General features: G+C 68.2%; 103 protein-coding genes, 4 tRNA genes and 3 rRNA genes (2 of these 110 cut by a window edge). 50 read left to right on the top strand and 60 right to left on the bottom strand.

Features of this window, described 5'->3' with window-relative positions; genetic code table 11:
• Positions 1-64 carry the final stretch of a hypothetical protein gene (locus tag ACZ5KW_RS10965; RefSeq protein ID WP_343776333.1) on the top strand. The gene continues 560 nt to the left of window position 1, outside the view, so 64 of the gene's 624 nt are visible here — the last part of the coding sequence; its start codon lies off the left edge, out of view; its stop codon occupies positions 62-64.
• A gap of 163 nt (positions 65-227) precedes the next feature.
• Here the strand turns inward: ACZ5KW_RS10965 and ACZ5KW_RS10960 are convergent, their stop codons facing one another.
• Positions 228-815 (bottom strand): hypothetical protein, encoded by a 588-nt coding sequence (locus ACZ5KW_RS10960; protein WP_343776331.1) that lies wholly within the window; start codon positions 813-815, stop codon positions 228-230.
• A 357-nt stretch (positions 816-1,172) separates the two neighbouring features.
• On the opposite strand from ACZ5KW_RS10960, the gene ACZ5KW_RS10955 reads away from it, so the two are divergent.
• The 4 genes from ACZ5KW_RS10955 (at position 1,173) to ACZ5KW_RS10940 (ending at position 3,733) form a co-directional block, all read left to right on the top strand.
• Positions 1,173-1,532: a hypothetical protein gene (locus tag ACZ5KW_RS10955; RefSeq protein ID WP_343776329.1), complete on the top strand. Its 360-nt coding sequence runs from the start codon at positions 1,173-1,175 to the stop codon at positions 1,530-1,532.
• A gap of 76 nt (positions 1,533-1,608) precedes the next feature.
• Positions 1,609-2,607: a dihydroxyacetone kinase subunit DhaK gene (dhaK, locus tag ACZ5KW_RS10950; protein ID WP_343776327.1), complete on the top strand. Its 999-nt coding sequence runs from the start codon at positions 1,609-1,611 to the stop codon at positions 2,605-2,607.
• The gene (gene dhaL / locus ACZ5KW_RS10945; protein ID WP_343776325.1) at positions 2,604-3,320 is read left to right on the top strand and encodes a dihydroxyacetone kinase subunit DhaL; all 717 of its coding nucleotides are present in this window, start codon (positions 2,604-2,606) and stop codon (positions 3,318-3,320) included. Before dhaK ends, dhaL begins: the two co-directional genes overlap by 4 nt.
• Complete coding sequence (locus tag ACZ5KW_RS10940; RefSeq protein WP_343776323.1) at positions 3,320-3,733, top strand: PTS-dependent dihydroxyacetone kinase phosphotransferase subunit DhaM; 414 nt, start codon at positions 3,320-3,322, stop codon at positions 3,731-3,733. Before dhaL ends, ACZ5KW_RS10940 begins: the two co-directional genes overlap by 1 nt.
• Positions 3,734-3,759: 26 nt before the next feature.
• Here ACZ5KW_RS10940 and ptsP read toward each other — a convergent pair whose 3' ends face one another.
• The 4 genes from ptsP to ACZ5KW_RS10920 form a co-directional block, all read right to left on the bottom strand.
• Positions 3,760-5,565, bottom strand: a complete 1,806-nt coding sequence (ptsP, locus tag ACZ5KW_RS10935) for a phosphoenolpyruvate--protein phosphotransferase (protein WP_343776322.1) — start codon at positions 5,563-5,565, stop codon at positions 3,760-3,762.
• Positions 5,562-5,891 carry an HPr family phosphocarrier protein gene (locus ACZ5KW_RS10930; protein WP_343776321.1) on the bottom strand — a complete coding sequence of 110 codons (330 nt, stop codon included), beginning with the start codon at positions 5,889-5,891 and terminating at the stop codon, positions 5,562-5,564. Before ACZ5KW_RS10930 ends, ptsP begins: the two co-directional genes overlap by 4 nt.
• A 42-nt stretch (positions 5,892-5,933) precedes the next feature.
• A complete protein-coding gene (locus ACZ5KW_RS10925) occupies positions 5,934-7,136 on the bottom strand; it encodes a redox-regulated ATPase YchF (protein ID WP_343776319.1) in 1,203 nt (400 codons plus the stop codon).
• Positions 7,137-7,248: 112 nt separating this feature from the next.
• Positions 7,249-7,506: a DUF5789 family protein gene (locus tag ACZ5KW_RS10920; protein WP_343776318.1), complete on the bottom strand. Its 258-nt coding sequence runs from the start codon at positions 7,504-7,506 to the stop codon at positions 7,249-7,251.
• 551 nt (positions 7,507-8,057) lie between these two features.
• Here ACZ5KW_RS10920 and ACZ5KW_RS10915 point away from each other — a divergent pair.
• From ACZ5KW_RS10915 to ACZ5KW_RS10905, 3 genes are all read left to right on the top strand, one after another.
• Positions 8,058-8,474, top strand: coding sequence for a DUF7522 family protein (locus tag ACZ5KW_RS10915; protein WP_343776317.1), 417 nt, complete (start codon positions 8,058-8,060; stop codon positions 8,472-8,474).
• Positions 8,475-8,654: 180 nt separating this feature from the next.
• Positions 8,655-9,173, top strand: a complete 519-nt coding sequence (locus tag ACZ5KW_RS10910; protein ID WP_343776315.1) for a DUF21 domain-containing protein — start codon at positions 8,655-8,657, stop codon at positions 9,171-9,173.
• A gap of 151 nt (positions 9,174-9,324) precedes the next feature.
• Positions 9,325-9,843: a universal stress protein gene (locus ACZ5KW_RS10905; protein WP_343776313.1), complete on the top strand. Its 519-nt coding sequence runs from the start codon at positions 9,325-9,327 to the stop codon at positions 9,841-9,843.
• Positions 9,844-9,892: 49 nt separating this feature from the next.
• On the opposite strand, the gene ACZ5KW_RS10900 is transcribed toward ACZ5KW_RS10905, so the two are convergent.
• On the bottom strand, positions 9,893-10,861 hold the full coding sequence (locus tag ACZ5KW_RS10900; protein ID WP_343776311.1) for a biotin--[acetyl-CoA-carboxylase] ligase: 969 nt from the start codon (positions 10,859-10,861) through the stop codon (positions 9,893-9,895).
• Between the two features lie 97 nt (positions 10,862-10,958).
• Here ACZ5KW_RS10900 and ACZ5KW_RS10895 point away from each other — a divergent pair, with 97 nt between their 5' ends.
• Positions 10,959-11,369 carry a 2Fe-2S iron-sulfur cluster-binding protein gene (locus ACZ5KW_RS10895; protein ID WP_343776310.1) on the top strand — a complete coding sequence of 137 codons (411 nt, stop codon included), beginning with the start codon at positions 10,959-10,961 and terminating at the stop codon, positions 11,367-11,369.
• A 122-nt stretch (positions 11,370-11,491) separates the two neighbouring features.
• A complete protein-coding gene (locus ACZ5KW_RS10890; protein WP_343776308.1) occupies positions 11,492-12,061 on the top strand; it encodes a hypothetical protein in 570 nt (189 codons plus the stop codon).
• Positions 12,062-12,073: 12 nt separating this feature from the next.
• Here the strand turns inward: ACZ5KW_RS10890 and ACZ5KW_RS10885 are convergent, their stop codons facing one another.
• On the bottom strand, positions 12,074-13,009 hold the full coding sequence (locus tag ACZ5KW_RS10885) for a DMT family transporter (protein WP_343776306.1): 936 nt from the start codon (positions 13,007-13,009) through the stop codon (positions 12,074-12,076).
• 182 nt (positions 13,010-13,191) lie between these two features.
• On the opposite strand from ACZ5KW_RS10885, the gene ACZ5KW_RS10880 reads away from it, so the two are divergent.
• On the top strand, positions 13,192-13,674 hold the full coding sequence (locus ACZ5KW_RS10880) for an Lrp/AsnC family transcriptional regulator (protein ID WP_008580773.1): 483 nt from the start codon (positions 13,192-13,194) through the stop codon (positions 13,672-13,674).
• Positions 13,675-13,683: 9 nt separating this feature from the next.
• Here the strand turns inward: ACZ5KW_RS10880 and ACZ5KW_RS10875 are convergent, their stop codons facing one another.
• The 3 genes from ACZ5KW_RS10875 to ACZ5KW_RS10865 form a co-directional block, all read right to left on the bottom strand.
• A complete protein-coding gene (locus ACZ5KW_RS10875) occupies positions 13,684-14,214 on the bottom strand; it encodes a phosphate-starvation-inducible PsiE family protein (RefSeq protein WP_343776303.1) in 531 nt (176 codons plus the stop codon).
• Between the two features lie 100 nt (positions 14,215-14,314).
• Positions 14,315-16,198, bottom strand: coding sequence for a Glu-tRNA(Gln) amidotransferase subunit GatE (gene gatE, locus ACZ5KW_RS10870; protein WP_343776301.1), 1,884 nt, complete (start codon positions 16,196-16,198; stop codon positions 14,315-14,317).
• A 919-nt stretch (positions 16,199-17,117) separates the two neighbouring features.
• The gene (locus ACZ5KW_RS10865) at positions 17,118-17,216 is read right to left on the bottom strand and encodes a DUF1059 domain-containing protein (protein WP_233565394.1); all 99 of its coding nucleotides are present in this window, start codon (positions 17,214-17,216) and stop codon (positions 17,118-17,120) included.
• 678 nt (positions 17,217-17,894) lie between these two features.
• Here ACZ5KW_RS10865 and ACZ5KW_RS10860 point away from each other — a divergent pair.
• Positions 17,895-19,022 (top strand): hypothetical protein, encoded by a 1,128-nt coding sequence (locus ACZ5KW_RS10860; protein WP_343776297.1) that lies wholly within the window; start codon positions 17,895-17,897, stop codon positions 19,020-19,022.
• A gap of 865 nt (positions 19,023-19,887) precedes the next feature.
• On the opposite strand, the gene ACZ5KW_RS10855 is transcribed toward ACZ5KW_RS10860, so the two are convergent.
• Positions 19,888-19,972 (bottom strand) — tRNA-Leu (locus tag ACZ5KW_RS10855).
• Positions 19,973-20,112: 140 nt separating this feature from the next.
• Between ACZ5KW_RS10855 and ACZ5KW_RS10850 the strand changes: the two genes are divergently transcribed.
• Positions 20,113-20,673 carry a DUF420 domain-containing protein gene (locus ACZ5KW_RS10850; RefSeq protein WP_343776295.1) on the top strand — a complete coding sequence of 187 codons (561 nt, stop codon included), beginning with the start codon at positions 20,113-20,115 and terminating at the stop codon, positions 20,671-20,673.
• A gap of 71 nt (positions 20,674-20,744) precedes the next feature.
• Here the strand turns inward: ACZ5KW_RS10850 and ACZ5KW_RS10845 are convergent, their stop codons facing one another.
• From ACZ5KW_RS10845 to ACZ5KW_RS10820, 6 genes are all read right to left on the bottom strand, one after another.
• Positions 20,745-21,821 (bottom strand): halocyanin domain-containing protein, encoded by a 1,077-nt coding sequence (locus tag ACZ5KW_RS10845; protein ID WP_343776293.1) that lies wholly within the window; start codon positions 21,819-21,821, stop codon positions 20,745-20,747.
• Between the two features lie 121 nt (positions 21,822-21,942).
• Complete coding sequence (purF, locus tag ACZ5KW_RS10840) at positions 21,943-23,442, bottom strand: amidophosphoribosyltransferase (protein ID WP_343776291.1); 1,500 nt, start codon at positions 23,440-23,442, stop codon at positions 21,943-21,945.
• Between the two features lie 107 nt (positions 23,443-23,549).
• Positions 23,550-23,942: a DUF5820 family protein gene (locus ACZ5KW_RS10835; RefSeq protein WP_343776289.1), complete on the bottom strand. Its 393-nt coding sequence runs from the start codon at positions 23,940-23,942 to the stop codon at positions 23,550-23,552.
• 75 nt (positions 23,943-24,017) lie between these two features.
• Positions 24,018-26,204 carry a ribosome rescue protein RqcH gene (gene rqcH, locus ACZ5KW_RS10830; protein WP_343776287.1) on the bottom strand — a complete coding sequence of 729 codons (2,187 nt, stop codon included), beginning with the start codon at positions 26,202-26,204 and terminating at the stop codon, positions 24,018-24,020.
• 90 nt (positions 26,205-26,294) lie between these two features.
• On the bottom strand, positions 26,295-27,623 hold the full coding sequence (locus ACZ5KW_RS10825; RefSeq protein WP_343776285.1) for a S8 family peptidase: 1,329 nt from the start codon (positions 27,621-27,623) through the stop codon (positions 26,295-26,297).
• A gap of 194 nt (positions 27,624-27,817) precedes the next feature.
• Positions 27,818-29,551: a tRNA uridine(34) 5-carboxymethylaminomethyl modification radical SAM/GNAT enzyme Elp3 gene (locus tag ACZ5KW_RS10820; RefSeq protein WP_343776283.1), complete on the bottom strand. Its 1,734-nt coding sequence runs from the start codon at positions 29,549-29,551 to the stop codon at positions 27,818-27,820.
• A 459-nt stretch (positions 29,552-30,010) separates the two neighbouring features.
• Between ACZ5KW_RS10820 and ACZ5KW_RS10815 the strand changes: the two genes are divergently transcribed.
• Positions 30,011-31,528 carry a DUF790 family protein gene (locus ACZ5KW_RS10815; protein WP_343776282.1) on the top strand — a complete coding sequence of 506 codons (1,518 nt, stop codon included), beginning with the start codon at positions 30,011-30,013 and terminating at the stop codon, positions 31,526-31,528.
• 152 nt (positions 31,529-31,680) lie between these two features.
• Here the strand turns inward: ACZ5KW_RS10815 and ACZ5KW_RS10810 are convergent, their stop codons facing one another.
• The 3 genes from ACZ5KW_RS10810 to ACZ5KW_RS10800 all read right to left on the bottom strand — a co-directional run bounded on the left by ACZ5KW_RS10810 (position 31,681) and on the right by ACZ5KW_RS10800 (position 34,272).
• The gene (locus ACZ5KW_RS10810; RefSeq protein ID WP_343776281.1) at positions 31,681-32,712 is read right to left on the bottom strand and encodes a DHH family phosphoesterase; all 1,032 of its coding nucleotides are present in this window, start codon (positions 32,710-32,712) and stop codon (positions 31,681-31,683) included.
• A gap of 64 nt (positions 32,713-32,776) precedes the next feature.
• Positions 32,777-33,328: a DUF7122 family protein gene (locus tag ACZ5KW_RS10805; RefSeq protein ID WP_343776279.1), complete on the bottom strand. Its 552-nt coding sequence runs from the start codon at positions 33,326-33,328 to the stop codon at positions 32,777-32,779.
• On the bottom strand, positions 33,325-34,272 hold the full coding sequence (locus ACZ5KW_RS10800) for an RsmB/NOP family class I SAM-dependent RNA methyltransferase (protein WP_343776277.1): 948 nt from the start codon (positions 34,270-34,272) through the stop codon (positions 33,325-33,327). The genes ACZ5KW_RS10805 and ACZ5KW_RS10800 overlap by 4 nt, the downstream gene beginning before the upstream one ends.
• Before the next feature lie 102 nt (positions 34,273-34,374).
• Here ACZ5KW_RS10800 and ACZ5KW_RS10795 point away from each other — a divergent pair, with 102 nt between their 5' ends.
• Entirely contained in the window at positions 34,375-35,115 is a 741-nt protein-coding gene (locus ACZ5KW_RS10795) for a proteasome assembly chaperone family protein (RefSeq protein WP_343776275.1), read from the top strand.
• Positions 35,116-35,143: 28 nt separating this feature from the next.
• On the opposite strand, the gene ACZ5KW_RS10790 is transcribed toward ACZ5KW_RS10795, so the two are convergent.
• Positions 35,144-36,526, bottom strand: coding sequence for an isochorismate synthase (locus ACZ5KW_RS10790; RefSeq protein WP_343776274.1), 1,383 nt, complete (start codon positions 36,524-36,526; stop codon positions 35,144-35,146).
• An 85-nt stretch (positions 36,527-36,611) separates the two neighbouring features.
• Positions 36,612-37,226, bottom strand: coding sequence for a sulfite oxidase-like oxidoreductase (locus tag ACZ5KW_RS10785; RefSeq protein WP_343776273.1), 615 nt, complete (start codon positions 37,224-37,226; stop codon positions 36,612-36,614).
• 212 nt (positions 37,227-37,438) lie between these two features.
• Between ACZ5KW_RS10785 and ACZ5KW_RS10780 the strand changes: the two genes are divergently transcribed.
• From ACZ5KW_RS10780 to ACZ5KW_RS10770, 3 genes are all read left to right on the top strand, one after another.
• The gene (locus ACZ5KW_RS10780; protein ID WP_343776271.1) at positions 37,439-37,654 is read left to right on the top strand and encodes a DUF7120 family protein; all 216 of its coding nucleotides are present in this window, start codon (positions 37,439-37,441) and stop codon (positions 37,652-37,654) included.
• A 93-nt stretch (positions 37,655-37,747) separates the two neighbouring features.
• Complete coding sequence (locus tag ACZ5KW_RS10775; RefSeq protein WP_008442749.1) at positions 37,748-38,026, top strand: UPF0058 family protein; 279 nt, start codon at positions 37,748-37,750, stop codon at positions 38,024-38,026.
• A gap of 74 nt (positions 38,027-38,100) precedes the next feature.
• Positions 38,101-39,999: a rhomboid family protein gene (locus ACZ5KW_RS10770; protein ID WP_343776267.1), complete on the top strand. Its 1,899-nt coding sequence runs from the start codon at positions 38,101-38,103 to the stop codon at positions 39,997-39,999.
• Between the two features lie 69 nt (positions 40,000-40,068).
• Here the strand turns inward: ACZ5KW_RS10770 and ACZ5KW_RS10765 are convergent, their stop codons facing one another.
• Positions 40,069-40,692, bottom strand: coding sequence for an METTL5 family protein (locus ACZ5KW_RS10765; protein WP_343776265.1), 624 nt, complete (start codon positions 40,690-40,692; stop codon positions 40,069-40,071).
• A gap of 2 nt (positions 40,693-40,694) precedes the next feature.
• Positions 40,695-41,087, bottom strand: coding sequence for a DUF7961 family protein (locus tag ACZ5KW_RS10760; protein WP_343776263.1), 393 nt, complete (start codon positions 41,085-41,087; stop codon positions 40,695-40,697).
• Between the two features lie 356 nt (positions 41,088-41,443).
• On the opposite strand from ACZ5KW_RS10760, the gene ACZ5KW_RS10755 reads away from it, so the two are divergent.
• From ACZ5KW_RS10755 to ACZ5KW_RS10740, 4 genes are all read left to right on the top strand, one after another.
• Positions 41,444-42,397 carry a transcription initiation factor IIB gene (locus ACZ5KW_RS10755; protein WP_343776261.1) on the top strand — a complete coding sequence of 318 codons (954 nt, stop codon included), beginning with the start codon at positions 41,444-41,446 and terminating at the stop codon, positions 42,395-42,397.
• Between the two features lie 254 nt (positions 42,398-42,651).
• Positions 42,652-43,086 (top strand): universal stress protein, encoded by a 435-nt coding sequence (locus ACZ5KW_RS10750; RefSeq protein ID WP_343776259.1) that lies wholly within the window; start codon positions 42,652-42,654, stop codon positions 43,084-43,086.
• Between the two features lie 33 nt (positions 43,087-43,119).
• Positions 43,120-45,411 carry a class I adenylate-forming enzyme family protein gene (locus ACZ5KW_RS10745; protein WP_343776258.1) on the top strand — a complete coding sequence of 764 codons (2,292 nt, stop codon included), beginning with the start codon at positions 43,120-43,122 and terminating at the stop codon, positions 45,409-45,411.
• A gap of 61 nt (positions 45,412-45,472) precedes the next feature.
• A complete protein-coding gene (locus ACZ5KW_RS10740) occupies positions 45,473-46,621 on the top strand; it encodes an acyl-CoA dehydrogenase family protein (protein WP_343776257.1) in 1,149 nt (382 codons plus the stop codon).
• A 62-nt stretch (positions 46,622-46,683) separates the two neighbouring features.
• Here ACZ5KW_RS10740 and ACZ5KW_RS10735 read toward each other — a convergent pair whose 3' ends face one another.
• The gene (locus ACZ5KW_RS10735) at positions 46,684-47,358 is read right to left on the bottom strand and encodes an MBL fold metallo-hydrolase (protein ID WP_343776256.1); all 675 of its coding nucleotides are present in this window, start codon (positions 47,356-47,358) and stop codon (positions 46,684-46,686) included.
• A gap of 133 nt (positions 47,359-47,491) precedes the next feature.
• On the opposite strand from ACZ5KW_RS10735, the gene ACZ5KW_RS10730 reads away from it, so the two are divergent.
• Positions 47,492-49,333 (top strand): MutS-related protein, encoded by a 1,842-nt coding sequence (locus tag ACZ5KW_RS10730; RefSeq protein ID WP_343776255.1) that lies wholly within the window; start codon positions 47,492-47,494, stop codon positions 49,331-49,333.
• Entirely contained in the window at positions 49,326-49,793 is a 468-nt protein-coding gene (locus ACZ5KW_RS10725; RefSeq protein WP_343776254.1) for a DUF8009 family protein, read from the top strand. Before ACZ5KW_RS10730 ends, ACZ5KW_RS10725 begins: the two co-directional genes overlap by 8 nt.
• Before the next feature lie 37 nt (positions 49,794-49,830).
• Here ACZ5KW_RS10725 and ACZ5KW_RS10720 read toward each other — a convergent pair whose 3' ends face one another.
• Positions 49,831-54,534 carry a DUF7997 domain-containing protein gene (locus ACZ5KW_RS10720; RefSeq protein WP_343776253.1) on the bottom strand — a complete coding sequence of 1,568 codons (4,704 nt, stop codon included), beginning with the start codon at positions 54,532-54,534 and terminating at the stop codon, positions 49,831-49,833.
• Positions 54,535-54,672: 138 nt separating this feature from the next.
• Here ACZ5KW_RS10720 and malA point away from each other — a divergent pair, with 138 nt between their 5' ends.
• The 3 genes from malA (at position 54,673) to ACZ5KW_RS10705 (ending at position 59,455) form a co-directional block, all read left to right on the top strand.
• Positions 54,673-56,775 carry an alpha-amylase MalA gene (malA, locus tag ACZ5KW_RS10715; protein ID WP_343776252.1) on the top strand — a complete coding sequence of 701 codons (2,103 nt, stop codon included), beginning with the start codon at positions 54,673-54,675 and terminating at the stop codon, positions 56,773-56,775.
• A 156-nt stretch (positions 56,776-56,931) separates the two neighbouring features.
• Positions 56,932-58,422, top strand: coding sequence for a 4-alpha-glucanotransferase (malQ, locus tag ACZ5KW_RS10710; RefSeq protein ID WP_343776251.1), 1,491 nt, complete (start codon positions 56,932-56,934; stop codon positions 58,420-58,422).
• A 4-nt stretch (positions 58,423-58,426) separates the two neighbouring features.
• Positions 58,427-59,455 carry a sodium:calcium antiporter gene (locus ACZ5KW_RS10705; RefSeq protein WP_343776250.1) on the top strand — a complete coding sequence of 343 codons (1,029 nt, stop codon included), beginning with the start codon at positions 58,427-58,429 and terminating at the stop codon, positions 59,453-59,455.
• Positions 59,456-59,505: 50 nt separating this feature from the next.
• Here the strand turns inward: ACZ5KW_RS10705 and ACZ5KW_RS10700 are convergent, their stop codons facing one another.
• On the bottom strand, positions 59,506-59,718 hold the full coding sequence (locus ACZ5KW_RS10700) for a PLDc N-terminal domain-containing protein (RefSeq protein WP_343776249.1): 213 nt from the start codon (positions 59,716-59,718) through the stop codon (positions 59,506-59,508).
• A 95-nt stretch (positions 59,719-59,813) separates the two neighbouring features.
• Between ACZ5KW_RS10700 and ACZ5KW_RS10695 the strand changes: the two genes are divergently transcribed.
• From ACZ5KW_RS10695 to ACZ5KW_RS10670, 6 genes are all read left to right on the top strand, one after another.
• Complete coding sequence (locus ACZ5KW_RS10695; RefSeq protein WP_343776248.1) at positions 59,814-60,146, top strand: hypothetical protein; 333 nt, start codon at positions 59,814-59,816, stop codon at positions 60,144-60,146.
• A 92-nt stretch (positions 60,147-60,238) separates the two neighbouring features.
• Entirely contained in the window at positions 60,239-61,552 is a 1,314-nt protein-coding gene (locus tag ACZ5KW_RS10690; protein ID WP_343776247.1) for a Zn-dependent hydrolase, read from the top strand.
• Positions 61,553-61,649: 97 nt separating this feature from the next.
• Complete coding sequence (locus tag ACZ5KW_RS10685; protein WP_343776246.1) at positions 61,650-62,606, top strand: mechanosensitive ion channel family protein; 957 nt, start codon at positions 61,650-61,652, stop codon at positions 62,604-62,606.
• A gap of 288 nt (positions 62,607-62,894) precedes the next feature.
• On the top strand, positions 62,895-63,941 hold the full coding sequence (locus ACZ5KW_RS10680; protein ID WP_343776245.1) for a transcription initiation factor IIB: 1,047 nt from the start codon (positions 62,895-62,897) through the stop codon (positions 63,939-63,941).
• Positions 63,942-64,044: 103 nt separating this feature from the next.
• A complete protein-coding gene (locus tag ACZ5KW_RS10675; protein ID WP_343776244.1) occupies positions 64,045-64,224 on the top strand; it encodes a DUF7836 family putative zinc-binding protein in 180 nt (59 codons plus the stop codon).
• Between the two features lie 258 nt (positions 64,225-64,482).
• Complete coding sequence (locus ACZ5KW_RS10670) at positions 64,483-64,716, top strand: UPF0058 family protein (RefSeq protein WP_004598519.1); 234 nt, start codon at positions 64,483-64,485, stop codon at positions 64,714-64,716.
• Positions 64,717-64,851: 135 nt separating this feature from the next.
• Here the strand turns inward: ACZ5KW_RS10670 and ACZ5KW_RS10665 are convergent, their stop codons facing one another.
• Positions 64,852-65,265, bottom strand: coding sequence for a DUF555 domain-containing protein (locus tag ACZ5KW_RS10665; protein ID WP_343776979.1), 414 nt, complete (start codon positions 65,263-65,265; stop codon positions 64,852-64,854).
• Between the two features lie 69 nt (positions 65,266-65,334).
• Positions 65,335-66,261, bottom strand: coding sequence for a DNA-3-methyladenine glycosylase family protein (locus tag ACZ5KW_RS10660; RefSeq protein WP_343776243.1), 927 nt, complete (start codon positions 66,259-66,261; stop codon positions 65,335-65,337).
• Between the two features lie 141 nt (positions 66,262-66,402).
• On the opposite strand from ACZ5KW_RS10660, the gene ACZ5KW_RS10655 reads away from it, so the two are divergent.
• On the top strand, positions 66,403-66,903 hold the full coding sequence (locus ACZ5KW_RS10655) for an SRPBCC family protein (protein ID WP_343776242.1): 501 nt from the start codon (positions 66,403-66,405) through the stop codon (positions 66,901-66,903).
• Between the two features lie 33 nt (positions 66,904-66,936).
• Here ACZ5KW_RS10655 and ACZ5KW_RS10650 read toward each other — a convergent pair whose 3' ends face one another.
• The gene (locus ACZ5KW_RS10650) at positions 66,937-68,514 is read right to left on the bottom strand and encodes a sensor histidine kinase (RefSeq protein WP_343776241.1); all 1,578 of its coding nucleotides are present in this window, start codon (positions 68,512-68,514) and stop codon (positions 66,937-66,939) included.
• A gap of 60 nt (positions 68,515-68,574) precedes the next feature.
• A complete protein-coding gene (locus ACZ5KW_RS10645; RefSeq protein ID WP_343776240.1) occupies positions 68,575-69,462 on the bottom strand; it encodes a DMT family transporter in 888 nt (295 codons plus the stop codon).
• A gap of 138 nt (positions 69,463-69,600) precedes the next feature.
• Here ACZ5KW_RS10645 and ACZ5KW_RS10640 point away from each other — a divergent pair, with 138 nt between their 5' ends.
• Positions 69,601-69,903 carry a hypothetical protein gene (locus ACZ5KW_RS10640; RefSeq protein WP_343776239.1) on the top strand — a complete coding sequence of 101 codons (303 nt, stop codon included), beginning with the start codon at positions 69,601-69,603 and terminating at the stop codon, positions 69,901-69,903.
• Between the two features lie 26 nt (positions 69,904-69,929).
• On the opposite strand, the gene ACZ5KW_RS10635 is transcribed toward ACZ5KW_RS10640, so the two are convergent.
• The 5 genes from ACZ5KW_RS10635 to ACZ5KW_RS10615 all read right to left on the bottom strand — a co-directional run bounded on the left by ACZ5KW_RS10635 (position 69,930) and on the right by ACZ5KW_RS10615 (position 76,212).
• Positions 69,930-70,784 carry a hypothetical protein gene (locus ACZ5KW_RS10635; protein ID WP_343776238.1) on the bottom strand — a complete coding sequence of 285 codons (855 nt, stop codon included), beginning with the start codon at positions 70,782-70,784 and terminating at the stop codon, positions 69,930-69,932.
• Between the two features lie 268 nt (positions 70,785-71,052).
• Positions 71,053-71,174, bottom strand: a 5S ribosomal RNA gene (gene rrf / locus ACZ5KW_RS10630).
• 139 nt (positions 71,175-71,313) lie between these two features.
• A 23S ribosomal RNA gene (locus ACZ5KW_RS10625) occupies positions 71,314-74,226 on the bottom strand.
• Positions 74,227-74,497: 271 nt separating this feature from the next.
• Positions 74,498-74,569 (bottom strand) — tRNA-Ala (locus ACZ5KW_RS10620).
• Positions 74,570-74,742: 173 nt separating this feature from the next.
• A 16S ribosomal RNA gene (locus ACZ5KW_RS10615) occupies positions 74,743-76,212 on the bottom strand.
• Together the 16S, 23S and 5S rRNA genes with 1 tRNA gene alongside form the textbook arrangement of a ribosomal RNA operon.
• A gap of 683 nt (positions 76,213-76,895) precedes the next feature.
• Here ACZ5KW_RS10615 and ACZ5KW_RS10610 point away from each other — a divergent pair.
• Positions 76,896-77,456: a TATA-box-binding protein gene (locus ACZ5KW_RS10610; protein ID WP_343777898.1), complete on the top strand. Its 561-nt coding sequence runs from the start codon at positions 76,896-76,898 to the stop codon at positions 77,454-77,456.
• Between the two features lie 87 nt (positions 77,457-77,543).
• Here ACZ5KW_RS10610 and ACZ5KW_RS10605 read toward each other — a convergent pair whose 3' ends face one another.
• The 5 genes from ACZ5KW_RS10605 to ACZ5KW_RS10585 form a co-directional block, all read right to left on the bottom strand.
• A complete protein-coding gene (locus tag ACZ5KW_RS10605; RefSeq protein ID WP_343777897.1) occupies positions 77,544-78,749 on the bottom strand; it encodes a Cdc6/Cdc18 family protein in 1,206 nt (401 codons plus the stop codon).
• 691 nt (positions 78,750-79,440) lie between these two features.
• On the bottom strand, positions 79,441-80,253 hold the full coding sequence (locus ACZ5KW_RS10600; protein WP_343777896.1) for a DUF7839 domain-containing protein: 813 nt from the start codon (positions 80,251-80,253) through the stop codon (positions 79,441-79,443).
• 211 nt (positions 80,254-80,464) lie between these two features.
• Positions 80,465-82,717, bottom strand: a complete 2,253-nt coding sequence (locus tag ACZ5KW_RS10595; protein ID WP_343777895.1) for an NADP-dependent malic enzyme — start codon at positions 82,715-82,717, stop codon at positions 80,465-80,467.
• A gap of 276 nt (positions 82,718-82,993) precedes the next feature.
• Positions 82,994-84,166 (bottom strand): DUF7544 domain-containing protein, encoded by a 1,173-nt coding sequence (locus ACZ5KW_RS10590; protein ID WP_343777894.1) that lies wholly within the window; start codon positions 84,164-84,166, stop codon positions 82,994-82,996.
• Complete coding sequence (locus tag ACZ5KW_RS10585; protein ID WP_343777892.1) at positions 84,163-84,456, bottom strand: hypothetical protein; 294 nt, start codon at positions 84,454-84,456, stop codon at positions 84,163-84,165. The genes ACZ5KW_RS10590 and ACZ5KW_RS10585 overlap by 4 nt, the downstream gene beginning before the upstream one ends.
• On the opposite strand from ACZ5KW_RS10585, the gene ACZ5KW_RS10580 reads away from it, so the two are divergent.
• Complete coding sequence (locus ACZ5KW_RS10580) at positions 84,455-85,333, top strand: DUF7117 family protein (RefSeq protein ID WP_343777890.1); 879 nt, start codon at positions 84,455-84,457, stop codon at positions 85,331-85,333. The genes ACZ5KW_RS10585 and ACZ5KW_RS10580 overlap by 2 nt on opposite strands.
• Positions 85,334-85,372: 39 nt before the next feature.
• Here the strand turns inward: ACZ5KW_RS10580 and ACZ5KW_RS10575 are convergent, their stop codons facing one another.
• From ACZ5KW_RS10575 to ACZ5KW_RS10540, 8 genes are all read right to left on the bottom strand, one after another.
• Positions 85,373-86,098, bottom strand: coding sequence for a fumarylacetoacetate hydrolase family protein (locus ACZ5KW_RS10575; protein ID WP_343777889.1), 726 nt, complete (start codon positions 86,096-86,098; stop codon positions 85,373-85,375).
• An 86-nt stretch (positions 86,099-86,184) separates the two neighbouring features.
• Positions 86,185-86,628 (bottom strand): DUF8048 family protein, encoded by a 444-nt coding sequence (locus tag ACZ5KW_RS10570; protein WP_343777888.1) that lies wholly within the window; start codon positions 86,626-86,628, stop codon positions 86,185-86,187.
• On the bottom strand, positions 86,628-86,951 hold the full coding sequence (locus ACZ5KW_RS10565) for a MoaD-like domain-containing protein (protein ID WP_343777886.1): 324 nt from the start codon (positions 86,949-86,951) through the stop codon (positions 86,628-86,630). Before ACZ5KW_RS10565 ends, ACZ5KW_RS10570 begins: the two co-directional genes overlap by 1 nt.
• On the bottom strand, positions 86,948-87,229 hold the full coding sequence (locus ACZ5KW_RS10560) for a ubiquitin-like small modifier protein 1 (protein WP_343777884.1): 282 nt from the start codon (positions 87,227-87,229) through the stop codon (positions 86,948-86,950). Before ACZ5KW_RS10560 ends, ACZ5KW_RS10565 begins: the two co-directional genes overlap by 4 nt.
• A gap of 124 nt (positions 87,230-87,353) precedes the next feature.
• Positions 87,354-87,737 carry a hypothetical protein gene (locus ACZ5KW_RS10555; protein ID WP_343777883.1) on the bottom strand — a complete coding sequence of 128 codons (384 nt, stop codon included), beginning with the start codon at positions 87,735-87,737 and terminating at the stop codon, positions 87,354-87,356.
• A 36-nt stretch (positions 87,738-87,773) separates the two neighbouring features.
• Positions 87,774-88,646: an alpha/beta hydrolase gene (locus ACZ5KW_RS10550; RefSeq protein WP_343777881.1), complete on the bottom strand. Its 873-nt coding sequence runs from the start codon at positions 88,644-88,646 to the stop codon at positions 87,774-87,776.
• The gene (locus ACZ5KW_RS10545; RefSeq protein ID WP_343777879.1) at positions 88,643-89,641 is read right to left on the bottom strand and encodes a phosphate uptake regulator PhoU; all 999 of its coding nucleotides are present in this window, start codon (positions 89,639-89,641) and stop codon (positions 88,643-88,645) included. The genes ACZ5KW_RS10550 and ACZ5KW_RS10545 overlap by 4 nt, the downstream gene beginning before the upstream one ends.
• 187 nt (positions 89,642-89,828) lie before the next feature.
• Positions 89,829-90,776, bottom strand: a complete 948-nt coding sequence (locus ACZ5KW_RS10540; protein ID WP_343777878.1) for a D-2-hydroxyacid dehydrogenase — start codon at positions 90,774-90,776, stop codon at positions 89,829-89,831.
• Between the two features lie 195 nt (positions 90,777-90,971).
• On the opposite strand from ACZ5KW_RS10540, the gene ACZ5KW_RS10535 reads away from it, so the two are divergent.
• From ACZ5KW_RS10535 to ACZ5KW_RS10520, 4 genes are read left to right on the top strand one after another with little or no spacing between them, the layout of a single operon-like run.
• Positions 90,972-91,574 carry a DUF2589 domain-containing protein gene (locus ACZ5KW_RS10535; RefSeq protein ID WP_343777877.1) on the top strand — a complete coding sequence of 201 codons (603 nt, stop codon included), beginning with the start codon at positions 90,972-90,974 and terminating at the stop codon, positions 91,572-91,574.
• Between the two features lie 4 nt (positions 91,575-91,578).
• A complete protein-coding gene (locus ACZ5KW_RS10530; RefSeq protein ID WP_343777876.1) occupies positions 91,579-92,217 on the top strand; it encodes a DUF2589 domain-containing protein in 639 nt (212 codons plus the stop codon).
• Entirely contained in the window at positions 92,214-92,999 is a 786-nt protein-coding gene (locus ACZ5KW_RS10525) for a hypothetical protein (RefSeq protein WP_343777875.1), read from the top strand. The genes ACZ5KW_RS10530 and ACZ5KW_RS10525 overlap by 4 nt, the downstream gene beginning before the upstream one ends.
• Positions 92,996-93,331, top strand: coding sequence for a hypothetical protein (locus ACZ5KW_RS10520; protein WP_343777873.1), 336 nt, complete (start codon positions 92,996-92,998; stop codon positions 93,329-93,331). Before ACZ5KW_RS10525 ends, ACZ5KW_RS10520 begins: the two co-directional genes overlap by 4 nt.
• Before the next feature lie 18 nt (positions 93,332-93,349).
• Here the strand turns inward: ACZ5KW_RS10520 and ACZ5KW_RS10515 are convergent, their stop codons facing one another.
• The 5 genes from ACZ5KW_RS10515 to dgoD form a co-directional block, all read right to left on the bottom strand.
• Positions 93,350-94,573, bottom strand: a complete 1,224-nt coding sequence (locus tag ACZ5KW_RS10515; RefSeq protein WP_343777871.1) for a cystathionine gamma-synthase — start codon at positions 94,571-94,573, stop codon at positions 93,350-93,352.
• Between the two features lie 108 nt (positions 94,574-94,681).
• Positions 94,682-94,790: transfer RNA gene (locus ACZ5KW_RS10510), tRNA-Glu, on the bottom strand.
• A 92-nt stretch (positions 94,791-94,882) separates the two neighbouring features.
• A complete protein-coding gene (locus ACZ5KW_RS10505) occupies positions 94,883-95,449 on the bottom strand; it encodes a peptidylprolyl isomerase (protein ID WP_343777869.1) in 567 nt (188 codons plus the stop codon).
• Positions 95,450-95,535: 86 nt separating this feature from the next.
• The gene (locus ACZ5KW_RS10500) at positions 95,536-96,348 is read right to left on the bottom strand and encodes an SDR family NAD(P)-dependent oxidoreductase (protein WP_343777867.1); all 813 of its coding nucleotides are present in this window, start codon (positions 96,346-96,348) and stop codon (positions 95,536-95,538) included.
• A 74-nt stretch (positions 96,349-96,422) separates the two neighbouring features.
• Complete coding sequence (dgoD, locus tag ACZ5KW_RS10495; RefSeq protein ID WP_343777865.1) at positions 96,423-97,577, bottom strand: galactonate dehydratase; 1,155 nt, start codon at positions 97,575-97,577, stop codon at positions 96,423-96,425.
• Between the two features lie 133 nt (positions 97,578-97,710).
• Between dgoD and kdgK1 the strand changes: the two genes are divergently transcribed.
• The 4 genes from kdgK1 to truA all read left to right on the top strand — a co-directional run bounded on the left by kdgK1 (position 97,711) and on the right by truA (position 100,890).
• Entirely contained in the window at positions 97,711-98,652 is a 942-nt protein-coding gene (kdgK1, locus tag ACZ5KW_RS10490; protein ID WP_343777864.1) for a bifunctional 2-dehydro-3-deoxygluconokinase/2-dehydro-3-deoxygalactonokinase, read from the top strand.
• An 84-nt stretch (positions 98,653-98,736) separates the two neighbouring features.
• Complete coding sequence (locus ACZ5KW_RS10485) at positions 98,737-99,387, top strand: bifunctional 4-hydroxy-2-oxoglutarate aldolase/2-dehydro-3-deoxy-phosphogluconate aldolase (RefSeq protein ID WP_343777862.1); 651 nt, start codon at positions 98,737-98,739, stop codon at positions 99,385-99,387.
• A gap of 115 nt (positions 99,388-99,502) precedes the next feature.
• Positions 99,503-99,967: a universal stress protein gene (locus ACZ5KW_RS10480; RefSeq protein WP_343777860.1), complete on the top strand. Its 465-nt coding sequence runs from the start codon at positions 99,503-99,505 to the stop codon at positions 99,965-99,967.
• A complete protein-coding gene (gene truA, locus ACZ5KW_RS10475; protein WP_343777858.1) occupies positions 99,967-100,890 on the top strand; it encodes a tRNA pseudouridine(38-40) synthase TruA in 924 nt (307 codons plus the stop codon). The genes ACZ5KW_RS10480 and truA overlap by 1 nt, the downstream gene beginning before the upstream one ends.
• A 1-nt stretch (position 100,891) precedes the next feature.
• Here truA and ACZ5KW_RS10470 read toward each other — a convergent pair whose 3' ends face one another.
• Positions 100,892-101,425 (bottom strand): Rrf2 family transcriptional regulator, encoded by a 534-nt coding sequence (locus ACZ5KW_RS10470; protein ID WP_343777856.1) that lies wholly within the window; start codon positions 101,423-101,425, stop codon positions 100,892-100,894.
• A gap of 546 nt (positions 101,426-101,971) precedes the next feature.
• On the opposite strand from ACZ5KW_RS10470, the gene nadE reads away from it, so the two are divergent.
• Positions 101,972-102,907, top strand: a complete 936-nt coding sequence (nadE, locus tag ACZ5KW_RS10465; RefSeq protein ID WP_343777854.1) for an NAD(+) synthase — start codon at positions 101,972-101,974, stop codon at positions 102,905-102,907.
• A gap of 27 nt (positions 102,908-102,934) precedes the next feature.
• Here nadE and ACZ5KW_RS10460 read toward each other — a convergent pair whose 3' ends face one another.
• Complete coding sequence (locus tag ACZ5KW_RS10460; RefSeq protein ID WP_343777853.1) at positions 102,935-104,389, bottom strand: M28 family metallopeptidase; 1,455 nt, start codon at positions 104,387-104,389, stop codon at positions 102,935-102,937.
• A gap of 148 nt (positions 104,390-104,537) precedes the next feature.
• Here ACZ5KW_RS10460 and ACZ5KW_RS10455 point away from each other — a divergent pair.
• Together ACZ5KW_RS10455 and ACZ5KW_RS10450 are read left to right on the top strand one after the other, a co-directional pair.
• Positions 104,538-104,608 (top strand) — tRNA-Gly (locus tag ACZ5KW_RS10455).
• A 156-nt stretch (positions 104,609-104,764) separates the two neighbouring features.
• The gene (locus tag ACZ5KW_RS10450; protein WP_343777851.1) at positions 104,765-105,151 is read left to right on the top strand and encodes a hypothetical protein; all 387 of its coding nucleotides are present in this window, start codon (positions 104,765-104,767) and stop codon (positions 105,149-105,151) included.
• 28 nt (positions 105,152-105,179) lie between these two features.
• Here ACZ5KW_RS10450 and ACZ5KW_RS10445 read toward each other — a convergent pair whose 3' ends face one another.
• Complete coding sequence (locus ACZ5KW_RS10445) at positions 105,180-106,727, bottom strand: KaiC domain-containing protein (protein WP_343777849.1); 1,548 nt, start codon at positions 106,725-106,727, stop codon at positions 105,180-105,182.
• Positions 106,728-107,015: 288 nt separating this feature from the next.
• On the opposite strand from ACZ5KW_RS10445, the gene ACZ5KW_RS10440 reads away from it, so the two are divergent.
• Positions 107,016-107,843 carry an NAD(+)/NADH kinase gene (locus tag ACZ5KW_RS10440; RefSeq protein ID WP_343777848.1) on the top strand — a complete coding sequence of 276 codons (828 nt, stop codon included), beginning with the start codon at positions 107,016-107,018 and terminating at the stop codon, positions 107,841-107,843.
• 61 nt (positions 107,844-107,904) lie between these two features.
• Positions 107,905-108,600 carry a VTT domain-containing protein gene (locus ACZ5KW_RS10435; RefSeq protein WP_343777846.1) on the top strand — a complete coding sequence of 232 codons (696 nt, stop codon included), beginning with the start codon at positions 107,905-107,907 and terminating at the stop codon, positions 108,598-108,600.
• Positions 108,601-108,885: 285 nt separating this feature from the next.
• On the opposite strand, the gene ACZ5KW_RS10430 is transcribed toward ACZ5KW_RS10435, so the two are convergent.
• The 3 genes from ACZ5KW_RS10430 to aspS all read right to left on the bottom strand — a co-directional run.
• Positions 108,886-109,578 (bottom strand): DUF4382 domain-containing protein, encoded by a 693-nt coding sequence (locus tag ACZ5KW_RS10430; protein WP_343777844.1) that lies wholly within the window; start codon positions 109,576-109,578, stop codon positions 108,886-108,888.
• Positions 109,575-109,877 (bottom strand): hypothetical protein, encoded by a 303-nt coding sequence (locus tag ACZ5KW_RS10425; RefSeq protein ID WP_343777842.1) that lies wholly within the window; start codon positions 109,875-109,877, stop codon positions 109,575-109,577. Before ACZ5KW_RS10425 ends, ACZ5KW_RS10430 begins: the two co-directional genes overlap by 4 nt.
• Before the next feature lie 275 nt (positions 109,878-110,152).
• On the bottom strand, positions 110,153-110,242 hold the 3' portion of the coding sequence (aspS, locus tag ACZ5KW_RS10420) for an aspartate--tRNA(Asn) ligase (RefSeq protein ID WP_343777840.1). The gene runs 1,215 nt beyond the window's last position; the window shows 90 of its 1,305 coding nt (coding positions 1,216-1,305); its start codon lies off the right edge, out of view; it ends in the stop codon at positions 110,153-110,155.

Genomic DNA, 110,242 nt, shown 5'->3' with positions numbered 1-110,242 from the left:
GCACGGGGTGAGCGTTCACGAGGGGGCGAGCACGGCGCTCGCGGCCGTGTTCGACTCGAACTGAGTGACCGAGCGGCGGTCGCGGCGAGCGCTCCGCGCCCGGAGGAGACGCGCCGCCGGTCGGCTCATCGGCCCGGTCGTGTGGCTTGCCGACATAGCCGGACGACTCGCCGACACAGCCGGACGACCCCTCGGCCACACCGACCGAACCGGCGACCGGGCCGCAGCTACCGTTCGGCGAGCGCCGGGTACGCCAACTGAAGCTCCCCGTCGAGCGTGTAGTCGCTCCCGAGAACGCCAGACCCCGTGAGTTCGACGGTCGCGCGGATCCGCAACTCCGTGTCCTCGCTTGCGGCGGGGATGACGACGAGACCGAGCGTGCTGATCGTCTCGTCCGCGAGGTCGTCCAAGTCCGTGATCTCGACGACCGTGCCGGGCCGGCGATCGGGCGTGTACAATGAGATCGACGGCGGCGGAGAACTGTCCCCCTCGACCGGAGAGACGACCGCGACTCTCGCGGGCGATCCCGTCGCCGGATCGGGGGTCCAGACGTTCAGCCTGATCGACGAGACGCGCGTCCCCTCTCGGTGCCAGATCTCGGTCGAGAGGTCGATCCGGCCGGAGTCGACGGTCCCGTCCACGCCGACGTGGCCCACCTCCCCGTCGTCCGCCTCGAAGACGAGCGTCTTCCGCCCCGGCGAGTCCGCGTCCACGGTCGGCTCGGAGATCGTCTGCGTGTCCGAAACGGCGCTACAGCCTGCCGCCGCGGCGACGCTGGCGGTGGACACCGCCGCGAGATACGTCCGCCTGTTCATGTCGAGGACGAGGGGTACCGGTTCGAAAAGGACGGTGGTGGGTCAAACGCGCCTTTGTGCGTCGCCGACGCCGGAACGACGCACTCCGCATTCGGACGGGGAAATAGTTCTCTGGGTTATGTCGGACATTAGATGTATATTCGCGGAGAGCCGCAGGTACGACGTGACGTCTGAGGGCGTGACACTGGCCGTCGGCACGGAGTCGTATCCCGGGCGGTTCGAGGGTCGGACGAGCCGACCTCTCGACGGTCGCTGTGAGACGCCGCGATCGGCCGCGACGGGCACGGGTCGCTCGTTTCGAGATCCCGGAACGACGACGACCACAGCAGTTTAGACGCCGTTCTCCGTGGGCCGGACATGGACCTCTTCGAGAACGGCGGGACCTGTTCGAACGGGCACCGCTTCGCGTCGCCGAAGCGCGCGGGCGACGGCACCTACTACTGCCCGACCTGTAACGCGAAGAACGTCACGCCGGGCACGGACGGCGTCGAGGAGGGCGGCCGCTGTCTGAAGGGCCACCACTTCGCCGCGCCGACTGAAGTCGGGAACGGGACCTACGTCTGTCCGGCCTGCGAGTCGAGGGACCTCGACCCGACGACCGCCATCGAGTCCGGCGGCGTCTGTCAGAACGACCACCAGTTCGCGTCGCCCGACCGGACCGACGCCGGGGTCTACCGCTGTCCGGAGTGCGAGACCGTCACCGTCGAACCGAACTGACCGGCGAGCGACGGAGAGCGACGACCAGAAGCCCCCACTACGTTTAACCGGTCCGGGCGAGTCAGTTTGATCGATCATGAAGAAGCTGATCAACGATCCGGACGACGTCGTCGACGAGATGCTCGACGGGATGACCGCGGCGTATCCCGACCGCCTGCGACGCCTCGACGGAACGCAAGTGCTCGTCCGCGACGACGGGCCGGTAGACGGGAAGGTGGGGATCGTCACCGGCGGCGGCAGCGGCCACGAGCCGACCCACGCCGGGTACATCGGTGACGGGATGTTAGACGGCGCGGCGGCGGGCGACGTGTTCTCCTCGCCGACGGCCGACGAGTTCGAAGCCTTGATCGGCGCCTGCGACGCCGGCGACGGCGTCCTCGCTGTCATCAAGAACTACGAGGGCGACGTGATGAACTTCGAGACCGCCATCGAACTCGCGGAGATGGAGGGCGTCGAAGTTGAGAGCGTCGTGGTCGACGACGACGTGGCGGTCGAGGACTCGCTGTACACCTCCGGCCGGCGGGGCGTCTGCGGGACCATCCTCGTCCACAAGGCCGCGGGCGCGAAGGCCGCGCAGGGCGCAGACCTGTCCGAGGTGAAACGCGTCGCCGAGAAGGTGGTCGACAACGTCGGGACGATGGGCACCGCGCTCACCTCCTGTACCACCCCCGAGAAGGGCGAGCCCACCTTCGATCTGGGCGACGACGAGATCGAACTCGGGATCGGGATTCACGGGGAGCCGGGCACGGAACGCACCGGGACCATGAGCGCCGACGAGGTCACGGACGAACTGACCGAGGCGGTCCTCGACGACCTCGACCTCGACGAGGGACAGGAGGTGCTCACGATCGTTAACGGGATGGGCGCCACGCCGCAGATGGAGCTGTTCGTGGTCAACCGCCGGCTTCAGGAGCTGCTCGGCGAACGCGGCCTCGAAACGCACGACGCCTGGGTCGGCGACTACATGACTTCCCTCGACATGGCGGGCGCGTCGATCACGGTGTGTGCGGTCGACGAGGAGCTGAAGGAGCTGTTCGCGGCGCCGGCCGACACCCCGGCCATGTCCGTCCAATGACCGAGGACGGCGCGACGGTCGTCGCGGCGGTCGAGGCCGTCGCAGAACGCATCGAGGCGGAGCGCGACCACCTGACGGAGCTGGACTCCGCCATCGGCGACGCCGACCACGGCGGGAACATGGCGCGCGGCTGGGCCGAGGCGGCGGCGGCCGCGAGCGACCTCGACGACCCGGACGCCGAGACGGTCGCGAAGACGGTCGGCAAGACGCTGATGGCCGAGGTCGGCGGGGCCTCCGGCCCGCTGTTCGGCGGCTCGCTCGTGTTCGCGGCCGGCGACCTCGAAGACGGGATCACGGCCGAAACCGCGGTCGCGTTCGCCGAGACGTACCTAGAGAAAGTCGAGGACAGAGGCGACGCGCGCGTCGGCGACCAGACGATGGTGGACGCGCTGACGCCCGCGGTCCACACGTTCAAGAAGTCGATCGAGGTCGACGACCTCCCCCCGATCGAGGCGCTCGCGAAGGCGGTCGACGCCGCGGAGCGCGGCGTCGCGTTCACCGTCCCGCTCCGCGCCCGGAAGGGCCGCGCCTCGTATCTCGGCTGGCGCTCGGTCGGCCACCAGGACCCCGGCGCGACGAGCACGCTGTTCATCGCGGAGGAGCTCCTCGCCGTCGCCGCCGACCGACTCGGCGTCGACGTGCCGGAGACGGACGCCTCCTCGCCGACGATCCCGGACGAGGACCCCGACGAGGCGGAGCCGGAGGGAGCCTGATGGTCGGGATCGTCGTCGTCTCACACAGCGAGCGGGCGGCCGAGGGGATCGCGGAGATCGCCGCCGAGATGGCGGGCGACACCCGCATCGAGCCGGTCGGCGGCGACGGGAAAGGCGGGATCGGCACCGTCCCCGACGCGATCGAGACGGCGATCGACGCCGCGGCCGGCGGCGACGGGGGCGGCGGCGGCGGGGAGACGACGACCGACCCCGTGGTCGTCCTCGTCGACCTCGGCAGCGCGGTGATGAACGCCGACGTCGCCGTCGAACTGAGCGACGCCGAGGCGGTGATCGCCGACGCGCCCGTCCTCGAGGGCGCGGTCAACGCGGCGGTGGCGGCCACCGACCCGTCCGCGACGGTCGATTCCGTCCGGGAGCAGGCCGAGGCGGCCCGGGACATCGAGAAGCTGTAGGGCGGGGCGACGCTCTCTGTCTCGGATTATTCCGCTCGGTCGTCGAGATCGAGCACGTCCGTTACCGCTCGTCGCGTCTCGCAGGCGAGCGCGTCGTCCGCCAGCGCCGCCGCGGCGCCGCTGTCGACCGCGCGGACCCGGGCCTTCACCTCGGGCACCGTCACCGCGCTCATGCTGAGTTCGTCGAAGCCGAGCCCGACGAGCAGCTCGGTCAGCGCCGGGTCGCCGGCCATCTCGCCGCACATTCCAACCCACGCGTCGGCGTCCGCGGCGGCCGCGGTGGTGCGGTCGAGCGCGCGCAACACCGCAGGGTGGAGCGGGTCGTGGTAGTCGGCGACGGCGTCGTTGCCGCGGTCGGCGGCCATCACGTACTGAGCGAGGTCGTTCGTCCCGACGCTCAGGAAGTCGAGCCGCTCCGCGAGCGCGTCGGCGACGAACACCGCGGCCGGCGTCTCGATCATCGCCCCCAGCTCCGGGACCGCGTGGTCCACGCCCTCGGCCGCGAGGTCGGCCGCGACCGACTCGACGGTCTCGACCGCTCGCTCGACCTCCTCGACTCGGCTGACGAGGGGGAACATCACGGCGAGCCGGTCGCCGTGTTCGGTGGCGGCCGCGCGGAGCAGGGCCCGGAGCTGCGTTTCGAAGAGGGCCGCGTGCTCGCCGAGCGACAGCCGGACGCCGCGCCGACCGAGGAACGGGTTCTCCTCCTCGGGGAGATCCAGGTACGGGACCGGCTTGTCGCCGCCGATGTCGACCGTTCGGACGACGACGCGGTCGTCCGGAAACGCCGACAGCGCGGCCGTGACCGCCTCGTACTGTTCAGCCTCGGTCGGCGGTGACTCGCGGTCGATGAAGAGGAACTCGGTGCGGAACAGCCCGACCCCGTCCGCGCCGCGCTCGGCGGCCGGCCCCAGTTCGGTCTCGCCGCCGACGTTCGCCGCGACCTCGATCGGTCGCCCGTCGGCGGTCTCGACACGCGCTGTAATCGCGTCCGGACCGTCTTCCTCCGCCGCAGCACGGTGCTCCTCGTCGGGGTCGACGATCACTCGTCCGGCGTCGCCGTCGACGAGGACCGTCTCCCCGTCGGCGACCGATTCGAGCGCCTCGCCGACGCCGACCACCGCGGGGATGGCGAGCGACCGCGCGATGATCGCGGCGTGAGACGTGCGGCCCCCTTCGACCGTCGCGATCCCGGCGATGGCGTCGGGGTCGAGCGCGGCGGTGTCACTCGGCGTGAGCCGCTCCGCCAGCAGGACCGTGCCGGTCGGGAGGGCGCCGAGGTCGGCGGGGGATCGGGCGGGGCCGGAGTGGACCGGTCCGTCACCGGGGTCACCCGGTCCGTCGTCCGGTTCGGGGCGATCGGTCGCGGTCGCTCCAGACGGCTCGTCGGCTTCCGCGTCGAGGAGCGCGCGGAGCAGTCGGTCTCGCACGTCGCGGAGGTCGTCGGCCCGCTCGGCCATCCGGCCGTCCATCTCCTCGAACTGCGCGACCGCCTCGCCGAATCGGTCGTCGACGGCGTGGACCGCGGGCGTCCCGTCGCCGATCGCGCCCTCGACGTCCTCGACGATCGTCGGGTCGTCCAGAAAGCTCTCGTGCGCCTCGAACACCGCGGCCTCGTCCTCGCCGACGCGCTCGGCCGTCCGGTCGCGAGCGTCGCGGAGGGCCGCCCGAGCCGCGTCCCGAGCCGCCCCGTACCGCGCGAGTTCGGCCTCGGTGTCGACGGACTCGGGGGCGGGGCGGTCCGGGAGCGTCAGGTCGGCGTCGGGTCGGTACCAGCGCGCCGTGCCGACGCCGGAGCGGGGCGTGCTGCCGACGCCGTCGAGCCCCCTCACGACGCGTCACCCGCTTCCGGGTCGGCGTTCCCGGAGTCACCCTCCCCCTCGTCTCCGCCGTCGAGAGGCGACGCGAGAAGCTCGCAGACCGCGTCCAGCGCCGCCCCGGCGTCGGGCCCCTCGGCGACCACGCGGACCGACTCGCCGTGTCCGACGTTCAGGCCGCTCACGGCGAGTATGCTGTCGGCGCGAACGAGGCCGTCGGCGCCGTCGGCCGCGCGTCCGACCGACACCTCGGCGTCGAATCGGTTCGCCGTCTGTACCAGCTTCGAGGCGGGTCGCGCGTGGAGTCCGGCCTCGGGTTCGACCGTCACGGTGCGTTCCATGCGTTGGGAGTTGGACGCCGACGGTAATAGCTGATCGGCGTCTCAGGGCGCCGCCTGCTTCGTCGAGACCAGTTCGATCACGTCGCGGTGAGAGAGCTCGTTGTCGGTGCCGACCTGCCGGCCGCTCCGGCAGTCGGTGCCGTGGAGCAGCCCCTCGCCGATGTCGGAGTGGATGTGGTACGCGAAGTCCTCCGTGGTCGACCCTTCGGGGAGGATGAAGCAGTCGCGGAAGACGCCCTTCTCGTCTTTGCTGCCGTTCGCGGAGCCCGGGAAGACGGCGATACAGCCCAGCACGTCGAAGACGGCCGACTCGAGCGCGGCCTGAACGCCGGTGCCGTCGTAGTCCGCGACGAACTCGCCGATCTGATCGAGGCCCGCCGCCTGCTCGCCGGAGACGTCGCCGACGACGTCGAACGCGTCGTCGCCGGGCGTGTAGTCGACGACGCCGGCGTCGTCCGCGTTCTTCAGCGCCTTCTCGGCGTGGGCACTCGCGGGGACGAAGGAGAGGTGGTCGTAGTCGGGGTCGGTCGTGATCGCCTCCCAGTTGGCCTGCGCCTCGGGGGTGTCCATCTTGTTGGCGGCGATCACCATCGGCTTCGTGCGCTTGCGGATCTCGCGGGCCAGCTCGACCCGGTCCGCCTCGTCCCACGTCTCGGGGTCGAGTTCGAGCCCCTGCGCGAGGATGGTCCGTTTCATCCGGTCTTTGTCGGTCCCGAACGCGGACATCTGGTCGGCCAGTTCCGCCTCGATGGCCGCGTCTGCGCCGTGATACCGCGTCTCGAACTTCTCTAAGCCCTTCTCCAACACGTCGAGGTACCACGCGTCGAGCTCCTCTTCGAGGAAGTCGATGTCCTCGCGCGGGTCGTGGCCCTCGGTCGCCTCGCCCTCGATGTCGGTCTTCCCCGAGAAGTCGACGACGTGGATCAACACGTCGGTCTCGTTGAGGTCGGTGAGGAACTGGTTGCCGAGCCCGCGGCCCTCGTGGGCGCCCGGGACGAGCCCGGCCACGTCGACCAGCTTCACGGGGACGAACCGCGTCCCCTCGCGGCAGACGCCGACGCTCGGCGTACAGGTCTCGTCGAACTCGGGCGCGGCGCAGTCGACGCGGACGTACGCCTCGCCGACGGTCGGGTCGATTGTCGTGAACGGGTACGCGCCCTCGGGCACGTCGTTCATCGTCGCGGCGTTGAAAAAGGTCGACTTCCCCACGGAGGGCTTGCCGACGAGACCGATCCGGTAGCTCATTACCACCGGTGGGCGACGCGGCGTAAAAAGCGATGCGAGACGCGCCGTGGCGTGGGGATCGGTCACGAGGGCGCTCGACGGACGCGCAGCGAACGGCGCCCAGCTCTCGACCTCAGGCGTCGCCGTCCGACTGGCCCGGCTCGCCGACCGCCTCGACCGGTAGCACGTTCTGAAGCGCCGCGAACGCGTCGGTGGCGCTCTCGAAGCGCTCTTGATCGACGTCGTCGATCAGGCCGCCGAGGTCGGCGTCGCCGTCGGCGAAGAGCACCGTCGTGCCCGCGAACGAGTCGGCGAGCGCCTCGCGTTCGACGGGGTACGACCGTTCTTCGAGAGTCGGTTCGAGCCGGGACAGGTGGATTTCGTCGGTCATACTCTCATATCGGCGGGACGAGGCATAAACGCGCCCCTCGTCACGGTCGGGTCACCCCCGTTGAGATCCGCCGAATCGGGGACGGGTGTCACTCCGCGTCGCGCAGTCGTCGTCGTTTCGATCCCCGCGTTCGCAGCGGCGGCCGTCTCGATTCCGATGGCGGGCCTCGGTTCCTCTGCCGGTCGCGAGGGGGCAACAAAAGCGGGGTTCGACAGAACCGCACTGCGAAGGCAGAGCGCTACTCTGCCGGGTTTCTCACCGGAACGTCCGTGTGCCAGTCGATACTGGAACACCGTGGGTAGTTCCGGAACGCATCGACATTGACCGACCTAGTCATGGGGGCGAATGATACGCGGAATCGTCGCCCCGAGGACCAGCGCACCGAACACGGCGAGAACCACCGTCGGTGACGTGCCGGTCAACGCGCTCGGGAATGCCGCAAACATGGCACTACATTATTAACACGTTATTTAAGAGAAACTGTATCGCTGAGCGTGGTTGGCCCCCGCAGCATCCGGAATAGTTATTATTCTGTCACAGATATTCGGAATATGTCCCCCTCGGACGGCGCTTTCCCCTCCGGTGAGCAGACGCTCGTGCGACGCCTCCGTCACGAACTCGGCGAGTACCTGTACTTGACGCTCGTGTATCGCGACGAGACGAGCGAGCTCCTGTACGTCTCGGCCGCTGCGAAACGCGTCCTCCGGCGCTCCGATGAAAGGATAACCGAGTCGCACCCCGCAGTGGCGAAGATTCGACGATGTTGTACCGAGGGGACCGCGAGACGGACGCTCCCGTTCGGCGACCATCGATGCTCGCTGCTGCTGTACGACGAGTGGCTCCTCCTCCATTACCGAGAGCCGTCGTCCGGGGTGATCATCGGCGTCGACGCCGCGAGCGCGTCGAACCTGCGGGACTTTCTCGCCGACGTCTCGCCCGTGGTCACAGAGGTCTTGTCGGCGCGCTGATCGCCCCGCAGCGGAGTCGGTCGGAACGGCGAGAAGGGAGGAGAGGGGAAGAGGGGCGTGTCTCCGCCACGGGTCGTTCCCCGGAAACACTGGCTCCGCGGAAAGCCTCGGGTGATGGCGGACCGGTGGACGTGCGAATCTATCACAAGGGTTCAAACAGTCACAGAGTAAACGGTAGCTATGGTCTCGTACGCGATTCTGGCACCCTCGCTCGTCGCCGTCGCGATCCTGTTGTTACTGAGCGCGTTCTTTTCGAGTAGTGAGTCAGCCATCTTCTCGCTGCCGGATGAACCGACACGGACCGGTACCGAGGACGGTACGAGAGAAAGCCGCACGCTCGACGAGCTCCGCGCGAATCCGCATCGGCTCCTCGTTACCCTGCTGGTCGGTAACAACATCGTCAACATCGCCATCACCAGCATCGTCACGCTCCTCGTTGCGCGGTTCGTTCCTGCCGAACTCACCGTCGTGATAGCTACGCTCTCGGTGAGCGTTCTCATCCTCGTCTTCGCGGAGATCGTGCCGAAGTCCTACGGGCTTGGTCACGCCGAGTCGTGGAGCCTTCGCGTCGCTCGCCCGATCTCGTACGTCGAACGCGCACTGGGACCGCTCGTCGCGGTGTTCGAAGTGGTCACTCGGTGGCTGACGACGCTCATCGGGGGCGACCAACAGATCGAGAGACCGTACCTCGACGACTGAGTTTCGACGGCGCCGCCGCGTCGCTACTGACCCGTCGCGACCGAGTCACGGCGGTCGTCCGAGATCGCCGCCGACCGACTGGGAACTCCGTCGTGAAACCGGCAAGAACCGCAAAGGGTTATCAGTGGCCGAGTCCATGGTACACGTGAACATGCCACTATACGACCGGATCTCGGTCCCGACCGACGGCTCCTCGGAGGGGGAGTTGGCGGTCTGTCACGCGCTCGACCTCGCCGCGGTCCACGGGGCGTCGGTGCGAGCGATCTACGTGGTCGACACCGCCCGGTACGCCGGCATGCCGATGGAGACGACGTGGGAAGGGGTCGGCGACCTGCTCTACGACGACGCGGAGGCCGCGCTGTCGACGGTGCGAGAATTGGCCGCGGACCGCGGCGTCGACGTCGAGACCGCGGTCGTCGAGGGGACGCCGAGCCGCGAGATCATCACGGACGCCGAGGACGCCGGCTGCGACCTCGTGGTGATGGGGACCCACGGTCGCGGCGGGATCGACCGACTCCTGCTCGGCAGCGTCGCCGAGAAGGTCGTCCGCGGCTCGTCGGTCCCGGTGTTGACGGTCCGGATCGGCGACGGGGACGCCCCGAGTGCCGCCGAGTCGGCGGCCGCGAGCGGGACGGACGGACCGGCCTCCGACGCGACCGAAACGGGGTGAGGATCCGGGGCGGTCGCGCCGCGGTCGACGCCTCCTGCCGGCTCGCTTCTCACTCCGCGTCGCGGAGGTGTTCGCAGTCGCCGGCGTGGACTCGCTGCCGACCCTCCCGGGTCTCGACGACCAGCGCGCCCGGTCCCGCGATGTCGACGGCAGTCCCCTCCACCGAGCCGTTCGCGGTGTCGACGCGAACGCGCCGACCGATCGTGCTCGAACGCTCGCGCCACGCCGGCAGGATCCGGTCGAGGCCCTCGGGCGAGCCCGTCAGTTCCGCGAAACGTTCGAGCAGCGTGGCGGCGAATCGCCGTCGGTCGACGGGGGTGCCGCACTCCGCCGACAGCGACGTCGCGCCCTCGGGCAGCGTGTCGGGGTCGATGTTGGCGTTGACACCTGGCCCGACGACGAGCCAGTCGACCCGGTCGGCCTCGCCCTCCATCTCGGTGAGAATTCCCGCGAGCTTCCGCCCGCCGCGGCCGGCCGACTCGCCGTCTCCGCCGCCGACGAGCACGTCGTTCGGCCACTTGATGTGCGCGCCCACGCCGGCCTCGCGGGCGGCGTCCGTCGTCGCCACCGCGGCCGCGAGGGTGAAGAGCGGCGCCCGCGCGGTCGGCACGTCGGGACGGGTCAGTACCGACAGCCAGACGCCGCCGCTTGGCGCGACCCACTCGCGGTCGAGGCGACCGCGACTCCCGGTCTGCTCGTCGGCGATCACGGCGATGTCGGTCGCACCCTGTCCCGCGAGGTCGCGGGCGCGCTCGTTCGTCGACGCGATCCGGTCGTGGTACTCCACGGAGTAGGGGGCGTCGAGCCCGAACGCGATCCCCGGGCCCGAGTAGCCGGGGTCCGCGGGCGGGACGTACCCGCCGGCCGTCGACTCGACCGCGAAGCCATCCTCGCGGAGCCCCTCGACGGCCTTCCAGACCGCCGCCCGCGAGACCCCGAGCGATTCCGCGAGGGAGGGGCCGGAGACGGGTCCGTCGTCGGCCGCGAGGGCGTCCAGCAGCGCGCGCCGCGTGTCCATGTCCCTCGATCCGGCGGCCGCGCCGAAAGCCGTTCCGGGTCCCGAACGCTCGGTGGGGTCCCGAACGCTTTGTGCCCGGGGCGCGTACGTGTCGGCCATGGTCGAGTCCGACGACGACCGCGGGGACCGAGAGACGCGGACGGTCGGCGCCGAGGAGGCGGTCGCGCTCGTGGTCGTCGACGGCGACGAGCGATTCGAACTCGAGGTCGATCGGGGGCGAAATCTCCGGCGGGTCCTGCTCGACGCCGGCCTGTCCCCGTACGCGCGGGCGACTCGGCGCCTCAACTGCGGCGGGCGGGGAATCTGCGCCACCTGCGGCGTCCGCGTCCGCGACGGACCGCCGCCCGACCACTGGCACGACCGCCTCGCCGACCGGTTCGGCTATCCGCGGCTCTCCTGTCAGATCACGGTCGAGGGCCCGATGACAGTCTCGCTCGTGGACAAGCGCGTGTGGGGCGGCCGACGGTCCGATCCGGAGCGAGAAGCGGGATCACCGGACGGCGAGTGAGCGCCGAGCGCGTCCGGGTCGGACACCTCGTTTCCGGTGAAACGGCGGACGGTACCGTGTCACATGACATCCGGCGTCGAGCGGGGCACAAAAGCCAAGTCCGCGGGGCCGAACCGTCGGGTATGCAACCCTCCAAGGAACGCGAGTCGTCCGAGGACGACCCGATGGACGACCTCGACGACCTCCTCGACGACGACCTCGCGGGCGGCGAGGGTCAGTTCGACGCCGAGGCGGGCGGCGCCGAGACGGGCGGCGCCGCGGCCGCCGAACCGACAGCGTCGACCGCCGGGGGGACCGGGCGGGTCGGCGTCTCGGGGCGGTGGTTCTCGGCGAAGGCCTTCGCGCTCGCGCTCGTGACCGTCGCTGTCGGGGCGTTCGCCGGGAGCCTGATCCCGCTCATCGGTGGGACGATCGGGACCGCGGGCGGCGTGTTCCTCGCCGCGTTCCTCCTCGGACTCGTCGTCTCGACGCGCCGGTACGTCGAGACCGGGGTCGCCGGGGCGGCGGCGGGCGCGACGAGCGCGGTGACGAGCGTCCTCGGCGTCGGCTTCCTGCCGATCGGGATCGACTACCTCTCGCAGTGGGGGCTCCCGCTCGTCGCGGTCGGCGGAGGCGTCGGGCTGGTGCTCGCGCTGCTCGGCCACTACTTCGGCCGAGACCTCCGGGCGGGGCTAAGCCGGGACGTCGAGTGACGGCGTCGGCCGCTACCCGCTCGGCCGGTCGAAACCGACGTAGTCGGCGATCTCCCGTCGTTCCAACACGAGGAACCCGGCGAGGATCGCGACGAACCCGATCAGCGCCTCGCCGTCGATGAGCTGTCCGAGCAGGGCCCAGCTCCCGACCGCGGCGACGACGGGCTCCGCGTAGCCGACGAGGTGGAGCTGCGCCGGGCCGACGGCGTCGAGGAGCGCGAAGTACAGCAGGAAGGCGAACGCGCCAGACAGCAGCGTCAGGTACGCGAGCGACGCGATCGACGACCCGTTCCAGACGATCGCCGCGGGCGACTCGCCGATCGCGGCGGCGGCGCCGAGGAGTTGCCCCGCACCGATGAGCATCGCCCATCCCTGGAGCGCCGCGACCGGGAGGTCGGTGCGGAGCGGGCGCAACAGGACGGCGCCGAGCGAGAAGGCGACCGCCCCGGCGAACGCGAGCGCGACCCCGACGACGGCCGCGCTCCCGAGACCGGCGGCGGTCGGGTCGGCGACCACCACCACGCCGACGATTCCGAGCGCGAACCCGCCGATCTGGACCGGGCCAAGTCGCTCGTTCGGGAGCAGTGCGGCCGCGAAGACGGCCGTCAACACCGGCGAGAGGCTCACGACGACCGCGGCGACGGCGCCCGAGATCCGGAGCTCGCCGACGTAGAGGAACCCGTGGTACGCCGCGATGACGAAGGTGCCCGCGACGGCGACGCCGAGCCACTCGTCGCGACCGCTCGGGAGCCAGCGGTCCGCGGCGACCGCGGCGTAGCCGAGGACGATCGCCCCGGCGACGGCGTATCGAACGCCGGCGAACAACAGCGGCGGAAAGTAGTGGAGGCCGACTTCGATGGCGACGAACGAGGTTCCCCAAAGCGTCGCGAGGAGGATGAAGGCGGCGACGATCGATTCCGGAGTAGAGAGGAAGTTCCTGAACCTCATTGAGTATGTGTTCGAAATTCGCGGTGATAGTTAAACTACACTCTTAGATATCCGGATATTCGATATGAACAATCAGACATACGAATCTGATCCGATTCGCTCCCGAAATACGTCGATATCTTGGATTCAAATTCAAGCCTGTCGGCCGACATATACAACCGAACGGAGGTCGATCCGGTGGTATGGACGAGCGCGACGTGCGGCTGCTGAAGGCGATCGCCGACCTCGGCACGGGGAGTCCGGAGCGGCTCCACGAGGAGACGGGGATTCCGGTGTCGACGATCCACTACCGGTTGAACAACCTCCGCGAGGACGGCGTCATCGAGAACGACCTGTACGACTTCGACCACGAGGCGCTCGGACTCGGCGTCACCGTCATCGTCGAGGTGCTCGCGAGCTACGAGGGGCCCTACGAGGAGTTCGCCGACGAGCTGTTGGCTGTCGAGGGCGTCACGGAGGCGTTCTTCACCATGGGCGAGACGGACTTCGTCGTCCTCGCGCGGCTCTCGTCGTCGGACACCGTCGAGCGGCTGATCAGCGACTTCGAGGCGATCCCCGAAGTCGAGCGCACGAACTCGACGTTCACCATCGCCACCCTGCGCGACGAGTCGCGCGCGCCGGCGACGTACGACCTCGACACGCTGATCGAGGAGCTAACGGACTGATCCCGGGACTCAATCCGTATCCGGGACCAGCGAGGCACCGACCGAGCGCTCGACGTACAGGAGCGCGACGAGTCCCAAGATTACGACCCCGTAGGCGACGGCGGCGAACAGCGCGTCCTGCGTCGTCGAGTACTCCGTGGTGCGGAAGATAATCACTTTCCGAACCATGGCGATGACGCCGGTGTAGATCACCAGCCTGACGATCCGCCGCGTGTCGCTCTGCTCGATGTACGCGACGACCGTCTGGTACACCTCGACGATGATCAACAGCAGCAGGCCCGTCTCGATGAAGCTGATGACTACGTCCGGGTCCGTGATCTCTCCCGTCGGGACGGACTCCGCGATCTGGAGGGCGAGGTCGACGACGCCGATGCCGAACAGGAGCGCGAACAGCGCCGCGGCGGCGAGTTCGACGCCGTGGACGAACCGGCTCGTCGCGTCTGAAACCTTGTCGCTGCGCGTGCGCGGGGCCGACGTGTCGTCGGCCTCGTCGATGGTGAGCGAGTCGGTCGAGCGATCGGTCGCGGACGAGTCGTCCATCTAAGATGTCCCTCAGGCAGACGGACGGTCTCGCGACACCTAAAGAACGGGGGCAACTACGTCCGGATCGCGGAGCGGAACGCGGAGCCGCCCGGGACCGCTACGACCGTTTGCCGATCTCCTCGCGCAACACGTCCGAGACGACCTCGCCGTCGGCCTTCCCGCGGAGCGCGCCCATCGCCTCGCCCATCAACCCGGAGAACGCGCCCATCCCCTCGGCTTCGATCTGTTCCGCGTTCCGCTCGACGACCTCGACGACCGCCTCGCGCACTTCCGCCTCGCTCACGCCCGACAGTCCCGCTTCCTCGACGGCCTCGGCCGCCGACAGGTCGGGGTCCTCGGCGAGCGTCGTCAGCACTTCGGGGACGCCCTCCTTCGCGAGGTCGCCGGCCTCGACGAGGTCGAACAGCGCGAGGAAGTGGTCGTCTGTGAGGGCCTCCACGGGCGCGCCGTCGCGCCGGATCTCCGTCGTCGTGGATTCGAGCGTCGAGGCCGCGAAGGTGGGGTCGACGCCGCAATCGACCGCGGTCTCGAACAGCGGGAACCGCTGGCCGAACGCGACCTGCTCGGCGAGGCCGGCGTCGAGGCCGAACTCCGCGGCGTACCGCTCGGCCTTCTCGTCGAGCAGTTCGGGGGCCTCCACGTCGGAGGGGTCCGGCTCGACCGGCGGCACGTCGGTCTCGGGATACATGCGCGCGGCGCCGGGCAGCGGGCGGAGGTACCGGGTCGTCCCGTCGTCGTTGGCGCCGCGGGTCTCCTCCGGGATGCCCTCGACGGCCGTCTCCGCGCGCTCGGCGGCCGCGTCGATCGCGAGGTCAGCGGTCTCGGGGTCGGCCGCGACGATGGCGACCGCGTCCTCGTCGCCGGCTCCCACGGCGTCGCGGAGGGCGGCGACCTCGGCCTCGGTCACGCCGTACGCCGGCAGTTCGTCGGTGTGGAAGACGCCGCCGGCGCCGTGGCGCTTCGCGTGGTCGGAGAGTTCGGTGCCGAGCCGGCGGTCGGACTGGATCTCGCGGCCGACGAGGCCGTCGAAGCCGTGGAGCGGGACCGCGGTGACCTTCCCCCCGGAGTCGAGCGCGCCGCGGATGACCCCGGACTCGGTGTCGGCGAAGACGTCGGTCACGTCGTGACGGTCGCCGACGCTCGCCTCCCGCTCGACCAGTTCGTCGCGGATTTCGAGCAGTTCCGCCTGCCGACCGACCTCCCCCCGGACGATGTCCTCGATCCCCTGGAGGTCCTGGACGCCTTTCACCTCGACGCGGGCGCCGTCGGCGATGGAGACGTTCACGTCCTGGCGGATCGTACCGAGTCCGCGCTTGACCGCGCCCGTCGAGCGTAGCAGCATCCCGATCCGCTCTGCGGCCAGCCGGGCGCCCTCCGGGCTCCGGATGTCCGGGCCGGTCCCGATCTCGACGAGCGGGACGCCGAGCCGGTCCAGCGAGTAGACGACGCCGTCGTCGGTCTCCTCGACGCGCTTCGCGGACTCCTCTTCGAGCATGAGGTCGACTACCGACACCTGCCCCGCGTCCGTCTCGATGGCGCCGTCCTGCCCGAGCAGGATCGAGCGCTGGAAGCCGGAGGTGTTCGAACCGTCGATGACGAGCTTCCGCATGACGTGTGCCTGATCGACCACGGAGAGGTCGAGCAGGTCGGCGATCTGAAGCGCCACGGAGAGCGCCTCGCCGTCGACGCGCCGGGGCGGCTCGTCGTCCTCCTCGACGAGGCAGGTGGTGTCGTACGCGAGGTAGGTGAACTCGCGGTCGACGCGGCTCTCCTCCATCGCGGCGTCGTCGAGCTCGCCCAGTTCGCTCTTCGTCGGGTGGAGCTTTCGGGTGATCGACCGGTCGGCCTCGTCCGGGTCCCGCTCGACGGTCGGAGAGTCGCAGAACAGCTTCGTCTCCGTGTCGAGCTGCTGGTGGATCTCCAGCCCGGCGACGAGCCCCAGCTCCTCGTAGTCGTACTCGGGGGTCGCGTCCGTACTCATTACGCCTCACTCCGACGGCGCGCGACTAAAAGGGTGGCAGTTCGCGCGAGCGATGCGCGGCCGGAACCGGTGACGTTGTTTATAAATCCAGACGCGGTCGGCGTCGCCGGCGGCGAAGCCGCCGGTGGCCGCGAGTCACACGCGCGAGCGGCGAGGGCGGGGAGGCGTGAGGCTGCGGTGGGGTCGCGGGCGGGCGAGTCCTAAATCGGTAGCCGGTGGGCCGGCGGAGGTGACGTAAGGATCGCGAGGACCGACGCGGCTGAGGCTTCGGAGATGAAACGATCGATCCGAACGCAGCGGCCCTGTTGAAATCCCCACCCGGTGATATGTTCTCGGAGCCGTGCCGAATACAAAGCGCGTATCAACCGAGTAGAGTCGGCCGTCGACGGACCGATCGCGTGCCGCGAAAGTAGTCCCCGAACGGATTTACGTGGACGCCGCATTCGATTCGATCGTGAATCTGGGAGCACTGTTCATCGGATTCTTCGCGGCGGCAACTGGACTCGCTACGGCCCTCAGACCGCAGGGGGTGATCGACGCCACCTGTCGGGTCAGCCCGCTCTGTAGGTCCCCGAGAGAGTTGAGTCCTGCCGGACGAACGTACAATCGGTTCGTCGGTGGAGGACTCGCGTTCGTTGGCGTCCTGCTAATCGCAGGGGGTGCCGGCGGTACGTTCGGCTGAGCGTGTCGAACTCGTACGGAGAAGAGTCGTGAGCGCTTGCCGATGCCTGTCAGCCCATTCAGTTCCGGGTTGCTTGTGATGAGACACGCGTAGTCGTTCTCACGGTGGCAGATCGGGAGTACCGCCGAACCGTGCTGAATGTAGAGCGCGAATGTCGTACGAGGTGTGGCCGATCTGCGAAAACAGGTGATCGCTCAATACTGGTGACCGATACGTCGACCAGTACAGACCTTGGCTTTAGACCTGTATAATACTCGATCTGATGTTTTCGACGGTCTCATCGTCCAGTTCGAGGTCGGGGTGTGAACTGTTCGCGTGTTCTTCGGCTTGAGCCATAACCTCTTGTTCAGTCTCGGCTTCGATAGTCGCGCTACATCCGTCTATGGGGCACTCGAGTCTATTCATGGTCCAATCGTGAGATATGTGTTACCCCATAATTGGTATTAGGTCTCTAACGGAATATACGCACAGTCTACCGGGCCGACTCGGCAACCCTCAACGACAATTGGCAGGGTTACTGGCGACAGGGTGCGTACTGAACACACCCTCTGTATCGCTCAGGTCGCTACTGACAGCTGTTGAGTAGCTCGTTGATGCCGCGATACAGACAGGGCGCGAGTCAGTCTCCAAATCTCCTGTTAACAAGTAACAAATATAAGAAAACTTATGATATCGTGTACCCTCTACTGTTTGATTATGTATTCAGAGAGACGCAACAACCTCCGAAATACTGTGCCACGTACGACCGTCAGCCGTCGGTCACTACTCGCAGCGAGCGGGGTTATTGTAGTTGGGGGACTCGCTGGCTGTCTGAATCAAGTTGCGTCGTCAGTGACGGACACGGGCTCGTCGCCTGCGGCAGTGTTCGCAGGGACAGACTGGAATGATGATGACACGGAAGTCACGTTTATGATGGCTCCGGGGAGCCCGCACGTGAGTCGGTTGACTCCGACGGTCTCTGGCGGGCAGCTTGGGGATGTCGAGTTGGAGGGGTGGGTTACGTCTTCTGCGGTGATGGCTCAGGACTACAATTCGTCGCGGAGCAACAAGCGGAAGACGCGAGCGGGTGATACGGATTCAGATTCGGATGGGGATGGTGTCGGTGACGGTTCTGAGGAGGACGCTGACCTCGTCGCGTATCTGGGTGGTGAACCGATTGTCGCTGAGCGGTTCTCGGTGTGTTTGCCTGACGCGGAGGTTCCGGGTGGGAATGGGAGTCTCCGTGAGGAGGTGACGCCGGAGCGGCTCATCGCGTATCTGACGGGCGAGTCAGATGGTGAGGGTAAGGTGTACTCGTGGGGGAAGTCGGAGTATGCTGCTGGTTCGGATGATGGTGGTGATTGTGATGATACTGACTCGTCCGCTCATCCGGGGGCGGTGTGCGGGACGACGCCTCACTTCGTTTCGGAGATGACGGGGCCTGTGGCGACGGGTGGGCGTCTTGAGGTCGTTCGAGGTGGTGACGGGACGGTGACGGTCGTCAATTCGCCACCGACGGCGGAAGACAAGTCTGCGAAGGTGTGTGCTGCGGCGGATGATGACCCGTGTGGTCCGGGTGTCTGGGCTCGTACAACGGAGTCTGGGTCTGGGTTGGGTGTGTTGGTGTATCAGGTGCTGGTGCAGCCGCCGCAGTGTCCGCGTCCGTTCCCGGCGTTGTTGTACGTCCAGCGGTGTGAGAGCAACGACCAACTCGTGTACACGGGTGGATGGGTCATCGACGACGCTGCGCTGTACGAGGATTCGGTGACAGTGTTGTCGATGGCCGGTCCGACGGAGGTGGTTGGTATCGAGTGCTGTTTCGATTACTCGGCTGACGCTGATGGTGACGGGTTCGGTGACTTGGTGAAACGGTCGGTGTCTGGTGAGCGTGCTCGGCGGGGGGCGCGGTTGGATTCCGGGACGGTAGCGGAGTTGGTCGAGACGGGTGTGCTTTCGGAGTCGGGGGGTGTCGACTACACTCTTCGGAAGCGACCGGGACGAGAGGCCGGGGATGAGGTCACCTTAGAGGTGACGGGCGACGAATACGGGTTCGTGACGCACGTGGCGGTGGATGCGCCAGTGTTACACTTGGTGAACGCGGCGAGTGTGTCAGAGGAAGTGAAATTCAAGTCGGGGGCTGAACTGTCGAAGAGCGTGAACTGATTATCCGTGTGGCACCACGGTACTCCCGGTGACGACCTGAGTTCTCGAACGGTATCTCTGTGCTCAATCCATCCTCTGTATCGGTCAGGTCGCTACTGACAGCTGTCGGGGAGTTTGTGGATACCGCGCCGAACGCGGAGCGCGGGTCGGTCGCGAGTGAGCGGTGTCGGTCGACTCGGTCGATCGTCGAAGGTTTGTAATCGAATGACCGAAAGCGTTCGTCGATCGGAAGATGAGCATCTGTTTCGGTGTGTCCCGACGGGACGTTGGGGCGGGCCTCGCCACCGCCGGGTCGGCGTACGTCGCCGCCGCGCTATTTGCCCTCTTCACTCTCCTTTCGCGATCCGGGTCCCGGGGAGGCCCCATTCCGACCCCCGGGATGATCGTCACGCCGGTCGCTGCGCTGACCGTCGCGACTGTCGTCTGGCGTGTGACGATGCCGGACGAGCCGAACCCGCGCTACGGTGCCGTAGCCGGCGCCTGCTCGGGGGGCGCCTCCGTACTCGTATTCACGACTCTGATAGGCGTCACAGCCACGCTAATCGAGTCTTCCGCTGGCGCACCGCCAGACCGACGGTGTTCGAATCCATCTCGTTCGTCGCCGTGATCGTCGTCTGGGGGTCGCTGTTCACGCTTCCGCTCATCGCCCCGATAGCGGCTGCCGTGGGCTACGGATACGGACGGTACCTGCCGGCGGACAGAGCTGATCTTCCGTCAACGGTTCCCGTTCGTTCCGGCTGCCTCGTCGCGTCACCAAACAGCACCGAACGCAGTCGTCACTCGTCGCGTAGCGGTCGGAAGGAATTGTGCGTGGGTGCTGTCGTAGAGACAACACCGTGCATCGTTCGGGGGTGTACCCCTGCGATGCGTGGGACCGGATTTGAACCGGCGGACCTCTACAGGACAGCGCCCTCAACGCTGCGCCGTTGGCCTGGCTTGGCTACCCACGCTCGTGGTGTTCTGTCGCGTCTCCACCTACCTTTCCCCTGATTAAAAGCCCTTCCATTCGAGGGTGCCGTGCCGGAGTTTCCCAGACCGACGGTCGACCGCAACCGGCACGGGTTTGGGGGTCGCCTCCGAACGATCGGTCATGTCCGATTGGGCCCGCGAGAACGTCTCGGTGTTGACCGCCGTCGCCTCCGCCGTCGCGCTCGCGCTCGTCTTCGCCGCGGTCGGCGGTGTCGTCCCGAGTTCGGCGCTCCCGCGCGCGAGCGACGCCGTCCTCGCCGCGATTCCGCACTTCAACGCCGTCGTCTCGGCGACGGCCATCGCGACTATCCTGCTCGGCTGGCGAGCCATCGCGCGCAACAACGTGACGCGCCATCGTAACTTCATGGTCGCCTCGTTCGCGCTGTTCGTCGCGTTTCTCGGCGCGTACCTCTACCGGCTGATCCACGTGGGGACCACGGAGTTCCCTGGACCGGAACTCGCCTACTCGTACGTCTACCTCCCGTTTCTCGCGGTGCACATCCTGCTCGCCATCGTCTGCGTCCCGTTCGTCTTCCACGCCCTCTTCCTCGCGGCGACCCGTCCGTACGAGGACCTGTACCAGACTCGCCACTCACAGGTCGGCTTCGTCGGCGCCGTCCTCTGGCTGATCTCGTTCACCATGGGGATCGGCGTGTACCTCATGCTGTATCTCATCTACTGAGCGGCGGCCGGTCGAGACGTGGTGAAAAAGACCGATCGGAAACGGTTCTCGAACCCCTCGGCAGACCTGCGCTACGCGTTCCGGTCCGCCTTGCGGTGTGCCGCGTAGAACAGCGGGACGAGCAGCGCGCCGGCGAGACCGAAGCCGAGCGCGAGCGTTCCGATGTCGCTCGCGGAGAGGCTGCTGCCGCCGCCGGAACTCCCCTCGCCGCCGGAGCCGCCCTCGCCGCCGATGAGTTGGTCGTCGACGGCGCCGACCGCGACCGCGCCCTTCATACCGACCGCCTGGTGTGGCTCGCAGGCGTACCGGAACACGTCCCCCTCGCTCGCGTCGGCGAACGTGTGCTCGAACGTCGTTCCTTCCTCCTCGGCCGGCGACCCGCTCGAGAAGGCCTCGTTCTCCTCGACGACGTTGTGGCCACCGCCCGCGCCCGTCCACTCCCAGATCACGGTCGTTCCTTGGTCGACCAAGATCGCGGGGGGATCGAACAGCAGACCGTTCTCGCCGGCGCCAACCGAAACGGTGACCTCGCTCTGTCCGCGGAGGTCGCGGGTCCCCTCGTAGTTACCGACGTTCTCGAACCAGTCGCCGTAGCCGGCCGGACCCCCCGAACCGCCCGACCCGCTACCTCCCTCCGCCTGCGGGTCGACGAGGTCGTCGTCGACGGAGCCGACCGCGACGACTCCTTTCATCCCGACCGCCTGGTGCGGGCCGCAGTAGTAGTTGAACGTGTCCCCGTCCGCGGCGTCCGCGAACGTGTACTCGAAGGTGGTGCCCTCCTCGCCGACCGCGGACCCGCTGTCGAAGGTCCCGTCGTCCGCGACGATGTTGTGGTTGCCGCCCGCGCCCGTCCACTCCCAGACGACCGTCGCGCCCGGATCGATCAGGATCGCGGCGGGGCCGAACCGAAGCCCGTTCTCTCCGGCGCCGACCTCGACGGCGACCTCGTCCTGCCCGCGGTAGTCGTGGGTGCCGTCGTAGTTGCTGACGCCCTCCAGCCAGCCGTCGTACTGTGCGGCCGCCGTCCCGCTTCCGGCGGCGACTCCCGTCGCGACCGCCGCCCCGGCGGCCCCGGCGCGGAAGAACCCGCGGCGGCTCATCGACGCGGCGTCGTCACCCTCGGCAGCGGCGTCGGCGTTCGGTGTCATGTTCGCACGTCTCTGCGTGAGCGTATTTAAGCCCCCGATACGTCCCGCGGGGCCGGACCGCAAACGAACGTGTGCGGGTCGCGTCCATCGTCGGGAGGACGCGGAGGTCCGCGACGAGTCGTCAGTCGTCCGCCGGCGTCGGGTCCGAGACCGGTGCGTCGACCTCTCGGTCCGTCGCTTCACCCTCGACGTCGAAGGGGTACTCGCCGGTGACGCAGCCGAGACACAGGTCCGCGCGGCTCTCGCCGACCGCCTCCGCCACCGAGTCGATGGAGAGGTACGACAGCGAATCGGCGCCGACAGTCTGTCGGATCTCCTCGGTCGAGGCGTCGGCCGCGATCAGCTCCTCGCGCGTCGCCATGTCGATGCCGAAGTAGCACGGGGCGACGATGGGCGGCGCGCCGATCCGGAGGTGGACCTCCTCGGCGCCCGCCTCGCGGACCAGTTCGACGAGCTGCGTCGAGGTCGTCCCGCGGACGATGGAGTCGTCGATGATGGTGACCGACTTGCCCTCGACGGTCGATTTGATCGGGTTGAGTTTCAGCCGGACCGCGCGCTCGCGTTCGTCCTGCGTGGGCATGATGAAGGTCCGACCGACGTACCGGTTCTTCATCAGTCCCTCCGCGAACTCGACGCCCGGGTCGTCGGCCGCTCGGGACTCGCCGTCGGGCGTGGTCTCGCCGGCGGCGTCGGCGTAGCCCGAGGCGAACGCCCGCCCCGAGTCGGGGACGGGCATCACCACGTCGGACTCGATACCCGACTCCTCCCAGAGCTTCCGGCCGAGCGACCGTCGAACCTCGTAGACGAGGCTCTCGTCGATGACGGAGTCCGGGCGGGCGAAGTAGACGTGTTCGAAGAAACAGTGGGCGGTCGCCTCGCGCTCGACGAGCTGATACGTGTCGTAACCGGTCCCGTCGGGGTCGAGGACGACGAGTTCGCCGGGACGAACGTCGCGGATCAGCTCCCCGTCGAGCGTGTCGATGGCGGCGGACTCGCTGGCGAGCACGTAGCCGCCGTCGATCTTCCCGAGACACAGCGGGCGGTTCCCGAGCGGGTCGCGGACGCCCAACACGGTGTCGTCGTGGGTGATCGCGAGCGAGTAGGAGCCGTGGATGCGGTTCATCGTGTGTTTGACCGCCCGCACGAGGTCCTCTTCGAGGAGGTTGCGCGCGAGGTCGTGGGCGATCACCTCGGTGTCGCCGTCGGAGGTGAACGCGTGGCCCGCGGCGGCCAGTTCCTCGCGCACTTCGTCGGCGTTGACGAGGTTCCCGTTGTGCGAGAGCCCGAGCGAGCCGGACTTGAACGAGACCGAGAACGGCTGTGCGCAGCTCTTGTCGAGGCTCCCGGCGGTCGGGTAGCGGACGTGGCCGATCCCGGTGCCGCCGGACAGCGACGCGAGGTCCCCCTCCTCGAACGCGTCGCCGACGAGGCCGCGCTCGACGTGGCTGTGCTGTTGGAACCCGTCGTGCGTGACGATCCCCGCGGACTCCTGCCCGCGGTGTTGGAGCGCGTACAGCGCGTAGTACAGCGGTCGCGCGGCCTCCCGGTCCGCGAGCGAGACGCCGACGACGCCGCATTTCTCTCGTGGTTCGTCGCCGCCGTTGTCCCCACCGGCGTTCATGTAGGCGTCGGGAGGGCCGCAGCCGATAAAAATCCTCGTGTTCGTGGCGTATCGTCCGCAATCACCCAGCGAATTATACAAGAATATGGATACTCACGGCGCAACCGTCACTGGGCATCGTCGCCCCCGACGAACTCGTCGAGGCGCGCGAAGTAGTCCTCACGGGGCACCTGATACGCCCCGCGGTAATCCACGTCGCCGGCGACGAACCGTTCCGCGACGTCGACCGCGCCGGCCGCGCCCGCCTCCCGGCTCTCGTAGGTCTCCGTGACCGCCTCGATCTCTGGCTCCAAGAAGCAGACGACGTGCCACTCCTCGGTCGCGTACTGGCCCGAACCGGGCCGGGCGTTCCGGGCGCCGTTCGTCAGATAGATCGTCGGGAGACACTCGTCGGGGAGGTCGCCGCTCCCGAAGACGTCGGGGCGATAGACGAGGATCGCCCGTCCGCTGGGCTCCTCGTTCCACAGCCGCCACCCCTCCGGCAGCGATTCGAAGGCCATGCGCCTCCTCGGTCGCGGAGGCTTGAAAACGTCGCGCTCGGCGGAAGGGAGTCGGTCGGCGGTCGACGACGCGCCTCAGTCGACGATGTCCGACCCGCCCGGCGGCAGGAACTCCTGAAGCTGGTCCGCGCTCGCGACCTTGCGGACGAACGACTGGTCGGTGAACCGCTCTTTCAGGTTCCGGTAGGCCATCATCGCGGCGTCGTTTTGCGCGTACATTCCCGGCTCGAAGGTGACGTGCGCGGCCGCGCGGTCGACGATCGCCGACGGCGGGCCGCCGATGGCGCGGGTGACCGGCTCACACTGGACGCCGACGGCGATCCGGCAGGGTACGTCCTCGAAGTACGTGCGGTCGCCGCGGATCACGAAGCTCCCCTTCTCGATGTACTCGCCGCTCTCGGGAGTTTTCGACACCTGGTCCGGTTCGACCATGTACGCGTCGCCCGCGCCGCGGCCGTCCTTCCAGTCCGAGGAGTACGAGACCGCGAACTGGGCGGCCTCCCGCAGGGTCTGCTCGGAGAAGTCGACCGGCTCCGACGACTCGGAGGGCCCGGAGGCCTTCAGCAGCGTCACCGGTCCGCCGTGCGCCTGCGTGTGGAAGAACCGGTCGTGTTTGCTCATGTACTTCTTCACCAGTTCCTCGTTCTGGTCGGCGTTGCGCCCGCCGATGACGAGGTAGCCGGCGTCGGTGTGAAACCACCGGAACCGCTCGAACCAGTCGTCCGGGCTCCGGATCGGAATCGACGAGCGGGCGAGCCAGTCGGTCTCGTACGCCTCGTCTTCCTCGGCGTCGCCGTCGTCGCCACCGCTCCCGTCGTCGGCCGCCTGCTGTTCCTCCCACTCCTCCTTTCGTTCCTTGACGGCCTCCAGCTCCTCTCGGGTCGACTCGATCGCCGCCTGTGCGCCCGCCTTCTTCTCTTCGACCCGCTTCGCCTCCTGATAGAGGCGGTCGGCGTTGACCTCGACGCCCTCGCTCGCGTCGAGTTCGATCCGGGTCTCGGTTCCGCCGTCCTCGTCGCTCTCGTCGGCGAGTTCGACCGTCACCGTCCCCTCGCCGCCGTCGACATCGACGACGGCCTCCGCCGCCGGGATCCCGCGGTCCGCGCCGTCGGCGAGGGTCTCGCCGATCTCGTCCCACGACACCTCGTTCTCGCGGGCCTCTCGCACGGTCGATATCACCTCGTCGACGAGGTCGTAGTTCGCATACAGCAGTTCGGCGCGTTCGCGTTCCGCCTGCGCCTGCTCTTCGAACCCCTCGATCGCGCCCTCCTGCTGTTCGATGATCCGCTCCTGTTTGGCGATCTCTGCTTCGAAGTCGGGACGGGACGCGCTCGCGTCCGCGGGCGCCTCGCCCTCGTCGGTGTCCTCGCTACCGAGGCGGTGGAAGTACTCGTCGACGGCGGCGTTGAAGGAGTCGAACCCGACACTCGGCAGGCCCTCGTGTTCGGCGAGCGGGAAGGGCGTCACGTCGACGACGCGTGGGTCGGCGTCTCCGTCCCCGTCGCCGTCGACGGACTCCTCGTACACGCGCGGGTCGATGTCGCCCGACCGGAGTCGCTCGCCGATCCGGGAGAGGGCGTCGTGGAGCGCGCCGAGTTGGTCGTCGGTCGCCTCGCCGATCGGCGTCTCCTTCGGCACGCCGGCGCGGGTACACACCTCCTCGGCGTAGAGCCCGCCGAGGTTCAACTGGGTGGCGAGGGTCCGTACCACGTCGCTGTCGGACTCGCGCATGTGCCGCTCGAACCCGCCGCGGCTCACGGTGAGGGGGTTGAGCCGGGAGGCGGGGTACTCGTACTGCGAGCCGGGCGCGACGGTCCGAGACTTGAGCCGAACGGTCGAGAGCGCCCCCACCACCTCGCCCGTCTCGTCGAGCGCCGCAACGTTGCCCTGTCCGAACAGTTCGGCGACGAGCGTCGTGTTCTGGTCCTCGCGCTCGAACTCGAAGGTGAGGATGCGGTCGAACTCGTACTGCGAGACGCCGGCGAAGTCCGCGCCCGACATCCGGTTTCGCAGCATCTTCGCGAAGTTGGGCGGGCGTCCGGGCGCGTCGGCGACGTGGTCGGGGTCGGCGGCGTGCGCGCGCTTGATGTCGCCCACCTCGATCATGAGTTCGACGCGGCCGCGGTCGAAGTCGCGGAGCTTCAGCCGGAGCAGGTCGTCGTCGTAGAGGTACGCCTTGTCGACCTTCGCGCCCTCGTACCGATTGAGCTCGGTGACGAGGGCCGCGAGGTCGATGCTCGACAGCTCCCGCTTCTGGTCCATACTCCACGGAGACGGTCGGCCCGGAAAAAGGCGTGTCGTTGTGGGATTCGACGCGGGGGCCGGTTCCCCCGCCCTTCGATTCCCGCGCTTCTACTTCCCGTTCGAGAGTCGCTCGACGGTGTTCAGGGCGTTGATGATCCCGGCGCCGAACTCCGAGTCGCTCTTGCCGTTCGCGTCCTCGGCGCCCTTCTGGATCGCCTGCTCGACCCGGCTCGCGTTAGCGTCCGGTTCGAGTTCGCGGACGAGCGCGGCGAGGCCGGCGACCTGCGGCGCGGCCATGGAGGTACCGGCGATGAAGTCGTAGCCGGGGAGGTCCACGCTCGACTCGAGATCCGTGGGCCACGTTGAGAGGACGGCGTTGAGCGGGAAGGGAATGTCGTCCGGCTCTCCCGTCTCCCCGAGCGTCCGCGGGATCGTTTCGTAGTAGCCGCCGGGCGCGGCGATGTCGATGTCGCTCGTGCCGAAGTTCGAGTAGAAGGAGAGCGTGTCGGCGGGCGAGGTCGCGCTGACGGTGAACGCAGCCGGAACGCTGTTCGGAAGGGTAAAACCGCTTCCCTGGAGGCTCCCCGAGGCGTTCCCCGCGCTTCCCGTGATCACGGTCCCGCGCCGAACCGCGCTCTGGAACACGGTCTGGACCTCCGCTTTGAGCTTGTTCAGCTCCGATCCCGGCTGCTGGACGCCCGGGATCCCGAGACTGAAGTTCGCCGCGTCCGCGCCGATTTCGGCCGCGTAGTCGATGCCGGCGAGGATGTCACCGAACGCCGCGCCACCGTCCGCCGGGAACACGCGGACCGGAATTAGTTCCGTGTCCGGCGCGGTGCCGACGACGCCGGATTCGCCCGTGGCGCCGACCGTCCCCGCGACGTGTGTCCCGTGGTAGCCCGAATCGTCCGGACCGATCTCCGGGACGTCGTCGTCGACGACGAACGCCCGACCGAGATCCTCGTTGACGTTTCCGAGGTCTGGGTGGTTCAGGTCGATCCCCGTGTCGATGATGGCGACGCGCGTGTCCTCTCCGGTCGCGTACTCGTGGGCCTCGAAGACGTCGGTGACCTCCTTGTCCCACTGGAGGTCGGACAGCGCGGCGCCGTCGCTCGGCGGGGTCTCGTCGTCCGCTTCGGCGTCGACTTCCGGCTCGTCGAGCTCGAGCGTCACGTCCGGGTTCGCGTCGTTTACCCCGCCGATCGACTCGATGTCGGCGGCGGCGTCGCTCGACCCGACCACGACCAGTACGTCGCCGTCGGCGAGTTCGTGACGGACCTCGAACCCCGCGTCCGCGACGGCGTCAGCGACGCTGTTTCCGTTCGCGCCGACGAGATACTGCGTCCTCCCGTCCGCGGCCGATGCAGTTCCTGTGACCGCCGCCGTCGCGGCGAGTCCAGCGACTCCCTTCACGAACGTCCGTCGTTCGAAATTCATGTGAGTAGTCCTCGTGTGACGAGGTACCAGCTATGGGGACTTGTTGAACATAAAACTTCATGAATTAATTGTTCTGTACTTATCACGGACAGGGAGTACAAAACGATCAACGACGGCAGGCAAACGTGGGGAGGCGACGAGACGCGGACGGAAACGGAAGCGTGGAGAAAGAAGAGTTTCGACCGAAAACGGACCTACAACCGCTTCGACACGTACGGCCCGTCCTGCCGGTAGCCGAGCTTGTTCCGGTAGTACTCGCGGGCGCCGATGCCGGAGATGACCGCGACCTTATCGTAGCCCGCCTCGCGGGAGAGTTCCTCGGCGCGCTCGAGGAGCTTCGTCCCGTACCCCTTGTGCTGCCAGTCGCCGTCGCCGCCGATACCGACTTCGGTGCCGTACACGTGGAGTTCGCGCACAAGCGCTGCGTCTTCGAGCTCCGGGCGGATGGGGTCGCTCTCGGTGCCGGGCGCGCCGGGCTGGTCCGGTGCGAAGGAGGGGAACCGCAGCCGACAGAACCCGACCAGGAGGTCGCGGACCGGGTCCTCGAAGGCGATGAAGTGTTCCGTCCCGCCGCCGCCCTCGTAGGTGGTGACCGAGAGTTCGACGTCGTCCGGGTCGGGGTCGGCGTCGTTGTGACCGACCTCGCGGGCGCGGATGTCCTGCTGGACGATCCCCTTCTCCTCGGCGCGCTGGGCCGCGAGCTGGCGGAGGTTCGACTTCTGGACGCCGGCGTCGATGAAGTCCGCGGGGATGTCGCGCTGGACGCGCTGGAGCCGCGTGTACTTCGGGATGAGGTCCATCACGTCGGCGACCAGGTCCGCCGCCTCCTCGCTGGTGAGCGGGTCGAAGTCGTCGCGGCGCCAGCGGTCATAGACGCGGGTCCCCTCGACGACGAGCGTGGGATATATCTTCAGGTAGTCGGGGCGCCAGTCGGGGTTCTCGAACAGTTGCCGGAAGTCCTCCAGGCACATCTCCGGCGTCATCCCGGGCTGGCCCGGCATCATGTGGAAGCCGACCTTGAACGCGGCGTCCCGGAGGCGACGGTTGGCGTTCCGGGAAGCCTCGTTGCCGTGACCGCGGTGCATCTCGCGGTTGATCCGCTCGTAGGTGGTCTGGACGCCGACCTCGACTTTCGTGCCGCCCAGATCGAGCATGCGGTCGATCTGCTCGGGGTCACACCAGTCGGGCTTCGTCTCGAAGGTGGTCCCGATGTTGCGGATCGGGTTCGTCTCGTTTTCGGCGATCACGTCCTCGAGGTACTCGAACTCGGAGTCTTCGGGCGCCGGCGCGAAGGACTCGCCCTCGGCTGGCTCGGGCTCTTTATCGAGGTCGTAGTCGTTCATCGCCTGGAGGGCGCGCTTGACGAACCACTCCTGGTAGTCGTGCGAGCGCGCGGTCATCGTCCCGCCCATCAATATCAACTCCACCTTGTCGACCGGGTGGCCGATCTTCCGGAGCTGTTCGAGGCGGAGCGTGACCTGTCCGTAGGGGTCGTAGTCGTTCTGCTCGCCGCGGGCCGCGGCGGGCTCGTGGCCCGTGTACGACTGCGCCGAGGAGAACTCCGAGGCCGGTCCCCCGGGACAGTAGAGGCACTTCCCGTGCGGACAGAGCTTCGGCGAGGTCATGATCGCGACCGGCGAGACGCCGGAGGCGGTCCGGACCGGCTTGCGCTGGACCACCTCGATCACGTCGTCGCGGTGTTCGGCGGGCGCGTGGTCGAGTATCTCGGTGTTTTTCGGGACCTTCGGCGAGGAGAACTCCGAGCAGGCGTCGAGCTTGGCGCGTTCGAGGTCGTCGCGCTCGATCTCGCCCGCGAGGATGCGCTCGACGAGGTGCTCGCAGGTGCGGACGAACGCCTCCGAGTCGGTCTCGTCGGCGCTGCCGGCGGCGTCGTCGGACTCGGCGTCGCTCGCCGCGTCGGTACTCATTACCCTCCGATCCGCGAGTTTCGGTGTTAAGCGTGTCGCACCGATACGTCTGAGGGGTGCGTGTTTCTAAACGATCAGTCAACACGAACGCCACTGAAGCCCCAGCCGTGAGGCGGACGCACGCTCGTTGCGGTCCTCGCTCGTTCGCTTCGCTCACTCGCTGTGGTCCTTACGTCGCCTGCGTCCGCCTCACGACTGCCCCTTCGAGCCCCACCCCACCGCGGCCTCACAGCACCTCACGCCTCCCCAGCCTCGTCACCGGACTACGTCCGGTTTCAAGCGAGAGCGAAGCTCTCGCCCTGTCGCTGGCACCCTCCGCTTCGCTCCGGGGCCAGCGACTCCCTCGCACGCGCTCCTCGGCCGCGATGCGGCCTCGCAGGCGCGCGCCGATAGATAGGTGTCAGTATTCGTCGCCGCTCGGATCCCACGCTTTTAGCTTCGGCGCCTCGAATCGCACCCGTGTTACGGAAGGACCTCCTGCGCGTCTCCCGGGCCGGCGGCGGCTACCGCCCGCAGTTCACGACCCGGGAACACCGCCCGCTCGCCGCCCAGGTGCTCGGGGCGTTCCGGTCTCACGTCGGCGAGCGCAGGGGCGACCTCGACGACGCGCTGGCGGCGCTGGAGGCCGACGCCGCGGCCAGGAACGGGGACTTCAAGCTCGTTCGCGGGCTCGCGGCGCTCGTCGAGCGCGAGTGCGAGTTCGAGACGCGCGCGCCGGTGCCGCCCCGCCGCGTCCGGCGAGCCGCCTTCGAGGCCGGCGCGGCCGTGGGAGTCGCGAGCGAGGCGGACCGCGAGACCGCGATCGAGCGCGCGGCCGACGCGCTCGGGGTCGAGCCGTCGGTCGTCGACGACTCGCTGTACGCCGACCGCGACGTTGAGCAGGTGCTCGTCGACGCCGACGTGCGGTGGGACCCGGACGCGTTGCTGGCGCAGTACGACCTCTCGCTGGCACAGACAGCGCTGTTCGACGCCACCGAGGTCCGAGTGCGCTCGAACGACCCGAAGCGGCTCGTCTCGGCGGTGAAGCGCCTGCGGCTGATGTACGAGGTGGAGAAGACGGCCGACGGGCGCGAACTCGTCGTCACCGGCCCCGACACGCTGTTCTCGCGCACACGACGCTACGGGACCGCCTTCGCGCGACTGCTCCGGACGGTCGCCGAATCGGCGGAGTGGTCGCTGGAGGCGACGATCGACGACCGCGGCCGCGAGCGCACGATGCGCCTCTCGGACGGCGACGTGACCGTGCCGGACGTGGAGCCGGTCGCCGAGCCCGACTTCGACAGCGGGGTCGAGGCCGACTTCGCCGGGCGGTTCCGCGGGCTCGACCTCGACTGGACGCTCGTCCGCGAACCGGAGCCGCTCGAGACGGGGACGAGCGTCATGATCCCCGACTTCGCGTTCGACTACGAGCACGCCGACTTCCGGCTGTTCTTCGAGGTGATGGGATTCTGGACCCCCGAGTACGTCGAGAAGAAGCTCGGGCAGCTCGCGGACGTGGAGGACGTTGACCTGCTCGTCGCGGTCGACGAGAGCCTCGGCGTCGGCGAAGCGATCGCCGCGCGCGACCACCGCGTCGTCACCTACTCCGGGACGGTGCGCGTGAAGGACGTGGTCGACGTCCTCGACGAGTACGAGGCCGAGTTCGTCGCGGACGCCGCCGCCGACCTCCCCGAGTCGCTGTCGCCCGACGCCGACGCGATCGGGCTCGACGACCTCGCCGACGAACACATGGTGAGCGTCGAGGCGCTCGAGGGGAAGGCGTTTCCCGACCACGAGCTGGTCGGGCGCACCCTCGTGCGGCCCGCGGTGTTGGAGGCCGTCGCTGCCGAGATAGAGTCAGGGATGTCGCTGTCGGCCGCCGAGGCGGTTCTCGACGACCGCGGCGTCGACGACGCGAGCGCCGCGCTCTCGCGGCTCGGCTACCGCGTCGAGTGGGAGGGGCTCGGCGGCGGGACGGTCCGAGAAAAGGACGCGTAGCCGTGCGCGAGCAGAGGCGATGTGGGGCGAGATCGTAGCCGGCGTTGGAGCGTGTTCAGGGGAAATTGCGGCGGCCATCGCGAGAGGCCGCGCCTCGACGGGTGGCGGACGTGGCGACGAATTTGGTTCTTCCGGGCGGAATCACGCCCGTCTCACGTGAGTTCGGACCCGTCCGCCTCGGCGGAGAGGTTGAGCTCCGCGACGAGGCGGGTGGTGATGACCTGTTCGATGATGTCGAGTAGCTGTCCGTCGTCGGTGACGTAGTCGGCGAAGAGACCGAGCGGGATTTCACCGCCCGCCACGTCGTGATGTCCCCCGCCGCTGCCGACGTCGCCGAACGCGTTGTTCAGGACCTCGCCGACGTGGACGCGGGGGTCCGGCGATCGGGCGCTGATCTGAATGGATTCCTTGACGAGGCCGAAGACGATGGCCGTCTTGACGCCCTCTAACCGAACGAGGTAATCGACTGCCTGTGGGAGCGAGTCTCGCTCGGTGGTCCGGCCGACGTGGGAGATGAGCACTGCGCCGTTCGTCCGTCGGTTGTCTATCGCGGTCGATATCGCGTCGATCGTTCCGCCGCTGACCGACGGGCTCGAGAGCTTTCGGAGCAGTTCCGGGTCCCCGTGGTCGTGGAGGTACCCCGCCGCCTCGTATTCGACGGTGGTCGCCCCTCGGAGGAAGTCGAGGGTGTCCGAACGGATGGCGAACAGGAGTGCCGTCGCGAGGTCGCTGTCGAGGTCGACCTCGAGGGCGCGGACGTACTCGGTCAGGATCGTCGCCGCCGCGCCGAGTTCCTCGCGGTGATCGACGAACCGGGCGTCGATGTCCTCGGCGGGGTGGTGGTCGATCACGATGTCCACTGGCGTGTCGGGAGGGACCGTGTTGTTCCTGCCGGGGATCGAGTGATCGACGAAGGCGAGCAGCGAGCCGGGCGGCCGGTCTTCGACTTCGGCGGTGTCGAACGGTTTGAGATCCACGTTGAGGAGGTTGACGAAGGCCCGGTTCTGTTGGTGAGAGATGTCACCGCTGTAAAAGATGTGGCGCTCGTCGATGCCGGCGGTGGCCGCGATCCGCCCCAGGGCGAGCGCGCTCGCGAGACAGTCCGGATCGGGGTTGTTGTGACAGACGATGTTGATCTCGCTGCTCTCGCGGAGCATCGATCGGAGTTCCTGTGAGCGGCTCATACCTCCCACGTACGACCGCGACACGGTTAGTACTGTATTCCGGATCGAACGCGCGAACCGCGTCTCACTCCACGACCGGCAGGTCCGCGCGGCTCCCCTTCGGAACCACCGACCGCAGTTCGTCGTACAGGTACAGGCCGACGCCGATCGGGACCCGCTCGCCGGCGACCTCGTGGGTCGCGATCAGGTACCCCCAGTCGCCGTCCCACTCCGGGAGGTCCTGGTCCTCGCCCCTGGCGAACCGGGACGCCCGCTCGGGGTCCAACTCGATCACGTTCTTCGTCGCGCGGTGCCCGAACCGGGAGACTGCTCGCCCGGTCGGCTTCCAGTGGTCCTGTCGCGTGCGCAAGAAAGTCATCCCGATCGCCTCCACCTCGCTGGGGTCGGTCGCCTCGCCGTTGAAGATCCAGACCTTCCCCGCGCCCTTCTCCCAGAAGGAGTACGACTCGAAGGCGCTCGGCGCGATGTCGAATCGCTCCTCCCACCAGTCGAGGACCTCGGCGCGGCTCGCGCGCCCCTCGACCTCGCGGTCGGCCGGCGTCGCCGGCAGGCGGTCGAACCGCTGGCCGTCGTTGGTGGGAGCGTCGGCCTCCGCGGTCCCGGCGTCGTCGCTCACGCGCCCACCTCCGCGCCGTCGCCGGCGTCGTCGGCCGCACCGCCGACGCGGAGCTTCGCGCAGAAGAACCCGCCCGTGTCGTTGCGGTGGGGATAGACTCGTTTCGCGCGCGTCACCGTCGGGTCGTACGTCTCGCCCTCCCACTCGGTCACGCCCGTATCGGTTTCGAGCGGGAGGTCGAACTCGACGAGCTCGCAGTCCTCGTTCGCGAGGGCGTGGTCGAGGACGGCCTCGTTCTCCTCGGGCGCGAACGTACACGTCGAGTAGACGACGGTTCCGCCGGGGCGAGTCGCCTGAACGGCCCGGGAGAGGACGCCCTTCTGGATGCCGGCGACCGCGTGGACGTGGTCGAGCGTCCACTGATCGACGACGTCGGGGTTCTTGCGGCAGGTCCCCTCACAGGAGCAGGGGGCGTCGACCAGCGCGCGGTCGAACTCGTCGAACGCCAGCGGCTTCGTCGAGAAGTTCCGCGCGTCCTGGTTGGTGACGACCGTGTTCGTGATTCCGAGTCGCTCGGCGTTGTGTCGGAGCGCCGAGAGGCGCCCGAGGTTGTTGTCGTTGGCGACGACGGTGCCCTCGTCGTCCATCGCGTCCGCGATCTGAGTGGTCTTGCTGCCGGGCGCCGCGCAGGCGTCCCAGACGCGGTCGCCGGGCTGCGGATCGAGCGCGAGCCCCGGCAGCACGGACACCTCCTCCTGCCCGTGCGTCCAGCCGTGGACGTGCGGCCAGTTACCGCCGGGCTTCCCGTCCGGCAGCCGGAAGAGGCCGTCGTACCAGTCGACCGGTTCGTAGGCGACGCCCGCCTCCTCGAACGCCTCGCGGACTCGGGCCGGCGTGGCGGCGATCTCGTTCGTGCGCACGACCGAGGGGAGGGGACGGTCGCACGCCGCCCGGAACGACTCCGCGTCGTCGACGAGCGGCTCGTATCGGTCGAGCGGATTCATGGCTCTCCTTTCGCGTCGCGCCGTTAGACGGTTTCGGGACGCGGGCGGGCCGAGGTGGGTCCGCGCCGCACCTTTAGGTCGGACCCCGTCGTAGCGTCGCGCATGGCGCGCATCTCCGTCCTCGACGACGACGTCTCGCTCTCGGAGCCGACCCTGGTCGAGGGGTTCCCCGGCGTCGGCCTCGTCGGGAAGATCGCGACCGACCACCTGATCGACGCCCACGAGATGACCCACTACGCGAACGTCCACTGCGACGGGCTCCCGCCCGTGGCCGTCTACCGGGAGTCCGACGCGGCCGCGACGACGCCGGTGCGGCTGTACGCCGACCCCGAGAACGACCTCGTCGCGCTCCGCAGCGACGTGCCGGTGAAACCGGGCGCGGCGACGGAGGTGGCCGCGTGTCTCGGCTCGTGGTTCGACGAGGTCGACCTGTTCCCCGTGTTCCTGTCCGGGCTCGCGCGCGAGAAGGACGAGTCGCCCCCCGATCTGTACGGGATCGCCACCGGCGACGGCGGCGAGGCGCTGGCGCGCGCCGAGGTGACCGATCCGCCCGAGTCAGGCCTCGTCTCCGGGCCGACGGGCGCGATGCTGGCGGCCGCGCTGGAGGCCGGGAGAGACGCGGTGGGCCTCGTCGTCGAGTCGGACCCGCAGTTCCCCGATCCCGAGGCGGCCCGGCGTCTGATACTCGACGGGATCGACCCGATCGCCGGCGTCGACACCTCGACCGACGGGCTCGTCGATCAGGCGACCGAGATACGGGAGGCGAAACAGCAGCTCGCCGAGCAGATGCGACAGGCGAACGAGGACAGCTCGCGGGCCGAGCCGCTGAAGATGTTTCAGTAGCGGGCTCGTGCCGATCGGTCGACCTCGCTTAGTCCGCCGAGCCGGTCGCGGCCTCGTCCTCCAGCTCGTCGAGGATCGGGCGGTACTTCAGCTGGACCTCGTCCCACTCGCGGTCGGGGTCCGAGTCCGAGACGATACCGACGCCCGCGAACAGCGTGGCGCGCCGCCGGCTGGCGACCGCGGAGCGGATCGCGACCGCGAACGCGCCGTTGCCGGCGGCGTCGATCCAGCCCACCGGGGCGGCGTACCAGCCGCGGTCGAACGGCTCCGTCTCGCGGATCGTCGCCAGCGCCCGGTCAGGCGGGAGCCCGCCGACCGCGGGGGTCGGATGGAGGGCCTCGACGAGGTCGAGCACGTGGCGGTCCCTGTCGAGTTCGGCGGTGATCGGGGTGTGGAGGTGCTGGACGGTCGCGAGCCGGCGGACGCGGCGCTCGCCCGCGGAGATGGACGCCGCGAACGGCTCGAGTTGCTCGCGGACCGTCTCCGCGACCAGTTCGTGTTCGTGGACGTTCTTCTCGTCGTCGAGGAGTTCGCGCGCGAGCCACTCGTCCTCGGTCGGGGTCTCTCCCCGGCCGGTCGTCCCGGCGAGCGCGTCCGTCTCGACGGTCCGGCCCCGCAGCGAGACCAACCGCTCGGGAGTGGCGCCGAAGAAGGCGCTGTCGCCGCCGGGAGGCTCGAACCAGTAGCGGTGACAGTCCGGGTACTTCTCGGCGAGCCGTTCGAGCGTGGCCGCCTGCGGGAACTCGGCGGCGAGATCGGCTTCCAGCGCCTGCGCTAACACCACCTTCTGGAGGTCCCCGTCGCGGATCGTGTCGACCGCTGCGTCGACGCTCTCGCGCCACGCCTCGCGGCTCGTCGTCCGGCGGCTCTCGCGGATGCCGGGGCGGGGTGGACGCGACGACCCGGATTCGGGTGCCGACGGATCATCCGATGCGTCGAGCGCCGCGAACCGGTCGACCTCGCGCGCCAGTCGGTCCTCGACCGCGCCGGCGTCGACGTCGTCGCCGACCGCGTTGATCGTCAGCCACGCCCCGTTGTCTGCGAGCGTCAGCTGGACGCGGGGTAACACGAACCGAGCCTCCGGAAACGGCTTCCACGGCTCGCCGTCACAGGCGCCCTCGTGGAAGGCGAACCCGCCGAATACGCGGGGGCGGGCCGCCTCGGTTCCGGCGTGAACGTCGCCGGCGGCGAACAGCTCCGTCGCGGCCTCGCGGATCGACGCGAACCGGTCGCCTCCGGAAGCGGTCAGCGTCGCCGCCTCGCCGCCGCCGAGCACCAGCGCGTCGTCGGGCGCGCTCCAGGTCGTCCGCGGGGACGGAAGCGCGTCGAACGCCGCCGCGAACGCCGGCTCGTCGACCGCCGTGGTCCGGCTGACGAGGGGGGGCGACGACCGCGAGCGCGCCTGTTCCATGAGCGTGAACTCGGGGCCGCGGACCCTTTATCCTGACTATCGGGGCGGGGACGACGGGGAAAACGAGTCCGTTCGGACGGCCGTCTCAGCTGTAGCGCTCCTCGTTCCACGGGTTCGCGGTGTCGCTGTACCCGCGCTTCTCCCAGTAGCCGAGCTCCTTCTCGGTGAGGAACTCGACGCCGGAGACCCACTTCGCGCCCTTGTAGGCGTACTTGTGCGGCGTGACGACGCGGATCGGCCCGCCGTGGTCGGCCGGCAGGTCGTCGCCGTCGTAGCCGTAGGTGAGCTGGACGCCCGGTTTCAGACAGTCGTCGAGGGGGAGGTCCGTCGTGTACCCGTCGAGGGCGTGAAACATGACGTGTTCGGCGTCGTCGCGGACGCCCGCACGCTCGGCGAGTTCCGCGAAGGCGACGCCGGTGAACTCGCAGTCGAACTTGCTCCACCCCGTCACGCAGTGGAAGTCCTGTCTCTGGGAGACGGCCGGGAGGTCACGGAACTCCTCGAGCGAGAAAGAGAGCGATTCGTCTACGGCGCCCCAGACTTCGAGTTCGAACGTCTCCGGGTCCCACGCGGGGGTCCCGGTCTTCGAGAGGACGGGGAAGCCGTCGGTCTCGCGCTGTCCGGGCGGGAGCCGGTCGTCGCCGTACTCGCGGTAGAGGTCGGTGAGGTCCTCGACTGCGTCGACGCCGGATGCGGTCATGGCCTCTGTTACGGACCGGACCGACGTATGAATGTCGCTCTCGCGCGGCGCCTCGACACCGACCGATCGGCGGGAGACGGCGGTGTTCGAAATAACCCAACGCGTGTTTTACTGAATGAAAATTACCTTTTGAGCTTTCGTTTTAACTTTTCAAATACGCGGAGATGCGACGCCACTTTTATATGCTCCATCGCATAAGACCCGGACAGCAAATGCCACGAGTGGAGATAACCGTGCCGGAACATCTGGAGATGCAGATCGCCCAGATGGTCGAGGAAGGTGAGTTCCTCAACCGCGAGGAGGCGGTCGAGGAACTGCTGTCGACTGGCATCAAAGCGTACAAGACCAGCGGCCCGCGGGATGACGACGACTCAAGCGGGTTCGAGGACGAAGGGATGATGGGCCACGAAGACGAGTACGTCTTCTGACCGAAGTCGGGGTCGCGCCGCCGATACCTGCGCAGGAACCGTGCGTACCGGCCTCAACAACGCTTAAAGGGCCTACGACCCGTATCTCGCGGTATGCACAAAGACGAGCTGCTCGAACTCCACGAACAGATGGTGACGATCATGGAGCACTTCCGCGCTCAGGAGACGGTCGACGGCTCGCTGTTCGACCCGTACGACGAACTCGAAGTCGACCCCTCTCACGTCCACAAGTCCAAAAGCGAGCACAAACACGCCGTTTTCGTCCTCGGAAACGCGCTCGCGAACGCGATGAGCGAAGACGAGTTCTCGCCCGCGGGCCGCGTCGGCAAGCGGATGGAGGAGCTCGCGGACGACGCCGAGAACAAGATCTGAGTGCGGCCGCTAGCCCGTGACCGCGTTATCCGTGACCACCTTATTGATGTGCGCGCGGCCGCATCTGACGTGACATGGTCGCGGACGCGCTGACGTCGGACGTCGTTCACCTCGTCGCCGGGGGCGCAGGACTCGCCGTCGCGCTCGCCGCGGTGTACCTCGTCGACCGCCCGAGCGGCGACTGGACGCGCGCGCTCCGGTCCCGGCTCCTCCTCGGTGTTCCGTGGGGCACGCTCGTCGTGATCGCCGGGGTGACGGCGGTGTACCTCTTCGTCCAGTCGGGTATCGAGAACCCGAACCGGCCGGTCGTGATCCCGTTCCGGTCGTGGTCGTACTTCTACCCGGAGGGACTCTTCTGGTCCAGCTTCGCGCATTCGAGCCGCGGGCATATCACCGGCAACCTCCTGTCCGCGCTCGTCGCCGGCGGGCTCGCAGAGTACGCGTACGGTCACTTCCCGGCGGGGCGGTCGGTGGGCGACGGAGGCCGCCTCACCGACCGACTCCGGCGTCGACTCGGTCGGGCGCCGGCGACCGTCGGCCCCGGCCCGAAATCCCGAGGACTCGGGGAGCGTCCACAGGGGATCGCGAGTCGGCTCCGGCGCCTGCCGACCCGGATGGCCGGCGTCGACTCGCCGACCGCGAACCCCTACGTCAGGGCGTTCGTGATCGTGCCCGGCGCCGCGGTCGCGTTCGGCCTCGCCGCGTCGCTTTTCGCCTTGGGACCGGTTATCGGCTTCTCCGTCGTGGTGTTCGCGTACTGGGGGTTCGCGCTCGTCACGCGTCCCGTCACTGCCGTCGTCGCCATGGCGGGGACGACGCTCGTCGGCGTCGTCTACGACGCCCTCCGAACGCCGGTGGCGTTCGCGGAGGCGTCCCCCTCCTTCGGGGCCCCGAGCTGGGCGAACATCGCGATCCAAGGGCACGCGATCGGACTCATCGGCGGTGCGCTCGTCGCGGTCGTGCTCCTCCGCCGGCGGCGGCTCCGAGCGAGTACCGTCGGACTCGACGGCGACCTGACCCGGAGCGGAGACGCCCGCGTCGCGGGCTCGACGGGGCGATCCGGGCTCGTCGTGTTCGGCTGTCTGCTGCTGTTCGGCGCGTCGCGTCGGCTGTGGGCGGTGTACTGGTACCTGGGAAATCAGCGGTACGAGCTGTACCGCGCGGTCGGCGTCGGGCTGCTCGCCCTGCTGGCCGCCATCGTCGCCGCCGCGGCCGTGTCGCGCGACGAGCCGGTGTGGCCGGACCGGGCGGTTCCGGCGCCGGAAACGCTCCGAGAGAACGTCCGGTCGGCGACGCCGGCGGCCGTCGGACTCCTGTTGCTCGTCGCGGCGCTGGCGGCGGTCGCCGGCCCGGGGGTCGTCCCGAACCTCGTCACCGTCGACGACGGCGACCTCCCCGGGGATCCGATAGAGGTGGAGGGGTATCAGGTGACCTACGCCGAGAACGTCGAGAACGAACTCGTGAGCGTCATCGAGGTGGAGGCGCTCGGGCGCTCAACGTCGGTCAACACCTCGGGGGTGATCGTGAGCGACCCCGACCGGGAGATATGGACGACCGCCGTCTCGACCGGGAACCTCGCGTTCTGGGGGTACCGCGCCGTCGACGTGGGGGGGACCGGCTGGCGAGAGACCGTCTGGGTCCAGCGCCTCGGCTGGGTCGCCGCGAACGGCGGGCCGACCTACCGGGTGGACGCGGTCCGAAACGAGACCAGGCGGACGCTGTTCACGAGCGAGCCCGCGCGGGCCGAGCCGCGGATCGACGGCCGGAACGTGACCGTCGCAGCCACGGCCGGCGGATTCGACCTGCGGGTCGCCGGTCCCGACGGCAACGCCAGCGCCCCGATCCCGCCGGCGAACGGGTCGGTGACCCTGCGCGGCGTCGCGTTCGTCCGAGAGGGCGAAGTCGTCTTCGCGGAGCGCGGCGAGACGCGCGTGCGGATCGCACAACGGGAGCGGTACGAGGGACGGCAGTAGCGGCTCGGAATCTCAGGGTCGGAAGTTAGAGCTCGAGTCTCACCGGGCCGGAACCCCGACGCGTCGGGCTCAGGTCCACTCGATCCGGTACACTTCCGTGTCGATGTCGCGGGCGTCGTCGGTGTGGTGATCGAACTGCGCGTCGATCCGGAACTCGGCCGCGAAGGCGTGCGTCACCTCGCCGCCCTCGTCGGCGGCGAACGCCTCGACGAACTCGCGGCTCCCCGCGTTGTGGACCGAGTAGGAGACGTCGGCGAGGTCGCTCGCGGTCGCGAGGAACGCGCGGTCGGCGTTGCGGTTCCCGTCTTGCGCGCCGAAGGGCGGGTTCATCACGACAGTGGCCGGTTCGGCGACGGCGAGCGGCGGACGGGTGGCGTCGCCGCGGACCCAGTGGACCGGCGCGCTCGCGGCGATGCGACGCTCGTTGGCTCGGGCGGTCGCGAGCGCGTCGCCGTCGAGTTCGAGGCCGACGACGCGGGCGGGGCCGCGGAGGGCGGCGGCCAGCGCGAGCATTCCTGTTCCGGCGCCCAGATCGATCACGGTCCGCCCGTCGACGTCGCCGTGGAGGTCGGCGAGGTGGACGACGTGGGCGGCCAGCTCGGGCGGCGTCGGGTACTGTTCGAGGGCGGCGTCGGGACGCTCGAAGCCGGCGACGACGCCGAGCTTCGTCGCGAGCGACCGCTTCGACGCCATGGTCAGGCCGCGTCGTGAGCGTCGACGCGGACGAGTTCGACGCCCTCGCGGTCGGCTCGCTCGGAGAGCGCCGCGAGCGCGGTGCCGGCCTCGTCAGCGTCGTCGTCGACCGCGACCTCGAGGCGACCGGCGCCGAGGAACGCCGCGGCACGGACGAGCCCCCGGAGGCGGTCGGCCTCGCGCTGGCGCTCCATCGTGCTCTCCGCGTCGAACTCCGCCGACGCCGCGACCGCGGCGGGCTGGTAGCCGCGGGCTGCGAGCCCGCGCTTGAGGTCGCGGAGCTGTTCGGGGGCCGTGCTGTCGAGGTCGGCCGCGTCGATGACGACGGGGTCGACGTCTGCGGGGCGACAACCGCGAAGGGTGCGCTCGATGCCGGCTGACTGGGTCGTGCTCATACAACCGTATTGGCATAGGTAATACAAAAGTCTTTATCAATGTTTCATAGTAATATATGTCGGCGGTGACGAGACGGATCGCGACGGGATGTACGCAGCTGTCAGCACGGAGAGGGGGAGCGAACGGCCCGCCGTTCGGGTCGGATTTCGACCTCAGTCGCGGTCACGTTTCGTGGGTCACGTTCGCGGCGCGGGAGCCGCGTCGCACCCCTCGGTGATCCGGCGAGAGGTTTCCGTTTCGTGCCGCATCCGGGTCCTAACTGGTGATAACGGCCCTTCAGCAGCCGGGCAAAACGATCAGGATCGTTTATTTTGGTGGACAAGGCTTAAATGTGCGACTGACCACAAACCTTTTAATGGAACGTCCGAGTCGCCAGCGACAACAGGAGCGGGACACGGAGCAGGAAACGGACGAATCGACGGTCTCCTGTCCGGAGTGTGACTCGAAGGACATCGTCACGGACGCGGACCAGGAGCTCGTCTGCGAGGACTGCGGGCTGGTTTTGGACGAGCGGAACATCGACCGCGGGCCGGAGTGGCGCGCGTTCAACCACAACGAGCGGCAGTCGAAGTCGCGCGTCGGCGCCCCCATCACGGAGACGATGCACGACAAGGGGCTGACGACGACGATCGACTGGAAGGACAAGGACGCGTACGGCCGCTCGCTCTCCTCCGAGAAGCGGTCGCAGATGCACCGCCTGCGCAAGTGGCAAGAGCGGATCCGGACGAAAGACGCGGGCGAGCGCAACCTCCAGTTCGCGCTCTCGGAGATCGACCGGATGGCCAGCGCGCTCGGCGTTCCCCGCTCGGTCCGCGAGGTAGCGTCGGTCATCTATCGACGCGCGCTCAACGAGGACCTCATCCGCGGACGCTCGATCGAGGGCGTCTCGACCGCCGCCCTCTACGCCGCCTGCCGGCAGGAGGGGATTCCCCGCAGCCTCGACGAAGTCGCCGACGTGTCCCGGGTGCCACAGAAGGAGATCGGTCGGACGTACCGATACATCTCCCAGGAGCTCGGACTTGAGCTGAAACCGGTCGACCCGAAGCAGTTCGTCCCGCGGTTCGCGTCCTCGCTTGAGCTCTCGGAGGAAGTCCAGTCGAAGGCGACCGAGATAATCGACGTCTCCGCCGAACAGGGGCTGCTCTCCGGCAAGTCGCCGACGGGCTTCGCGGCGGCCGCCATCTACGCGGCGTCGCTGTTGTGTAACGAGAAAAAGACCCAGCGCGAGGTCGCCGACGTGGCGCAGGTGACCGAGGTCACCATCCGCAACCGGTACCAAGAGCAGATCGAAGCGATGGGATTTCGCTAAGCCGGACGGGCGCCCGGAACGGCTCGAACTGGCGGTTCCAGTCGGGAACGGCGGCGGGGTGAGTCGAGAACGGCCTCGTGCCGGGACGAGTCCCGTCGCGCTGTGTCCGGTCACGACGCCTCATTCGCGCTGTATCCGGTCACGACGACCTGTGTTCCGCTCTCGACTCGGTGGCGTCCTCGCTTTCCTTCGGTCTCCCGGTCTCGGATAGTTGGATCGGGTTTTTAATCGCACCCGCTGTAGCTCACACCGACATGTACTCGGAGATTCTCGTTCCGACCGACGGCAGTCCGGCGTCGGACGCCGCGATCGAACACGCGGTCGACCTCGCCGAGAAGTACGACGCGCGCCTCCACGCGCTGTACGTCGTCGACGGCGCCGCGTACTCCAGCCTGGAGGCCGGCGCCGAGGTCGTCGTCGAAGCGCTCGAATCCGAGGGGAAAGAGGCGACACAGCGCGTCGTGGAAGCCGCCGCTGACGGCGGCGTCGACTGCGTCACGCACGTCACGTCGGGGACCGCGTACCAGTCGATCCACGACTACGTCGACGAGCACGATATCGACGTTGTCGTGATGGGTACCCACGGTCGCCAGGGGCTCGACCGGTACCTGCTGGGGAGCGTCACGGAGCGCGTCGTCCGCACCTCTGACGTCCCCGTACTGACCGTCCGACAGTCCACAGATGCGTAACCACACCGCGCTCGGCGACCGCGGGTGACACCGATGCGGGACTGGCTGTCACACCGGGTGGTCTCGTCGCCGGACGACACCGCCCTCGTCCGCGCCGAAGACGGCGAGGCGTGGAGCTACACCGACCTCGACCGCCTCGTCTCCGAGACGGCCGGCCGACTCGTCGCGCACGGGCTCGGCGAGGGCGATCGGATCGGCGTGCTCACGCCGGCCTACGTGGGGACCGTCGGACTCGTCCACGCGACGATGCGGATCGGAGCGACGTTCGTCCCGCTCGGGCGCGAGCTGACCGTTCGCGAGATCGCCGCCCGGATCGACCGGACCGACCTCGACGCGGTCGTCTGCGCGGAACCGACCGAGACGACCGCGACCGACGCCGCCTCGCAGATCGAGGGGGTCCCCGTCTACTCGGTCGACGATCCGACGAGCGCGGGCGTGACCGGCGTCCACGAGGTCGACCCCGCGGCGCTCGACCCGCCGGCGTGGTCGTTCCCGGACCCGCTCTGTATCCTGTTCACCTCCGGAACGACCGGCGATCCCAAGCCCGTTCCCCTGACCGCGGGCAACGTGTACAGCTCCGCGGTCGCCTCCGCGTTCCGCCTCGGCGTCGAGCCGGACGACCGGTGGCTGGTGTCGCTGTCGCTCCACCACATGGGCGGGCTCGCGCCGGTGTACCGATCGGTGCTGTACGGGACCACGCTCGTCCTGCGCGAGGGGTTCGACGCGGGCGGCACCGCCGACGACATCGACGCGTACGACGTGACCGGGGTCTCGCTCGTTCCGACGATGCTCCGGCGCATGCTCGACCGGCGCGGGACCCTGTCGGACTCGCTGCGCGCGGTCCTGCTCGGCGGCGCTCCGGCCCCGGCCGAGCTCTTAGAGCGCTGTCGGGACTACTCGATCCCGGTGTACCCGACGTACGGAATGACCGAGGCCGCCTCACAGATCACGACCGCGACCCCGCGGGACACCCGCGACCGGATCGGAACGGTCGGCCGGCCGCTCTTCGGCACCGACGTGACGGTCGTCGGCGACGGCGGCGAACCGGTCGACCGCGGGGAGACCGGCGAGATAGTCGTCGACGGCCCGACGATCACGCCGGGGTACCTCGCGGGAGCGGACGACGCGTCGACCGACGACGCATCGACCGACGACGACGGGGGTGACGAGGCTGACGCCGCCGACGCTCCAGCCCCCGACGAGGTCGACCTGAACGGGATCGACCCCGCGGACCTCGACCGGTCCGATTTCGGTCCGTACGGGCTCCACACCGGCGACGTCGGCGAGTTCGACGAGTCCGGATACCTCCACGTCCTCAACCGCGTCGACGACCGGATCATCAGCGGCGGGGAGAACGTCGAACCCGGCGAGGTCGCCGACGTCCTCCGGGAGTACGACGGGGTCGAGGACGTGGCGGTGGTCGGGCTCGACGACGACGCGTGGGGCGAGCGCGTGGCGGCGCTCGTCGCCGTCGGCGACCGGCTCTCGTCCGGGTCGGCGGATGCCGCCTCCATCGACGGCGAGTCGGCCGAGGAGGGCGAGCCAGCTTCCCCCTCGGAGGGCGGGGTCGAATCCGGTGCCGCAGGGATCGAAGCGGTCGGCGCCGAGAGCGAACGCATCGGTCCCGTACCCGTCGACGAGGCGGCGTTCCTCGACTTCGCCCGCGAGCGGCTGGCCGGGTTCAAGATCCCGAAGACTGTCGCGTACGTCGAAGAGCTACCGCGGACCGTCTCGGGAACGGTCGACCGGGAGGCGACGCGAGCGGTGCTCCGAGAACGCGGCGCGGACCCCCGCGGCGACGACGACGCGGACCTCGAAACCGCGGGGTTCGAGCCGGCGACCCCGGCGGAGCCGCCGGACGAGTTGGAGTCGGGAGCGGAGTCAGAGGCACAACCCGACGCGGCGGCCGTCTCCGACGACTCGGCTCCCGAGGCAGCTCCGACCGAATCGCCCGACGAGGTCGAGACCGTTGACGGGGACACCGACGACACCGATGAGGACGGCGACACCGACGACACCGATGAGGACGGCGACACCGACGACACCGATGAGGACGGCGACACCGACGACACCGATGAGGACGGCGACACCGACGACACCGACGAAGTCACCGACATCATCGGGATGGCCGAGAGCGACGGCGACACCGATGTCGGCGATGTCGATGATTCGGACGACGGCGAGGCCGGGGACGAGTCCCCCGCGAGCGGCGACGCGGACGACGTAGTCGGGGACGGGGATGTCGTGATCGGTGAGGCGGAGGGCGCGACCGGCGGCGGGAACGGCGGGAGCGGCGGGAGCGGCGACGCGGACGAGACGGAGTAAACCCACCCGTCGTTGTTCGTTGTTCCACGAACGTTTTGACCACGGGGCACTCACGTGGTGTATGGAGTTGCTCGACGACAGCATCGTGCCGGAGCGCGCACGAGACGTCAAGCAGGAGGCCCGCGAGTTCGCCGACGAGTACATCGCCCCGAACGCCGAGGCGTACTACGATTCCGGCGACTACCCGTGGGAGGTTCTGGAAGCCGGGATGGACGCCGGACTCATCGCCCAAGACATCGGCGAGGAGTACGGCGGCAAGGGGTTCGACCTCGCTCAGGTGCTCGCCATCGCCGAGGAGTTCTACCGCGCTGACGCCGGTATCGCGCTCACGCTCCAGCTCGCCAGCTTCGGCGCGGAGATGGTCGAGGACTACGGGACGGAGGAACAGAAGGAGAAGTACCTCCGGCCGGTCGCCGAGAACGAGCAGATATCGGGACTCGCGGTCTCCGAGCCGCAGACCGGCTCCGACCTCGCGGGCATGACCACGAAGGCGGAGAAAGTCGAGGGCGGCTACGAGCTGACCGGCGAGAAGTACTGGGTCGGCAACGCGGTCGAGGCCGACTGGCTCACCGTCTACGCGAAGACCGGCGAGAGCGACGACCGGTACTCGAACTACACGCTGTTCATCGTCGAGACCGACTCGGACGGCTACGAGGCCGAGCACATCCCGGAGAAGATGGGGATGCGCGCGTCCAAACAGGGTCACATCGTCTTCGAGGACTGCTTCGTCCCCGAGGAGAACGTCGTCGGCAGCGAGGGCGGCGGCTTCTACGCGCTCGCGGACTTCTTCAACCACGGCCGGGTCATCGTCGGCGGGCACGGCCTCGGGCTCGCGGCCGCGGCCATCGAGGAGGCCGAGGCGTTCATCAGCGACCGCGAGGCGTTCGGCCGCACCATCGACGACTTCCAGGCCGTCCAGCACACCATCTCGGACATGCGGATCGGGTTCGAGTCGGCGCGCGCGCTCAACTGGCGCGCGTGCGAAAAGGTCGCAAACGGCGAGGACGCCGGCTACTGGGCCGCACTCGCGAAGACGAAGTCGACCGAGGTCGCGACGGATTGCGCCGAGATGGGCATGAAACTCCACGGCGGCCGGTCGAACTTCACCGACCGCCGCATCGCCCGCGTCTACCGCGACGTGCGCATTCCGGTGATATACGAGGGCGCCAACGACATCCAGCGCAACCTCATCTACCGGCAGTCGCGCTGAGAGCGGAACCGGACACCGTACTTTTTCGACCGGCTGCGGCCTCGTTCCGCGCAGATCAGTCCCTACAGTCGCTCCGCCAGCCGCCGCAACGCCGCTCCGCCGCCGGTCGCAATCGGGTCGCCGTGCCCCACGCAGGCGACCTCGAACGGCGGGGCGCGTGCCGCCAGTCCGCGTACGCTCGTCGCCACGGCGTCCGTGTCGTAGCTGATCACCCACCCTGACGGCGACAGTTCGCCGTCGGACTCGGAGGCGAGGTCACCGAGGAATCCGACCCCCAGTTTCTCGCTGACGTACGCGACGTGTCCGGGGGTGTGGCCCGGCGTGTGGTACGCCGTGAAGGAGCCGACGGTCTCGCCGTCCGCGATCGAAGCGACGTCGAGGTCGGCCGGATCGGTGACGAGTCCCCCGAGCCGCTGGATGAGACCTTTGTGATTGCGGAGCGGCGGCCGCCGGGCTCCCCGGAGCAACTGCGCGTCGAAGCCGTACGCGTGGACCGGCGCGTCGAGGTCGGGAGCGAGCGCCGCCAGCTTCCCGACGTGGTCGAGGTCGTAGTGGGTGAGCAGCACGCGACCGATCTCCGAGACGGCGACGCCGGCCTCCTCGAGGCCGTCGCGGATCGCCGCCTCGTCCCACGGCGTGCCCGCGTCGACGAGGGTCGGCACGTCGTCGAAGACCAGGTACGCGTTGACCCCGCGACACTCGAACCGCCAGACGTCGTCCGCGATCTCCGTCGCCATGTCGATCGGATAGGAACCGGAGCGGAATGAACGCTGTCGTGGCGGTGGCGGGCGGGGTGGACCGCGGGGGCGGGAGGGCAGCGACGAGCCCCGCCGACGAAAGCGCCAAGACGCCGGGGCGACACGACGACGTATGCGACTCCAGGACTACTGGGGGATCGGGCCCAAGACGAGCGAGCGGCTCGCCGAGGCCCTCGGGACCGAGCGTGCGACGGAGGCGATCGAGGCGGCCGACGTCCGCGCGCTCGTCGGCGCCGGTCTCCACCGCGGCCGCGCGACCCGCATCCTCCGCCGAGCGAACGGCGAGGCGGGGATGGACGTGCTCGCGACGAGCGACGCGCGCGCGGTGTACGACGACCTCCTCGCGCTCGCGGCCGACGAGGCGCTGACCGGACACGCCGCCGACCGGATCCGGGTGTTGACGCCGCTGCTCGACCGGGACGCGGTCGAGTCGCGGCTAGACCGGGTCGTGGCCGCCCGCGACGCGTGGAGCGGCCTCAACGAGTCGGACCGCGAAGCCGTCCGCGAGGCGTTCGCCGTGTACGACGAGGCGGACGGCTCGGACCTGGCCGCGGTCGAGACCGCCGTCGCGCTCCGCGAGGCCGGGGTGACTGACGGCCCCTTCGAGGACGTCGGCGCGCTGGACGGCGACCGCCTGCGAGACGCGGCCGACGCGCTCGCCGACGTGCGGGGGTCGATCGACCCCGCCGGCGGACTCGACGGGGACGACATCGCCATCGCGTCCGGCGCCGACGCGGAGTTGGACCGACTCCGCGAGCAGCTGTCGGCCGCGCGCGACCTCGCGGACTCCGCGTTCGACGTGCTCGAATCGGTCCGCGACGGGAGCCTCCGCGACTTCGAGGCCCTCGAAGCGGGGACGATCGACCACGTCGCGCGCGAGACCGGCGTCGAGCCGGCGACGGTCCGGGCAGCGGCGCCGGACGAGGCGCTCGACGCGGCCGACTTCGTCTCCGGGACGCTGCGAGCGCTCGTCGTGGAACTGGAGGCAGCCGTCGACGAGCGCGAAGCCGCAGTCGCGGCCGACATCCGCGAGCGGCTCGGCGACGACCCGGCCGCGGCGGGCGAGGGCGACGACGACGCGGCGGCCGGCGACACGACCGTCGCCCGGGCCGCGACGGCGGTCTCGGACGCCGCCTTCCTGCTCTCTCTGGGGCGGTTCGCGGCCGAACACGGCCACGTGCGGCCGACCCTCGTCGACGACGGGATCGCCGTGCGCGGGGCGCGGAACCCCTTCCTCGGCGGCGACGTTCAACCGGTGTCGTACGGCGTGGGATCCCACTCGCTGGCGGACGCAGAGGGGGTCGCGAGCGCCGACGCGCCGCCGACGGGCGACCGCGTGAGCGTCCTCACGGGAGCGAACTCCGGCGGGAAGACGACGCTCCTCGAGACGCTGTGTGCGGTGGCGCTGCTCGCGTCGATGGGGCTCCCCGTCCCCGCCGACGCGGCCGAAGTGGGGACCTTCGACCGCATCGTCTTCCACCGGCGGCACGCCTCGTTCAACGCCGGCGTGCTGGAGTCGACGCTGAAGTCGGTCGTGCCGCCCTTGGTCGCCGACGGCCGGACGCTGATGCTCGTCGACGAGTTCGAAGCGATCACCGAGCCGGGCCGCGCCGCCGACCTGTTGAACGGGCTGGTGACGCTGACGGTCGACCGCGGCGCGCTCGGCGTCTACGTCACCCACCTCGCGGAGGACCTGAGCCCGCTGCCCGACGCCGCGCGCATCGACGGCATCTTCGCGGAGGGCCTGACGAACGACCTCGACCTCCGCGTCGACTACCAGCCGCGGTTCGAGACCGTCGGAAAGTCCACGCCGGAGTTCATCGTCTCCCGACTGGTCGCGAACGCGGGCGACCGCGGCGTCCGCGCCGGCTTCGAACACCTCGCGGGCGCGGTCGGAGAGGAGGCGGTCCAGCGAACGCTCTCGGACGCCGAGTGGACCGCAAACGATGACTGAGGGGACGGGCGGCGACGGGGACGACGACCCCGCCAAGTCCGCCGACACCGGTCCCGAGCGGATCCGATCGATCGCCGTTCACCGGGACGACGTGGCGAACGCCCTCGAAGCCACGCTCCGGAGCGACCGCGAGGTCGTCCTCCGCGCGACGCCGCCGTTCTCGGGACGGATGCGCGCGCGACTCCACGCGCTCGACGCGGGCGGTAGCGGGGGCAACGGGACCGACGATCCCGAGCCGATCCACATCGATCCGCGCGATCTCGTCAGCGACGCACCGCCGTACCCCGAACCCGACGAGACGGCCGCCGAGTTCCCCGACGCCGACCTCGACGACCGACGTGACCGGCACGCCGCGGCCGTCGAAGCGTGGCGTGAACGCGTTCGCGAGCGCGTCGGCTCGTCGGTCGAGATAGCGGTCGACGGCAAGTCTCGCGCGGTCGACGTTGTCGCACTCGGATAGCGGCGGACGCCGGGAGAACCGCTCGCGGCCGAGCCGACTACAGCCGCAGTCGCTCGACCGCGGTGCCGGCGCGTTCGAACTCCGCGTCGGTCGCGGCCGCGACCACGACGGTGCCCGCCTTGGTCGCCGCGTCGAGGTCGACCTCGAAGGCGCCGTCCTCGGGCGTGACGAGACGGGACGTCTCGCGGGTGTGGACCGCCACGCGCTCGGCGTCCGTCTCGCCGGCGATCACGACCGCGTCCTCGACGAAATCGGCGGTGGCCGTCAGGTCGGGACCGTCCGGCCGGTCGCGCTCGACGTAGCGGTCGCGGACCGCGGTCGGCGTCTCGACCGGCTCGCCCGCGTCGACGCCGTGTGCCAGCCGGATGTAGCCGGCCATCGACCACGCGAGAGGGGTCGCCCCCCCGGTGCCCTCGCCGAACTCCCAGCCGTACTTCGTCGGGTGTTCGCGGTCCCACACCTGCTCGGGGAGCATCAGCCCGGAGTTACCGAAGCCGGCCATCGTCTCCAACAGCGTCTCCGGTTCGAGCGCCTCCTCGTCGGTGCCGCCGAATGCGTCCGGGCCGTCGGCGCGGGCGCGGAGCTCGTACTCGCCGCGCTCGCCGGTGAAGATCGGCCACAGACGCCCGCGGCCGTCACCGGTTCCGGCCCACGGCGCGCCGGGGTCGCCGACCGCTATCTCGCCGTACGCGTCGCCCACGTATCGGTACCAAGCGGCACCGTGAGGCGTGTCGACCCGGATCGAGTCGTCGACGACGGAGACGGAGTTACGGATCGCCTCGTCGTCGGCCGGCTTGATTCCCAGCCGGACGAGTTCGAGGAAGCCGCCGTCGACGATCTCCCGCTCGTCGTACGTCGGGCCGTCGTTGGCGATCGTGCGCGGCCGCCCGGACTCGGGGTCGCCGTCGGCCGTGATCCGGAGGTAGTACGGCGTCTCGCCGTGGCGGTCGGTGCCGGTCGCGGTCGCGGTCCACTCCTCGACGTGCGCCGCCCAGTCGTCCGCGAGGGACAGCCACGCGAGCGCGTCGGCGCGGAGCGATTCCGAGTCCTCGTCACCGGCCGCCTCAGCCCCCTCGCCAGCGAGCCGATCGGCCTCAGCGAGGGCCAGCGCGGCACCGCAGACGAGGCCCGCGATCTCGGCCGCAATGCTCGACGGCGAGTAGCCCGCCTCCTCCTCCCAGCGCTCTTGGGCGGTCTGTGGACCGTTGGCGGCGATGTAATCGAGCGAGCGGCTGACTTGGTCGTAGGTGTAGCCGGCGTCGTCCAGCGTCACGCCGTGCTCGTACAGCTGCCACGCCATCACCGAGGGGAACGCGATGTTGTCCATCTGCTCGCCGCCCCACCGGGTCCGCCCGTCGATGTAGGTGTTCTGCGGGAGGAACCCGTCGTCGTCCTGTTGGGTGTTATAGAGGTACGCGAGCGCCTCGGCGCCGCGGTCGAGCTCGCCGATCTCGACGAGCGCCGTGAACACCTGATAGAGGTCGCGCGACCAGACGAAGTTGTAGCCGTAGCCGCGGTCCTCGGCGGCGTACTCCGTCTCGCCCCACGGGACCGAGGGGCTCGCGATCCCCGCACCGTCGTGTCGTTTGTCCTCGACGGCCGCCAGCGTCATGAGCGCGAACCGGTACTGGGCCGCGAGGTCGGCGTCGCCGGCCACCGAGTCCGGAAGCTCTCGGTCCGCGAGCCACGAGCGCCACGTCTCGGCGTACGCGTTCGCGGCCTCGTCGAAGCCGCGGGAGAGCGCTCCCTCGGCCTCGCCCAGCGCCGCCGCGGTGTCCGACGACTCCGCGAACCCGAGCGCGACGGTGTCCCTGACCGCCTCGCCGCTGCCGACGAGACCGGCGAGGACGACGTTGCCGACCGCCTCCGACGACTCCGCGCCGCGCTCGCCGTCGCCGAACAGCGTGTCGACCGCCTCGCTGCCGGCCGTGAGCGCGCTCGCCCAGTCGAAGCCGTCACCGCTGGCTAACGCGAGCGCGACGTCGAACGGCTCGCCCTCGTCGTCGACGAGCTTGCCCGCGTCGCGGTCGGGATCGTCCTTTCGCGCGAGCAGGTGCGAACCCCCGTCACCGTCGACGCGCTCGGCGCGGTCGTCGGTGCCGACGTTGGCGACGGTGGCGTCCACGAGCGCGTACACGTCGTACTCGCGGCTCCCCTCGAACCGAACGTCTGCGAGGATCGCGGTCCCGTCGGTGTCGACCGCGTACTCGACCGAGAGGGTCCACGTGTGGCCGTGGCCGTCGCCCGTCTCGCGGATCGTCTGGACGTACGCGAGCGCGTCGTCGGCCGCCGGCTCGGTCGTCCGCTCGACGGTCTCCGTCGTCGTGACGTGGTCCGTCTCTTTGAAGGTGCGGACGGCGTACTCGGAGTCAGGGTCCGCGACGAGGAAATCGAAGGTCCGGACGTTCATCACGTCGATCCGGGGGAACCGCGCCTCAGTGAGCGCCCCCTCGGTGAGCGTGAACCACACCGGAACCGGGTCCTCGGCCTCGTAGTCGGCTGGCGTGCCGACGCCGAACTTCCTGCCGGTCGTCCAGTGGGGCGCCGCCTCCGGACCGGTCTCGCGGTCGTGCGGGACCGGGAGCTCCCCGTGGCTCGCGAGCGTCACCGTCGCGTCGATCCGCAGGGCGTGCGACCACGCGATGGGGGTCGCGCTGTCGAGGTCGCCGTCGTCGAACGCCTGCTCCGCGAAGAGCCCGGCCTCGTTGACGAAGTGGCCGTCGGGTTCACAGAGCGCGTACAGCTCGCGGGCGTCGGCGAACAGCGGACCGGCTGCGCCCCCCCGCTCTTCGACGACGCCGGCGAGCGTCGCCGCCGCGGTCGCGCCCCACAGCGTCGCGATAGACCACACCTTGGGGGCGCCCTGTTCGGCCGTGCGCCACTCGTCGCCGGTGAACCTGACGAGCCCCTCCACGGCGGAGGTCTCGCGCCGGAGGGCCTCGATCGACCGCCTGACGTGGGTGTTGACGCGGTCGAGGAAGCGGTCGAACTCGCTCGTCGCGACCGACTCGACCGGTCCGCGGCCCGACCCGTCGGTGGCCGCTGAGCCGCCGGGGACGTCGTCATCGAGCAGCGCGTCGTACTCGGCCGCGGCGGTCGCGAGCGCGAAGGTGCTGGCGTCGGCGCGACCGTCCTGCCCCTCGTCGCTGGCGCGCTGGAGGAACCGCTCGGTATCGGGGTTCCAGCGGCCGTCGAGGCCGGTCAGCGCCGCGTCCGCGGCGGCCGCCGCGTCGGCGCGGAGTTCCTCGTCGACCGGCGCGCGCGCGACCGCGGCGAACGCCCGAAGGTACTCTGCGCCGGTGTGGGTGAACCGTCCCAGCGCGTTCTCCCAGCAGTTCTGACAGCGACGGGGGAGCCCGTCGTCCTCCGTCGTCTCCAAGAGGAAGCCGACGGCGTCGGCGATGGTCTCGTCGATCCGGTCGCGCCACTCCGCGGGAAGGTCCGCCTCGCGGCGTAAGGTGGCGAGGTACGCGACGACCGAGGCGGGCTGATCGAGCTGGTCGTTCGGGCCGGGCGTCCCGTTCGCGCCCTCGATCCGGGCGTTCGCCCAGCCGGGAGCGACCTTGCCGGAGTCGGCCCACACGCGGTGGGGCCACGAGCCGTCCGCGTCCTGCGTCCGGCAGAAGAAGCTCGCGGTCGCGAGCAGTTCCTCGCTCGCGTCGAGGCCCAGCTCCTCGCTCGCCCCCAGCAGCGCCGTCGACACCATCGCCTCGTCGCGGAACCACGTGTAGCCGTAGCCGCCGGAGGTGGAGTAGAACGGGTCGAACTCCGGGGCGGCGATCCGAGCGCCGGACTCCGCGGTGAGCAGGTCCAGCGCGCGTAGGTCGCTCGCGACGACTGACCGGCGCGGGGTGTCCGCCGGCACGTCCGGGCCGCGGCCGTCGGCCGCCTCGCGAAGCTCGTCGGCGTCGGGGTAGGCCGTCGCGATGTTGGAGACCGCCTCGATGCGCCGCTGTCGGTCGGTTCCGTCGGTGAGCGCGTCCTTGGCGTCGTCACCGGTGTCGCGGGCCTCGCGGCGGTCGACGACGGCGCGCCCGGCGAGCGTGACGCGCTCGATGCGCCCGTCGCGCTCGAAGGGAGCGCGCACGACGACGTCCGGAGTGAGCCGCGAGTCTTCGCGGCGGTCTATCTCGCCGCGGTGCGGGAAGCCCTCGCCCCCCTCGCCGAGCAGTTCCGGGATCGTCCGCAGCCGCTGGCCGTGGGCGTTAGAGAGCCCGGTGGAGGCCGTGAGGAAGTCGTGTTCCGTGCGGTGGTACACTTCGACGACGCCGCCGCCGTCGGGACCGGCCTCCTCGTGGACCATGTTGCCGACGCGCCCTTCGACCATGTCGGGCGAGAACGCGTAGGCGGCGACGATCTCGGCGTCGGCCGGGGGCGACCCGCGGAGCTCGACGTGCGTGAGGTGCGTGTCGCTCACCACGAGGTCGAACTGGTGGATCGTGTAGCGGCCCGCGTCGTACTCGGTCTCGACGAGGGGCGTGTCGCCATCGTAGTGCTGGCGGGTCGTCTCGAGGTCGTCGAACCAGCGGACGCCCCGCCCGGCGGTGATACCCATCCGGAGTCGGTCGGCGCCGCCGACGCCGGAGAGGGAGTACGAACAGTCGTGGACGGTTCCGTCCGGCCCGACGTGGACCAGCCGGCCGTCGTCGCCGGTAAACGCACCGGCGGTCATCGAGTGTTCCGCCGGGTAGCGCTCCCCGCGCCGACGTTCGTGTTCCGTGAGGGCGGTACGCAGTCGCATACCCGCTCTGCGACTGCCGGAGTAAAAGCCTTGACGACCGCGGCGGAGACTGACCGGGAAGCGATCGGGGTGCGGATCCGTCCCGATCGGGTCGAAACAAGAGCAACACCGAAGGGGCAGGGGGGAGATAACCGTCACATGCACCACCCCGGACCCCCCCGCTTCCTCGCGACCGGTGAGACCACGGAGCTGGCACCGAGAGACCCGGACCCCGACGGCGAGTACGCGTGGCGCGTCGCGGACGCGCCGCCCGAGAGCGAGTCGACGGTCGGGGACTCGCCCGTCACGCAGTTCACCCCTGACGTCCCGGGTCGGTACCTGATCGGCCTCGACGCGCCGGACGGCGACCACCTGCTCACGGTCCGCGCGTTCGCCGCGAGCTACGCCGGCGTCGACGTCGCCGGCGGGAGCGGGACCGCGATTCGCGACCGCGACGTGACCGACGAGCCGGTCGACTACGCCGCTCGGGAGTCCCACGACGGCGTCGGTCGGCCGCGCGTTCGCGTGGACGCGGACATCGAGTTCGAAGACGGCGCCGGCGAGGAGCGCGATCACGCCGGATCGGCCGTGTTCACCGCGGACCCGACGCCGAATCCGGACTCTGAGCTCGACGCCGGCGACCTCGAGGTGACGTTCGTCGTGGACGACCGCGACGTCGAGAGCGCGGTCGCCGACGGCCGGACGAACCCCCGAGACTCGCTCCGGGTGAGCAGGGACGGCCGCGAGCTCCGCGTGGCGCTCGACGCGGTGCCGGACCGGCTTCGGGTCCACGCCGTCGCGGTCGCGCGGGACCCGGACGGCGACCCGCGGGTCAGCGTCGCGGACGCGGTCGCGGTCGAGCGGGGCGACACCGGTGAGCCGACGGTCGACGACGCCGGCGGCGAGTCGGTGTTGACGCCGGACGCTCCCGACTTCGAGACGGTGCGACTCAACGACCCGCCGGCGTGGACGGCCGACGCAGCCGTCTACGAGGTGTTCGTCCGCACCTTCGCGGACGCCGACGAGGGCGCGGCGTTCGACGCCATCGCCGAGCGGATCCCCGACATCGCGGACCTCGGCGTCGACACGCTGTGGCTCACGCCGGTCCTCGGACACGACGGGAAACCCCACGGCTACAACATCGTCGACTTCTTCGACGTGGCTCCGGACCTCGGCGACCGCGACGACTTCGAGGCGCTCGTCGAGACAGCTCACGACCACGGGATGCGGGTGCTGTTCGACTTCGTCGCCAACCACACCGCCCGCGACCACGAGTGGTTCGAGGACGCGTACCGGAACCCCGAGTCGCCGTACCGCGACCGGTACGAGTGGCAGGAGTCGGGCGAGCCGGGCACCTACTTCGACTGGGAGCTGATCGCGAACCTGAACCACGCGAACCTCGAGGTCCGCCGGTTCCTGCTCGACGTGATCGACGAGTGGGCGCCGCTCGTCGACGGGTTCCGCTGTGACATGGCGTGGGCCGTCCCCGACTCGTTCTGGCGCGAGCTGCGTGACCGCGTGAAAGACATCGACCGGCAGTTCCTCCTGATGGACGAAACGATCCCGTACATTCCCGGCTTCCACGAGGGGATGTTCGACGTCCACTTCGACGCGACGCTGTACTTCCAGCTGCGACAGGTGGGGCGGGGCGCGGAGCCCGCGGAGTCCGTCCTCGACGCGGTCGACCAGCGCTCGGATATCGGGTTCCCGGATCACGCCGAGTTCCTCCAGTACATCGAGAACCACGACGAGACGCGCTACCGCGTCGAGTGCGGCGACGCGGCGGCGGCCGCCGCGGGCGCGGCGATCATGACCCTCCCGGGCGTCCCGATGGTGTACGCCGGCCAGGAGATCGGCCAGCGCGGTCGCCGGGACGCGATCGCGTGGGACCACGCCCGCGAGGAGGTACGCGACCGCTACGAGCGCCTGCTCGCGACGCGGCGGGACCACTCCGCGCTCGGGGCGGACGGCACCGTGTCCCGCGTCGGGTACCACGTCGCGAGCGGCGATCTCTCGGAGCAACCGATCGCCGCCAGCGGCGACGTTCACCCGAACGACGTCGTGGCGTTCCGCCGGAGCGACGACGGGGAGGCGCTCGTCGTCGTCCTCAACTTCGCGCCCGCCGACGCGAGCGTCGCGGTCGACGCCGCCCACGGCGAGCGCGACCTCGTCACCGGTGAGGAGTGCGTCGTCGAGGACGGCGACGGGACCGAGCGGATCCGGGTCGACGACGTGGCGATCGTCCGCGAGACGGAGCGATGAGCTACGGGGGCGACGGCGGCCCCGTCACGCTCGAAACCGCAGACGCGATCGCGTGGCGGGCGGACCGCGACGGCGACTGAACCGAGTCCGGCTCGCACCGCGTCGCGACCCGGGCCGGACACAACGCTTGAGTCGGTGGGGGTCGCAGGTGACCGTATGCGATTCGACCGCTCCGACGGCGTCTTCTGTCACGTCACGTCGCTGCCGGGGGCGTACGGCATCGGCGACCTCGGCGAGGGCGCCCGCGAGTTCCTCTCGTTCCTCGGCGACGCCGACGTCGACCACTGGCAGATCTGTCCGATCGGTCCGACGCTCTCCGTCGCCGGGGAGTCACCGTACCAGTCGCCGTCGGCGTTCGCCGGCAACCCGCTGTTCGTCGACCCCGACGGGCTCGTCGACGACGGGTGGCTGGACCCGGCGGACCTGGAACCGGTCCCCGATTTCCCGACCGACCGCGTCGACTACGACGCGGTCCGCGAGTACAAGCAGCCGCTGTTGCGGACCGCCTTCGAGCGGTTCGAGGAGCGGGCGACGGAGGCCGACCGGGCGGCCGTCGACGAGTTCCGCGAGCACGAGCCGTGGCTCCCCGACTACGCGCTGTTCCGGGCGCTGTCGGACGCGCGCCCGGAAGACCTCTGGACCGGGTGGCCCGAGCCGCTGCGGACGCGCGATCCCGAGGCGCTCGCGGCGGCGCGCGAGGAACACGCCGAGGAGGTCCGGTTCCGCGAGTTCGTCCAGTGGACGTTCGACCGTCAGTGGCGCGACCTGCGCGCGGTCGCCGCCGAGGAGGGGGTGTCCATCGTCGGCGACGTGCCCATCTACGTCGCGCTCGACTCCGCCGACGTGTGGGCGAGCCCGGAGGCGTTCCAACTCGACGCGGAGAACCGCCCGACCGCGGTCGCGGGCGTCCCGCCGAACGCGGGCGACACCGGCCAGCGCTGGGGGAACCCGCTGTACGACTGGGAGCGACTCGCCGAGGCGGAGTACGACTGGTGGCTCGACCGGTTCCGCCGGCTGTTCGAGCTCGCGGACGTGGCGCGGCTCGACCACTTCCTCGGGTTCGCGAAGTACTGGGCGATTCCGGCCGACAGCGACGACCCCGCGGACGGCGAGTGGCGCGACGGGCCGGGGCGCGACCTGTTCGAGACGGTCGAGCGCGAGCTCGGCGAGGCGCCGTTCATCGCCGAGGACCTCGGGTTCGAGGAGCCGGAGATGGACGAGCTGATGGCGGAGTTCGGCTTCCCGGGCATGTCCGTCCCGCAGTACGCCGACTGGTGTACGGAGGGCAACGAGTACCAGCCGATGCACTACACCGAGGGCGTCGTCGGCTACACGTCGACGCACGACACGGACACGTGGGTCGGCTACTTCGACGACCTCCCGGAGCGACAGCGGGACTGCTTCCGGTACAACGTCGGCGCCGAGCCGGACGACCCGGTCGAGTGGGCGATCATCGACGACGTGTGGGCCTCGGACGCGATCATGGCGATGACGACGCTCCAGGATCTTCTCGGACTCGGCAGCGGGGCGCGGTTCAACGAGCCGGGCACGCTCGCGGGGAACTGGGAGTGGCGCGTCACGCGGGACGCGCTCGACGACGCGATCGCCGACCGGCTGTGGGAGCTGGCGGGCGATCACATCCGGTAGGCCCGTGGTCGGACCCCTCCCGGACGTGCCGGCGGTCCACGTTCTGGTCATCGCAGCGGCGACCGGGTTCATCTGGCTCGGGAGCGGCTGGTTAGAGGAGGCCGCCGATACCCTCTCGGGGTACTACGGGCTCCCGGCCGTGGTCCAGGGGTCGATCGTCGTCGCGGTCGGGTCGAGCTTCCCGGAACTGGTGAGCGTGCTCGTCACCGCGCTCACCGGCGTCTTCGACATGGGCGTGGGCGCGCTCGTCGGGTCGGCCATCTTCAACGTCCTCGTGATCCCCGCGGCGTCCGGGATCGGCGGCGACGGCGAACTGGAAGCCAATCGGACGATCGTGTACAAGGAGGCGCAGTTCTACATGCTCGCCGTCTCTGCGCTGGTCGTGACGTTCGCGCTCGCGGTGATCTACTTCCCCGTCTCGACGGACCCGATCGTCGGGAGGATGCCGCGCTCGCTCGCGGTCATCCCGCTCGGGCTGTACGGGCTGTACCTCTTCATCCAGTATCAGGACGTCGACGACGCGGGGGAAGACCGGATCCGCGACGGGGTCGACATCGGTCGCGAGTGGGCGAAGCTGGCGGCCGGACTCGGGCTCATCGTCGTCACCGTCGAACGGCTCGTCGCGTCCGTCGAGTCGCTGGGCGTCACCTTCGGAATCCCCGAGTTCCTCGCCGGCGTCACGGTCGTCGCGGCCGCGACGAGCCTGCCGGACACGCTCGTGAGCGTCCGGACGGCGCGCGAGAACCGCGGCGCGACGAGCCTCGGTAACGTCCTCGGGTCGAACACCTTCGACCTGCTCGTTGCGATCCCGCTCGGCGTGTTGATCGTCGGCGAGGTCGCCGTCAACTTCTCGACGGCGGTGCCGATGCTGGGCGTGCTAACCGCTGCGACCGTCCTCCTCTTCGTGACGCTCCGGACGAGCCTCACGCTCTCAGACCGCGAGTCGTACGCGCTGCTCGCGGCCTACGGCGTGTTCGTCGCGTGGGTCGTCGCCGAGACCGCCGGGGTAACGAGCGTTCTCAAAGGAGTGTGAACCCGAGCGGCGCCCTCGGTCGCCCGCTTAACGTCTCGGACGGAGGGCGGTCAGTACGAGTCTCGGCCGATGATGAGGTACAGCACGATACCGAGCAGCGGCGCGAAGAACACGACGAGCGCCCAGAGGACGGGCGGGTGTTCGCTTCGCTGTTGGGCGTCCGAGTAGGTCCACACGATCATCGCCAGGTGGATCACGAGGAACACGAGGCTGATCAGAAGCGCGATTCCGGCGGCCGCGCCTTGGAGGAGCAACGGGGACATCTCGGTCGACACCAGAACGTCGGCGGTGAAGTGTTTTCGGGATCGGAACGCTCCCCCGGCGAAACGGCTATTCACGACGAGTGCGAACGAATAGCATGGCCAACGCGGTGCGCGCGGTCGGCGCCGGGGTGGAGTGTCTCGGGGGCATCGGACTGCTCGCGCTGTCGCGAGCGGTGGACGGCGAGGTCCGGGCGGGGGCGCTGGCGGTCGGGTTCGCGACCGGGTACTGTTACCGACACGCGCGGGCGGCCGCGGGCTGTCGCCGGTTCCGGGGCGGGCCCGGACGGAGCCTCGGCGTGACGCTGACGTGGACCGCGCTCGGGGTCGCGGTCGACCGCTCCATCGACGACCCGGCGGCGGGCCGAGGGTTCGCAGCCGGCCTCGCCTTGGGATCGGCCGGCTACTGGCTGGCGCGACGTGACGAGTGAGTATCCTCCGGGGACGGCCCCGGGCGCGAGCGGCCTCTCGGCACCTCCGCCGGAGACCGAACCGTTTTGATCCCGCGGCGCCCGACTCCGGTATGACGCTCCCAGTCGACGCGGACCGGCTCCGCGCGGACATCGAGGAAAACGCGGCGTTCGGCCGCGTCGAGACGGAGGATCCGGAGGCACACGCGCGAACGAATCGGACGGGGACCACGGCGAACCGGGACGCGAGAGACCGACTGGTCGAGCGCCTCCGCGACGCCGGTCTCGATGTTGCGGTCGACGCCGTCGGGAACGTCCTCGGAACGTGGACCCCGGCGAGCGCCGACCCGAACGCCGCCCCCGTCGTCTCGGGCAGCCACCTCGACAGCGTCCCCGAGGGCGGCATCTTCGACGGCCCGCTCGGGGTGTACGCCGCGCTGGAGGCGGTCCGGGCGATGCGCGACGCCGGATTCGAGCCGGACCGACCGGTCGGCGTCGTCAGCTTCACCGAGGAGGAGGGCGGCACCTTCGGAAACGGACTCCTCGGCTCGACCGTCGCGACGGGCGAGACGGCGCTCGACGAGACGCTCTCGCTGACGAACGACGACGGAGCGACGCTCGATGCGGCGCTCGACCGGATCGGCTACCGAGGCGGCGACGCGGTCGACGCCGCCACGCCGACCGACGCGAGTGGCGACCCGACGACGCTCGACCCCGCCTCGTGGGACGCCTTCTACGAGCTCCACGTCGAACAGGACACGAACCTGGAGGCGGCGGGCGCGGCGGTCGGCGTCGTGACGACCATCACCGGAATCACCCACTGCGAGGTGACCGTCGGCGGAGAGGCGAACCACGCGGGCGCGACGCCGATGGACGAGCGGACCGACGCGCTGGCGGCCGCGAGCGAGTTCGTCCTGGACGTGGAGGCGGCCGCGAACGAGGTCGTCGAGACCGCGTCGCCGTCGGCGGTCGGCACCGTCGGGTCGCTGTCGGTCGAACCGAACGCGACGAACGTCGTTCCCGGCCGCGTCGAGGCCGGCGTCGACGTCCGTGACATCGAGCGCGAGTCGATGGAAACTGTCGTCGCCGCCGCGCGCGACTCGCTCGCGCAACTGGAGCGCGAGCGCGGAGTCGAGACGGAGTTCGAACGGCCCTTCGACGTCGCGCCGACGCCGATGAACGACCGCCTGCGCGACGCCGCTCACGAGGCCGCCGACGCGGCCGGACGCGACGCCCTCGACCTCCACTCGGGCGCCGCACACGACGCGATGCGGATCTCGCGCGTCACCGACTCGTCGCTCCTCTTCGCCCCCTCGCGTGACGGCGTTTCGCACAACCCTCGCGAGTGGACCGACTGGGACGACTGCGCCGCGGCGACCGAGGTGCTCGGGGGGGCGATGGCCGGTATCGCCGGCGGGAAACGGTGACCGAGGTGAACGGGAGGCTGCGGCGCTCGCTCCTTGACCGCGCCTCGGCTTCGCGCGACGGCACAACGGTTTTGCCGGTCGGCCGTGAGCGACGAGCGTGAGACGCCCGCTCGGACTCGCGTCGCTCGCGCTCGGTCTACTGGCCGGCATTGCCGGCACCGTCGCGGGGACGACGGCGGCGCTCGCGGACTGGCCGCCGATCGGCGGGTATCCGGCGGCGGTGGTCGTCGGCCGGTCGCTGCTGGTCGTCGCCGTCGCGGGCGTGGTGTACGGAAGCTACCTGTTCGCGGTTCGCGTGCTCACGCGGTCGGCGAGCAAGCGGCGAGCGCACGACGCCCGGAACCTGCTCCGGCTGACGTTCGGAGTCGTCGGGACGGTGGCGACGCTCGCGGTGGCGACGGAGAACTGGCTCGGGCTCCTGTTCTCGCTGGGCGTGATCGGGTTCGCGATCACCTTCGCGCTCCAACAGCCGCTCCTCTCGCTGATCGCGTGGGTGTACATCGCGGTCAAGCAGCCGTTCGGCGTCGGCGACCGGGTCCGGATCGACGACGCGAAAGGCGACGTGATCAGCGTCGACTTCCTCGTGACGACGCTGTGGGAGATCAACGGCGAGCTGGTGACGACGAACCAGCCCTCGGGTCGGGTTGTCACCGTACCGAACAGTGTCGTCCTCTCGTCGAACGTCGTCAACTTCGGCGGGGGCGGGTCGCCGTACGTCTGGAACGAAGTGGCGGTCCAGGTCGCGTACGAGACCGATCTGGAGTTCGCACGCGAGGTCATGACCGAGGAGGCCACCGACCTCCTCGGAAAGGACATGGCGAACGGAATCGCCGCCTACCGCGAGGCGCTCGCGGAGACGCCCGTCGAGTTGGAGGTACACGACGGCCCGACGGTCAACGTCAGCCAACGGGAGTCGTGGGTGGAGCTTCGCCTTCGGTACCTCACGCACCCGCGGCGCGGCCAGCGCGTCAAAAACCGACTGTACGAGCGGATACTCGACCGCTTCAACGAGAATCCCGACCGCGTCGCGTTCCCGGTTAGCCGGAGCCGGTAACGAGGCGCCGGCGGTGAACCGCTCCGTCCCCGAGGTCGGGGCCGGACCTCTCGCATCGAAGCTGACACGAGAGAGAAGGATATATACGAGTGAACGGTACTTCCGGGCCACGGAGGATGGAAGGAGGAACGGCCGTCTCAACAAATTCCGCCTCAAAAGGCATTCTACGTGTTTTCTAGCCCAACAGATAGCGACACCTTTATATACTCTCAAGACTAACTATACGTTAACAGCTGGCGATTCGCGGACCTCGCTGTATTTTCGCCGGGGGATCGTCGGAGCACACCCATGACAGAGACGAACACCTACAGCGACGGCGGCACCGAGCGGGAACGACTTCCTGAGGCCGGCGACGCCTCCGCGAAGGACGAGCACTCCCGACTCAGGTCGGCGGAGTCGCTCGACGACGAGGAGACGACGGAGACGACGACCGAGCAGACCACGGTCTGCCCCGAGTGCGAAGGGCGACTCGCGACCGACACGGAGCACGGTGAGACGGTCTGTAGCGACTGCGGGCTCGTCGTCGAGGAGAGTTCGGTCGACCGCGGCCCGGAGTGGCGCGCGTTCAACTCCGGCGAGCGCGACAGCAAGTCCCGCGTCGGTGCGCCGACGACGAACATGATGCACGACAAGGGGCTCTCGACGAACATCGGCTGGCAGGACAAAGACGCCTACGGCAAGTCGCTATCGGGGCGACAGCGACGACGGATGCAGCGGCTGCGGACTTGGAACGAGCGGTTCCGCACCCGCGACTCCAAGGAGCGCAACCTCAAGCAGGCGCTCGGCGAGATCGACCGCATGGCCAGCGCGCTCGGTCTCCCGGACAACGTCCGCGAGACGGCCTCGGTCATCTACCGCCGCGCGCTGTCCGAGAACCTCCTCCCCGGCCGTTCGATCGAAGGCGTCGCGACCGCGGCGCTGTACGCCGCCGCCCGGCAGGTGGGGAATCCGCGAAGCCTCGACGAGTTCACCGCGGTCTCGCGCGTCGAGAAGATGGAGCTCACGCGCACGTACCGCTACGTCATCCGCGAACTCGGGTTACGCGTCCAGCCCGCCGACCCGACGAGCTACGTTCCGCGGTTCACCTCGCGGCTCGACCTCTCGGACGAGAGCGAGCGCCGCGCCCGCGAACTGCTCGAAGATGCCGCGGACGCAGGGATCACGAGCGGAAAGTCCCCCGTGGGGCTCGCCGCCGCCGCGGTTTACGCCGCCGCGTTGCTCACGAACGAGAAGGTGACACAGAGTCAGGTCTCCGACGTCGCCGACGTCTCCGAGGTCACGATCCGGAATCGGTACAAGGAGCTGCTCGAAGCGAGCGGCGCCGTGAGCGCCTGAGACGCGCGATGGGGTGCCATCGAACTCGCGGCGCGCTCGACCGAGACGCGCGACCGATCGACCGCCACCTACGTTTTTAACGCGGCCGGCTGTACACGGGGACATGGTTGACGCGTTCGTTAGGCTCGTCTGTCCGGAGTGCGGCAAGGAGTGGCAGGAAAACCCCGCTGATCTTCAGGACCTCCGGTCCAATTTCAGCTGTTCGGCGTGTCATGCGACGCGACGCCTGACCGAGTTCATGCGAACGGAACGCGACCTCGAGGCGGTCAAACAGTTCCAGTGATGCCGGTGACACGGGCCGTTTCGGCCTGACCGCCTCGCTCGCCCTGGCTCGGCACGTCCACGCCTCTTTCCATTCGGTACGTCGGTCTCACTGGCGCCGTCGCTCGCGTCACGAGTCCCGCGTAGTTGTGCGTATAACGATCCTGAAGGATCATCGAGAAAGCTTGTTTCGCGGCCGCTACTCGCAAAATACGCGAGGCGTGTGGTAACGTGACTCAAGATAATAATATAAACCTCCGGTAGCAAAGGACTGGTACTCATGAAGAAGCAGGAACTCATCCATCTTCACGGTCTCCTCGCGGAGGTACGAAAACAGTGCGAGTTCTGGGACGACGACGTTGATCTCGAAGCGTACGAAGAACTCGGCGTCAAACCGACATCGATTCACAAGTCGAAGACCGACCACAAAGCGGCCGTTTTCAAGCTGACAGAGGGAATCACTGAGCCGATGGAGTCGTCCGAATCGGAGCCGCTGGCTCCGACGGCCGACTGAAACGTCTACTGCGTACTACTCCTCGCCGCCCGTACCGAACGCTCCGTAGCGTAGCCGCTATTTTCCGGACGGCCGGTGGCGTCCCGGTCGGCCTCGACGCCGCCACGTTCAGTGTCAGGCGTCGCCTCTGCCGGCTCACCGCTCCGGATCGTTTCCGGCGCCGGACGACGCCGCTCCATCTTCGACGGCAGTCGCGTCGGCATCGCTCTCGTCGGTATCGATCTCGGAGACCGACAACACTTCGAGCGGGATGTTACGGAGGCGCTTCCCGATCTCCTTGCGCGCGACACGGCTCGCGTGTTCGCCGCGGTCGACGTTGAACACGTCCATCTGGAGCTCCAAGGCGACGAGCGCCTCGTCGGCCACGACGAACGCCGGGTCGAGTCGCTCTCCGCTCGGGGACGTTCGCGTTCCGGCGTCGATCTCGACGTAGTTGAGATCGGGGTTGAGCATCTCACCGGTCTTCGAGATGGCGATCCGGACCGCCTCGTCGGCGGTTTCCACGTCGTACACCGGAACCGCGGCCTCGACGACGACTCGACAGTCCATCACGTGTCAGTTTACCACACGAACGAGTATCAAACTTCGGCCCGGGCCGACTCACAGAGATCCGCCCGATCACTCGCCGCCGGCGCGGAGGTAGTAGAAGACGTACGTCTGCGCGTATCCCGCGAACTCGCCGCCGAACCGCTCGCGGATCGCGCGCGAGGTCTCGGTGTATCCCCCCTGATCGCACTCGGGGTAGTACTCCTCGATGGTGGTTCGAATCCAGGTGTCGAGCGGCACGGCCTCCAAGAAGCCGAGCGAGAACAGCAGCACGCAGTCGGCGACCTTGTCCCCGACTCCGACGAATCTGGTGAGCGATTCGCGGGCCTCCTCGTACGGCAATTCGGCGGTCTCCCGGGGATGGGCCTCGCCGCTCGCGACCATCTCCGCCGTCCGCTGGACGTACGGGGCTCGATATCCCAGAGAGAGGTCACGGAGTTCGTCTTCCGTGCGCGCGGCCAACTGCTCCGGCGTCGGAAAGGCGCGATACGTCCCGCCGTCGAGCGGAACCGCGTCGCCGTACGTCTCACGGAGTCGCCGCTGCATCCCGTGAATGCGAGCGACGCGCATCTGCGCCGAGCAGATGAAAGAGATAAGACAGGGGAACACCGGGTCGCGGGTCAGCCGCAGTCCCTCGTAGGCGTCGTAGGCGCGCCGTAACAGGGGCAGATCTGGGGTGGCGTCGAGGATCGCGTCGAGGTCGTCGTCGAGCCGGAGGAGGTGGGTCAACAGCGGCTCTGCGTCCGTCGACGCCTCCCACTGGAGCACGCCGTCGTGGACGCCGCCCTCCTGTCGGACCCGGACCGCGGCGCGCTCGTCCGTCACGCCGGGAATCTCGTCGACGACGGTCTCGTACCACGCGTCGCCGCCGTGGGCGTGGAGCTCCGCGTACGTGTCGCCGTCCGCACGGTTCCAGAGGTAGCTCTGGCCGCTCTCAAGTGTCGCCTGGAGGTCGAACGGTCCAGCCAGATCGCCGATGTCGATCGCCCCACGTTCCATCGTGATCCGTCACGGTGCGCGGGGGCATGCCGGTTTCGGTCCGCGCGACCCGGAGACCGGGCCGGTCGGCTGCCACCCGGGGAATCGGTCCCGGACCGCCGCCGTGGACGGCCTTTTATCCGCCCGACTCGTATCGGGGGTATGCCGACGTACCGCCGGACGACTCGGGTACCGGCCCCGATCGACGACGTGTGGGATTTCCACTCAACGATCGACGGACTGCGGGCGCTCACCCCCGACTGGATGTACCTCCGTATCGATGGGGTCGAGGGGCCGGACGGCTCGCCCGATCCCGACGTTCTCCTCACCGGGTCGACGATACAGATGTCGATCCGCCCGTTCGGCGTCGGGCCGAGACAGCGGTGGACCTCGCGGATCACCGAGCGGGAGCCGGAGGGAGAGGCGTCGCCCGAGCGCTCCGCCCGGTTCGTCGACGAGATGGAGGACGGCCCGTTCCGCCGCTGGGAACACACGCACGCCTTCTACGCCGACGGCGACGAGACGCTGCTCGTCGACACGGTCGCGTATCGGCTTCCCCTCGGACCGCTCGGCGATATCGCCGGCCCGGCCGCGAAGGTCGGGTTCGAAGGAATGTTCCGCGACCGACACCGGCGAACCGTCGAGCGGTTCTCTGAGAACTGAACGCGCCGCGACGCCGGCCACGAAGAGAGACCCCTACGGTGACGCGACACGAGTCGCGTCGGCGCCGAACGTGAGTTCGAAGACGGCCCCGTCGTCGTTTCTCGCCTCGATGTCCCACTCGTGTGCCTCGACGATCCGGTCGACGATGGCCAGCCCGATACCGGAGCTGTCGGCCGAAGAGACGCCCGAATCGAAGACCGTATCGACGAGGTCGACCGGGATCCCGGGACCGTCGTCCGCGACGTACACCCCGTCGACGCCGCCGTCGGTGGTGGTCGGACCGATCTCGATCGAGACGTTTCGTCCCCCGTGATCGATCGCGTTCCGGAAGAGGTTCTCGAACGCCTGTCGAAGCCGACTCGGGTCCGCCTCGACGCGGCCGACTCCCTCGGCGATCGTGAGCGTCGCGTCGGGCGCGCGCACCGACCGCCACGCGTCCTCCGCGATGGCCTCGACGGGAACCGGTTCGGTCTCGCCGATCGCTTCGCCGCGCCGCGCGAGCATGAGGAGGTCGTCGATCAGGGTCTCCATGCGGTCGACCGCGCCGCTCATGGCGTCGTATCGCGCGGGCGCGAGTTCGTCTTCGGACAGGGAGAGATAGCCGGCGATGACGTTGAGCGGGTTCCGGAGGTCGTGTGAGACGACCGCGCTGAACTGTTCGAGTTGGTCCGCCTGTCGTCGGAGTGCCTCTCGGCGGTCGTTGCGCGCGAGCGTGTGTGCGATGAGGTCACCGACGGTGCGGTACAGGTCGACTTCTCCGTCCGTCCAGACCCGACCGTCGTCCGACTCGAACGCGACGATACCGTTCAGTTCCCAGTCCGATACGAGCGGTACGTGGACCGTTGCCGGCGGTCCGTCGACCCTGCCCTCTCCGAGCCCGTCGTCGGAGGCCGCGACAGGAGCGGACGAACGCGCGACGTTGCCGAACGTCGAAAGCTGCTCCGGCTCCGGGAAGTCCTCGAACGGCCTCGACACCGGGTCGAATCCGTCCGGACACCAACTGTACGTCGGTACGAACCGGTCGTCGCCCTCGCGGTAGCAGACGATTCGATCGAGTTCGGCGTGCTCGCCGACGTTTTTCATCGTCCACTCGATCTTCGTGTCGACCTCATCGGTGCGCGTACTCATCAGCGTCGTTCCGGCGTCGAGAAGTACCTCGGAGAGGCGAGCGACATCCTCGTCACCGAGCCGAACCCGATCGGGGTCCACCGCGGCCGCGAGACGCTCGGCGATGGGGTCCGAAGAGTCGACGGTCCCGGGGGTCGAGCCCCAGCCAGTAACGTCGACGACGTCGTCGACGCCGGTCGATAACAGGGCCCGGACGGTCGACATCGTCGCGTCCTCGACGAGCGCGATCACCGGAACGTTCGACGGTAACATGTCGAGACGCTCCTTCACGGCACCGTCTGTCGCCGCCGCTCCGGTGACGACGACGCCACACGTCGCGTCGAGCGCTCCGTCGCTTTCGTCGCCCGCGTCGAAGTCGGCCGGTGAGAACGCGCGGAACGTCGGTCCGTCCGGCCCTTCCCACGCGGCGTCCACCGCGCGGGACACGCGCTCGCCGGCGTTTTCGTTGTCGCCTACGAACGCGACGACGGTTCGCCGGTCCATACCCCACCCAGCCCTCCGATGGGCTTCAACGTTTACCCCAAAATATCGACGTTGAAAACGTTATACCCGGTCGACAGTCGCCGTGACGTAGATTCCCACGAGGACGACGCACCCGCCCGCGACGGTGGACGGCGTCGGCGTCTCCGACAGCAACGCGAAGGCGAGCAGCGTCGCACCGACCGGTTCCCCGAGCAGCGAGACGGAGACGACGCTCGACTCCAAGTGTGCGAGCGCCCAGTTGAGGACCGTGTGACCGAGCAGCCCCGGCCCCGCAGCGAGTCCAGCGAAGAGGAGCCATTCCCGGGGCGGATATCCGGTGAGCGGGTGTCCCGCCGCGAGGACGAACGCGAACAACACGAGGGCACAGACCCCGTACACGACGGTGACGTAAGGGATCAAAGCGATCCGTTGGCGCAGCGACCGCCCGGCCAACACGTATGCCGCGGCGGAGACCGCACCCGCCAGCGCCAGCGCGTTTCCGTAGAGGGGTCGAGGACCGATCGCCGTGCCGCTGAGGAAGTCGCCGAGCGACATCGACGCCATCCCGGCCACTGCGACCGCGATCCCCACGGCCATGCGACCGGTGACGCGTTCGCGCAACAGCAGCCACGCTCCCAGCGCGACGAACACCGGTTGCGCCTGAACGAGCGTGACGCTCGCGGCCACGCTCGTCCACCGAAGGCTCTCGAACCACGCCGCGAAGTGGATCGCGAGCGCGATACCGGACAAGGTCGCGAACGCGAGGTCCCGAGATCGTATCCGGGCGAACTCCCCGCGGTACCGCCACGCCGCGACCGAGGCCAACGGGAGCGTGGTGAACAACACGCGGTAGAAGGCTGCGACCGAACTCGGGGCCTCACTCAACCGGACGAGGATCGCGCCCGCACTCACCGCAGCGACTGCGGCCGCTAGCCCCACTTTCGGCGATACGACCGGCTTCGAACTCATCCAATCTCGCTATCGTTCACGGGGCGGACGCTTAGCGGTTTCGAGGGGCCACGCCCCCTTCCCTGACGAGGCGCCATCGTTCTGCGTTCGACGCGCGACGGCGACGGAGATTTCACTCCCGGGCGCGAACGCCGTCCCATGTGTGCGGACACGTTCGGCGTCGGCATCCGCGTCGCCGAGTCTGAACTGCGGGTCGTCGTGGGCGTCCCGTCCGACATCGACGCCGGCTGGACGGACCCTGAGTCGTTTCAGTCGCTCGTCGCGGAGACCGTCTGGGAGCAGCTCGACCGACGCCAGACGTTGGAGGCGATTGCCGCGCGGTACGACACGGGTGAGACCGCCTCCCTCGGGACTGTAACGCTCGAACCAGACGGTACCGTCGTAGAAACTGACCTCAAACGCATCGCGACGGTCGACGACCGAGACAGTACCGAGGACTGATTGGCGGGGACCGGTGTGGTCCGAACTCAGTCGTCAGCCGTGTCCGCTTCGAGCGCGGTCCCGATAGCCGTGGTCCATTCGGGCCGGTACGCGGTGAGATCATACCGGGTCGGCCCCACTGTTTCACCCCACGTATCGAGCGCATCGAGCGTCACGAGTCCCGACAGCGCCGCCCCGAGAGTTCGCGGTGTCGTCTCCGGCTCGGTCAGCGCGGCGTGGACTTGCTTCGACTGAGGGTAATTACGATCGCACGACTCGATCCCTCGCTTGGCCTCGGCCCAGTGTCGACGAACGTACCCGAACGTCGTCGGGTCGTCTCGCGCGAGTCGCTCGATCGCCGCCGTCGCCTCCGCGTCGGCCCCGACGACGGACTCTACGTGGGAACTCAGTTGGGAGACTAGTTCTCCTGAACCATCGTGAGAACAGCCGACGTCGACCCGGTTCACCCGCCTCCCGAACCGCTCGCGGAGCCGACCCACGAAGGTGACGACCGATGCGACGTCCGCCCGGTGAGCAAGGGGCGCAAGGTCGTCGATCACCACGTCCACCGTCCCCGTAGGGGCGCCGTCGACGTGCTTCCCCAGGGCGTCGAGTACGCGCTCGTTCTCGGCGGTACGACCGAGCACCGTGTACGCGAGTCCGTCTCGGGGCATGACCTGTGTCGACGCGGCTGCACCACTCCGGACGACGTCGTTCACGTCGATCACCGCCTCCCGATTCGGCGGCCCCTGAGGCGTTCGATTCCATCCGCTCCGCCACGCCTCGACATCCGTCCCAAACAACACGGACACGACGCGGTTCGAGACGACTCCGTCGCGAACCGACGGGGGATCGCCACAGCACAGTCTCACCACGGTGTCCGTGTCGTTCGGTACGTCCATGATACGTTAGCTTCAGCGACAAAAGTGATAAACTTACGGTTAGAACTATCAGTACTGATATGACTCGCGGCGGGCGACAGGTCCGAGATGCCTCGCGAGCAGTCCGCTACTGCCTTCGATAAAAACACTGCCCGCTACTGATTACGGCCGGACAGAGTTGGACGTACTTTCGAACGGATACAGTCGCTAGTGGAGTAGATGTCTGGCGAGCGCTCTCGCTCGCCGAACGAAATGATACGGTGGGAGCGGTATTGCTCCCGTATGAATGGGTAGGCGGCGACTCGTGGTTCCCAGAGGATCGCTCACTCCAGTACTTCACGATACGCTGGCGGGCTTAACTTCCGTGTTCGGAATGGGTACGGGTGTTTCCCCACCGCTCTGGCCGCCTTCATGCCAACTCTCGGGCTCGAACCGAGACTTCCTGTCTGCCAGGAAGACGCCTGTGTTGGTCTGGTTCGATACCAACCGTGTAATACGTGCGATCCAGATACCGCCTGAACTCATGCGAGTCGTGGCGCGTCAGCGCCAATGAATGTGGCTCGGTCTGTTAGTGCTCGTGGGCTTAACACCTCGTTGCCTTGGTGCGTACACCCCGAGTCTATCGAACTCGTCTTCTACGAGTGACCTCTGTGGTACCTCTTTTCCATGTGGGTTTCGAGCTTAGATGCGTTCAGCTCTTACCCCGTGTCGCGTGGCTACTCGGCATCTGCCCTCTCGGACAACCGATACACCAGTGGCGACCAAACGTAGTTCCTCTCGTACTATACGTTCGTTCACGTCAGGTACCTCACACCCCCAATAGATAGCAGCCGACCTGTCTCACGACGGTCTAAACCCAGCTCACGACCTCCTTTAATAGGCGAACAACCTCACCCTTGCCCGCTTCTGCACGGGCAGGATGGAGGGAACCGACATCGAGGTAGCAAGCCACTCGGTCGATATGTGCTCTTGCGAGTGACGACTCTGTTATCCCTAAGGTAGCTTTTCTGTCATCTACGGGTCCCATTCCGGAACCTCGTAGGTTCGCTAGACCACGCTTTCGCGTCAGCGTTCCTCGTTGGGAAGAACACTGTCAGACCATCTTGTGCTCTTGCGCTCTTCGCCGGGTTCCCGACCCGGCTGAGATGATCTTCGGGCGCGCTCGATATCTTTTCGAGCGCGTACCGCCCCAGTCAAACTGCCCGGCTACCGGTGTACTCCTCCCGGAGTGAGAGTCGCAGTCACCGACGGGTAGTATTTCAATGTTGTCTCGGTGGCGTGCTAGCGCACGTACCTGTGTAACGACTCCTACCTATGCTGCACATCGGCGACCACGTCTCAGCGACAGCCTGCAGTAAAGCTCTATAGGGTCTTCGCTTCCCCTTGGGGGTCTCCAGACTCCGCACTGGAACGTACAGTTCACCGGGTCCAACGTTGGGACAGTGGCGCTCTCGTTTATCCATTCATGCAAGCCGCTACTGAAGCGGCAAGGTACTACGCTACCTTAAGAGGGTCATAGTTACCCCCGCCGTTGACGGGTCCTTCGTCCTCTTGTACGAGGTGTTCAGATACCCGCACTGGGCAGGATTCAGTGACCGTACGAGTCCTTGCGGATTTGCGGTCACCTGTGTTGTTACTAGACAGTCGGAGCGCCCGAGTCACTGCGACCTGCTCCGTAGAGAGCAGGCATCCCTTCTTCCGAAGGTACGGGACTAACTTGCCGAATTCCCTAACGTCGGTTCTCCCGACAGGCCTTGCCTTGCGCTGGCAGAGCACCTGTGTCGGATCTCGGTACGGACATCATGCTTGCCTTTTCACGGGCCCTATGTACGGCTGACTTTCGCTATCTCGCGTTTCGCTCGCTTCGTGCCGTGACGGCTTCCACGAGTTTCCACGATTCGACCGGGCGAAGGCCCGGCTCAGCGTTCCACACGGCGTCGGCGTTTACTGCACGATGGCGCTGGAATATTAACCAGCTTCCCGTTGATGTAGTCAAGTTGTGGTACATCTTAGGACCGGCTAACCCTCGGCTGAACGGCAGTGCCGAGGAACCCTTGCTCTTCAGGCCGTCGAGGTTCTCACCCGACTATCGCTGCTACTGTGACCAGGATTGTCGTTACTGGACGGTCCACGCGAGCTCTCGCCCGAGCTTCCGTCCGACCAGTACGCCAACCTACGCGGTTGCCCCTGTCAAGGGCACGGCCAGGTCTCGGTGGTAGATTTGAGCCCCGATCATTTTGGGCGCCTCAAACCTCGGCCGGTAAGCTGTTACGCTTTTCTTAGCGGGTAGCTGCTTCTAAGCTCACCTCCCGGCTGTTTAGGGCTTGAGACCACCTTCGAATCGCACTTAATCTACACTTTGGGACCTTAACCCGGCTCTGGGTTGTTCCCCTCACGGTACACAGGCTTACCCCGCGCACCGGACTCCCTTCGTCTACGGCGCCTGCGGGTTTGGAGTTCGACAGGATGGCCGACTCCTCTCGGAGGCGGGTCATCCAATCGGTAGCTCTACCCCGCGGGCTACCTCGGAAGAGGTCATGCTTCGACATGTTTCGGTTGGAACCAGCTGTTGCCAGGCTCGATGGGCCTTTCACCCCTACACACAAATCACGAGAGGGTATTGTAGAACACCAACTCTAACAGGCCTCCACGTGGCTTTCGCCACGCTTCACCTTGTTTGTGCGTAGATCGCCTGGTTTCGGGTCGCACCCAATTGACTCCCCGCGCTTGAACACGGTGGCCCTCGCAATGCTGCGGCCGTATCGGTTTCCCTGCGCCTTCCCCGGTTCACGGGTTAGACTCGCCAATCAAGTGCACTCCCTGGGTCGTTTTTCAAAACGCACGACACGACGCCGGCTCGTCTCTTTTCCTACTAGAGGATCGCTCCTCGGTCGTTTCAAGAGACGCCTTGTACGCCCTGTCGCTCGATCGCCAGCTGATTTCAGGCCCTATTGCACCGCCCTTCTCGGGGTGCTTTTCAGCGTTCGCTCACGCTACTTGTTCGCTATCGGTCTCGAGGAGTGTTTAGCCTTCTCAGGGGATGCCTGAGATGTTCATAGAGGATATCCGACCCCTACTACTCTGGATTTGACGCCATCCGTACTGACTCATCTTACGGGGTTGTCACCCTGTTTCACGCTCCGTTCCAGGAGACTTCAGATGAGTTGTCAAGATTTGGTTGTCAACCCGAACACCACATTGGTCTGACGACCTTCGGTTTGGGCTGTGTCGCGTTTACTCGCGGTTACTGACGACATCGCTGTTGCGTTCTTTTCCTGCCCTTACTGAGATGTTTCAATTCAGGGCGTTCCCTATTGCGCGAGGCAATTGTTGAACGGATTCCGATTGGGAGATCTCGTGTTCTTCCCCTCCATGCGGGTCCCACGAGCTTTTCGCAGCTTGGCACGTCCGTCGTCGGCTCTCGAGCCGAGCCATTCACCAGCTGGCACAGTAGCCAGTAGTGTGTCAGTCTGCTCTCGAAGGAGAGAGACTGACGGTGTCAAAGACGGCAAAGTCTTCGACTGTTATGGTTCACTGACGTTCCACGAACTCGGATGAGTTCAGTGGACGTCTGGATCGCACGTATACACGGTTGTCATTGAATCGCCACCGGGTGTGACGGGGCGTTCGTCGAACCCTTCCCATCCGCGGTTTCCCGGGATGGTGCATCGGTCGTCGTGTTCTGTCCGAGTCGCGTCTCCCATATAAGGGGACGGATTCGGACCGAACGGACATGGACTCACTGGGATTCGAACCCAGGGCATCCTCCTTGCAAGGGAGGCACTCTACCGCTGAGCTATGAGCCCACCTTCCCGTTTGGGAAGGTTTGGTGTCTCGCGTGTGTGTGTGAACCGTGGTCGTTCTAAGGTGTCCAAGCCGGCGGGTGGGCGGACGGTACACAGGCCAATGCGAATGAGTAGTGACCGTCTGTGGAGACGGTCGTAAGGTGAGCTCCCGCGGAGCGGGAGTCTCGGGTCGGTGGAGGTGATCCAGCCGCAGATTCCCCTACGGCTACCTTGTTACGACTTAAGCCCCCTTGCGAAGCCCAGATTCGACGCGTGTGACGCGCCTCATCCGGACCTCACTCGGGTGCTTTGACGGGCGGTGTGTGCAAGGAGCAGGGACGTATTCACCGCGCGCTTGTGACACGCGATTACTACCGAATCCAGCTTCATGTGGGCGAGTTGCAGCCCACAATCCGAACTACGATCGAGTTTCTGAGATTACCGTCTCCTTTCGGAGTTGGAACCCTTTGTCTCGACCATTGTAGCCCGCGTGTTGCCCAGCACATTCGGGGCATACTGACCTACCGTTGCCCGTTCCTTCCTCCGTGTTAGCCACGGCGGTCTCCCTACTGTCCCCAGCTACCTCGCGGTACTGCTGGCAAGTAAGGATGCGGGTCTCGCTCGTTGCCTGACTTAACAGGACGCCTCACGGTACGAGCTGACGGCGGCCATGCACCTCCTCTCTGAAACTCGGATAAGGTCATCAACCTGATCGTCATTATTACAGTCGATGCTGGTGAGATGTCCGGCGTTGAGTCCAATTAAACCGCAGGCTCCTCCGGTTGTAGTGCTCCCCCGCCAATTCCTTTAAGTTTCATCCTTGCGGACGTACTTCCCAGGCGGTCTGCTTAGCGGCTTCCCTACGGCACAGCACCCACTCGTAGTGGGAGCCACACCTAGCAGACATTGTTTACGGCTAGGACTACCCGGGTATCTAATCCGGTTCGAGACCCTAGCTTTCGTCCCTCACTGTCGGATCCGTTCTCGCGACGTGCTTTCGCCATCGGCGGTCCGTCCAGGATTACGGGATTTCACTCCTACCCCGGACGTACCCGTCGCGCCTTCCGGTCCCAAGCCACGCAGTTTCTACCGGGCGCCCACCTGTTGAGCAGGTGGATTTCCCGATGGACTTGCGCGGCCAGCTACGGACGCTTTAGGCCCAATAAGATCGGCCATCACTTGGGCTGCCGGTATTACCGCGGCGGCTGGCACCGGTCTTGCCCAGCCCTTATTCTGGTACCGCCTTAGGGTACCGAAAAGCACAGGCGCTATGCCTGTGCACTTGGGATCCCCCTATCGCACTGTCGTGCAGTGTAAAGGTTTCGCGCCTGCTGCGCCCCGTAGGGCCCGGAATCTTGTCTCAGATTCCGTCTCTGGGTTCTCACTCTCATGACCCATACCGATTATTGGCACGGTGGGCCGTTACCCCACCGTCTACCTAATCGGCCGCAGCCACATCCTTCGGCGCCGGAGCGTTTGACACACTACTCATTCCAGTGGTGGTGTGGTATGCTCTATTAGCCTCAGTTTCCCGAGGGTATGGAGCTCCGAAGGGTAGTTTGGCCACGTGTTACTGAGCTATTCGCCACGAGTATGAACTCGTACGACTAGCATGGCTAAATCGGATCCCAATAGCAATGGCCTCCGGCAGGATCAACCGGAATGAATATCCTTCGGGCCTGATTCCCGGCCCGAAGGGGGTGTTGGCGGGTGTCAACTTCGTTTGAGACGAAGGTTGACACACCATTGTATTGGTCTGTGTGGTGTCCGGGTCCAGCCAACGGCTTGGATGGCACCGAACGACCACGGCTCACATCAGATCGCCGCTTACGCCGGAGCGCAGGGGGCGCGATCCTCATTCGGGTGAGTTGGACAAACCAACTCTGCGAAACCGGGCCGAGTTGAACGGCCCGAGTCCGCGGTGCGTTCTTCGCATATCATCCGAACGGGCTTATACACTTAAGCACGTCGGAACGCTTTGACCGGCCGCGTCTGCGGCCGGTCGGTGCCTCCTTGTGGGAGGCCCCTCGCATTTCTTCGAATGCCCGGGTTGTATTTAACCTCGTCGAACTATCTGCGCCACGTCACGCGGTTTCATGCGAGATTCCGTAACGTGGAAGCCCGTCGAAAGGGCACGATCCGACGGCAAGTTCGGCAACAGACTGCGACTCACTTCCGAGCTGATATCGGAGAAACCATACGTATTTTGTCACAATTAGATGGCCGGAACTGTACGTGTCGCCTGTGCGTGCGATCAAACCAAATCGACCGAACTGTATCTCAGAAGACCTCCGTCGTTTATACCACGGGCGTTTATAAGGGAGGGGATCACATATAAAAGCGAACGATGACGAACCCTGCAGACTCGATCGAGATTCAGAACGTCGTTGCATCGACGGGTATCGGTCAGGAGCTGGATTTGGAGGCGCTCGCGGAGGACCTCCCGGGCGCGGATTTCAACCCCGATAACTTCCCCGGACTCGTGTACCGGACCCAAGAGCCGAAAGCCGCCGCACTCATCTTCCGTTCGGGGAAGATCGTCTGTACGGGCGCGAAGAGCATCGACGACGTCCACGACGCACTCGGCATCATCTTCGAGAAGCTCCGGGGGCTCCAGATCCCCGTAGAAGAGGACCCGGAGATTACCGTTCAAAACATCGTGTCGAGCGCGGACCTGGGGCACAACCTCAACCTCAACGCGCTCGCGATCGGCCTCGGCCTCGAAGACGTGGAGTACGAACCGGAGCAGTTCCCCGGGCTCGTCTACCGGATGGACGAACCGGAGGTTGTCATTCTCCTCTTCGGCAGCGGAAAGATCGTCATCACGGGCGGCAAACGCACCGACGACGCCGAAGAGGCAGTCGAGGAAATCGTCGAACGGATCGAAGGGCTCGGCCTGCTCGGCTGACGCTGTCGTATCGATCGGTCTGTTCGGTAGGCTCGCCTCGGGGAGCACCTGACAGTCGATCTCTCCGAATTGTCGAACGCGGTTCGATTACGTTGCCGTGTCGTCCTCGGTGAGGACCTCTTTCACGACGCTCGGGTCCTCGAGGAGTTGATGTTGCGTGTAACTCCCCTCAGCGCTGCCGCCGCTATGTTTCGACTGCTCGATGATGTCGAGAAAGGCGTGTTCCTTGAGGAGATCGCGGACGCGTCGCAGCGAGAGGCTGTCCGAGCCTTCCTGCCGACAGATGTTCTCGTATATCTCGTACACGCGGCTCGTCCGAAAGCCGTCCTGACGGCCGTTCGTCAGTGACAACAGCGCGAGCGCCTGGAGAACGTACCGCGAGTGCGGCGTGGAGCCGCGGATGAGCTCTCGGAACCGGTCGGTCTCGGCCCGCTCGCGCGCCTGGGTGACGAACTCCTCGCGGACGGTGGGCTCTCCGTTCGCCTGTGCGATCTCTCCGGCGTACCGGAGGATATCGATGGCCTTCCGGGCGTCGCCGTGTTCGCGCGCGGCGAGTGCGGCCGCGCGGGGGATCGTTGACGCCTCGAGAACATCGTCGTGGAACGCGTCCGCGCGCGCTTGCATAATCTCGCGCAACTGGTTCGCGTCGTACGGCGGGAAGACGAACTCGCGTTCACAGAGGCTCGATTTGACCCGTTCGTCCATTCGGTCTTTGTACTGGATCTTGTTGCTGATGCCGAAGACGCCCAGTTTACAGTCTGTGATCTTCCCGGCCTCGCCGGCGCGCGACAGCTGCATCAATATCGCGTCGTCGTCGAGCTTGTCGATCTCGTCGAGGAGGATCAAGACGACATCGTATCGCTGGTCGAGGATCCGCCAGAGACGTTTGTAGTACGTCGACGTCGAGAGCCCTTTGTCGGGGACGTTGATGCCGGTCTGTTCGGGGTCGTTGACTCCCTCGGCGATCGTCTGGACCGCCTGTGTTTCGGTGGTGTCCTGAGCGCAGTCGACGTACGCGAACGTCGCCGTGACGCCCTCCTCGCCGGCGGTCGAGACGAGTCGTTTCGAGACGTACTTCGCACATAGAGATTTTCCGGTGCCAGTCTTGCCGTAGATAAGGACGTTACTCGGGCTCTGCCCGAAGATAGCCGGGTTGACCGCCGTGGCCAAGTCGGCAATCTCGTCGTCTCGGCCGACGATTCGACCCTCGCCCGGCAAGTGGCTGATCTCGAGGAGCTCCTTGTTCGCGAAGATGGGGTCCTCCCTCGTGAAGAGGTCGTCCGCTGCGTCCATGAGGGAGACACCGTGTTTCCGGTGAAATACGTTCTGTTTCGAAGTCGCTCGCAGTCCGGGTTCGATCGGGGGAAGTGGGTTAGAGAGACACACCGTGTTTCCGGTGAAATAGGGTAGAAGGGGGCGGTCGGTCTGGGTGATCAGGAGGGGAGGCGGATACCAGAAACAGAAACCGGGACAACGTGAGTCGTGTGGGCGGTCAACGCGAAAGTCGAGAACGCGGATCTACGGAGTGTAGACGTGGATCCACGGAGCACAGACATCAATTTCACCGGAAACGCGGTGTTCGATAGCGCAGACGAGACAGACATGAAGCGGCTCATCGAACAGACAGCTCACTGAATAGCGGGAGTTGCCGAACGGGAGTTGTGGCAGCAAGGAAGACGAAGAAAGATTTAGCGGGGGGAGACCACGTTTCCGGTGAAACTCTTCCTATCGTCCTACAGGCGATAGCCTATTTCGCTTAATGGGAAATACCCAACAATGAGTAATAAAGATATGGGATCAAGTAACGCTGTGAACCGCCTGCCTATCGCCAGCCGACCACTACCCCGCCGACACACCCACCCCCACAACACCCGATTTCACCGGAAACACGGTGTGTCTCTGACCTCCGCCGTTGAGTTTGAAGTGACGTACCGACGAGAAGCGCACGTCGAACCGTCAAGGCCGCCGACTGTCATCGCTCAACCTAGCGTTCGAACGAGTCGCGGACCTCATAGCGGACGCCGTCCTCCCGGAGCCGCGTCGTGTGCCGGGAGAGTTCGTCGGTAGACACGAGTAACAACACGTCTAAGCCGCGAAGGGCGGCCTGTGAGACGCCCGCTGCCGACCCGAACCGCACGTCCGGACGAACGTCGGCGCGAGTCGCGAGCGCGTACGCTTCCGTGCCGCCGACCGCGACTAGCTCTGCGCCGGCGGCGTGCTCCCTGATCGTGTCATGTGGCGGCGGATCGCCCTCGGTGACCGCCGGGACGGGTACGACCGTCACCACCCCCGGGTTGTACTCGACGACACCCTCGAAGTCGGTGACACCGACCGCTTCCCCTGCCTCACCGCCGGTAACGACGACAGCGGTCGCTGAACCGCCCCCGGGGACGGCGTGGAGGGTCCCGTCCCGCATCTCGAGTCCGACCTCGTCCCCCTCCGCGACCGTACCGACCGCCACCGCGGCGTCGACATCGACACTCCCAAGAACGTCGTCGGAGACCCGAGAGACGAACTCCGAGAGCGCGTCGGTCCGTGTGATGATCCAGTCGACGCCCTCTTTCGTCACCTCGTACCGACCGCGCCCTCGTTTCTCGACGAACCCCCCGTCGATCAGGTCCCGGACGTAGTCGCTCACCGCCTGCGAGGTCACGCCGATGACGTCCGCGATCTCCTCTTGGCTCACCGCCGGCTGGCGTGCGGCAATTTCGACGAGAACTCGGTATCGGGTCGCGTCACGCCTGTTGTCGAGTACTCGCGGTGCGGTCGCCTCCGACGGGTCCTCGCTCGATCCCATATCAAACTGGTTGGAGTTGGACACAAGTAAATTTGTGGTGAGTTATGCGAGGAGAAGGCGACCGACGATCCTCGGGAGCCGTCGTGAGCAGCAGTCCGAGAAAGGAGTCCTCCGACCACACCATCTACATGCTGCGCGACTGCTTCCCTGCGTGCTGCGCGACTACTCCCCCGCGTGCTGCGCGACTACTCCATTGCGTGTCGGTCGAATGCTACTCCTGTGCGTCCACGACGGCGACACTGGCGAGGTTGACGATGTCTTTCACTTCGTCGCCGCGCTGGAGCACGTGGACCGGCTGGTCCATCCCGACGAGCATCGGTCCGATGGCCTCGGCACCGCCGAGCCGTTGAAGCAGCTTGTACCCGATGTTTCCGGCTTCGAGGTTCGGGAACACGAGGACGTTAGCCGCCTCGTCGAGTTCGGAGAACTCGTAGGTCCCGTTGAGAATGTCGTCCACGACCGCGGTGTCCGCCTGCATCTCGCCGTCGACCGGGAAGTCGACGCCGTCGTCGGTCTGGAGGATGTCGACCGCTTCGCGCGGCTTCCGTGTCCCCTCGTTATCGACGCTGCCGAAGTTCGAGTACGAGAGCATCGCCGCGCGCGGTTCGACGTTGAATCGCCGCGCGAGGTCGGCCGTGTGACGCGTGATCTCCGCTAAAGTCTCCGCGTTCGGGTCCTGATTGACGGTCGTGTCGGCACAGAAGATGACCCGGTTTTTGAACGTGAGCATGTACACCCCGGCGACGGTGTCGGTGTCGTCCGCGGACCCGACGATCTGGAGCGGCGGCCGGAGCGCGGACGGGTAGTGGTGCGTGAGCCCGGTGAGCATCGCGTCGACGTCGCCCGTCTCCACCATGACGCTCCCGAGGTAGTTGGTGTCGCGTCTGACCAGGTCGTTCGCCTCTCGCTTCGTGATCCCCTTTCGCTTGCGGAGCTCGTACAGCCGCTCGCCGTACCCCGAGACGTCTCGGTTGTCGGGGTCGACGACTTCGGGCCGGAACGAGAGTCCGAGTTCGGCTGCGGTTTGGGAGATGGTGTCGGCGTCACCGAGCAGTACGGGCTCGGCGATCCCTTGCTCGGCGAGCTGATACGCCGCGCGGATCATCTTCTCGTCGGTCCCCTCCGCAAGCGCGATCCGCTTCGGATCGCTCTTGGCTTTGTTCAGCACGACCCGCATCATCTCGCGGGACTTGCCCAGCCGCGCTTCGAGCCGCTCTCGGTACTGGTCCAGATCGATCTCCGTACGAGCCGACCCGGACTCCATCGCCGCCTCCGCGACGCGCGGCGCGACCTCGAACAGCACTCGCGGATCGAGGGGCTTCGGAATGACGTAGTCCGGTCCGAACTGGAGCGGGTCGTCGCCGTACGCCTTCACGACTGCGTCCGGAACGTCCTTGCGCGCGAGGTCGGCGAGCGCCTCGGCCGCGGCCGCCTTCATCTCCTCGTTGATCTCCGTCGCGCGCACGTCGAGCGCTCCGCGGAACAGGAACGGGAACCCGAGAACGTTGTTCACCATGTTCGGGTAGTCCGACCGGCCCGTCGCCATGATGACGGTGTCGTCCCGAGCGTTTTTGGCGTCCTCGTAGGTGATCTCCGGGTCGGGGTTCGCCATCGCGAAGATGATCGGGTCGGCAGCCATCGATCGAACCATCTCCTGGGAGACGATCCCGCCGACAGAGAGGCCGACGAACACGTCGGCACCCTCCATCGCGTCCGCGAGATCGCCTTCCTCGGCCGGCGTGGCAAACTGACTCTTATACTCGTTGACGTCGCCCGCCGCGACGCGCTCCTCGGTGATGATTCCGGAGGAGTCACACATGGTGATGTTCTCCTTGCGCGCGCCGAGCGAGACGTAGAACCGGGCCGTGGCGATGGCCGACGCGCCGGCCCCGGAGAAGACGATGTTCAGTTCCGAGAGGTCCTTATCGGAGATATCGACCGCGTTCATCAGCGCCGCGCCCGAGATGATCGCGGTGCCGTGTTGGTCGTCGTGGAACACCGGCACGTCCATCTCCTCGCGGAGGCGTTCCTCGATCTTGAAACACTCGGGCGCCTTGATGTCCTCGAGGTTCACGCCGCCGAACGTCGGTTCCATCGCCTTCACCGCCTCGCAGAAGGGATCGACGGAGTCGATGTCGAGCTCGATGTCGAACACGTCGATGTCGGCGAACCGCTTGAACAGTACACCCTTCCCCTCCATGACGGGCTTCGAGGCGGCGGCGCCGATGTTTCCGAGGCCGAGCACCGCCGACCCGTTCGAGACGACGGCGACGAGGTTCCCTTTCGCCGTGTACTCGAAGATGTCCCCGGGGTTGTCGGCGATATCGAGGCATGGCGCCGCGACTCCGGGCGAGTACGCCAGCGAGAGATCTCGCTGCGTGTTCGTGGGCTTCGTCGTCTCGATCGCGATCTTTCCGGGCGGCTCCTGTCGGTGATATTCCCGCGCGTCGTCATCCAGTCCCATGTCTCTCTCAATTCGTGAACGGAGTAAAAAGGTATCCGATGGTGTCGAACATATTATTCGACGTTCGACGATACCCTAGCCGCGCCGCGAATCCCTCCAAGTCGCGACGAGCGAGGGCGACTACTTGCCGGCGGTTCCCGACGCTGATGATTTTTCTCGCCGACGATTCCCGGCGCTGATGGTTTCCCTCGCCGACCGGTTTCATCGCCATGAATTTCTCTCACCGACCACGTCATCTGCCGGTCGATCTCATCCCATCCATCCTACCTTCACTCATTACATCTCGTCGGCCTCACCCGGCGTCGACGCTTCCGGCACCGAACACGAGTCTCCCCCGGCGAGTGCGGGCTTGACCCCGACGAGCGCGGGCTCTACCCCGGTGAGAACGGAGACCTCGTACGCGATCAGGTACGTCCGCGTCACCATCCGAACGGGAAGCGTCAGGACCACGGCTCCGACGGTCACACACGCCAGAGCGACCGCGAGAGCGATCACACCCGCGGTCGTCCCGACCAGCGCGCCGAGACCGCCGAGTGGAACCGCGACCACCACGAGCGCGACGAGCGAGAACGCGCCGACGAGCAGGCCAGCGAAGGCGACCGCGGTCGCCTGAACGATCCGGACGCCCGCCGCGACGACGACGTGGACGGCGACGTACGGGACGAGTTCGGCCCGCGATCCGCGGAACGCCGCCCAGACGTGACGCCACGCGGCGAGGACGCCGAGGTCGCGAGTGACCATCACCGGCGCGGCGAATTCGAACGCGAACCGCACGACTGCGGCGCCGAGCAGCGCTGCTCCGACGCCCACCGACGCGCCAAGAACGGTGGCGACCGACGAGAGCCCGGAGAAGTCGCCGATAGAAAGGCCGATGGCGCGCAGTACCTCGGGAGACGCGGCGGCAGCGACGGCGACCACGGGCGTCGCGGCCGCGACAGAGGCGACCGTCGCGAACGCGAACAGCCCCAGTCCCTGCCGAAACCGAGCGTGGAACGGCCGTCGGATCGCCACGTCCGTCGTCGCGAGCGCGTCGTAAAACACGAGCCGAAACGCGGCCGAACACGCGGCCAAGAGGGCCCAGGCGACTCCGACACCGATGAGGAGGGCGACCAGCACCGGGTCGTCGAGGCCGAGAAGTCCCGCGACGAGCGTTTCGATCGAACGTGTGACCGATTCGCGTTCGACCCCTGTCGCGAACCGGGCTCCGGAAGCCCCGAACTCAGGGACCTCGAATCCGGCGCTCTCGAACTCGGCGCTCTCGAATCCGGCAGCTCCGAACCCCGAAACCCCCAACGTCGAGGCGAGTGCGCGAGAGACCCCCGCACTCCCTCCGGCCATCACGAGGGCGAGGAACGCGAGCTTCGCCCACCGAACCGCCTCAAACGGAAAGAGCAACCGCCGAGTCACGTCGACGGCGCTGTCAAGCGCGTCGACGGCGTGCCAGCTCATACCGATCGTTCGTCGAGGGGGATGAATAAGCCGGCGCACCGCTCGGCTTCCGGATCGCTCCGACCGGATCGCCGCCGGCAATCATCGTCGTCAACCTCACCGTCGTCAACCCCACCGTCGTCAACCCCACCGTCGTCAACCTCACCATCATCAACCTCACCATCATCAACCCCACCGTCGTCAACCTCACCGTCGTCAACCTCACCGTCGTCAACCTCACCGTCGTTGACCCCGAGCGACCTCGCCGGACCCGCAGCCGTTTTGCCGCGACGCGACGAATCGACCGCCATGAAGGTCCGCGGCGAACGCGAGTGTCAGTCCTGCGAGACCCGGTGGTCGTACTACAAAACGGGGTCGGTCGCGTGTCCGAGCTGTGGCGACCTACGCAGCGTCGGCGTCGACGACCGCACCGTCCACACGGACGCGGCCGTCACGCTGGACCTCTCCGGCCACCGCGACCGCGTCGGCGACGCCCGGGGGACGCTCCCCGATTCCGGGGTCGACGACCTCCAGTCGGACCTCCGGGAGTACTGCCGGAAGCGCGGGTTCGTCGACGGCGGACGACTGGCGCCGCTCGACGGGACCTACCTCGCGGCCCGCGAACTGCTGGAGGCGGTCGACTGCTTCGAACGGCTTCGGGACCCGACCGACGTCGACCGCGAGTATCTCCTCGCGCTGCTCGCCGGCGCCGAGGCCGGCGATCGACCCGCGACGGCGGACGTCCCGGAGGCCCTCCGGGAGGCCCGAGGGATGGCGGCCGTGCGCGCCGTCGAGGCGTACCGCACCGACGCGCTCGACTTCCTCGACGAACTCGAATCGTCGGCCGACCGAGCCGATACCTCCGGCGAGGCCAGTCACAAGACCAGCCGCGAGGCCGAAGAGAGCGCTGGCGACGACGGGGACGCGGCTCCGACGGTCACCGCCGAAGGATCGGACCCCGAAGCGAGAGTCGGACCCGCCCGCGACGCCCTCGAGGGGCTCCGCGACCGCGTCACACGCGTCGACGCGCTCGGGGGCGACGTGCCACCGACCGCCGCGGACGCCCTCGTCGAGGCCGCGGACGCGATCGGAACGTACGTACGGACCGGCGACGAGGCGGCGCTCGCGACCGCCGAAGATCTGATCGCGGACGCGACCGTCGACGACTTCGACTCTCCGAGCGAGTGATCCGACCGGAAAGCTGTCCCGACCGGCCCCGACGGCGGGTCACTCCGCGCCGGGGGCGACCACCGAATTCGAGAGCGTGCCCACGCCCTCGTAGGTGATCGCGACCTCCTCGCCGGGCTCGACGAGCCCCGGATTCGCGGGGCTCCCGAAGGCGACGCAGTCGCCGGGCTCGAACGTGAATCGCTCCGAGAGGTACGAGATGATCTCGTACGGGTCGAACAGCATCAACTCGGTGGTCGCGTCCTGCCGCGTCTCGCCGCCGACGGTCGTCTCGATGTCGAGGCCCGTCGGGTCGACGTCGGTCTCGATCCACGGCCCGAGCGGCGCCGACCCGTCGAACGCCTTCCGCGCGGTCCGGCCCTGCTGGTCGAGCGCGTCGACGTCGTTCATGATCGTGTAGCCGCGAACCGCGTCCGGAACCTCCGCGGGCGAGAGGTCGCGACACCGCTCGTCGATCACGGCGACCAACTCTCCGGCGTAGGTCAGTTCATCGGTCCACTCGGGGTACCGGATCGGCTCACCGTGCGCGAGCAGGCTCGCGGGAGGTTTGATGAAGAAATCGGGTTCCTCCGGCCGCTCGTAGTCCATCTGATCGAGCGTCTCGGCGTAGTTCCGGCCGACGCAGTACAGCGCAGTCGGGTCACACGGCGGCAGCAGCCGTCCGTCGCGACCGACCTCGTAGCGGCCCTCGTCGGCGATGACCGCGCCGTCGACGTAGCGACCGGCGACGGGACCGTCGGGCGTGAGGAGTCGAGCGAGTCGCATACTGACACGTGCGCGGTACGCAGTGAAAAGTCGTCGGTGAGCCAAACATATTCTCGACCGGCGACGCCGACGGTCAATGACTGGGGCTAGCTGTCGATGTCGTCGCCGTCGCCCTCGTCGACTCCGATCACGACGCCAGAGCGGATCTCCAAGGCCGTCTCGAACTCCTCCCGCCGATCGCTTCCGGACCCGATCCGCTCCACTTCGGCCTCGTGAGCGCGGACGACGGCGTCGCGCTCGCGCTTTGAGAGTCCGATCCGGTCCGCGACCCCGTCCCAGTGATCGGGTTCGACGAGGAACGCTTCCCTGTTCGCCTCGGCCGCGATCCGCTCGTACCGGCGACGGTACTCGTCGATCCGCGAGCCGAGGTCGGTCTGGACGCGGGCGAGCAGCGTCGGGACGCGGCCCGCGGGCACGCTCGCGAGCGCGGCCGTCTTCACCAGCGCGGTGCCCTCGATCGGATACGAGCCGTCGTCGTGTGTCGCGTTCGCGTCGCCGTCCCCGTCCTCACTGGCGCCGTCGTCGGACATCAGCCGCCGGCACGCATTGCCTTCTGTCGGTACTTCGGGAGGAGTTCCGCCAGTGCGTCGGGGTCGCCCGCGAACTCCGCGGTCACCTCGGTAAGCGTAATCGACGCCGCGGCGGTCACCTTCTCAGCGGACAGCGCGACTCGCCACCCGTCGCCGTCGACGCGCGTCGCTTCCGCAGGGTCGTCGGTCCCGACCAGTTCGCCGCCGAGATTCCGGAGGTAGTGGGCCGCGAGTCGCCGCGAAATACCGCGGTACGCCACCGTGTCGCGCACCCACCCCTCCTCGGCCGGCGGGAGACCGGACGCGTTCGCCTCGCCGCTCATGTGCCCCCCGCGACCGGCGGGAACACGGAGAGCCGATCGCCGTCTTCTATCGGGGTGTCGAGTCCGTCGAGGTGGAGCACCTCGCGGCCGTTCTTCAGCACGTTGATCTGCGGGGCGAGGTCGCCGTCGACGATCAGTCGCCCCTCCATCCCTTCGTAGGTGGCCTCGAGTTCGCGCAGGATGTCACCGACCGTCGACTCGTCCGCGAACTCCGCGTTGACGGTCTTCCCGCCAGCGGCCTCACGAAAGGTCGCGAAAAACCGCAGTTCCAGTTCCATAGTGGTACCTCGTGTCGCGGCGGCTTAAAAGCGGCCGGCCGCGGAAACGACGGCAGCCGTCTCCACGGAAACGAGACGAACCGATCCGCGGAACCGCCCGGGCGACCGGCGTCTCCGATCGCGCTTACAGGTCGGACAGTCGGATCCCGTCCTCGACCAGTCGGAAGTTCCGCTCGCGGCCGAGGTCGTCGGCGAGCCACTCGTGGTCGTACAGCTGCCCGATGAGTTCGACGTAGAGGTTCCGCCACGCGATCGCGTAGATGGGCGACTGCCCCCACGCGCGTAGCTCCGGCACGAACTCGTGATACGTGCTCGCCTGCGTCTCCATGCGCTCGACCGCGTCGGCGACGACCTCGGCCGCCTCGTCCGGCCCCGCCTCCTCGAGGGCCTCGTTCAGTCGCGACTGGATGCCCGCGATGGCGCGTCGCATGTCGCGTTCGGCGGTTCCCTCGTCCTCCGGGAGCGACTCGACGACGCCTTTCGGCACGCCGAGTTCGATCTCTGGCATGGGATCCACTGGGGGGAGCGCGCTGAAAAAACCCGTTCACCCGGCAAGGACGGGCGCGACGGTTCTGAGCCCTTCCGAGACGCGGTCTGAAAGCGATCTCGACCGGAAGTCGCGGGTCACCGCCCCACGTTCCGAGAGCCACGTTGCGGTCGCGTTCCCGACCGCCTCACGGCTGGCGTCCGGCGACAGCGACGCGGGGTCGTCGCCGGGCTGTGAACCGTAGGCCCCGAATCCGGCGTGATTGACGCCGTCGAGCTCGACGATTCGAGCGTCCGCCGGGAGGTTCGACCGAGACGCGCGCTCGCGCTCGGCGTCTATCACCCCGTCGGCGCCGCCGAGGACCGCGAGCACGTCGAGGCCGCTCTGCGAGATATCGCGGTCGCAGTACGCGGCGTGGAGGACGAGAGCGTCGTACGCCTCGGCATTTCCGGCGACGTGTCGACAGGCCATGGCACCGCCGAGCGAGTGGCCGCCGACCGCCCACGTGTCCACCTCGGGGTAGCGTTCGCGGACGCGGTCGGCGCGGTCCGGCGCGAGGACGGCCAGGTTGAGCGGGGCGTCCACCACGACGACGAGCGCTGCGCGGTCGGACGCGGCGACGATCTCGGCGGCGGTGGGAACGTAGCTCTCGTGCGCCACTCGCCCGCCCGGGTAGTAGACGAGCCCGACGGTCGACGCCGTCACCGGCCCGTCGCTGACCGCCGTCCCGACCGCCGTCCGATCGACGGAGAGGTTCGGGTCGGCCTCGACGGCCGCGACTGCGTCCGCGTCCGGGCCCAGTCCGGCGGCGAAGTACGCGGCGCCGCCGGCCACGACGACCGCGGCGAGGAGGACGGCCGCACCCACGGCGAACGCGAGCGTCCGGCGCTCGGGCAGGCGGCGCGCGACCGAGTCGAGGGACTTCCTCACGGCGTCGGGGCCGCCTTCTGAAGCGCCGTCTCGGCGATGTTGCCGCCGTAGTCGGCCGACCGGAGGACGGAGTCGACGACGAGACCGAGCAGTTGCGCGCGCGTCGGGTCGAGGTCGCGGAGGAGCTTGTCGATGGCGCGAACGCGCTCGTCGATCGCTCTGACGCCGGTTCTCGCGTCGTTCGCCCGGCGCGTCGCCGCTTCGGTGTCGTCGTCGAACAGCGCGTCCATCGCCGCGTCGATCACGTCCACCGCGTCGCCGTGGAGGTCGCTCACCGCTTCGACGACCTCGTCGGGGAGCGGTTCGTCGATGTTGAGCGTCAGGTGTGCGATCTTGGTGGCGTGGTCGCCGATCCGCTCTAACTGTCGCGCGCTGGAATGGTAGTCGAAACACTCCTCTCGGGGGAGGCCGAGCTCCTCGGCGGCCTTCGGGGTCCGCAGCGTAGCGCGGAAAATCCGCGAGACGACGAGCCACAGCCGGTCGAGGTCGTCGTCGCGACCGATCACGTCGCGCGCGAGGTCGTGGTCGCGCTCCGCGAGCGCGGTGATCGCGTCTTCGAGCATCGAAAGCGAGATCAGCCGCATTCGGGTGACCGCGTTGTGGATGGAGAGCTCCGAGGAGTCGAGCAGGTCCTGAACGACGACGCGGTCGCGGGTCTCCTCTAACACCTCCAGCCCGACGAGGCTCTGGACCGCGTCCCGGATCGTCGAACGCTGTTCGGTGGTGATCTCGGCCGACTCCAGTTCGATGACGTCGAAGCCGCTGACGTACATCGTCGTCACCGCCCGCTGGAGGGCCTGCCCGGTCAGGTCGGTAACGTCGAGCGTCCCCCGCGTTCGCTCGGACTCGGACCGCGGCGTGAGGAACAGCGAGTCGCCGTCCGGGTGGAACTCGATCTCCGTCCCGGCCTCGACGTCGTTGTCGGTCGCCCACGTCTTCGGAATCGAAACCGTGTACGTCGAGCCGCCGGTGACCTGGACTTTCCGCGTTTCCATACCCCCTCTCTGAGGCGGATCAACTTAGTTTTGATCAAAATATATACACACTGTTAATCTCACCCGCTTACGGAACCGACCGAGCCAGTATTTGTCCCGTTTTCCGGCTCGGTAGGACATATTCGAGACGTTCTCTCCCGTCTATATAGAGATACGTATTCGGTGCCGCTCGGTCACGGCGAACCGCTCACACCACGCGGTTGCGGAGCCCTTCGTCGGCGTCAAGTCGAGCGAAGTTGTCCGCGAGGATGTCCGCGACGCGCTCGTAGTACTCGGGGGTGTGGCCGGCGTTGTGCGGCGTGATCGTCACGTTCGTCAGCCCCCAAAGCGGGTGATCCTCGGGGAGCGGCTCCGGGTCGGTGACGTCGAGCGCCGCGCCGCGAATCCGGTTGTTCCGCAGTTCCGTCACCAAGGCGTCGGTGTCGACGATCGGACCGCGCGCGATGTTGACGAGGACGGCGTCGGGGCGCATCGTCCGGAGCGCGCCGGCGTCGACCAAGCCTCGGGTCGTCTCGGTGAGCGGACAGGCCAGCACGACGAACTCCGCGTCGGTGACGGCCTCGTGGAACTCGTCGAAGCCGTACACCTCGTCGGTGGGGCCGCCCTTCTCGGGCGAGTACCGGACGCCGATCGTCTCGACGTCGAACGACTCCAGCCGGTCGACGACCGCCCGGCCGATGGCGCCGAGTCCGACCACCGCGACCGTCGAGCCGTACACCTCCGTCGTCTCGTAGGTCCGCCACTCGCGTCGGGTCTGCTGGCGGTGGGCCCGGTGGAACTGTCGCGCGTGGGCGATCATCGACCCCACGACGTGTTCGGCGATGTTCGGACCGTGGACGCCCGAGGCGTTCGTCACGGCGACCCCGTGTTGGTCGAGAAGGTCGCGCGGCAGGTGTCCCGTGCCCGCGAACACGCAGGCGAACAGCTCCAGCTCCTCGGCGGCAGCGAGCAGCTCTTCGTCGATGTTGAGCCCGACCGCGACGCGCGCGCTCCGAATCAGTTCTCGCTCCTGAGCCGGCGTTTTCGCCAGCGCGACGGACTGGTCGGGGAGTCGTTCGCGTATCGCCGCGGCCAACTCGCTTGCGCCCGCACCGTGGATCGTCTGGCGCAACACGACAACGTCTGGGTCGCTCATAGGCGAGAGACTCGAGGCGACCGATAAAAGAATGCCCGTCTGGTGGACCCAATTCTGGCCGACCGGAGGGCGGGAGGGAGCGCTGTTATTCGGTGGAGACGGATAGAAACACAGAATCCATGGAACTGTGATTTAATTCTAAGTTCTAATTATAGGCACATTTATGTTAATTCGAGATCACTGTATAACGGTATCATGCCGAACCCAGACTTCACCGCGGAGCTCGCGAGCATCCCGTACGAACACGTCATCGGAGAACCGCTCCGGGCCGCCGTCGAGGCGAACGCGAGCGCGTCACAGACCGCGGCGGAGTACATCATGGAACTCGGGTTCACGGATCCGGTCGTCGGAGACCAAGAGCCGGTGATGGTCGACTTCACCTACTCCAAGCTGGTGATAGACGACGTCTCGGGTGACGAGGTGCCCGAGGAACACGTCATGTCCGTTCCGCTGTTGCTGCTGCTCCACATCCCGTACTTCGAGGTCGAGAACGTCACGATCGACTTCAACGTGAAGCTGAATTCGGTGGACTCGTACGGCCGATCGAGTCAGTTCGACGTCGAATTCTCGAAAGATTCCGAGCTCGGGTTCGACGTCGGGTTCGTCAACGGGAAGACGAAGTCGTCGGTGAACATCGGCTACCAGTCCTCGACCCGCCGAGGGAAGGAGATCAAGCGAACGTACGATCAGCGCGTTCGGGTCGAAGCCGGTTCGATAGAGCCGCCGGAGGGCGCTTCGCGGGTCCTCACGGCGCTCGAGACCGCAATCACCGACAGCGTGTCTGAGGCGGGAGAGTGAACGCGTGAGTCCGACCGACACGCTCGCCGACCTCCCGCTCTCGACGTTGTTCTCGGCGCCGCTCATCGCGGCGATCGACGCCAGCGCGCAGGCGCAACAGGAGACGGTCGACCTGCTCCGTGAGATCGGCTTCGAGCCGGATGGAACGCTCTCGACGGTGTCGTTCGAGTACGCGACGACGGAGTTCGACTCGACCACGGGCGAAACGGTCCAGCGACGGAAAACGCTCAGCGTCCCGGTACTGCTGTTCCTGTCGCTCCCCGAACTCGTGGTTCACGAGGTCGAACAGACGTTCTCGGCGAAGATCGTCGACGTCGAGTCATCCGAAGGCGAGCGGCCCACCGGTGGGGCGAAAAGCGAGCGGCACCTCAAGCAAGGGAAGACGACGCGGTCGTCCTCGTTGGCCCCGCGGCGGCTGACGGTCGCCCCGGCGACCCGTTCCGAGTCGTTCGCGCGGCGGAGCCGCTCCGCCTTCGACCTCGATATCACGATGCGCGCCGAGGTCGAGAGCAAATCGACCGGCGTCGACCTCCTCGAACGGACGCTCGCGACGACCGTCACCGACGGGGATGCGACCGACGAGCGAGCGAGCGACGCCGGGCGCAAGGCGTCGCGCGCCGATCGAGAGGCGGGGACGGAATGACCGAGCTCCGTCACTTCCTCGCGTCGCTGTACGACGCGGTGTCTGAAGCGGAGATGCAGGCGCTCCTCAACGGACGGCGGCGGCTGCGTCGGATGGTCGAATCCGGCGAGTTCGCAGACGACGTGAGCCTCCCGGTGTATCACGCGACCGACCTCTCGGTGACCCTAGACGTCGGGCTCGAAGCGAGAGAGACGAAACGCGGTATCCAGATGTTCGTTACCGAGCCGTCGGCCGACGATCAGACCGGACTCGAACTCGACCTCGAGGTGTACGACTTCCTCCAGGCGGGAGACCTCACCGCCGCTACCGACGACCCGAAGCGTCACGAAGGCGGCCTCGATGTCCACATTCCGCTGCGGGAACCGCCGGTCGACTCCGGAGACGCCGTCGATTCCGCGAGAGACACTGACGAGAAGAGCGAGGACACCCGAAAACAAGCGCGCGGTCGACGCGAGCCGACGGAAGACGAACGATCGGAGGACGAACGAACGGACGACGAACACGGGGCTAGGAAACCGACGACCGATGAATCAACGAAACGTGAGCGAACCGAAGATGAGCGAACCGAAGACGAGCGAGCCGAAGATGAGCGAACCAAGGAGGACCGACCTACAGGCGAGCGAGATAAGGATGAACGAGACAAGGACGCGGATGCCGCGGAAAAACGGGCGGAACACAAACGAGAGCGGCTTCGTAAGCCGGCGAAGTTCCCGGGGCTCAGCCTCCCGAGAGAGTGGGCACGCACCCGCGGAAACCGCGACGCTGAGGAGGACGAGCGATGAGTGACGATCGACCGGAGGTGCGGACCTACTTCGACCCGCTGACCTCGACGCAGCGTTCATCGTTGCGGTCGCGCATGGAGCGGTATCGGTCGCAGCTCGAGGACCGCGGCTACGAGGTCGCGATCGCGGAGGGGACCAACGGTCTGTTCGGCGGCGTGTTGGTGATAGACGAGGACCGCGGGCGCGTCGGGTTCCTGGAGTCGAACGGCGCCGTCACGTGGATCGACGGCTCGGCAGGCGGGCTCGGCGCCCTCGGCTCGGCCGTCACGCAAAACCATACGGACGCGCTCGAATCAGCGGTTGACTTCCCAGAGGGCGTCGACGTGGACTGAAACGTCAGTCGGAGTCGGTCACTGCCGCGCCGCGTCGAACGCCTGCTGGAGGTCGGCTTTCATGTCGTCGACGTGTTCGATCCCTACCGAGACCCGAATGAGTCCGTCCGTGAGCCCGGCCGCGAGCCGCTCCTCGCGCGGGATGGCCGCGTGCGTCATCGCGGCCGGCTGCTCGATCAGGCTCTCGACGCCGCCGAGCGACTCGGCGAGCGTGAACACCTCGGTCTCGCTCACGACGGTGGAGGCTTCTTCGAGGGTACCGTCCAGTTCGAACGAGAGCATACCGCCGAAGTCGTCCATCTGCTCGGCCGCGAGCTCGTGGTCCGGGTGGCTCTCCAGCCCGGGGTAGTAGACCCGGCTCACGTCGTCGTGGTCCTCCAGCCACTCGGCCAGCGACATCGCGTTCTCACAGTGGCGGTCCATCCGCACCGGGAGCGTCTTCGTCCCACGGAGTACGAGGAACGAGTCGAACGGGCCCGGCGTCGCGCCGACGGAGTTCTGGTAGAAGCCGAGTCGCTCGTCTAACTCCTCGTCGTCGACGATCAGCGCGCCACCGATGGTGTCGGAGTGACCGCCGAGGTACTTCGTCAGCGACTGCGAGACGATGTCGGCGCCGTGTTCGAGCGGCCGCTGGAGGTACGGAGTCGCGAACGTGTTATCGACCGCGCAGAGCGCGTCGCCCTCGTGTGCGATGTCGGCGAGCGCGCCGATGTCGTTGACGTTCATCAGGGGGTTCGTCGGCGTCTCGATCCAGACGAGCTCGGTCTCGTCGCGCATCGCCGCCCGCACCGCGTCGTGGTCGGTCGTGTCGACGAACGTCGTGTCGACGTCGTACTCGTCGTACACCTGTGTGAGGATCCGGTGCGTGCCGCCGTACACGTCGTCGCCGGCGACGACGTGATCGCCCGCAGACAACAGGTTCAGGACCGTGTTGATGGCGCCCATGCCCGACGAGAAGCAGCGCGCGTGGCTGCCCGACTCCAGCGAGGCGAGGTTCGCTTCGAGGTCGGTGCGCGTCGGGTTCCCGGTCCGGCTGTACTCGTACCCGCGGTGTTCGCCCGGCCCGTCCTGCTTGTAGGTGGAGTTCGCGTGGATCGGCGTCATCAACGCGCCCGTCTCCGGATCCGGCTCCTGTCCGGCGTGGATCGCGCGGGTCTCGATGTGCCGGTCGCCCCCGTCAGGAGAACCGACCGCGTCGGCTCCGTCGTCCGCGGTTTCGCCCTCGTCGTGTCGGTCGCTCATGCGTGAATGTCGTCGTCGAAACGGGTGATTCTTCCCATTCCGGTCGGCTCTCCGGTCGGAGACGACTCGATGAGAACGCGGCCGCGTCGCTCGCGGTGTGAGAGTGGATGCTCGGTCAGGGATTTGAACCCTGGTCGTCGGCTGACTTCCGAACCGGCGCCGAAGCGCCGCGTCCGCCGAAAGGCCAACATGATTGGCCGGACTACACCAACCGAGCGCGATTATCGCTTACGGCGGGGATGATTTATATCTTCTTAACTCTCCCCGACGTGGGAGGGGAAGACACGGGACGGGGAGCGTTCGGACCGACTACTCGTCGACCGTGACCTTCTCGATCTCGACGGCTTCGCGGGGATCGTCGTTCCGACCGGTCGGCACGCCGCCGATCTCCTCGACGACGTCCATCCCGTCGATGACCTGCCCGAAGACGGCGTGCTTGCCGTCGAGGTGCGGGGTGGCGTCGAGCGTGATGAAGAACTGCGAGCCGTTCGTGTTCGGGCCGGAGTTCGCCATCGAGAGGATGCCCGGGCCGTCGTGGGTCAGGTCGTCGTGGAACTCGTCGGCGAACTCGTAGCCGGGGCCGCCGCGGCCGTTCTCCATCGGGTCGCCGCCCTGGATCATGAAGTCGTCGATGACGCGGTGGAAGACGATGCCCTCGTACAGCGAGTCGCCGCGAACCTCGCCGGTCTTCGGGTCCTCCCACGTGTTCGTGTCGCGCGCCGGCTCGGCGTCGGCGGCGGGGTCGTGGCGGGCCAAGCCGAGGAAGTTCTCGACCGTCTTCGGCGCGCGGTCGGCGAACAGTTCGACGACGATGTCGCCGTGGTTCGTCTGGAGCGTTACCTGCGGGTTGTCCGGATTGTGGACGTCTCGTGCCATGTTCTCGGGAAGGAGCGCCCGCCGGAAAACCCTGCCCATCCGGGGCTCCAGAGGCCGGGTCCTCGTCGGCTCTTCCCCCGCACCGGTCACTCGCCGCCGCGGTAGTCGACGTACACGTCGTCTTGCATCACCTGCGATCGGCCGCCGTCGATCAGGACGCTCTCGCCGGTGATGAACGACGCGTCGTCGCTCGCGAGGAAGGCCGCGAGCCCCGCGACGTCGCTCGGCCGCCCGAGCCGTCCGACCGGGTGGAGCGCCTCGGTGTGCGCGTAGTCGTCGCCCAGTTCCTCGCGCGTCCGGTCGATCTCCACCCACCCGGGGTTGATCGTGTTCGCCGTGATCCCCTTCGGGCCGAGTTCCAGCGCCAGCGCCCGGGTCATCCCGTTGATCCCGGCCTTGACGGCGTTGTACGGGAACAGCTCCGGCATCGTCAGGAACGCGTGGTTCGAGGAGACGTTGAGTATCGTTCCCCCCTCCGGCATGTGACCGGCCGCGTGTTTGGCACACAGCCAGTAGGCCCGGAAGTCGGTCTCGACGACGAACTCCCAGTCGCCCATCGTCGCCGACTCCGCCGTCGTCTCGGTCTGGACGCCGGCGTTGTTGACGAGGGCGTCGATCCGGCCGTACTCGGCGACGGCGTGGTCGATCAAGGCTTCGACCTCCGCCGGATCGCGCATGTCCGCCCGGACGAACGTCGCCTCGCCGCCCTCGGCCGCGATGTCACCGACCACCGCTCGACCGCTCTCGGCCGACCGACCGGTGACGACGACCGACGCCCCTTCGGCGGCGAAGCGGCGCGCGACGCCGGCACCGATCCCGCGCGTTGACCCGGTGACGACGGCGACGGTGTCTGCGTGTCTGTCCGCTACGGCGTTCTCCGTCGGATCGGTCGCGGTCATACCGTCACCGGCGGCGCCCCCGACAAAGTAACCTCCGCTCCGGGAGCCGGCGCTCGCGTGTCACTCCGCTCGGCTCACCACTCGGCGACGCTGCCGTCCGCGTGCCGCCAGACCGGGTTGTGCCAGTCCACGTCGCCGTCCGCCTGCTCGCGGACGTGGTCCTCGTCGATCTCGACCCCGAGCCCCGGCCCGTCGGGGATCTGGACGAACCCGTCCTCGTAGTCGAACACGGAGGGGTCAGCGAGGTAGTCCAACACGTCGCTCGTCTCGTTGTAATGGATGTTCAGGCTCTGTTCCTGGATGAAGGCGTTCGACGAACACGCGTCGACCTGAAGGCAGGCCGCCAGCGCCAGCGGGCCGAGCGGACAGTGCGGGGCCATCGCCACGTCGTACGCCTCGGCCATCGCGGCGATCTTCTTCACCTCGGTGATCCCCCCGGCGTGCGAGAGGTCCGGCTGGATCACGTCGACCGCGCCGTCCTCGAAGACCTCCTTGAAATCCCACCGCGAGTACATGCGCTCGCCGGTCGCGATCGGGGTCGTCGTGTGCTCGGCGATCGTCGGGAGCGCGTCGTTGTGTTCCGGCAACACGGGCTCTTCGACGAACATCGGCTCGTACGGTTCGAGCTTCTCGACGAGTCGCTTCGCCATCGGCTTCGTGACGCGACCGTGGAAGTCGACGCCGATGTCGACCTCGTCGCCGACCGCTTCGCGCACTTCGCGGAGCCGAGTCGCGGCCGCCTCGACCGTCGCCGGGTCGTCGACGCGCTCTATCTCTTCGGTCGCGTTCATCTTCAGCGCCGTGAACCCCGCGTCGACCTGTTCGCGCGCCTGCTCGGCGACGTCGGAGGGTCGGTCGCCGCCGATCCACTGGTACACGCGGATCCGGTCCCGGACCGCGCCCCCGAGCAGCTCGTACACCGGCACGTCGAGCTGCTTCCCTTTGATGTCCCACAGCGCTTGGTCGATCCCGGCGATGGCGCTCATGAGGACCGGTCCGCCGCGGTAGAACCCGCCGCGGTACATCGTCTGCCAGTGGTCTTCGATCCGACTCGGGTCCTCGCCTAACAGGTAGGTGTCGAGGAGTTCCTCGACGGCGGTGCGAACGGTCTTCGACCGTCCTTCGACGACCGGCTCGCCCCAGCCGACGGTCCCGTCGGCGGTCTCGACGCGGAGGAACAGCCACCGCGGCGGGACCTCGAACAGCTCGTAATCGACGATCTCGGTCATGCGTGATGTCTGCTGTCCGCATCCCGGTCGCGTCGCTTAGTCGTTTCGAGACGCGGGGTCGACGAGGAACGAGGAGCGAGGACGACCGGGACCACAACCGTAAACCCGGCGACCGTCGCAGTTCACGACAGACATGGGCGGTATCACGACATTCGGCGAAACCATGGTTCGGCTCTCGCCGTCCCCCGGCGAGCGGATCGAGACGGCCGACGCGCTCGACTTCCGGACCGCGGGGGCGGAGAGCAACGTCGCCATCGCGGCGGCCCGCCTCGGGGCGGACGCGACGTGGATCTCGAAGCTCCCCGACTCCCCGCTCGGGCGGCGCGTCGCCGGCGACGTGCGACGCCACGGCGTCGACCCGGCGGTCACGTGGAGCGACGAGGGCCGACAGGGGACCTACTACATCGAGCGCGGGAGCGAGCCGCGCGGGACGAACGTCATCTACGACCGGGCCGACGCCGCAGTGACCTCGATGACGGCGAGCGAGGCGCCGACCGACGCGGTCGAGTCCGCGGACGTCTTCTTCACCACCGGCATCACGCCGGCGCTGTCGGAGACGCTGCGCGAGACGACGGCCGACCTCCTCGAAACCGCGTCGACGACCGCCTTCGACCTGAACTACCGCGGGAAACTCTGGTCGCCCGAGCGCGCTCGCGAGACGCTGGAAACGCTGCTCCCGAACGTCGGCCTCCTCTTCGTCCCCGAACGGGACGCCCGAACCGTCCTCGGGGCGGAGGGGTCGGCCGAAGCGATCGGCGCAGACCTTCGCGACCGGTTCGACTGCGAGGCCGTGGTCGTGACGCGCGGGAGCGACGGGGCGCTCGCGAGCACCGGCGCGGGCGTCGTCGAGCAGGACGCCTTCGCGGCGGAGACGGTCGACCCGATCGGCACGGGCGACGCCTTCGTCGGCGCGTTCCTCTCGCGGTACGTCCGCGACGCGTCCGTCGCGACGGCGCTGGAGTGGGGCGCGGCCGCCGCGTCGCTCAAGCGGACGATCGAGGGCGACCACGCGGTTATCACGGAGGGAGAGGTGGCGGACGTCGTCGCCGCCGACGGGACCGACATCGACCGCTGAGCACGGAGAATCGACGGGGCGCTGGCGCGACGTGGTCACGCGGCGTGCGCTCGATTTATCAGCCTCCCCGTCCCCGGTGAGCGTATGCGCACTCGACAGGTCGAGCGACTCGTCGACGACGGGGTCATCGCGATCCTCCGCGGCGTGGAACCGGACTCGGCGGGAGACGTGGCTCGGGCGGTCGTCGACGGCGGCGTCACGGCGCTCGAAGTGACGGCCGACACGCCGGGCGTCGAGGGGATCGTCGAGGCGTTGTCCGCGGAGCTTGACGACGTGCTCGTCGGCGCGGGCACCGTCCTCGACGCGGAGACGGCGCGGGCGGTCCAACTCGCCGGCGCGGACTTCCTCGTCACGCCCACGGTCGACGAGGGCGTGATCGAGACGGCGAACCGCTACGGCACGCCGGTCGCGACGGGGGCGTTCACGCCGACCGAGGCGATCCGCGCGTATCAGGCCGGTGCGGACCTCGTGAAGGTCTTCCCGGCGGCGACCGGCGGCCCCGAACACGTCGCGGCGCTCTCGGGGCCGCTCCCGCAGGTGCCGCTGGTGCCGACCGGCGGCGTCGGGCCCGACAACGCCGGCGCGTACGTCGAGGCCGGGGCGGCCGCGGTCGGCGTCGGGAGCGGGATCGCGGACGACGATGCGGTCGCGACCGGCGACTACGCGGTGATCACCGAGAACGCCCGGGGGGTCGTCGACGCCGTCGCCGAGGCGCGAGCGCGTCGCGACGACTGAGGCGAACCCCACGAGAGGCGCACTCCCGCGACGGACCGGCCGAGGATCGACGGAACCGCCGTCTCAGCGCGTTCCGGCCGATAGTGTTTTGCCGAGTGCGGCACCACCCGAAGCCATGTACGACGACATCCTCCTCCCCGTCGCGCCGGGCGGCGAGGCGAACGACGCGATCCCCCACGCGACCAGCCTCGCCCAGCACTACGACGCGACGGTTCACGTCGTCTCCGCCGCCGACACCGCGGTCGACACGCTCGCGGGGCAGCGGACGGGCGCCTTCTCGGACCGACTGGCGGACGCGGCCGAGAAGCGCGTCGAGGCCGTGACGGACGAGCTCGAAGCCGCGGGTGTCGAGACGGTCGGCAGCGTCGTCCGCGGCGATCCGCTTGAGGTCATCGAGAACGCGATCGAGGACGGCGCCGACATCGTCATCATGCCCAGCCACACCCGTCGGGGGATCCGCCGGCTCCTCTTGGGGAGCGTGACCGAGAAGGTCGTGCGCGTCGCGACCGTCCCGGTGGTGACCGTACCGATGGCCGACCCCGAAGCGGATGGCGAGGCGCCGCCGTCGACCGACGCGTAGTGACGACCGAACCGACCGCACGCGGGACGGTCACCCGCGCGTTCCGGGTCGCGTACGACGGCCGGGAGTACGCCGGCTTCCAGCGCCAGCCGCACGCGCGGACGGTCGCCGACGCGCTCCTCGACGCCCTCGCGGAACACGGCGTCGTCGAGCCCGGAGACGGACCGACTCACGCGACGCCGCCCGGCTACGCCGCCGCCGGGCGAACCGATGCCGGCGTCTCCGCCGTGGGGCAGACCGTCGCGTTCGAAGCGCCGACGTGGCTCACGCCGCGAGCGTTCAACGGGCACCTCCCGGGCTCGGTCCGCGCGTGGGCCGCCGCCGACGTCGACGACGGCTTCCACGCGACGCACGACGCCGTCCGACGAACGTACCGGTACCACCTGTACGCGCCGACCGCGGCCGCAGACCCCGCGGAGGGGTCCGGAGGCGCGAACCGAGGCCCGGAGTACGCGGTCGACGACGAACGCTTCCGGGACGCGCTCGCGCGGTTCGACGGCGAGCACGACTTCCACAATCTCACGACGGACGAGACGGGAACCGTCCGCGACCTCGACGCGCGAGCGACTCGCGAGGGCGACGTGTTCGTGATCGAGGTCGCGGCGGACGGGTTCCCGCGGGCGCTCGTTCGACGGGTCGTCGCGGCGGTCCGCACGGTCGGTCGGGGGGCGGCCGAACTCGGCTGGATCGATAGACTGCTGGCGGCCGAGCCGATCCCCGGGGGGCGAGGCGTCGGGCCGGCACCTCCCGAACCGCTCGTGTTGTGGGACGTGACCTATCCCGACGCCGAGTTCGCGGTCGACCCCGAGGCCCTCGACAGCGCGCTCGTCGCCTTCGGCGAGCGACACCGAGACGCCCGTCACGCCGCGGCCGCGACCGGCGCGGTCCGCGAGCGACTGGCCGCCTTCGACGAAGAACGGTAGCTCAGGCCGCGGAGCCGCCCGCCGGCGTCTCCATCCCGTCGACGCGGACCAGGAGGGTGTTGCCGTCGACGTTCGTCGCGTCGACCACGCCCGAGAGCCGCAGGCCGGTCGCCGGCGTCGGGCCGACGGTCACGTGATCGCCCGCGTCGAAGGGGCCGACCGGGCCGCGGATCACGAGTTCGGCGCGGCACAGCTCCGGGTTCGCGACGCTCGATAAGTCGATCTCCGCCACCGTGACGTCCTCAACTGGGGTCCCCTCGCGTTCTACCGGCGTCGTCGCGGCGTCGTCCAGCCGCTCGACGCCGAGCACGTCGTACGCGCCGTCGGTCGGCACGTAGCCGCCGTCCGGGCCCGCGACCCCCTCGACGAGGCCGAGCGTCCGGAGACTCCCCATTCGGTTCCTGACCGTGCCCGCGTTGCGGTCGATGGCGTCGGCGATCTCGCGCCCCTGTACCGGCGCGTCCCGCCCGTCGGCGAGGTTCACGAGCGCGGTGAGCACCCGCTTCTGACTGGAACTCAACTGAATGTTTGACATGGACGTTTCGACCGCGCTTGAAGTAATAAATGTTCGTATATAACGACATTATATGCTTGGAATAGATTTTTCAACTCCAATAAGTTGAATTCGAGAAGCTATTGCCGGACAGAGTACTAGGATATGAGAATCGATGCGTATCCACCAGCGACTTCTGGGGTTATTGGCTTTCTCTCCGCATGTAGGCAATGATTGTTTCCAGATGTCTCTGACCGCTCATGGAGTCTGTGGTAATATCTCAATTCCTTATATGATCGACACCGCAGGTATTTACGGGGTCGAGTGGTAGCCGCGGACAAGTAATGACGATCCAGACCGATCAGCGGGTCGGCGTCGGAGAACGCACCGGGCTTCCGCATCGAGCCCGCGGAGACCGCCGCGACCGCTCGTCGAGGTCGGCCGTTCAGCCCGGGCGAGAATCGGTACGGTTCGGAACGTCGACCGCTCGGTTCGGAACGTCGACCGCTCGGTTCGGAACGTCGACCGCTCGGTTCGGAACGTCGACCGCTCGGCTCGACAGATCGAACGCTCCGAAGGGTGGTATCGATGGCTGACCGCGACTCGGCGTTCGGGCCGGACGCGGCCGCGCCGTCGAGGCGAGCGAGCGACGACGCCGCTCCGGGCGACGGTCGAGCCCACGACCGAGACGCCGACCGGGCCCGGACGCTGCTTCCGGACCGCGACCCGACGGTCGAACGCGACCGGGTCCGGTCGTTCATCGCGGAGCGGGTCGGCGCCGCGGGCGCCGAGGGCGTGGTGGTGAACATGAGCGGCGGGCTCGACTCGACGGTGACCGCCGCACTCGCGGTCGAGGCGCTCGGCGCCGACCGAGTGTACGGGCTGATACTGCCGTGTAACAAGATCGGCGCGCCGCACGCCCGCGACGCCGAAGCGCTCGCCGAGGCGCTCGGTATCGAACACGACACGGTTCACCTCCAGCCGCTGTTCGCGCAGTTCGGCGCGGTCGCGCCCGACCGGTTCGACCTCCACGACGAGCCGGTCCGGTCCGGCAACGCGGTCGCGCGCCTCCGGATGGCCGTCGCCTACCTCGCCGCCAACGCCACCGGCTCGCTGGTCTGTGGCACGGCGAATCGGAGCGAGCTACTCTTGGGCTACCTCACGAAACACGGCGACGGCGCGGCGGACATGTTCCCGCTCGGACACCTTTATAAGACGGACGTCCGGGCGCTCGCGGCCGAACTGGACGTTCCGGAATTCGTCGTCGAGAAAGCCCCGTCGGCCGGGTTCCTTCCGGGGCAGCGCGACGCGGACGATCTGGGCGCCCCGTACGAGGTGATCGACCCCGTGCTCCACCTCGGTGCCGACCGCGGGCTTGACCCGGAGGCCGTCGTCGAACGGATCGCGGCGGCCGACGCCGCCGTCGACGCCGACCGCGAACTCGTCGCGGAACTCCTCGGCCGTCATCGCGCGACGGCGCACAAGCGACTGCCACCGCCGACGCCGGACGCAGCGATCGAGTGAGGGGGATGATCCCCTCCGGAGGGTGAGTCAGTCCCAGTCGGCCGGCCAGAGGTCGGCCGCGCGCATCCCCGTCTCGAAGTCGGCTTCGCGAAAGGCGGCCGCGAGCGCGTCCGGGTCGAGTCGCGGCAGGTCGCGCTCCGGCGCCGCGAACTCGGCGACGAGCAGGGCGACGAGCATCGCGTGTTCGCGGACGTTGCGGTCGTCTACCTTGTCACGCGTGTCCGCGTGGGTGTGCCCCCATCCCCGGCCGCGATCGCCCGAGTCGCTGTGAAGCTGGAGCGCCGGCACGCCGCGGCGCACGAACGGCCACTGGTCGGAGAAGGGATGCGGCTGCGCGTCGACTTCGATCGGCTGGCGCGTCGCCGTCGACACGGCCTCCGCGACCGACGCGGCCGCCGTCGAGGCGTGCGCGAGCGCGACCAGGTCGCGGAACCGCCCCGCGCCGTCGACGTTGACCACGCCCTTCACGCGGTCGAGGTCCACGCTGTCGGCGAGGTGTTCCGCGCCGAGCAGGCCGACCTCCTCGGCGCCGACCGCGACGACGTCGACGCCGAGCGGGAGGTCCGCGCTGGCCAGAATCTCGGCCGCGGTCGCGACCGTCGCGATGCCGCAGCCGTTGTCGAGCGCGCCCTCGGCGATGTCGTGGGCGTCGTAGTGCGCGACGAGCAGGACGCGGTCGTCGGTGTCCGGTCCCGCCCGCCCGATCACGTTGCGGCTCTCCCCCGGGGTCGTCGACGCCTCGACCGACAGCTCGGCCTGTGCGACGGAGCCCGCTCCGGCCGCGGCCCCACCGCTCGCGGCACCGGACGACCCGCCGACCGCGTACTCGCGGAGCCACGCGCCGGTCTCCTTCGAGACGCCGACCGCGACCGCCTCGGCCTCCCTCCCGAAGGTGAGCGAGCCGGTCGGCGGCAGTTGGCCGTCGAGGTGGTTGACGAACACGAACCCGACCGCGCCCGCGTCGACGGCGTAGCCGAATTTCTCCATCCGGTGAACGAACCGCCCCCCGGCCGGCGTGGTCGTCGAGGCGACGGCGATCCGTCCCTCCACGTCGCGCTCGTCGATCTCGGACGGCGTGCCGTAGCCCACGTCGACGAGCTCTCCCGACGCGCCTCCCGCCGGCGAGTACGGGAGGGCTATCGATTCGAACGAGCGCGTCGCCGGCTCGCCGTCTCGCCCCGAGACCGTCACGTCGAGTGTTGCGGTCCCGCGTTCCCACGCGGGCAGTTCGAAAGGATCCGTGCGCACGTCGGCGAGCCCCGCGCGCTCGAAGGCGTCCGCCACCACTCCGGCGGCGCGGCGCTCGCCCTCGCTCCCCGCCATCCGGCTGCCGATCGCGGTGAGATCGGTGACGAACTGCCAGGGTTCGTCGTCGGTCCACGTCGCGCCGAGCGCCGGAGCGAGTTCCGCGACTCGCTCGCGCACCCGCTCGACCGCGGGACCTGCGTCCGATCGCGTCGGGTCAGCTGCGTCGTCGGTCATGAACTCGACACCGTCGGCGACGGCTTAAGCGTGTGGCTCGCGGCACCGGAGCGCGATTGCCGGACGGTGCGCGCCCGATAGTCGGCGCCTCGGACCACGGGACGGGAAGCGCTACGTTGAAGTGGGACGGTCGGGTAGGTCGGATTGCGCACCGTTGGTCCAGTGGTAGGACATTAGCTTCCCAAGCTAATAGCCCGGGTTCAATTCCCGGACGGTGCATTCCTGCGGCGAGCAATACCGCGAGCCGCGGGAATCGGCAGGGGAAGTGAACCCCGTCAGTCGCGCGCAGCGAGGCGGAAGCGGAGCGGGACGCCGCACCCGGACCGCTTCGCATGCCAAGCTTCTAGTCGCGGTGGTCGCGCTTTACTCGACATCATGAAACGACGGCAGGCGGTCACCGTGGCGGTCGGCCTCTCCGCCGGGCTGGCCGGCTGTTCGGGGTTCCGATCCGGCGACGGCGGGGTCGATCTGACGGTCTTTAATCAGGCGGCAGTTCCCTACACCGTCGAGGTCGAGCTCCTCGGCGAGGGGAGTTCGGAGTCGGCGGCGAGAGCGTACGGCACGACGCTGGACGTCGAACCGAACGGCGAGCAGACGCGCGAGGCCGTCGCCGAAGCCGGGCGGTACCTGGTTCGCTACCGCGTCTACGAGCGCGACTCGGAACTGACCGACCAGGACCACGTCCACTATATCCCCTCCGGAGACGGCTCCGAGAGCCTGACGTTCGACGTTCAAGAAACGGGCGTGTTGACCCGGCGGTGACGTCCTGGCCGCCGGCATCTCTTGGGGTTCAGAAGATGTTCGCCTGATCGTACACCGAGATACCGGTGTCGGTGATGTCGTACGGCTTCGTCTCGCGGGAGTGGTTCGCGTCGCGGATCTTCTGTATCTCGACGGCCAGTCGCGTCTCGCGGAAGTCCGACCCGCGGACGTACTGGAGGACGAACACCGCGTCGGTGAGGTACTCGACGATCCCGTGACGCGACGCGTACGCGGTGTCCTCGCTCGCCTCGGAGGTGAGGAGGGTCGTCACGCCCGCCTCCTTCAGCGAGCGCGTGAACCCGAACACCTCCGACCGACGCTTCGCCGGGTGGTCGTACATCATCTCCAGTAGGGAGACGGAGTCGAGCACCAGCCGGTCGGCGTCGAACTCGGCGATGAGCCGGATGAGGTCGTTCCGGATCGACGCGAGCGAGTTGGCCATCTCGATGGGATCGATCGCGACGACGGCGAGCCGACCCTCGTCGGCGTGCTCGCGGAACGACCACCCCTTCTCGTCGGCCGTGTCGAAGATCGATTCGCGGGTCTGTTCGAGGGTGATGTACACGCCCTTCTCACCCGATTCGAGGGCGTGGTTGAGGAACTGGAGCGCGAACGTCGTCTTCCCGGTCCCGGCGCCCCCGATGACCGAGAGGAGCGACCGGCGAGGGACGCCGCCGAGGATCATGTCGTCGAGGCCTTTGATCCCGATGTCGGTCCGATCGATCTCCGACTCGAACTCGTCGGGATCGACGTCGAAGTCGGCCGTGTCCCCCCCGCCGGCACCGCCGCCGAGTTCCCCGAAGCCGAAGTCGTCGTCGCTTCCGCCCGAGGAGCCGCGGTAGCCGCCGAAGGGGTCGGCGCCACCGCCGTCGCTCGGCGATCCGCCGCCCGAATCGCCGGTGCCGCTCCCACCGCGGCTGCCGCCGAACGGGTCGTCCTCGCCGAACGGGTCTCCGCTACCGTCAGCGGGCTCGGGATCGCGGCCCGTGCCGGAGGCGGATCCCGTGCCCGGGTCTGGTTCCGGGTCGCCACTCCCGCCGAAGGGGTCGTCCCCGCCGAAGGAGCCGCTCCCGCCGAAGGAACCGAAGTCTTCGTCACCGTCGCCGCTCAGGTCACCGAACGCGTCCGCGGGGACCCCCTTGGTCGACCGGTCCGCGGGCTCGTCTCCGTTCGCCGGAGCGTCGAGTCCGTCGTGATCGCCACCCCCACCGTCATCCCCGCCACCGAGATCGGCGAACGACTCGCTTCCGCCACCGAACGGGTCGCCGCCGTCGCCCGGATCATCGTCGCTCTCGCCGCCCCCGCCGAACGGATCGGTCGCACCTCCGTCGTCGCTAGCTTCGTCGACCGCGCCGCCGAAGGGGTCGACCGACTCGGTGTCGTCGGTCGTGCTCTCTGGGTCAGCCGCGCTCTCGGGATCGGCCGGCGCGTCCTCGTCCCCGTGATCGGTCTCGTCCGCTTCCCCGTCCGTCTCCGCGTCGGCGGAGTCGGACTCCGGCCCACCCACCGGTCGCTCGTCGGACTCCTCGTCGGTCTCGCGTAACGCTCGCTCGAACCAGTCGTCCTCCTCGCTCATTCTGTTCGTCGCCCGTGGGGGGTCGACATGACCCGAGCAAGGCGACCGAGTGGCTTGAAACTTTCCGGCCGCGTTTCAGGTTCTGAGAACGCGTCCGATCCAGCGAGAGTCGGACGCTCCGGGCCAACTCGTCCGGCCGAGTGGCAAAAGCGCGCGACGCTCGGCGCCGAGACCGCTCCCGACGACCGGGCGAACGCGCTCCGGCGGACGGTTACAGGGCGGTCCCGGACCGCGGCGCGTTCGCCCGATGTCCGCACGCTTTTACCCGGGGACGGGGATGGACCGGGTATGGAAGTGGGCATCGTGGCGCGAAAGGGCAGCGAGCGCGCGGCGTCGCTCGCGGCGACGCTCAGAGACGTCGTCGTCGACGCCGGCGAGGCCGTCTGGCTCGACGAGGAGACCGCCGCGGCGCTCGACGCCGGCGACGACGCGCGGTCGGTCAAGGCGTTCGACGACTGCGACCTCGTCGTGGCCGTCGGGGGCGACGGGACGTTCCTGTTCGTCGCGCGCAACGCCGGTGACACCCCCATCGTCGGGGTGAACCTCGGCGAGGTCGGCTTTCTCAACGCCGTCTCCCCGGCCGACGCCGCGACCGCCCTCCGTGCCGAAGTCCGAGCGTTCCGCGACTGCGGCCTCGACGTCCGCGAGGCGCCGCGCCTCACCGCCAGCGCCGGCGACTGGACCTCGACCCCGGCCGCGAACGAGATCGTCGTCCAGGGCGACCGCCGCGGCCCGGGCGGGGGGATCGACTACGAGGTGCGGGTCGACGGCGCCACGTACGGCGAGGGGCACGCAGACGGTGTCCTCGTCGCCACGCCGACGGGGTCGACCGCGTACAACCTCTCGGAGCGCGGGCCGCTCGTCCATCCCGCGGTCGACGGACTGGTCGTCAACGAGATGGTCGCCGACGAGGGGATGCCCCCGCTCGTCGTTGACACCGACGCGACCGTCACCGTCGCGGTCGAAAACGACGCGGGCGCCACCGTCGCCAGCGACGGGCGCGACACTGCCACGCTCGAGGGCCCGGTCGAGATCACGATCGAACGGACCGCGCCGCCGATACGGATCGCCGGGCCGCCGTCGGACTTCTTCGAGGCGCTCGGGAAGCTGTCGTGAGTCGGGCGTCGCGGATCGAGGACCCACAAAGCGTTTATCGAGCGACTGCGGACCCCAGAGCGTGAATCGGCGATCGACGCTCGGCGGGTACGCGGTCGCGGGCGTCGTCGTCGCCGCGGTGGCGACGCTCGCGCTCGCGGCCTCGCCGGAAGCGGCGCTCTCGCGGCTCCGCTGGCTCGCGACGGACCCCCTGCGGTTCGGGGTCGCCGTCGTCGCGCTCGCGGCCTTCAGGCCCCTTCTCGCGTGGCCGACGACGCTGCTCGCGGTCGCCGTCGGCTTCGGGTACGGCTGGGTCGGGACGCCGTTCGCGCTCGCGCTCGTCGTCGGCACGGCGGCCCTTCCGTACGCGCTCGCTCGCGCCGGACGGCTCCGGCTTCGAGGAGCGACGGAGGAGGGCGGGCGGTCCGGGATCGCCGGCCGGTTCTGTCGCGCCGGCGAACGCTTCGCGGCGGAGTCCGGCAGCGTGCGCGCCGTGGCCGGCACCCGCCTGTTGCCGCTCCCCTCCGACGCGGTGACCGTCGGCGCCGCGGCCGCCGGGGTTAGTACTCGTCCGTTCGCGATCGGGACGGCGATCGGTGAACTACCGTGGGTCGTCTGCGGCATCGCGGTCGGCGTGTCGCTGGATCGCCTCACCGCGGCCGGCGGCTCCCTCGTCGACCCGACCGTGATACTCGGCATGGCCGCGGTGGGGACGCTGGTGCTCGCCGGGCCGCTCTATCGGACGTTCGTTCGCCCCGACGCGACGGCGTCGCCCTGAAGCGGTGTCGCAAGCGGACCGGTAGGAGTGGGACGAAACCGAACTGAGAAAACGGAGACCGCCCGGAGCGTCGTCGCGCGGGCGATCGTGCGGGTCGTGTGCCTCTGACCCTCGACGCGGGGACCGACCGCGACGCTGCGCGCATTCCCCCGGTCCCCGAACCCCGGGGACCGAACCCAGCCCTAACCCCGAAGTCGCGATGCGACCGCTCGCCGCCAAGTACACCGGCGCGAGGATCCGAACGCGACCGCGACTCCAACGGGGGACCGGGAGACTACGTCGTCGTCAGGCGTCGTCGGAGCTGTTGGTGTCGCCTGACTCCTCGCCGGTCTCGTCGCTGTACTCGACCTCGATGCCGCTCGGGACCGGGCGGAGGAGGTATCGACCGTTCCCTCGAAGCACCGGCGCGAAGTCGGCGGTGAAGGTCGTCTGCGTGTTCTCGCGGATCTCGAACGGTTCGTTGAACATCAGCGGTGCGTTCCCCGGGAGGTCGACGGTCGCGTCGCTCCCGTCCGTGAGCGTCCCGTCGGCCGAGGAGACGTCGAGTTGGAGGTACGGGTAGTCGCCGGTCTCCAGTTCGCGCTCGTCGACCAGCTGCGTCTCTCCGTTCTGAAGCTGTACGAGGTCGGCCTCCTGCGACTCGTCGAACTCGAAGTACTCCCGACCGGCGGGAGCGTCCCCGCCGTCCGTCTCGTTGCCGTCGGTCTCGTTCATCTCCGCCTGGTCGTCGTCGGCTTCCCCGTCGTCGGACTCCTCGTCGGTTTCGGGCTCGGCGCCCTCGGGACCGAGCCAGAACCCCTCGATGGTGACGATAAGCGACTCGAAGTCGCCGATGTCGGCGGGCTGGTCGGTCACCCGCGTCGCGAGCGTCCCGGTCGCGCGACCGACGCAGCCGGCGAGTCCGACCGTCCCGAGCGCGGCGACGCCGGTCAGCTGAAGGTACTGACGGCGGTCGACCGCGGTGGCGTCGTCGGTCATGCGTCGTCACCGCCGTCGCCGTCAGTGGCGTTTTCGTCGGGCGCGTCGCCGCCGGCGACGTCGCTCACGGTCTCGCCGAGGTCGCTGACGTTGCCGGAGAGGAACTCGTTGACGCTATCCAAGATGCCACCGACGAAGTCGGGCACCTGTTCCGGCAGGTCGCTCGGCGGGCCGGCCTCCTGACCGCCCGGAGCGTCGTCGGGGCCGGGAGCGGCCGCCACGGCACCGGCGGCGGCGCCGGTTCCGATCAGTACCACCGCGGCGAGCGCCGCGGTCAGCGCGGTTCTGGTTGCGTTCATTGCGATTTCCACTCGGGGCGCGACCCACTTCAACACCCGACGCCGTTCACCCGGATTTGCCCCGATTTAACCGGGTTTAATCGGGGGACTGCGGCGGGTCGAAGGCGTGGACCGCGGACTGAGTGCTGACACATAAAACGCCCGCGGTTCGGCCGCTTCGGACGGGCTCGCGAGCGCGGCCGCGACCGCCGTCGCAGTCGCTCGTTGATCGGCCGCTCGCACCCGCGACAGGGAAGAGGAAAAGCTGGGTCGACCGCGGAAAGCGGAGAGGCGACCTACGGCTCCAGCCGGTTCGGGTCGCGCGGGAACATGATCGCCTCCTTGATGTTGTCGAGGCCGGCGACCTTCTGAACGAGGCGGTCGAT

The sequence above is a fragment of the Halorubrum ejinorense genome (assembly GCF_055389685.1).
This window is presented reverse-complemented; position numbering and strand designations above follow the sequence as displayed.

What these genes read in the sequence shown, in the direction of transcription:
- ACZ5KW_RS10960 (WP_343776331.1), bottom strand. Translation starts at nt 815, where the DNA reads ATGAACAGGCGGACGTATCTCGCGGCGGTGTCCACCGCCAGCGTCGCC.
- ACZ5KW_RS10955 (WP_343776329.1), top strand. Translation starts at nt 1,173, where the DNA reads ATGGACCTCTTCGAGAACGGCGGGACCTGTTCGAACGGGCACCGCTTC.
- dhaK (WP_343776327.1), top strand. Translation starts at nt 1,609, where the DNA reads ATGAAGAAGCTGATCAACGATCCGGACGACGTCGTCGACGAGATGCTC.
- dhaL (WP_343776325.1), top strand. Translation starts at nt 2,604, where the DNA reads ATGACCGAGGACGGCGCGACGGTCGTCGCGGCGGTCGAGGCCGTCGCA.
- ACZ5KW_RS10940 (WP_343776323.1), top strand. Translation starts at nt 3,320, where the DNA reads ATGGTCGGGATCGTCGTCGTCTCACACAGCGAGCGGGCGGCCGAGGGG.
- ACZ5KW_RS10930 (WP_343776321.1), bottom strand. Translation starts at nt 5,891, where the DNA reads ATGGAACGCACCGTGACGGTCGAACCCGAGGCCGGACTCCACGCGCGA.
- ACZ5KW_RS10925 (WP_343776319.1), bottom strand. Translation starts at nt 7,136, where the DNA reads ATGAGCTACCGGATCGGTCTCGTCGGCAAGCCCTCCGTGGGGAAGTCG.
- ACZ5KW_RS10920 (WP_343776318.1), bottom strand. Translation starts at nt 7,506, where the DNA reads ATGACCGACGAAATCCACCTGTCCCGGCTCGAACCGACTCTCGAAGAA.
- ACZ5KW_RS10915 (WP_343776317.1), top strand. Translation starts at nt 8,058, where the DNA reads ATGTCCCCCTCGGACGGCGCTTTCCCCTCCGGTGAGCAGACGCTCGTG.
- ACZ5KW_RS10910 (WP_343776315.1), top strand. Translation starts at nt 8,655, where the DNA reads ATGGTCTCGTACGCGATTCTGGCACCCTCGCTCGTCGCCGTCGCGATC.
- ACZ5KW_RS10905 (WP_343776313.1), top strand. Translation starts at nt 9,325, where the DNA reads ATGCCACTATACGACCGGATCTCGGTCCCGACCGACGGCTCCTCGGAG.
- ACZ5KW_RS10900 (WP_343776311.1), bottom strand. Translation starts at nt 10,861, where the DNA reads ATGGACACGCGGCGCGCGCTGCTGGACGCCCTCGCGGCCGACGACGGA.
- ACZ5KW_RS10895 (WP_343776310.1), top strand. Translation starts at nt 10,959, where the DNA reads ATGGTCGAGTCCGACGACGACCGCGGGGACCGAGAGACGCGGACGGTC.
- ACZ5KW_RS10890 (WP_343776308.1), top strand. Translation starts at nt 11,492, where the DNA reads ATGCAACCCTCCAAGGAACGCGAGTCGTCCGAGGACGACCCGATGGAC.
- ACZ5KW_RS10885 (WP_343776306.1), bottom strand. Translation starts at nt 13,009, where the DNA reads ATGAGGTTCAGGAACTTCCTCTCTACTCCGGAATCGATCGTCGCCGCC.
- ACZ5KW_RS10880 (WP_008580773.1), top strand. Translation starts at nt 13,192, where the DNA reads ATGGACGAGCGCGACGTGCGGCTGCTGAAGGCGATCGCCGACCTCGGC.
- ACZ5KW_RS10875 (WP_343776303.1), bottom strand. Translation starts at nt 14,214, where the DNA reads ATGGACGACTCGTCCGCGACCGATCGCTCGACCGACTCGCTCACCATC.
- gatE (WP_343776301.1), bottom strand. Translation starts at nt 16,198, where the DNA reads ATGAGTACGGACGCGACCCCCGAGTACGACTACGAGGAGCTGGGGCTC.
- ACZ5KW_RS10865 (WP_233565394.1), bottom strand. Translation starts at nt 17,216, where the DNA reads ATGGCTCAAGCCGAAGAACACGCGAACAGTTCACACCCCGACCTCGAA.
- ACZ5KW_RS10860 (WP_343776297.1), top strand. Translation starts at nt 17,895, where the DNA reads ATGGCTCAGGACTACAATTCGTCGCGGAGCAACAAGCGGAAGACGCGA.
- ACZ5KW_RS10850 (WP_343776295.1), top strand. Translation starts at nt 20,113, where the DNA reads ATGTCCGATTGGGCCCGCGAGAACGTCTCGGTGTTGACCGCCGTCGCC.
- ACZ5KW_RS10845 (WP_343776293.1), bottom strand. Translation starts at nt 21,821, where the DNA reads ATGACACCGAACGCCGACGCCGCTGCCGAGGGTGACGACGCCGCGTCG.
- purF (WP_343776291.1), bottom strand. Translation starts at nt 23,442, where the DNA reads ATGAACGCCGGTGGGGACAACGGCGGCGACGAACCACGAGAGAAATGC.
- ACZ5KW_RS10835 (WP_343776289.1), bottom strand. Translation starts at nt 23,942, where the DNA reads ATGGCCTTCGAATCGCTGCCGGAGGGGTGGCGGCTGTGGAACGAGGAG.
- rqcH (WP_343776287.1), bottom strand. Translation starts at nt 26,204, where the DNA reads ATGGACCAGAAGCGGGAGCTGTCGAGCATCGACCTCGCGGCCCTCGTC.
- ACZ5KW_RS10825 (WP_343776285.1), bottom strand. Translation starts at nt 27,623, where the DNA reads ATGAATTTCGAACGACGGACGTTCGTGAAGGGAGTCGCTGGACTCGCC.
- ACZ5KW_RS10820 (WP_343776283.1), bottom strand. Translation starts at nt 29,551, where the DNA reads ATGAGTACCGACGCGGCGAGCGACGCCGAGTCCGACGACGCCGCCGGC.
- ACZ5KW_RS10810 (WP_343776281.1), bottom strand. Translation starts at nt 32,712, where the DNA reads ATGAGCCGCTCACAGGAACTCCGATCGATGCTCCGCGAGAGCAGCGAG.
- ACZ5KW_RS10800 (WP_343776277.1), bottom strand. Translation starts at nt 34,272, where the DNA reads ATGAATCCGCTCGACCGATACGAGCCGCTCGTCGACGACGCGGAGTCG.
- ACZ5KW_RS10795 (WP_343776275.1), top strand. Translation starts at nt 34,375, where the DNA reads ATGGCGCGCATCTCCGTCCTCGACGACGACGTCTCGCTCTCGGAGCCG.
- ACZ5KW_RS10790 (WP_343776274.1), bottom strand. Translation starts at nt 36,526, where the DNA reads ATGGAACAGGCGCGCTCGCGGTCGTCGCCCCCCCTCGTCAGCCGGACC.
- ACZ5KW_RS10785 (WP_343776273.1), bottom strand. Translation starts at nt 37,226, where the DNA reads ATGACCGCATCCGGCGTCGACGCAGTCGAGGACCTCACCGACCTCTAC.
- ACZ5KW_RS10780 (WP_343776271.1), top strand. Translation starts at nt 37,439, where the DNA reads ATGCCACGAGTGGAGATAACCGTGCCGGAACATCTGGAGATGCAGATC.
- ACZ5KW_RS10775 (WP_008442749.1), top strand. Translation starts at nt 37,748, where the DNA reads ATGCACAAAGACGAGCTGCTCGAACTCCACGAACAGATGGTGACGATC.
- ACZ5KW_RS10770 (WP_343776267.1), top strand. Translation starts at nt 38,101, where the DNA reads ATGGTCGCGGACGCGCTGACGTCGGACGTCGTTCACCTCGTCGCCGGG.
- ACZ5KW_RS10765 (WP_343776265.1), bottom strand. Translation starts at nt 40,692, where the DNA reads ATGGCGTCGAAGCGGTCGCTCGCGACGAAGCTCGGCGTCGTCGCCGGC.
- ACZ5KW_RS10760 (WP_343776263.1), bottom strand. Translation starts at nt 41,087, where the DNA reads ATGAGCACGACCCAGTCAGCCGGCATCGAGCGCACCCTTCGCGGTTGT.
- ACZ5KW_RS10755 (WP_343776261.1), top strand. Translation starts at nt 41,444, where the DNA reads ATGGAACGTCCGAGTCGCCAGCGACAACAGGAGCGGGACACGGAGCAG.
- ACZ5KW_RS10750 (WP_343776259.1), top strand. Translation starts at nt 42,652, where the DNA reads ATGTACTCGGAGATTCTCGTTCCGACCGACGGCAGTCCGGCGTCGGAC.
- ACZ5KW_RS10745 (WP_343776258.1), top strand. Translation starts at nt 43,120, where the DNA reads ATGCGGGACTGGCTGTCACACCGGGTGGTCTCGTCGCCGGACGACACC.
- ACZ5KW_RS10740 (WP_343776257.1), top strand. Translation starts at nt 45,473, where the DNA reads ATGGAGTTGCTCGACGACAGCATCGTGCCGGAGCGCGCACGAGACGTC.
- ACZ5KW_RS10735 (WP_343776256.1), bottom strand. Translation starts at nt 47,358, where the DNA reads ATGGCGACGGAGATCGCGGACGACGTCTGGCGGTTCGAGTGTCGCGGG.
- ACZ5KW_RS10730 (WP_343776255.1), top strand. Translation starts at nt 47,492, where the DNA reads ATGCGACTCCAGGACTACTGGGGGATCGGGCCCAAGACGAGCGAGCGG.
- ACZ5KW_RS10725 (WP_343776254.1), top strand. Translation starts at nt 49,326, where the DNA reads ATGACTGAGGGGACGGGCGGCGACGGGGACGACGACCCCGCCAAGTCC.
- ACZ5KW_RS10720 (WP_343776253.1), bottom strand. Translation starts at nt 54,534, where the DNA reads ATGCGACTGCGTACCGCCCTCACGGAACACGAACGTCGGCGCGGGGAG.
- malA (WP_343776252.1), top strand. Translation starts at nt 54,673, where the DNA reads ATGCACCACCCCGGACCCCCCCGCTTCCTCGCGACCGGTGAGACCACG.
- malQ (WP_343776251.1), top strand. Translation starts at nt 56,932, where the DNA reads ATGCGATTCGACCGCTCCGACGGCGTCTTCTGTCACGTCACGTCGCTG.
- ACZ5KW_RS10700 (WP_343776249.1), bottom strand. Translation starts at nt 59,718, where the DNA reads ATGTCCCCGTTGCTCCTCCAAGGCGCGGCCGCCGGAATCGCGCTTCTG.
- ACZ5KW_RS10695 (WP_343776248.1), top strand. Translation starts at nt 59,814, where the DNA reads ATGGCCAACGCGGTGCGCGCGGTCGGCGCCGGGGTGGAGTGTCTCGGG.
- ACZ5KW_RS10690 (WP_343776247.1), top strand. Translation starts at nt 60,239, where the DNA reads ATGACGCTCCCAGTCGACGCGGACCGGCTCCGCGCGGACATCGAGGAA.
- ACZ5KW_RS10680 (WP_343776245.1), top strand. Translation starts at nt 62,895, where the DNA reads ATGACAGAGACGAACACCTACAGCGACGGCGGCACCGAGCGGGAACGA.
- ACZ5KW_RS10675 (WP_343776244.1), top strand. Translation starts at nt 64,045, where the DNA reads ATGGTTGACGCGTTCGTTAGGCTCGTCTGTCCGGAGTGCGGCAAGGAG.
- ACZ5KW_RS10670 (WP_004598519.1), top strand. Translation starts at nt 64,483, where the DNA reads ATGAAGAAGCAGGAACTCATCCATCTTCACGGTCTCCTCGCGGAGGTA.
- ACZ5KW_RS10665 (WP_343776979.1), bottom strand. Translation starts at nt 65,265, where the DNA reads ATGGACTGTCGAGTCGTCGTCGAGGCCGCGGTTCCGGTGTACGACGTG.
- ACZ5KW_RS10660 (WP_343776243.1), bottom strand. Translation starts at nt 66,261, where the DNA reads ATGGAACGTGGGGCGATCGACATCGGCGATCTGGCTGGACCGTTCGAC.
- ACZ5KW_RS10655 (WP_343776242.1), top strand. Translation starts at nt 66,403, where the DNA reads ATGCCGACGTACCGCCGGACGACTCGGGTACCGGCCCCGATCGACGAC.
- ACZ5KW_RS10650 (WP_343776241.1), bottom strand. Translation starts at nt 68,514, where the DNA reads ATGGACCGGCGAACCGTCGTCGCGTTCGTAGGCGACAACGAAAACGCC.
- ACZ5KW_RS10645 (WP_343776240.1), bottom strand. Translation starts at nt 69,462, where the DNA reads ATGAGTTCGAAGCCGGTCGTATCGCCGAAAGTGGGGCTAGCGGCCGCA.
- ACZ5KW_RS10640 (WP_343776239.1), top strand. Translation starts at nt 69,601, where the DNA reads ATGTGTGCGGACACGTTCGGCGTCGGCATCCGCGTCGCCGAGTCTGAA.
- ACZ5KW_RS10635 (WP_343776238.1), bottom strand. Translation starts at nt 70,784, where the DNA reads ATGGACGTACCGAACGACACGGACACCGTGGTGAGACTGTGCTGTGGC.
- ACZ5KW_RS10610 (WP_343777898.1), top strand. Translation starts at nt 76,896, where the DNA reads ATGACGAACCCTGCAGACTCGATCGAGATTCAGAACGTCGTTGCATCG.
- ACZ5KW_RS10605 (WP_343777897.1), bottom strand. Translation starts at nt 78,749, where the DNA reads ATGGACGCAGCGGACGACCTCTTCACGAGGGAGGACCCCATCTTCGCG.
- ACZ5KW_RS10600 (WP_343777896.1), bottom strand. Translation starts at nt 80,253, where the DNA reads ATGGGATCGAGCGAGGACCCGTCGGAGGCGACCGCACCGCGAGTACTC.
- ACZ5KW_RS10595 (WP_343777895.1), bottom strand. Translation starts at nt 82,717, where the DNA reads ATGGGACTGGATGACGACGCGCGGGAATATCACCGACAGGAGCCGCCC.
- ACZ5KW_RS10590 (WP_343777894.1), bottom strand. Translation starts at nt 84,166, where the DNA reads ATGAGCTGGCACGCCGTCGACGCGCTTGACAGCGCCGTCGACGTGACT.
- ACZ5KW_RS10580 (WP_343777890.1), top strand. Translation starts at nt 84,455, where the DNA reads ATGAAGGTCCGCGGCGAACGCGAGTGTCAGTCCTGCGAGACCCGGTGG.
- ACZ5KW_RS10585 (WP_343777892.1), bottom strand. Translation starts at nt 84,456, where the DNA reads ATGGCGGTCGATTCGTCGCGTCGCGGCAAAACGGCTGCGGGTCCGGCG.
- ACZ5KW_RS10575 (WP_343777889.1), bottom strand. Translation starts at nt 86,098, where the DNA reads ATGCGACTCGCTCGACTCCTCACGCCCGACGGTCCCGTCGCCGGTCGC.
- ACZ5KW_RS10570 (WP_343777888.1), bottom strand. Translation starts at nt 86,628, where the DNA reads ATGTCCGACGACGGCGCCAGTGAGGACGGGGACGGCGACGCGAACGCG.
- ACZ5KW_RS10565 (WP_343777886.1), bottom strand. Translation starts at nt 86,951, where the DNA reads ATGAGCGGCGAGGCGAACGCGTCCGGTCTCCCGCCGGCCGAGGAGGGG.
- ACZ5KW_RS10560 (WP_343777884.1), bottom strand. Translation starts at nt 87,229, where the DNA reads ATGGAACTGGAACTGCGGTTTTTCGCGACCTTTCGTGAGGCCGCTGGC.
- ACZ5KW_RS10555 (WP_343777883.1), bottom strand. Translation starts at nt 87,737, where the DNA reads ATGCCAGAGATCGAACTCGGCGTGCCGAAAGGCGTCGTCGAGTCGCTC.
- ACZ5KW_RS10545 (WP_343777879.1), bottom strand. Translation starts at nt 89,641, where the DNA reads ATGGAAACGCGGAAAGTCCAGGTCACCGGCGGCTCGACGTACACGGTT.
- ACZ5KW_RS10540 (WP_343777878.1), bottom strand. Translation starts at nt 90,776, where the DNA reads ATGAGCGACCCAGACGTTGTCGTGTTGCGCCAGACGATCCACGGTGCG.
- ACZ5KW_RS10535 (WP_343777877.1), top strand. Translation starts at nt 90,972, where the DNA reads ATGCCGAACCCAGACTTCACCGCGGAGCTCGCGAGCATCCCGTACGAA.
- ACZ5KW_RS10525 (WP_343777875.1), top strand. Translation starts at nt 92,214, where the DNA reads ATGACCGAGCTCCGTCACTTCCTCGCGTCGCTGTACGACGCGGTGTCT.
- ACZ5KW_RS10520 (WP_343777873.1), top strand. Translation starts at nt 92,996, where the DNA reads ATGAGTGACGATCGACCGGAGGTGCGGACCTACTTCGACCCGCTGACC.
- ACZ5KW_RS10515 (WP_343777871.1), bottom strand. Translation starts at nt 94,573, where the DNA reads ATGAGCGACCGACACGACGAGGGCGAAACCGCGGACGACGGAGCCGAC.
- ACZ5KW_RS10505 (WP_343777869.1), bottom strand. Translation starts at nt 95,449, where the DNA reads ATGGCACGAGACGTCCACAATCCGGACAACCCGCAGGTAACGCTCCAG.
- ACZ5KW_RS10500 (WP_343777867.1), bottom strand. Translation starts at nt 96,348, where the DNA reads ATGACCGCGACCGATCCGACGGAGAACGCCGTAGCGGACAGACACGCA.
- dgoD (WP_343777865.1), bottom strand. Translation starts at nt 97,577, where the DNA reads ATGACCGAGATCGTCGATTACGAGCTGTTCGAGGTCCCGCCGCGGTGG.
- kdgK1 (WP_343777864.1), top strand. Translation starts at nt 97,711, where the DNA reads ATGGGCGGTATCACGACATTCGGCGAAACCATGGTTCGGCTCTCGCCG.
- ACZ5KW_RS10485 (WP_343777862.1), top strand. Translation starts at nt 98,737, where the DNA reads ATGCGCACTCGACAGGTCGAGCGACTCGTCGACGACGGGGTCATCGCG.
- ACZ5KW_RS10480 (WP_343777860.1), top strand. Translation starts at nt 99,503, where the DNA reads ATGTACGACGACATCCTCCTCCCCGTCGCGCCGGGCGGCGAGGCGAAC.
- ACZ5KW_RS10470 (WP_343777856.1), bottom strand. Translation starts at nt 101,425, where the DNA reads ATGTCAAACATTCAGTTGAGTTCCAGTCAGAAGCGGGTGCTCACCGCG.
- nadE (WP_343777854.1), top strand. Translation starts at nt 101,972, where the DNA reads ATGGCTGACCGCGACTCGGCGTTCGGGCCGGACGCGGCCGCGCCGTCG.
- ACZ5KW_RS10460 (WP_343777853.1), bottom strand. Translation starts at nt 104,389, where the DNA reads ATGACCGACGACGCAGCTGACCCGACGCGATCGGACGCAGGTCCCGCG.
- ACZ5KW_RS10450 (WP_343777851.1), top strand. Translation starts at nt 104,765, where the DNA reads ATGAAACGACGGCAGGCGGTCACCGTGGCGGTCGGCCTCTCCGCCGGG.
- ACZ5KW_RS10445 (WP_343777849.1), bottom strand. Translation starts at nt 106,727, where the DNA reads ATGAGCGAGGAGGACGACTGGTTCGAGCGAGCGTTACGCGAGACCGAC.
- ACZ5KW_RS10440 (WP_343777848.1), top strand. Translation starts at nt 107,016, where the DNA reads ATGGAAGTGGGCATCGTGGCGCGAAAGGGCAGCGAGCGCGCGGCGTCG.
- ACZ5KW_RS10430 (WP_343777844.1), bottom strand. Translation starts at nt 109,578, where the DNA reads ATGACCGACGACGCCACCGCGGTCGACCGCCGTCAGTACCTTCAGCTG.
- ACZ5KW_RS10425 (WP_343777842.1), bottom strand. Translation starts at nt 109,877, where the DNA reads ATGAACGCAACCAGAACCGCGCTGACCGCGGCGCTCGCCGCGGTGGTA.